This window comes from Pseudoxanthomonas sp. OG2, from assembly GCF_014192765.1.
Taxonomy (GTDB): Bacteria; Pseudomonadota; Gammaproteobacteria; order Xanthomonadales; family Xanthomonadaceae; genus Pseudoxanthomonas_A; species Pseudoxanthomonas_A beigongshangi.
This window is the reverse complement of record NZ_JACHYM010000001.1, coordinates 2,496,885-2,609,927: the sequence shown is the minus strand read 5'-3', so window position 1 is coordinate 2,609,927 and position 113,043 is coordinate 2,496,885. Positions and strand designations below refer to the sequence as shown.

Annotated in this window: 103 protein-coding genes and 1 pseudogene (2 of these 104 running past the window's edge); 51 read left to right on the top strand and 53 right to left on the bottom strand. The window is 67.7% G+C overall.

All coding sequences use genetic code 11. The features are described from left to right. Positions 1-987: the 5' portion of a ribosome small subunit-dependent GTPase A gene (gene rsgA, locus FHW78_RS11905; protein ID WP_183640557.1), read on the bottom strand. It extends 141 nt beyond the left edge of the window; only the first 987 of its 1,128 coding nucleotides appear in the window; it begins with the start codon at positions 985-987; the stop codon falls past the left edge of the window. Between the two features lie 90 nt (positions 988-1,077). On the opposite strand from rsgA, the gene FHW78_RS11900 reads away from it, so the two are divergent. Together FHW78_RS11900 and FHW78_RS11895 are read left to right on the top strand one after the other, a co-directional pair. Continuing rightward, entirely contained in the window at positions 1,078-2,358 is a 1,281-nt protein-coding gene (locus FHW78_RS11900; RefSeq protein WP_183640554.1) for an aminotransferase class I/II-fold pyridoxal phosphate-dependent enzyme, read from the top strand. Between the two features lie 332 nt (positions 2,359-2,690). Continuing rightward, on the top strand, positions 2,691-3,344 hold the full coding sequence (locus FHW78_RS11895) for an SGNH/GDSL hydrolase family protein (protein ID WP_183640551.1): 654 nt from the start codon (positions 2,691-2,693) through the stop codon (positions 3,342-3,344). Between the two features lie 107 nt (positions 3,345-3,451). Here the strand turns inward: FHW78_RS11895 and FHW78_RS11890 are convergent, their stop codons facing one another. Beyond that, positions 3,452-4,243: a polysaccharide deacetylase family protein gene (locus tag FHW78_RS11890; protein WP_183641383.1), complete on the bottom strand. Its 792-nt coding sequence runs from the start codon at positions 4,241-4,243 to the stop codon at positions 3,452-3,454. A gap of 54 nt (positions 4,244-4,297) precedes the next feature. Here FHW78_RS11890 and grxD point away from each other — a divergent pair, with 54 nt between their 5' ends. After that, positions 4,298-5,227: a Grx4 family monothiol glutaredoxin gene (grxD, locus tag FHW78_RS11885; protein ID WP_183640549.1), complete on the top strand. Its 930-nt coding sequence runs from the start codon at positions 4,298-4,300 to the stop codon at positions 5,225-5,227. Between the two features lie 362 nt (positions 5,228-5,589). On the opposite strand, the gene FHW78_RS11880 is transcribed toward grxD, so the two are convergent. From FHW78_RS11880 to FHW78_RS11870, 3 genes are all read right to left on the bottom strand, one after another. Continuing rightward, entirely contained in the window at positions 5,590-6,129 is a 540-nt protein-coding gene (locus FHW78_RS11880; RefSeq protein ID WP_183640547.1) for a DUF924 family protein, read from the bottom strand. Between the two features lie 101 nt (positions 6,130-6,230). Beyond that, positions 6,231-6,779 (bottom strand): GNAT family N-acetyltransferase, encoded by a 549-nt coding sequence (locus FHW78_RS11875; protein ID WP_343205558.1) that lies wholly within the window; start codon positions 6,777-6,779, stop codon positions 6,231-6,233. Next, positions 6,776-7,552: an AMP nucleosidase gene (locus tag FHW78_RS11870; protein WP_183640544.1), complete on the bottom strand. Its 777-nt coding sequence runs from the start codon at positions 7,550-7,552 to the stop codon at positions 6,776-6,778. The genes FHW78_RS11875 and FHW78_RS11870 overlap by 4 nt, the downstream gene beginning before the upstream one ends. Before the next feature lie 111 nt (positions 7,553-7,663). Here FHW78_RS11870 and FHW78_RS11865 point away from each other — a divergent pair, with 111 nt between their 5' ends. From FHW78_RS11865 to FHW78_RS11855, 3 genes are all read left to right on the top strand, one after another. Further along, positions 7,664-9,085, top strand: a complete 1,422-nt coding sequence (locus tag FHW78_RS11865; protein WP_183640542.1) for an amidohydrolase — start codon at positions 7,664-7,666, stop codon at positions 9,083-9,085. Next, positions 9,082-10,350 carry an amidohydrolase family protein gene (locus FHW78_RS11860; RefSeq protein ID WP_183640540.1) on the top strand — a complete coding sequence of 423 codons (1,269 nt, stop codon included), beginning with the start codon at positions 9,082-9,084 and terminating at the stop codon, positions 10,348-10,350. The genes FHW78_RS11865 and FHW78_RS11860 overlap by 4 nt, the downstream gene beginning before the upstream one ends. A 130-nt stretch (positions 10,351-10,480) precedes the next feature. Beyond that, entirely contained in the window at positions 10,481-10,873 is a 393-nt protein-coding gene (locus FHW78_RS11855; protein WP_183640537.1) for a DUF1761 domain-containing protein, read from the top strand. 30 nt (positions 10,874-10,903) lie between these two features. Here FHW78_RS11855 and FHW78_RS11850 read toward each other — a convergent pair whose 3' ends face one another. Then, complete coding sequence (locus FHW78_RS11850) at positions 10,904-12,610, bottom strand: diguanylate cyclase (protein ID WP_183640534.1); 1,707 nt, start codon at positions 12,608-12,610, stop codon at positions 10,904-10,906. Between the two features lie 261 nt (positions 12,611-12,871). Here FHW78_RS11850 and FHW78_RS11845 point away from each other — a divergent pair, with 261 nt between their 5' ends. Then, positions 12,872-13,819 (top strand): DegV family protein, encoded by a 948-nt coding sequence (locus FHW78_RS11845; protein ID WP_183640532.1) that lies wholly within the window; start codon positions 12,872-12,874, stop codon positions 13,817-13,819. Positions 13,820-13,894: 75 nt separating this feature from the next. Further along, a complete protein-coding gene (locus FHW78_RS11840; RefSeq protein WP_141454454.1) occupies positions 13,895-14,239 on the top strand; it encodes a hypothetical protein in 345 nt (114 codons plus the stop codon). 28 nt (positions 14,240-14,267) lie between these two features. Here the strand turns inward: FHW78_RS11840 and fghA are convergent, their stop codons facing one another. The 3 genes from fghA to FHW78_RS11825 form a co-directional block, all read right to left on the bottom strand. Next, a complete protein-coding gene (gene fghA, locus FHW78_RS11835) occupies positions 14,268-15,098 on the bottom strand; it encodes an S-formylglutathione hydrolase (protein WP_183640529.1) in 831 nt (276 codons plus the stop codon). 18 nt (positions 15,099-15,116) lie between these two features. Then, entirely contained in the window at positions 15,117-16,226 is a 1,110-nt protein-coding gene (locus FHW78_RS11830; RefSeq protein ID WP_183640526.1) for an S-(hydroxymethyl)glutathione dehydrogenase/class III alcohol dehydrogenase, read from the bottom strand. 80 nt (positions 16,227-16,306) lie between these two features. After that, a complete protein-coding gene (locus FHW78_RS11825) occupies positions 16,307-16,582 on the bottom strand; it encodes a metal/formaldehyde-sensitive transcriptional repressor (protein ID WP_183640523.1) in 276 nt (91 codons plus the stop codon). Between the two features lie 262 nt (positions 16,583-16,844). On the opposite strand from FHW78_RS11825, the gene FHW78_RS11820 reads away from it, so the two are divergent. Together FHW78_RS11820 and FHW78_RS11815 are read left to right on the top strand one after the other, a co-directional pair. Next, on the top strand, positions 16,845-18,005 hold the full coding sequence (locus FHW78_RS11820; protein WP_183640521.1) for a helix-turn-helix transcriptional regulator: 1,161 nt from the start codon (positions 16,845-16,847) through the stop codon (positions 18,003-18,005). A gap of 88 nt (positions 18,006-18,093) precedes the next feature. Continuing rightward, positions 18,094-19,782, top strand: coding sequence for a serine hydrolase domain-containing protein (locus tag FHW78_RS11815; RefSeq protein ID WP_183640518.1), 1,689 nt, complete (start codon positions 18,094-18,096; stop codon positions 19,780-19,782). A 52-nt stretch (positions 19,783-19,834) separates the two neighbouring features. On the opposite strand, the gene FHW78_RS11810 is transcribed toward FHW78_RS11815, so the two are convergent. Continuing rightward, positions 19,835-21,199: a glutamate--cysteine ligase gene (locus tag FHW78_RS11810; protein ID WP_183640515.1), complete on the bottom strand. Its 1,365-nt coding sequence runs from the start codon at positions 21,197-21,199 to the stop codon at positions 19,835-19,837. 178 nt (positions 21,200-21,377) lie between these two features. Between FHW78_RS11810 and FHW78_RS11805 the strand changes: the two genes are divergently transcribed. The 3 genes from FHW78_RS11805 to FHW78_RS11795 all read left to right on the top strand — a co-directional run bounded on the left by FHW78_RS11805 (position 21,378) and on the right by FHW78_RS11795 (position 24,031). Then, entirely contained in the window at positions 21,378-22,091 is a 714-nt protein-coding gene (locus tag FHW78_RS11805; RefSeq protein WP_183640513.1) for a VIT family protein, read from the top strand. A 15-nt stretch (positions 22,092-22,106) separates the two neighbouring features. Beyond that, positions 22,107-22,940 carry an AraC family transcriptional regulator gene (locus FHW78_RS11800; RefSeq protein WP_183640510.1) on the top strand — a complete coding sequence of 278 codons (834 nt, stop codon included), beginning with the start codon at positions 22,107-22,109 and terminating at the stop codon, positions 22,938-22,940. A 98-nt stretch (positions 22,941-23,038) separates the two neighbouring features. After that, positions 23,039-24,031, top strand: a complete 993-nt coding sequence (locus tag FHW78_RS11795; protein WP_183640507.1) for an MBL fold metallo-hydrolase — start codon at positions 23,039-23,041, stop codon at positions 24,029-24,031. A 34-nt stretch (positions 24,032-24,065) separates the two neighbouring features. Here FHW78_RS11795 and yihA read toward each other — a convergent pair whose 3' ends face one another. Beyond that, complete coding sequence (gene yihA, locus FHW78_RS11790; RefSeq protein WP_183640504.1) at positions 24,066-24,668, bottom strand: ribosome biogenesis GTP-binding protein YihA/YsxC; 603 nt, start codon at positions 24,666-24,668, stop codon at positions 24,066-24,068. A gap of 174 nt (positions 24,669-24,842) precedes the next feature. On the opposite strand from yihA, the gene FHW78_RS11785 reads away from it, so the two are divergent. The 4 genes from FHW78_RS11785 (at position 24,843) to FHW78_RS11770 (ending at position 28,132) form a co-directional block, all read left to right on the top strand. Beyond that, the gene (locus tag FHW78_RS11785; RefSeq protein ID WP_183640501.1) at positions 24,843-25,634 is read left to right on the top strand and encodes a c-type cytochrome; all 792 of its coding nucleotides are present in this window, start codon (positions 24,843-24,845) and stop codon (positions 25,632-25,634) included. A 101-nt stretch (positions 25,635-25,735) separates the two neighbouring features. Next, positions 25,736-26,398 (top strand): thiol:disulfide interchange protein DsbA/DsbL, encoded by a 663-nt coding sequence (locus tag FHW78_RS11780; protein WP_255443202.1) that lies wholly within the window; start codon positions 25,736-25,738, stop codon positions 26,396-26,398. 102 nt (positions 26,399-26,500) lie between these two features. Beyond that, positions 26,501-27,331: a thiol:disulfide interchange protein DsbA/DsbL gene (locus tag FHW78_RS11775; protein ID WP_183640499.1), complete on the top strand. Its 831-nt coding sequence runs from the start codon at positions 26,501-26,503 to the stop codon at positions 27,329-27,331. Between the two features lie 39 nt (positions 27,332-27,370). After that, on the top strand, positions 27,371-28,132 hold the full coding sequence (locus FHW78_RS11770) for an endonuclease/exonuclease/phosphatase family protein (RefSeq protein WP_141454629.1): 762 nt from the start codon (positions 27,371-27,373) through the stop codon (positions 28,130-28,132). A gap of 21 nt (positions 28,133-28,153) precedes the next feature. Here FHW78_RS11770 and FHW78_RS11765 read toward each other — a convergent pair whose 3' ends face one another. Continuing rightward, positions 28,154-28,957 (bottom strand): sulfite exporter TauE/SafE family protein, encoded by an 804-nt coding sequence (locus FHW78_RS11765; RefSeq protein ID WP_221188935.1) that lies wholly within the window; start codon positions 28,955-28,957, stop codon positions 28,154-28,156. 62 nt (positions 28,958-29,019) lie between these two features. Between FHW78_RS11765 and FHW78_RS11760 the strand changes: the two genes are divergently transcribed. From FHW78_RS11760 to FHW78_RS11745, 4 genes are all read left to right on the top strand, one after another. Beyond that, on the top strand, positions 29,020-30,981 hold the full coding sequence (locus FHW78_RS11760) for a transglycosylase SLT domain-containing protein (RefSeq protein ID WP_183640497.1): 1,962 nt from the start codon (positions 29,020-29,022) through the stop codon (positions 30,979-30,981). 31 nt (positions 30,982-31,012) lie between these two features. Beyond that, complete coding sequence (locus FHW78_RS11755) at positions 31,013-32,254, top strand: multifunctional CCA addition/repair protein (RefSeq protein ID WP_183640494.1); 1,242 nt, start codon at positions 31,013-31,015, stop codon at positions 32,252-32,254. A gap of 75 nt (positions 32,255-32,329) precedes the next feature. Then, positions 32,330-32,797 carry a MarR family transcriptional regulator gene (locus FHW78_RS11750; RefSeq protein ID WP_183640492.1) on the top strand — a complete coding sequence of 156 codons (468 nt, stop codon included), beginning with the start codon at positions 32,330-32,332 and terminating at the stop codon, positions 32,795-32,797. Positions 32,798-32,899: 102 nt separating this feature from the next. Then, on the top strand, positions 32,900-33,328 hold the full coding sequence (locus FHW78_RS11745) for an organic hydroperoxide resistance protein (RefSeq protein ID WP_141454480.1): 429 nt from the start codon (positions 32,900-32,902) through the stop codon (positions 33,326-33,328). 40 nt (positions 33,329-33,368) lie between these two features. Here the strand turns inward: FHW78_RS11745 and FHW78_RS11740 are convergent, their stop codons facing one another. The 6 genes from FHW78_RS11740 to FHW78_RS11715 form a co-directional block, all read right to left on the bottom strand. Further along, positions 33,369-34,634, bottom strand: coding sequence for a PQQ-dependent sugar dehydrogenase (locus FHW78_RS11740; protein WP_183640489.1), 1,266 nt, complete (start codon positions 34,632-34,634; stop codon positions 33,369-33,371). An 84-nt stretch (positions 34,635-34,718) separates the two neighbouring features. Further along, positions 34,719-35,795 carry a heparan-alpha-glucosaminide N-acetyltransferase domain-containing protein gene (locus FHW78_RS11735; RefSeq protein ID WP_183640486.1) on the bottom strand — a complete coding sequence of 359 codons (1,077 nt, stop codon included), beginning with the start codon at positions 35,793-35,795 and terminating at the stop codon, positions 34,719-34,721. 30 nt (positions 35,796-35,825) lie between these two features. Then, entirely contained in the window at positions 35,826-36,974 is a 1,149-nt protein-coding gene (gene nagA / locus FHW78_RS11730; RefSeq protein WP_183640484.1) for an N-acetylglucosamine-6-phosphate deacetylase, read from the bottom strand. Continuing rightward, on the bottom strand, positions 36,971-38,035 hold the full coding sequence (locus FHW78_RS11725; RefSeq protein ID WP_183640481.1) for an SIS domain-containing protein: 1,065 nt from the start codon (positions 38,033-38,035) through the stop codon (positions 36,971-36,973). Before FHW78_RS11725 ends, nagA begins: the two co-directional genes overlap by 4 nt. Further along, complete coding sequence (locus FHW78_RS11720) at positions 38,032-39,096, bottom strand: LacI family DNA-binding transcriptional regulator (protein ID WP_141454635.1); 1,065 nt, start codon at positions 39,094-39,096, stop codon at positions 38,032-38,034. Before FHW78_RS11720 ends, FHW78_RS11725 begins: the two co-directional genes overlap by 4 nt. A 43-nt stretch (positions 39,097-39,139) precedes the next feature. Further along, the gene (locus FHW78_RS11715; RefSeq protein ID WP_183640478.1) at positions 39,140-40,411 is read right to left on the bottom strand and encodes a sugar MFS transporter; all 1,272 of its coding nucleotides are present in this window, start codon (positions 40,409-40,411) and stop codon (positions 39,140-39,142) included. Positions 40,412-40,861: 450 nt separating this feature from the next. Here FHW78_RS11715 and FHW78_RS11710 point away from each other — a divergent pair, with 450 nt between their 5' ends. The 5 genes from FHW78_RS11710 (at position 40,862) to FHW78_RS11690 (ending at position 51,083) form a co-directional block, all read left to right on the top strand. Next, positions 40,862-41,860 (top strand): glucokinase family protein, encoded by a 999-nt coding sequence (locus FHW78_RS11710; protein WP_183640476.1) that lies wholly within the window; start codon positions 40,862-40,864, stop codon positions 41,858-41,860. A gap of 151 nt (positions 41,861-42,011) precedes the next feature. Further along, the gene (locus FHW78_RS11705) at positions 42,012-44,711 is read left to right on the top strand and encodes a TonB-dependent receptor (RefSeq protein WP_183640473.1); all 2,700 of its coding nucleotides are present in this window, start codon (positions 42,012-42,014) and stop codon (positions 44,709-44,711) included. A 903-nt stretch (positions 44,712-45,614) separates the two neighbouring features. Beyond that, entirely contained in the window at positions 45,615-45,893 is a 279-nt protein-coding gene (locus FHW78_RS11700; RefSeq protein WP_183640466.1) for a hypothetical protein, read from the top strand. A gap of 93 nt (positions 45,894-45,986) precedes the next feature. Next, positions 45,987-48,677, top strand: coding sequence for a TonB-dependent receptor (locus tag FHW78_RS11695; RefSeq protein WP_183640465.1), 2,691 nt, complete (start codon positions 45,987-45,989; stop codon positions 48,675-48,677). A 90-nt stretch (positions 48,678-48,767) separates the two neighbouring features. Continuing rightward, positions 48,768-51,083, top strand: a complete 2,316-nt coding sequence (locus FHW78_RS11690; RefSeq protein ID WP_183640458.1) for a family 20 glycosylhydrolase — start codon at positions 48,768-48,770, stop codon at positions 51,081-51,083. A gap of 105 nt (positions 51,084-51,188) precedes the next feature. On the opposite strand, the gene FHW78_RS11685 is transcribed toward FHW78_RS11690, so the two are convergent. Both FHW78_RS11685 and FHW78_RS11680 read right to left on the bottom strand, forming a co-directional pair. Beyond that, positions 51,189-51,590: a VanZ family protein gene (locus tag FHW78_RS11685; RefSeq protein ID WP_183640449.1), complete on the bottom strand. Its 402-nt coding sequence runs from the start codon at positions 51,588-51,590 to the stop codon at positions 51,189-51,191. A gap of 1 nt (position 51,591) precedes the next feature. Beyond that, positions 51,592-52,776 (bottom strand): class I SAM-dependent methyltransferase, encoded by a 1,185-nt coding sequence (locus FHW78_RS11680; RefSeq protein ID WP_183640446.1) that lies wholly within the window; start codon positions 52,774-52,776, stop codon positions 51,592-51,594. Between the two features lie 113 nt (positions 52,777-52,889). Between FHW78_RS11680 and FHW78_RS11675 the strand changes: the two genes are divergently transcribed. Then, entirely contained in the window at positions 52,890-53,720 is an 831-nt protein-coding gene (locus FHW78_RS11675; protein WP_183640443.1) for a 20S proteasome subunit A/B, read from the top strand. A 40-nt stretch (positions 53,721-53,760) separates the two neighbouring features. Here FHW78_RS11675 and FHW78_RS11670 read toward each other — a convergent pair whose 3' ends face one another. Further along, positions 53,761-54,702, bottom strand: coding sequence for an alpha-E domain-containing protein (locus tag FHW78_RS11670; protein ID WP_183640441.1), 942 nt, complete (start codon positions 54,700-54,702; stop codon positions 53,761-53,763). Beyond that, a complete protein-coding gene (locus tag FHW78_RS11665; protein ID WP_183641374.1) occupies positions 54,702-56,150 on the bottom strand; it encodes a circularly permuted type 2 ATP-grasp protein in 1,449 nt (482 codons plus the stop codon). The genes FHW78_RS11670 and FHW78_RS11665 overlap by 1 nt, the downstream gene beginning before the upstream one ends. Positions 56,151-56,291: 141 nt before the next feature. Between FHW78_RS11665 and FHW78_RS11660 the strand changes: the two genes are divergently transcribed. After that, positions 56,292-57,032 carry a pteridine reductase gene (locus tag FHW78_RS11660; RefSeq protein WP_183640438.1) on the top strand — a complete coding sequence of 247 codons (741 nt, stop codon included), beginning with the start codon at positions 56,292-56,294 and terminating at the stop codon, positions 57,030-57,032. Here FHW78_RS11660 and FHW78_RS11655 read toward each other — a convergent pair. From FHW78_RS11655 to tsaD, 4 genes are all read right to left on the bottom strand, one after another. Continuing rightward, entirely contained in the window at positions 57,025-57,414 is a 390-nt protein-coding gene (locus tag FHW78_RS11655) for a 2-amino-4-hydroxy-6-hydroxymethyldihydropteridine diphosphokinase (protein WP_183640435.1), read from the bottom strand. The genes FHW78_RS11660 and FHW78_RS11655 overlap by 8 nt on opposite strands. Next, positions 57,411-58,688, bottom strand: a complete 1,278-nt coding sequence (locus FHW78_RS11650; protein WP_183640432.1) for a mechanosensitive ion channel domain-containing protein — start codon at positions 58,686-58,688, stop codon at positions 57,411-57,413. The genes FHW78_RS11655 and FHW78_RS11650 overlap by 4 nt, the downstream gene beginning before the upstream one ends. Then, on the bottom strand, positions 58,685-59,047 hold the full coding sequence (gene folB, locus FHW78_RS11645) for a dihydroneopterin aldolase (RefSeq protein WP_183640429.1): 363 nt from the start codon (positions 59,045-59,047) through the stop codon (positions 58,685-58,687). The genes FHW78_RS11650 and folB overlap by 4 nt, the downstream gene beginning before the upstream one ends. 105 nt (positions 59,048-59,152) lie before the next feature. Beyond that, positions 59,153-60,211, bottom strand: a complete 1,059-nt coding sequence (tsaD, locus tag FHW78_RS11640) for a tRNA (adenosine(37)-N6)-threonylcarbamoyltransferase complex transferase subunit TsaD (protein ID WP_183640427.1) — start codon at positions 60,209-60,211, stop codon at positions 59,153-59,155. A gap of 89 nt (positions 60,212-60,300) precedes the next feature. Between tsaD and rpsU the strand changes: the two genes are divergently transcribed. The 7 genes from rpsU to FHW78_RS11605 all read left to right on the top strand — a co-directional run bounded on the left by rpsU (position 60,301) and on the right by FHW78_RS11605 (position 67,022). Next, complete coding sequence (rpsU, locus tag FHW78_RS11635) at positions 60,301-60,516, top strand: 30S ribosomal protein S21 (RefSeq protein ID WP_002808376.1); 216 nt, start codon at positions 60,301-60,303, stop codon at positions 60,514-60,516. Between the two features lie 115 nt (positions 60,517-60,631). Further along, positions 60,632-61,078, top strand: coding sequence for a GatB/YqeY domain-containing protein (locus FHW78_RS11630; protein ID WP_183640424.1), 447 nt, complete (start codon positions 60,632-60,634; stop codon positions 61,076-61,078). Beyond that, positions 61,075-61,674 carry a GNAT family N-acetyltransferase gene (locus FHW78_RS11625; protein ID WP_255443290.1) on the top strand — a complete coding sequence of 200 codons (600 nt, stop codon included), beginning with the start codon at positions 61,075-61,077 and terminating at the stop codon, positions 61,672-61,674. Before FHW78_RS11630 ends, FHW78_RS11625 begins: the two co-directional genes overlap by 4 nt. Before the next feature lie 79 nt (positions 61,675-61,753). Continuing rightward, complete coding sequence (locus FHW78_RS11620) at positions 61,754-62,629, top strand: YihY/virulence factor BrkB family protein (protein WP_183640420.1); 876 nt, start codon at positions 61,754-61,756, stop codon at positions 62,627-62,629. Positions 62,630-62,663: 34 nt separating this feature from the next. Then, positions 62,664-64,388 (top strand): DNA primase, encoded by a 1,725-nt coding sequence (gene dnaG / locus FHW78_RS11615; protein WP_183640417.1) that lies wholly within the window; start codon positions 62,664-62,666, stop codon positions 64,386-64,388. A gap of 14 nt (positions 64,389-64,402) precedes the next feature. Next, positions 64,403-64,909 carry a sulfur transferase domain-containing protein gene (locus FHW78_RS11610; RefSeq protein WP_183640414.1) on the top strand — a complete coding sequence of 169 codons (507 nt, stop codon included), beginning with the start codon at positions 64,403-64,405 and terminating at the stop codon, positions 64,907-64,909. A gap of 121 nt (positions 64,910-65,030) precedes the next feature. Beyond that, entirely contained in the window at positions 65,031-67,022 is a 1,992-nt protein-coding gene (locus tag FHW78_RS11605; protein ID WP_183640412.1) for a prolyl oligopeptidase family serine peptidase, read from the top strand. 78 nt (positions 67,023-67,100) lie between these two features. Here FHW78_RS11605 and cyoE read toward each other — a convergent pair whose 3' ends face one another. Genes cyoE through FHW78_RS11585 form a run of 4 tightly spaced genes read right to left on the bottom strand, consistent with a single transcriptional unit; the run spans position 67,101 to position 70,450 of the window. Beyond that, positions 67,101-67,982 (bottom strand): heme o synthase, encoded by an 882-nt coding sequence (gene cyoE, locus FHW78_RS11600; protein ID WP_183640409.1) that lies wholly within the window; start codon positions 67,980-67,982, stop codon positions 67,101-67,103. Next, on the bottom strand, positions 67,979-69,124 hold the full coding sequence (locus FHW78_RS11595; RefSeq protein WP_183640406.1) for a COX15/CtaA family protein: 1,146 nt from the start codon (positions 69,122-69,124) through the stop codon (positions 67,979-67,981). Before FHW78_RS11595 ends, cyoE begins: the two co-directional genes overlap by 4 nt. Before the next feature lie 13 nt (positions 69,125-69,137). After that, a complete protein-coding gene (locus FHW78_RS11590) occupies positions 69,138-69,707 on the bottom strand; it encodes a hypothetical protein (protein WP_183640403.1) in 570 nt (189 codons plus the stop codon). Between the two features lie 26 nt (positions 69,708-69,733). Beyond that, positions 69,734-70,450, bottom strand: a complete 717-nt coding sequence (locus FHW78_RS11585; protein WP_183641373.1) for an SURF1 family protein — start codon at positions 70,448-70,450, stop codon at positions 69,734-69,736. Positions 70,451-70,527: 77 nt separating this feature from the next. Between FHW78_RS11585 and FHW78_RS11580 the strand changes: the two genes are divergently transcribed. Next, entirely contained in the window at positions 70,528-70,746 is a 219-nt protein-coding gene (locus FHW78_RS11580; RefSeq protein WP_183640400.1) for a twin transmembrane helix small protein, read from the top strand. A 152-nt stretch (positions 70,747-70,898) separates the two neighbouring features. Here the strand turns inward: FHW78_RS11580 and FHW78_RS11575 are convergent, their stop codons facing one another. Genes FHW78_RS11575 through FHW78_RS11555 form a run of 6 tightly spaced genes read right to left on the bottom strand, consistent with a single transcriptional unit; the run spans position 70,899 to position 75,634 of the window. Beyond that, positions 70,899-71,777, bottom strand: coding sequence for a cytochrome c oxidase subunit 3 (locus FHW78_RS11575; protein WP_183640398.1), 879 nt, complete (start codon positions 71,775-71,777; stop codon positions 70,899-70,901). Between the two features lie 28 nt (positions 71,778-71,805). Next, the gene (locus FHW78_RS11570; RefSeq protein ID WP_141454509.1) at positions 71,806-72,381 is read right to left on the bottom strand and encodes a cytochrome c oxidase assembly protein; all 576 of its coding nucleotides are present in this window, start codon (positions 72,379-72,381) and stop codon (positions 71,806-71,808) included. After that, the gene (locus tag FHW78_RS19980; RefSeq protein WP_255431422.1) at positions 72,378-72,512 is read right to left on the bottom strand and encodes a hypothetical protein; all 135 of its coding nucleotides are present in this window, start codon (positions 72,510-72,512) and stop codon (positions 72,378-72,380) included. The genes FHW78_RS11570 and FHW78_RS19980 overlap by 4 nt, the downstream gene beginning before the upstream one ends. 24 nt (positions 72,513-72,536) lie before the next feature. Continuing rightward, positions 72,537-74,150, bottom strand: coding sequence for a cytochrome c oxidase subunit I (ctaD, locus tag FHW78_RS11565; RefSeq protein ID WP_183640395.1), 1,614 nt, complete (start codon positions 74,148-74,150; stop codon positions 72,537-72,539). Between the two features lie 31 nt (positions 74,151-74,181). Continuing rightward, entirely contained in the window at positions 74,182-75,102 is a 921-nt protein-coding gene (coxB, locus tag FHW78_RS11560; protein ID WP_255443201.1) for a cytochrome c oxidase subunit II, read from the bottom strand. Between the two features lie 52 nt (positions 75,103-75,154). Beyond that, positions 75,155-75,634, bottom strand: coding sequence for a DUF2244 domain-containing protein (locus FHW78_RS11555; RefSeq protein WP_141454512.1), 480 nt, complete (start codon positions 75,632-75,634; stop codon positions 75,155-75,157). A 223-nt stretch (positions 75,635-75,857) separates the two neighbouring features. Here FHW78_RS11555 and putA point away from each other — a divergent pair, with 223 nt between their 5' ends. The 3 genes from putA to FHW78_RS11540 all read left to right on the top strand — a co-directional run bounded on the left by putA (position 75,858) and on the right by FHW78_RS11540 (position 81,628). Then, positions 75,858-79,076: a bifunctional proline dehydrogenase/L-glutamate gamma-semialdehyde dehydrogenase PutA gene (putA, locus tag FHW78_RS11550; RefSeq protein WP_183640390.1), complete on the top strand. Its 3,219-nt coding sequence runs from the start codon at positions 75,858-75,860 to the stop codon at positions 79,074-79,076. Positions 79,077-79,207: 131 nt separating this feature from the next. Further along, positions 79,208-80,341 carry a GGDEF domain-containing protein gene (locus tag FHW78_RS11545; RefSeq protein ID WP_183640388.1) on the top strand — a complete coding sequence of 378 codons (1,134 nt, stop codon included), beginning with the start codon at positions 79,208-79,210 and terminating at the stop codon, positions 80,339-80,341. A gap of 84 nt (positions 80,342-80,425) precedes the next feature. Beyond that, complete coding sequence (locus FHW78_RS11540) at positions 80,426-81,628, top strand: GGDEF domain-containing protein (RefSeq protein ID WP_183640385.1); 1,203 nt, start codon at positions 80,426-80,428, stop codon at positions 81,626-81,628. A gap of 98 nt (positions 81,629-81,726) precedes the next feature. Here FHW78_RS11540 and FHW78_RS11535 read toward each other — a convergent pair whose 3' ends face one another. Continuing rightward, on the bottom strand, positions 81,727-83,091 hold the full coding sequence (locus tag FHW78_RS11535; RefSeq protein WP_183640383.1) for an outer membrane protein transport protein: 1,365 nt from the start codon (positions 83,089-83,091) through the stop codon (positions 81,727-81,729). Between the two features lie 227 nt (positions 83,092-83,318). Between FHW78_RS11535 and FHW78_RS11530 the strand changes: the two genes are divergently transcribed. The 4 genes from FHW78_RS11530 (at position 83,319) to FHW78_RS11515 (ending at position 86,660) form a co-directional block, all read left to right on the top strand. Then, positions 83,319-84,005 carry a rhomboid family intramembrane serine protease gene (locus FHW78_RS11530; protein WP_183640380.1) on the top strand — a complete coding sequence of 229 codons (687 nt, stop codon included), beginning with the start codon at positions 83,319-83,321 and terminating at the stop codon, positions 84,003-84,005. A gap of 60 nt (positions 84,006-84,065) precedes the next feature. Continuing rightward, positions 84,066-84,386: a DUF1820 family protein gene (locus tag FHW78_RS11525; protein ID WP_183640377.1), complete on the top strand. Its 321-nt coding sequence runs from the start codon at positions 84,066-84,068 to the stop codon at positions 84,384-84,386. An 84-nt stretch (positions 84,387-84,470) separates the two neighbouring features. Beyond that, positions 84,471-85,739 carry a cation:proton antiporter gene (locus FHW78_RS11520; protein WP_183640375.1) on the top strand — a complete coding sequence of 423 codons (1,269 nt, stop codon included), beginning with the start codon at positions 84,471-84,473 and terminating at the stop codon, positions 85,737-85,739. A 63-nt stretch (positions 85,740-85,802) separates the two neighbouring features. Beyond that, complete coding sequence (locus FHW78_RS11515; protein ID WP_183640372.1) at positions 85,803-86,660, top strand: class I SAM-dependent methyltransferase; 858 nt, start codon at positions 85,803-85,805, stop codon at positions 86,658-86,660. 13 nt (positions 86,661-86,673) lie between these two features. Here the strand turns inward: FHW78_RS11515 and FHW78_RS11510 are convergent. The 3 genes and pseudogenes from FHW78_RS11510 to gpmI form a co-directional block, all read right to left on the bottom strand. Further along, positions 86,674-87,993 (bottom strand): annotated as a pseudogene (locus FHW78_RS11510) (S41 family peptidase); the annotation flags it as partial. Between the two features lie 95 nt (positions 87,994-88,088). Further along, positions 88,089-89,339: a peptidoglycan DD-metalloendopeptidase family protein gene (locus tag FHW78_RS11505; protein WP_183640367.1), complete on the bottom strand. Its 1,251-nt coding sequence runs from the start codon at positions 89,337-89,339 to the stop codon at positions 88,089-88,091. Next, entirely contained in the window at positions 89,336-90,889 is a 1,554-nt protein-coding gene (gpmI, locus tag FHW78_RS11500; RefSeq protein WP_183640364.1) for a 2,3-bisphosphoglycerate-independent phosphoglycerate mutase, read from the bottom strand. Before gpmI ends, FHW78_RS11505 begins: the two co-directional genes overlap by 4 nt. A 162-nt stretch (positions 90,890-91,051) precedes the next feature. On the opposite strand from gpmI, the gene FHW78_RS11495 reads away from it, so the two are divergent. The 3 genes from FHW78_RS11495 (at position 91,052) to FHW78_RS11485 (ending at position 94,068) form a co-directional block, all read left to right on the top strand. Continuing rightward, a complete protein-coding gene (locus tag FHW78_RS11495; protein ID WP_183640362.1) occupies positions 91,052-91,714 on the top strand; it encodes a hypothetical protein in 663 nt (220 codons plus the stop codon). Between the two features lie 63 nt (positions 91,715-91,777). Further along, a complete protein-coding gene (locus FHW78_RS11490; protein ID WP_183640359.1) occupies positions 91,778-93,484 on the top strand; it encodes a M28 family metallopeptidase in 1,707 nt (568 codons plus the stop codon). A gap of 194 nt (positions 93,485-93,678) precedes the next feature. Further along, positions 93,679-94,068 (top strand): MAPEG family protein, encoded by a 390-nt coding sequence (locus FHW78_RS11485; protein WP_183640356.1) that lies wholly within the window; start codon positions 93,679-93,681, stop codon positions 94,066-94,068. 71 nt (positions 94,069-94,139) lie between these two features. On the opposite strand, the gene FHW78_RS11480 is transcribed toward FHW78_RS11485, so the two are convergent. Beyond that, entirely contained in the window at positions 94,140-94,862 is a 723-nt protein-coding gene (locus FHW78_RS11480) for a pseudouridine synthase (protein WP_183640349.1), read from the bottom strand. 60 nt (positions 94,863-94,922) lie between these two features. Between FHW78_RS11480 and FHW78_RS11475 the strand changes: the two genes are divergently transcribed. From FHW78_RS11475 to FHW78_RS11465, 3 genes are all read left to right on the top strand, one after another. Then, positions 94,923-97,697: a pitrilysin family protein gene (locus FHW78_RS11475; RefSeq protein ID WP_183640347.1), complete on the top strand. Its 2,775-nt coding sequence runs from the start codon at positions 94,923-94,925 to the stop codon at positions 97,695-97,697. A 126-nt stretch (positions 97,698-97,823) separates the two neighbouring features. Further along, positions 97,824-98,489 carry a response regulator transcription factor gene (locus FHW78_RS11470; protein WP_183640344.1) on the top strand — a complete coding sequence of 222 codons (666 nt, stop codon included), beginning with the start codon at positions 97,824-97,826 and terminating at the stop codon, positions 98,487-98,489. Between the two features lie 2 nt (positions 98,490-98,491). After that, positions 98,492-99,871, top strand: a complete 1,380-nt coding sequence (locus tag FHW78_RS11465) for an ATP-binding protein (RefSeq protein ID WP_183640342.1) — start codon at positions 98,492-98,494, stop codon at positions 99,869-99,871. A gap of 9 nt (positions 99,872-99,880) precedes the next feature. Here FHW78_RS11465 and FHW78_RS11460 read toward each other — a convergent pair whose 3' ends face one another. After that, on the bottom strand, positions 99,881-100,900 hold the full coding sequence (locus FHW78_RS11460; RefSeq protein ID WP_218533391.1) for an MBL fold metallo-hydrolase: 1,020 nt from the start codon (positions 100,898-100,900) through the stop codon (positions 99,881-99,883). 89 nt (positions 100,901-100,989) lie between these two features. Continuing rightward, positions 100,990-101,520 (bottom strand): GNAT family N-acetyltransferase, encoded by a 531-nt coding sequence (locus FHW78_RS11455; protein WP_183640340.1) that lies wholly within the window; start codon positions 101,518-101,520, stop codon positions 100,990-100,992. 186 nt (positions 101,521-101,706) lie between these two features. Between FHW78_RS11455 and FHW78_RS11450 the strand changes: the two genes are divergently transcribed. Continuing rightward, positions 101,707-102,867: a hypothetical protein gene (locus FHW78_RS11450; protein ID WP_183640338.1), complete on the top strand. Its 1,161-nt coding sequence runs from the start codon at positions 101,707-101,709 to the stop codon at positions 102,865-102,867. Positions 102,868-102,897: 30 nt separating this feature from the next. On the opposite strand, the gene FHW78_RS11445 is transcribed toward FHW78_RS11450, so the two are convergent. The 6 genes from FHW78_RS11445 to oleC all read right to left on the bottom strand — a co-directional run bounded on the left by FHW78_RS11445 (position 102,898) and on the right by oleC (position 108,999). Beyond that, positions 102,898-103,650 carry an N-acetylmuramoyl-L-alanine amidase gene (locus tag FHW78_RS11445; RefSeq protein WP_183640334.1) on the bottom strand — a complete coding sequence of 251 codons (753 nt, stop codon included), beginning with the start codon at positions 103,648-103,650 and terminating at the stop codon, positions 102,898-102,900. A 124-nt stretch (positions 103,651-103,774) separates the two neighbouring features. Beyond that, on the bottom strand, positions 103,775-105,433 hold the full coding sequence (gene ubiB, locus FHW78_RS11440) for a ubiquinone biosynthesis regulatory protein kinase UbiB (protein ID WP_183640331.1): 1,659 nt from the start codon (positions 105,431-105,433) through the stop codon (positions 103,775-103,777). Continuing rightward, complete coding sequence (locus FHW78_RS11435) at positions 105,430-106,071, bottom strand: SCP2 sterol-binding domain-containing protein (protein WP_183640322.1); 642 nt, start codon at positions 106,069-106,071, stop codon at positions 105,430-105,432. Before FHW78_RS11435 ends, ubiB begins: the two co-directional genes overlap by 4 nt. Before the next feature lie 51 nt (positions 106,072-106,122). Beyond that, positions 106,123-106,281 carry a DUF1328 domain-containing protein gene (locus FHW78_RS11430; RefSeq protein WP_141454537.1) on the bottom strand — a complete coding sequence of 53 codons (159 nt, stop codon included), beginning with the start codon at positions 106,279-106,281 and terminating at the stop codon, positions 106,123-106,125. Between the two features lie 61 nt (positions 106,282-106,342). Continuing rightward, positions 106,343-107,356: a 2-alkyl-3-oxoalkanoate reductase gene (gene oleD / locus FHW78_RS11425; RefSeq protein ID WP_183640314.1), complete on the bottom strand. Its 1,014-nt coding sequence runs from the start codon at positions 107,354-107,356 to the stop codon at positions 106,343-106,345. Further along, positions 107,353-108,999 (bottom strand): olefin beta-lactone synthetase, encoded by a 1,647-nt coding sequence (oleC, locus tag FHW78_RS11420; protein WP_183640311.1) that lies wholly within the window; start codon positions 108,997-108,999, stop codon positions 107,353-107,355. Before oleC ends, oleD begins: the two co-directional genes overlap by 4 nt. A 100-nt stretch (positions 109,000-109,099) precedes the next feature. On the opposite strand from oleC, the gene FHW78_RS11415 reads away from it, so the two are divergent. Next, positions 109,100-109,531, top strand: coding sequence for a YkgJ family cysteine cluster protein (locus tag FHW78_RS11415; protein WP_183640309.1), 432 nt, complete (start codon positions 109,100-109,102; stop codon positions 109,529-109,531). Positions 109,532-109,557: 26 nt separating this feature from the next. Here the strand turns inward: FHW78_RS11415 and FHW78_RS11410 are convergent, their stop codons facing one another. From FHW78_RS11410 to FHW78_RS11395, 4 genes are all read right to left on the bottom strand, one after another. Continuing rightward, positions 109,558-110,451, bottom strand: coding sequence for an alpha/beta fold hydrolase (locus tag FHW78_RS11410; protein WP_183640305.1), 894 nt, complete (start codon positions 110,449-110,451; stop codon positions 109,558-109,560). 66 nt (positions 110,452-110,517) lie between these two features. Beyond that, entirely contained in the window at positions 110,518-111,534 is a 1,017-nt protein-coding gene (locus tag FHW78_RS11405; protein ID WP_183640303.1) for a 3-oxoacyl-ACP synthase III, read from the bottom strand. Positions 111,535-111,846: 312 nt separating this feature from the next. After that, positions 111,847-112,161 (bottom strand): DUF4156 domain-containing protein, encoded by a 315-nt coding sequence (locus tag FHW78_RS11400; RefSeq protein WP_183640300.1) that lies wholly within the window; start codon positions 112,159-112,161, stop codon positions 111,847-111,849. Between the two features lie 143 nt (positions 112,162-112,304). Then, positions 112,305-113,043 carry the 3' end of a pitrilysin family protein gene (locus FHW78_RS11395; protein ID WP_183640298.1) on the bottom strand. It continues 2,141 nt past the right edge of the window, so 739 of the gene's 2,880 nt are visible here — the last part of the coding sequence; its start codon lies off the right edge, out of view; the stop codon is at positions 112,305-112,307.

Below are 113,043 nucleotides of genomic sequence, written 5' to 3'. Positions count from 1 at the left end.
GCGTTCCTCGTCCAGCTCGCCGCGCTCGATCGCCGCGCGTACCGCGCAACCGGGTTCACGCTGGTGCGAACAATCGCGGAAGCGGCATTGTTCGGCCAATGCCTCGATGTCGGCGAAGCCCCCTTCGACCAGATCCTCTTCGCCGGTCGGCTTGAGTTCGCGCATGCCGGGGGTGTCAATCAGGCAGGCGCCGGACGGCAGTGGCATCAGCGCGCGATGGGTGGTGGTATGGCGACCACGCGAATCGCTCTCGCGGACCTCGCCGGTCTTCATCCGGTCGTCGCCCAGCAGGGTGTTGGTGAGGGTGGATTTGCCCGCTCCCGAGGAACCGACCAGCACCACCGTATGGCCCGGCTGCAACCAGGGCGCCAGTACCGCCACGCCGTCGGGATCCTTGGCGTTGAGCGCGAACACCGGCACGTCCTGCGCGGTCACGTCGGCCAGCGCTTCGATGGCATCGCTCGCGTATTCATGGCGGTCGGCCTTGGTCAGCACCACCACCGGCTGCGCCCCGCCGCTGCCGACCAGCAGCAGGTAGCGCTCGATCCGGCGCGGATTGAAGTCCGCGTCCAGGCCCGAAACGATGAAGACGGCATCCACGTTGGCGGCGATGACCTGCTGCTGGTAGTGCTCGCCGGCCGCGCCGCGCTTGATGCCGGTGTGCCGCGGAAGCAGGGCGACGATGCGCTTGCCTTCCAGCAGCACCCAGTCGCCAACCGCCGGACGCTCGTGGGCGGGAGACCCGTCCTTGCGGAAGCCGGGGCGGCGCTGCCATTCGGGCAGGGATTCGGCCTTGATGGCGGTGTCCGGGCCGTCGGCCACGACATACCCCGAGCGGTGCTGCTCGGTCACCCTGGCAGGCCGCGCCGCCGGGTGGGCCGCCAGCAGGGCCGCCCAGGCAGGGTCCTCCGGTTCGCCAGGCCAGGGCCAGCCGATGGCGCGCAGGGAGGCGAGGTCGAGGGGGGCGTGTGCGGGATTTGCGGGCATGGCGGGATTCTAGACGCCTGTTAAACCGGGCGGCGCGCGGCTGCATAAATTTCCGTTAAGCTGGCCGTCCAACTCCCCAAAACCATTGCCATGTCTGCCCCGTCCCCGTTCCAGCTGCCCGTGCGCGAGCGCCTCTCCGAAGTCCGTTACGAAATCCGTGGCGAGCTGGCTCGGCGAGCTCGCGAGCTGGAGGCCCAGGGACGCAAGCTGATCAAGCTGAACATCGGCAACCCCGGCGCCTTCGGTTTCCGTGCCCCGGCGCATCTGCAGAAGTCGATCGTGGGTGATATCGACCACACCGACCCCTATACCCACCAGCAGGGCCTGCCGGCCGCGCGCGAAGCGGTCGCCGCCGCCTATGCCCGGCGCGGCACCCCGCATGCCAGCGCGGATCGCGTGTTCATGGGCAACGGCGTCAGCGAGCTGATCGACGTGTCGCTGCGCGCGCTGCTCAACCCCGGCGATGAAGTGCTGGTGCCGTCGCCCGACTACCCGCTGTGGTCGGCCGCCACCATCCTCAACGACGGCCGCCCGGTCTATTACCGCTGCACGCCGGAAAACGACTTCCTGCCGGATCCCGGCGAAATCGAACAGCTGATCTCCTCGCGTACCAAGGCGATCGTGCTGATCAACCCGAACAACCCGACCGGCGCCATCTATCCGCGCGAACTGCTGGAGCGGATCGTCACCATCGCGACCAAGCACAAGCTGCTGCTGATGGTCGATGAAATCTACGACCAGGTGCTGTACGACGGCGCGCGATTCGAGCCGGTCGCGCCGCTGGCCGGCGATCATCCCTGCATCACCTTCAGCGGCCTGAGCAAGGTCCACCGCGCCTGCGGCTGGCGGGTCGGCTGGGCGGTGGTGTCCGGCAGCATCGAACGGGTTCGCGAGTACCTGCAGGCGATGGACCTGCTGAGCGCGCTGCGCCTGTGCGCCAACGTGCCCGGCCAGTACGCGGTGGAAGCCGCGGTCAACGGCCCGGACACCATCACCGAACTCTGTTCGCCGGGCGGACGCCTGTACGAGACCCGCCGCGCGATCATCGAGGCCTGCGACGCCAGCGAGCACCTGGAACTGGTGCGTCCGGACGCGGCGCTGTACGCGTTCCCGGCGGTGGTCGGCGACGCCGCCAAGGGCTTCGACGATCACGCCTTCGCCCTGGACCTGCTGGAAACCGAAGGCGTGCTGGTGGTGCCCGGTTCGAGCTTCAACGTGCCCTACCGCAACCACTTCCGGGTGACCTTCCTGCCCGAGGCGGCGGTGATGCGCGAAGTCTTCGTCCGCATCGGCCGCGCCCTGGATCGCCGCGCCGAGGCCGCCACCAAGGTGGTGCCAATCAAGGGACGTTCGCGCCCCGCCGCGGCCTGAGCCGGGGCGCCCGTGGTTTCCCGCCTCCCCTGCCGGTGAAACCAGAAACTCCTGCCCCAGTTGTGGGAGCGACGTGAGTCGCGAGCTTTTCACGGAAATTCCGAAAGGCGTGCAGCTTGGTCGCCTTCGCGACTGACGTCGCTCCCACAAGGAAAGGGATGGCGCATCGGTGGCATCCCTGCTTCCTGCTCGAACACTTCGCGGGCCAGCGGCCCCATGCGCCAGCTGCAACCTGTGGGAGCGACGTCAGTCGCGACGCCTTCCCCGCCCCCACGCCATCGGGTTGGTCAGACGGCCTTTGAACCGGCGGCCATCCGGCGCAGAATGCGCGCATGACCACCGCCGCCACTCCACACACCACCGCCCTGTTGCCCGAATTGAGCTATCTGGCGCTCGGCGACTCCTACACCATCGGTGAATCGGTGCCCGAAAACGGGCGCTGGCCGGTGCAGCTCGCGCAGGCGCTGCGCAACGAAGGCATTCCGCTGGCGGACCCGCGCATCATCGCCACCACCGGCTGGAGCACCGACGAACTGGACGCGGCGATCACCGCGCAGGAGCCGCTGGGCACGCATGATTTCGTGAGCCTGCTGATCGGCGTCAACAACCAGTACCGCGGTCGTGACGTCGAGGAATACCGCGTGCAGTTCGCGGCGCTGCTGTGGCGCGCGATCGGTTTCGCCGGCAACCGGCCGGAACGGGTGCTGGTGCTGTCGATTCCCGATTGGGGCGTGACCCCCTTCGCGGTGAAGGAAGGCCGCGACACCGCCCGCATCGCCAGCGAACTGGATGCGTACAACGAGGCCGCAAGGCTGGCCTGCACGCAACGCGGCGTGGCCTTCGTCGATATCACCGCGGCCAGCCGCGCGCGCGGCGCCGAAGCCGCGATGCTGGCCGACGACGGCCTGCATCCGTCCGCGGCCATGTACGCCGAATGGACCCGGCTGGCCCTGCCGGTGGCGCATCGCCTGCTCGCCCACGCCTGATCCCTTCGCGTAGAGCCGAGCTTGCTCGGCTGCCTTGCTCGGCTGCCGTGCTCGGCTGTGCCCGGGACGCAGGGCCTTCGGTGGGATTCAGCCGAGCAAGCTCGGCTCTACACGGGAGGGTGTTCCGACGGCACCACGGTGGCATAGCCTTCCCGCGCCAGCCATTCCAGCAGGCGCGCGAGAATCTCGACGTTGTGCCCGTGCGCGGCGCCTTCGTGCAGCAGCACGATCGCGCCGGGCGCGATGTCGCGCGTCAGTCGCGCCAGCACCTGGTCAGGATCGCAATCCACGCCGTCGAACCCGCGCGCGCTCCAGGCGACACGAGCCAGCCGGTGGCGCTTGAGCGACATCCCGACGAAGGGATTGGTCATCCCCACCACCGAGCGGAACCAGCGCGGCGTCTGACCGGACACCACCGTCAGCAGCGACTGGTTGCGGCCGATCTCGTCCTCCATCGCGGCCGGACCGAGCCGCCAGAAACGGGTGTCCGGATGGCTGGCGCTATGGTTGCCGATGCCGTGTCCGCGGCGGAGGATGTCCCGCACCTGTTCCGGCTGCGCCAGCGCCCGCTCGCCGACCAGGAAGAACGTGGCCCGGGCACCATGGCGTTCCAGCAGATCCAGCATCGGCGCGGTATCGGCGGACGGCCCATCGTCGATGGTCAGCCAGACCTCGCGCCGCGTCGTCGGCAGGCGGGACAGCGCCGGGCACAGCAGGGTCGCGCGGGGGTACAGGGTCGCCCAGACCACGGTCAGGTGGGTCAGCAGCATCGCCGGCAGGCCGACCCGCCATCCCCAGCGCCACCACACCGCCGCGACCGCCACTTGCGACAACGCCAACAGGCCCAATATCAAGCCGGGCCGGCGCGGGACGCGATGCAGTGTTCTTGCGCGGGTCATGCCCCATGATGCCATGGGGCGTAAAATTCCCTTTCCGCCTTCCGGTAGCCGTCCATGTCCCTCGACCCCGCCCTGCGCGCCCGTATCGAATCCCTCCTGCAGTCCAACCGCGTGGTGCTGTTCATGAAGGGCCAGCCCAACATGCCGCAATGCGGTTTCTCCGCCAAGGCGGTCGGCGCGCTGGGCGCGCTGGGCGTGGACTACGCGCACGTCAACGTGCTGGCCGACCAGGAAATCCGCGAAGGCATCAAGGCCTATGGCGACTGGCCGACCATCCCGCAGCTGTACATCGACGGCGAGCTGGTCGGCGGCAGCGACATCATCGAGCAGATGACCAATTCCGGCGAACTGGCCGGCCTGCTCGGCCTGGACGCGCCGGACCGCACGCCGCCGGCGATCACCATCACCCCGGCCGCCGCCGAGATGCTGAAGAACGCGGTCGCCGACGCCGGCCCGGGTGCCACGCTGGCGCTGGCGATCAACGCCCAGTTCCAGCCCAACTTCCAGCTGGCGCAGTTCGACGCCAACGCCATCGCCGCCGAGTCCAACGGCGTGCGCGTGCAGTTCGATCTGGGTAGCGCGCGCCGCGCCGACGGCATCACCATCGACTGGGTCGACGACATCCGCGGCAAGGGCCTGGCCATCGACAACCCGAATGCACCCAAGCCGGTGCAGGCGCTGTCGCCGATGGAGGCCGATGCCAAGGTCCGCGCCGGCGAGGTACTGCTGGTGGACGTGCGTCCGGCCGACGAGCGCGCCATGGCCGCGGTCGCGGTGCCGTTCAAGACCTTCGACGGCAACGGCCGCGCGGATCTGGAAAACCTGCCCAAGGACACCGCGTTGGCATTCCTGTGCCGCAGCGGCGGCCGCAGCCAGCAGGCTGCCGAGGAGTTCCGCGCCCGCGGCTTCACCCGGGTCTACAATGTCACCGGCGGCATCAATGCCTGGGCCGATGAGGTCGACGGCACGATCAACAAGTACTGATCAATCATCATCGAACGAGGAAACGGCGCCGGAAGGCGCCGTTTTTCTTTTTGCCGTGCGCGTGGGGATTCGAGCCGGTCCGGACTTCCCGCGTTCTCCTTCCCCGCATGCGGGGAAGGTGGGGGCATTCGCCGTTGCCCATGCACGGCGGAACGACGTGCTCCGGATGCGGCCCCTATCCACCCTCCCCCGCAGGCGTGGGAGGGGAATGTTCTGGCTATCCCCGGTAACCAGAAAAACGGGCGACATCCTTCCCTCGCGTGCGGGGGAAGGTGCCCGCAGAACTTGCCCCGTACGTGATACGGGGGCGGATGGGGGCAGGCCGGGAGCAAAGCCGCCGTCGTCCACGGAACCCGGCCACCCTACCCGCTGAAACCACCCTCGGCCAGATAGGCGAGTTCCTCGTTCGTGGAGCCGCGTCCCAGCGCCGGATTGCGGTGCGGGAAACGGCCGAAGCGGGCGATGATGTCGTAGTGCAGCTGCGCGTAGCGGATGTAGTTGGCATCGCCGGTGGCGTTGAACAGATCCAGCGAGCGCTGCTGATCGGCCAGCGCCTCGGAATGTTCGAACGGCATGTAGAAGAAGATCCTCAGTGCCGGTTCCACGCTTCCGTCGAAACCGGCATCGACCGCGCGCGCCGCGTAGTGGCGCGCCAATCCGTCGGTCGCGTAGGAGTGCGCGCTGCCGCGAAAACAATTGCGCGGAAACTGATCCAGCAGCAGGACCAGCGCCAGCGCACCCTCGGCCTGGTCCATCCAGCCTTCCAGTTCGCGGCGCGCGGCGCGGAAGTGCAGTTCGCGGAACTCGTCGTGGAAGCGATCGTCGAAAGCTTCATCGCGGGCGAACCATTTTTCGTAGCCGGCATCGCGCCAGAACTCGATCACGCGGCGGGCGTCGCTCATCTCGGAATCTCCATTCGTGTCCGCCGGCAAGGCTAACCGCTGCGGCGGCGCAACGGCGCATCGGCCGCCGCACGCAGCGTTCCGTGGACGTGCCGCGGGATTCAGCCCGGCAGTGCGAGCGCCAGCAGCTGGTCGTCGTATTCGCGTCCGCCGACCTGGAACCGGCGCTCGCCGACCGGCACATAGCCGGCCTTGCGATAGAACGCGATCGCCGCGTGGTTGTGCGCGTACACGCCCAGCAGCAGGCGCGGCGCGCCCAGCGCGGTCGCCTCGTCGATGGCCGCGCGCATCAACGCCGCGCCGATGCCGTGGCCCTGGAAGCGGTGCAGCAGATAGATGCGCTTGACCTCGCGATCGCCGGGTTGCGGGTCCGACACCGGCAGGTTTGCCGGGGACAGCACCAGATAGCCCACCGGCGCCGCACCGGGCTCGAGTTCGGCCAGCCAGATCCGGAGTTCCGGATCGGCCAGCCAGCGCGCGTACAGCGCCGCCGCATGCTGATCATGGCAATGGCGCAGGATGTCCGCGCCCTCCAGCACCCCGGCGAAGGTTTCCAGGAAGCTGGCCGCGCCCACCGCGGCCAACGCCTGCTCGTCGCCCAGGGCGGCGCGGCGGACGCGGATCACCGGCCGTTCCGTCGCCTGGCTCACTCGTCGAACCTCAGGTGCCGGACCGACTTGCCGTTGCGGCGGATCAGCTTGAGCGCCTCGATGCCGACGTTGATGTGGTTCTGCACGAACGCCGAGCTGACCTTGGCGTCGGAGGCCTCGGTCTTGACCCCTTCCGGAATCATCGGCTGGTCCGAGACCAGCAGCAGCGCGCCGCACGGAATTCGATTGGCGAAGCCGGCGGCGAACACCGTCGCGGTCTCCATGTCGATCGCCATGCAGCGCATCACCCGCAGGCGTTCCTTGAACGCGTCGTCGTGTTCCCACACGCGGCGGTTGGTGGTGTAGACGGTGCCGGTCCAGTAATCGTGGCCCAGATCACGGATCATCGTCGAGACCGCGCGTTGCAGGGCGAACGCGGGCAGCGCCGGGACTTCCGGCGGCAGGTAGTCGTTGCTGGTGCCTTCGCCACGGATGGCCGCGATTGGCAGCACCAGATCACCCAGTTGGTTCTTCTTCTTCAGGCCGCCGCACTTGCCCAGGAACAGCACGGCCTTGGGCATGATCGCGGAGAGCAGATCCATCATCGTCGCCGCGTTCGGGCTGCCCATGCCGAAGTTGATCATGGTGATGCCGTCGACGGTGGCGCTGGCCATCGGCCGGTCCAGGCCGACGATGGGCGCGCCGGTCAACTGCGAAAAGGTGTTGAGGTAGCCGCCGAAGTTGGTCAGCAGGATGTGTTCGCCGAACTGGTCCAGCGGCACCCCGGTGTAGCGCGGCAGCCAGTTGTCGACGATTTCGTTCTTGTCCTTCATGGGCATCCTCGTTCTCGTTGTTATCAGGTCATTCTCGCACGCACGGCCTCCCGCACTTGGCAAGCCGGCACGGGCCGGGTTAGGGTCCAGCCACCTTCCGGGGAATACACCATGCGACTGACCTTGATGGCCGGGTTCGGCTTGGCTTTGCTCTGCATCACGGCCCAGGCGGCGACGCCGGCCTCGCGCTTCATCCAGGATCCCTATCCCAGCACCTATCGCCCGCTCGGTTCGGCGCCGGTACTGATCGAACACGCCACCGTGCTGACCGGCACCGGCGAACGCCTGGACGATGCCGACGTGCTGGTGCAGGACGGCCGCATCGCGGCGGTCGGGCGCGGCCTGCAGGCGCCGGAAGGCGCCACCCGCGTGGACGCGCGCGGCAAGTGGGTCACCCCCGGCATCATCGACGTGCATTCGCACCTGGGCGTCTACCCGAGTCCCGGCGCGCGCGCGCACCAGGACGGCAACGAGATGACCGGTTCGGTCACCGCCAACGTCTGGGCCGAGCATTCGGTGTGGCCGCAGGATCCCGCTTTCCACACCGCGCTGGCCGGCGGCGTCACCACCCTGCAGGTGCTGCCCGGTTCGGCCAACCTGGTCGGTGGGCGCGGCGTGACCCTGAAGAACGTTTCCGCCACCACCTACCAGGGCATGAAGTTCCCGGGCGCGCCGTGGGGACTGAAGATGGCCTGCGGCGAAAATCCCAAGCGCGTGTATGGCGGCAAGGGCGTGCCGCCGATGACCCGGATGGGCAACGTGGCCGGCTACCGCGCCGCCTTCATCGATGCGGCCGAATACCTGAAAAAGAACGCGCCGAAGGAGTCGGAACCGAAGAAGAAGCGCTGGTGGCAGCGCGGCTCCGGTGACGGCCAGGACAGCAGCGGCGACAGCGGCGGCAAGCGCGATCTGAAGCTGGACACCCTGGCCGGCGCGATCCACGGCGACATCCTGGTGCACATCCACTGCTACCGCGCCGACGAGATGGCCACCATGCTCGACCTGGCCAAGGAGTTCGGCTTCAAGGTCGCCGCGTTCCACCACGGCGTGGAAGCCTACAAGCTGGCCGACCGGCTGGCCGCCGAGGGCGTCTGCGGCGCGCTGTGGGCCGACTGGTGGGGCTTCAAGATGGAAGCCTTCGACGGCATCCAGGAAAACATCGCATTGGTCGATCGTCCCACCAACAGCTGCGCGATCGTGCATTCGGATTCCGACGAGGGCATCCAGCGCCTCAACCAGGAGGCGGCCAAGGTGATCGCCAGCGCGCGCCGCGCCGGCATGGGCGAGATCGCGCCCGAACACGCGATCCGCTGGCTCACCGCCAATCCGGCCAAGGCGCTGGGCGTGGCCGCGCAGACCGGCACCCTGGAGGCGGGCAAGATGGGCGACGTGGTGATCTGGAACCAGAACCCCTTCAGCGTGTACGCGCAGGCCGAACAGGTCTACATCGACGGCGCGCGCGTGTACGACCGCCACGACCGGAGCCGCCAACCCGTCTCGGACTTCCTGCTCGGCCAGGAGGTGTCGCGATGAGCCGCCACCTGCTGGGTCGCCTGTGCCTGCTGGCCGCCGCCGTCGCGGCCATACCCGCTTTCGCGCAGGACGTCCTGATTCGCAACGCCACCGTGCACACCGCCACCGCGCAGGGCACGCTCAAGCATGCCGACGTGCTGATCCGCAACGGCGTGATCCAGTCCGTCGGTACCGGCCTGCCCGCGCCCGCGGGCGTGGACGTGGTCGACGCGGCGGGCAAGCCGCTGACGCCGGCATTGTTCGCCGGTATCACCGAGATCGGCGTGGAGGAGGTCTCCGGCGAACAGGCCACTGACGACAGTTCGGTCTCGCTGGGCAACCTGCAGCCGATGCGGCCGGAGTTCGACGTCACCCTCGCCTACAACCCGGCCTCGGTGCTGGTGCCGGTGGCGCGCGTGGAAGGATTGGGCTTCACCCTGCTCGGCGCCGGCACCGGCGCGTCCTTCATCGCCGGCCAGGGTGGCGTCGTGCGACTGGATGGCAGCGCCGATCCGATCGGCCCGCGTGCGCTGTTCGTCCGCCTCGGCGGCGGCGCGTCCGGCCTGAGCGGCAACTCACGCGCGGCGCAGTGGATGCTGCTGGACCAGCTGGTCGCCGAAGCCCGTGGCCGCATTCCGGCCGATTCACCGCACGCCCTGCTCACGCCGGCCGGCCGCGCCACGCTGGCGAAATACCTGGCCGGCAACGGCCGGCTGGTGATCGGCGTCAACCGCGCCGCCGACATCCGCCAGTTGCTGCGCTGGTCGAAGAAAGAGAACGTCCGCATCGCGATCAGCGGTGGCGCCGAAGCGTGGAAGCTGGCGCCGGAACTGGCGCAGGCGCGGGTACCGGTGTTCATCGACGGACTGGCCGCGCTGCCGTCGGACTTCGATCAGATCGGCGCGACCCTGGAGAACGCGAAGCGGCTGGACGCGGCCGGCGTCAGCGTCGGCTTCACCCAGTCCGGCGACGCCTCGCACAACGCGCGCAAGATCCGCCAGCACGCCGGCAACGCGGTCGCCAACGGACTGCCGTGGGAACAGGGCCTGGCGGGACTGACCCGGGTACCGGCACAGGCACTGGGCGTGGACGATCGACTGGGCAGCATCGCGCCGGGCAAGCTGGCCGATCTGGTGTTGTGGAGCGGGGATCCGCTGGACGTGATCAATACCGCCGAGCAGATCTGGCTGGGCGGCAAGGCCATGCCGATGCGTTCGCGCCAGACCGAACTGCGGGATCGCTATCTGCGCGACAGCGGCGCCCTGCCGCGCGCCTACAGCCGCTGAGGAAAGACAATCCGGCCGGCGCCAGCCGGCCGGGCCATGCGCGGCGCGGGCATCGCCCACCCCGGCACGCCTGTCCAGACACCCATGACGCGCCTACACTGGCGCGTCATCCGGCCTCGGGGAGCGGCAAATGGAGCACATCAATTTCCTGGCGGTGCTGGCCGCCGCGGCGTCGGCTTTCCTGCTGGGAGGCCTCTGGTACGGCCCGCTGTTCAAGCAGGCGTGGTGCCGCGAGGCCGGCGTGGATCCGGACGCCTCCAACGGCCATCCGGCACGCATTTTCGGTGGCGCCTTCGTGCTGAGCCTGATCGCGGCGGCCGTGTTCGCCTGGTTCCTGGGTCCGCGCCCCGCGCTGGGCGTCGCCGTCTGCACCGGCGCGGTCACCGGAGTGGGCTGGGTCGCCGCCAGCTTCGGCATCAACTACCTGTTCGCCGGCCGCTCGCTGAAGCTGTGGCTGATCGACGGCGGCTACCACACCCTGCAGTTCACCCTGTACGGGTTGATCCTGGGTCTCTGGCACTGAGGAACCGAGGCGCGGAGCCAGCGAGCGCGATCAGCCCTCGTTGTCGGCCGCCCAGCGCGAGCTCGCCGCGACGCCGAAGGCGGGATCGTCTCCCGCCACCACCTGGTTGCCGCCGGCGCGCTTGGCGCGATACATCGCTTCGTCGGCGCGCTTGATCAGACTGGCGACGGTGTCCTCGGCGGTGCATTCGGCCACCCCGACACTGACGGTCAGGCCAACCTCGATTTCGTCCACCACTCGGCAGTGCCGCGCGATCTTGGCGCGCACGCGCTCGGCGAGCGTCGCGGCCGCGCGACCGTCCACGCCGGTCAGCACCAGCACGAATTCCTCGCCGCCCAGCCGCCCCAACTGATCACCGTACTGGAACTCCTCGCTGATCACCCGGGTCACCGCGCGCAGGCAGTGATCGCCGAAGGCGTGTCCATGGCGATCGTTGATCTGCTTGAACACATCCAGGTCGATGAACAGCAGCGACAGCGGAATGTGTTCGCGACGGCGTTCCAGGATGGCCCAGTCCAGCCGGTACTCGATGCCGCCACGGTTGAGCACGCCGGTCAGCGCATCGCGCTCGGCGTGCTCCTTGGCCGTATCGCGTTCCTGGCGGAACGTCAGCATGCGATCGGCCAGGCCCAGCGCCATCACCACCGAGGCGTAGCCCAGGACGAAGGGATAGCCGTAATCCAGCCAATCCTGTACCGGCATGCCAAGGCTGATCCGCACCGCGCGCCAGATGCCGAATACCATCAGCGGCACCCACGCGGCCAGGAAGTAGGCGGCATGGCGGCTGCAGTTGCGCCCGGCCAGCGCCAGGCTGAGGATGCTGAGGGCGTGGGTCAGCAGGAACAGGCCATTGCCGAGATCGGGAAACCAGTCCTTCCGCGCCGGCCAGGGCAGCAGCAGGAACAGCAACGCCAGCACCGGCAGGCGGATGCCGGTCCAGCGCATCCACGACGTCAATCGCGGCGTGTGCCTGCGCAGATCGGCGTATTCGATCATCAGGGCGGTGGTCAGCATCGTCGCCAGGGTGGCGATGTACCAGATGCCCGGCGCGCCGAAATGCCAGAGCACCCGCAGGCCCGGCAGGGCATACGCTTCGCCGTAGGAACACAGGACATACAGCATCTGCGCGAGCATGGCACCGGCATAGAGCAGGTAGACCCGCTCGCGCAGCACCAGCCAGAACAGCAGCACGGTCAACGACACGCCCAGCGTCACGCCCATCGCCATCATCAGCATGCGGGTGTGCTGGAGGTCGGACGCGGCGTGTTCGGCGCGCGACTCCACCTTGACGTGCAACGGGTAGCGCGCGTCCTCCACCTTCACGTAGACCGGCGCGTCGCCGGCCAGCGGAAACACCAGCGCATGGCGGGAATAGCGCGGATCCAGATCCGGGTCGAACAGGCGATGGCTGACCGGCGCAACACCGGGCCCGGTCAGGACGGTGACCCGCGCGCTGTACGGGTGGTACACCACCAGCAATGGCGATTCGATGCCGCCCTGCGGTTGCAGCCGCCACTCGCCGTTGCCCAGCACGTGCGGGCCGGGCGTGGTCGGGTTGGCTTCATCGGCCAGCGCTTGCTCGAAGCGGCGTTCGGAAAACAGGCCCGCGGTCTGGTCGGCCTGTTGCGTGGCGACGACGGGCAGGATGGGATCAACGCGCGCGATGCCGCCTTCCTGCGCCACCGCCGGCTGCGTCAGCGCCGTCCCCAGCAGAATCCACACCCACCCCAGTTTCATGCCGCTCCCTGTCCTGCGGGCGGAAGTGTGGACACGGGCCCCCCGTGCCACAAGGGGAAAGACGGTTATTTTGTGATGATAGTCACATTAATATTTAGTCATGAGTCTCTGATGAGACCTGTCTGTAATCTCGTTTCTAGTGTGACGACACCCGCCATATAGTGACCGCTCGCACAATCCCACTTCCGGGACGCGACGCGGCGGACCGCTTGCGCTAGCGTGCGATGGCTGACAATGCGATACCTGCCGGGAGGGGCAAAGATGCGCATCGGAATCGTCGTCGACTCCGCCTGTGATTTACCGCAGGATTTCCTGCGCGACAACAACATCATCCTGCTGCCGATCACCGTGCGCATCGGTGACGCCGTACTGACCGATCACCGCGACGAGGAAGCGACGCTCAGCTTCCTCCATGCGCACGTGGCCGAGCGCGGGCACGAGGCCGAGACGACGCCATTCTCCGTCGCCCAGATCCGGGATCTGTTCCTGGGCAAGCTGGTGATGGACTACGACCACGTGTTCTGCCTGACCATCACCCGCACGCGCAGCCCGATCCACGACAACGCGATGCAGGCCAGCTTTGCCATCCTCAACGATTACAAGCCGGTGCGGCAGGCGGCGGGTTTCAACTCGCCGTTCGCGCTGCGGGTTATCGATACCCAGAACCTGTTCGCCGCGCAGGGCGTCACCGCGGTGGAAGCGGTGCGCATGCGCGCGGCCGGCGCCAGCGTGCAACAGATCCGGGTGCGCCTGGAGGAACTGGCCAACCACACCCACGGCTACATGATTCCCCGCGATCTGTATTACCTGCGGGCGCGGGCGCGGACCAAGGGCGATCGCAGCGTCGGCCTGCTCAGCGCCGCGCTGGGCAGCGCGCTGGACATCAAGCCGGTGCTGCATGGGCATGCCGGCAACACCGAGCCGGTCGCCAAGATCAAGGGATTCGACAACGCGGTCGAGCAGCTGTTCCGGTTTACCGGCCATCGGGTGATGGACGGCCTGATGACACCCACCGTGTGCCTGGGCTACGGCGGTGAACTGGCGGAGATGCGTTCCCTGCCCGGCTACCAGCGCCTGCGCGACATCTGCGCCAACCACAACGTCGAGGTGTTCGAGAGCGTCATGAGCCTGACCGGCATGGTCAACGTCGGCAAGGGTGCGATGGTGGTGGGGTTCGCCTCCGAACCGCACGTGTTCAAGCCGGCTTAAGCCTGCGTCGCCGTCGTAACGGACAGCTAACGCTCGGGATCGCTAACCTTAGCCACCCAAGGACGAGAGGCTCGTATGGCCGTGCGTTATTACATCAGCCTGCCCGACCCCGACCGCGCCCGCGGTGGCGATCCGGCACTCAGTTTCACCGCTCACGGCGCCGACGAATTCGCGGCGCAATTGCAGTCGGCGCTGCAGAGCGATGGCCTGTTCCAGCGCTGGCGGCTGAAGCAGGACGACCCCGATGACGTCGATCCCGGACTGGGACTGACCGATCCCGGCGCCCGCGTTTCCGGCCAGCAGGACGATCTGCGGATCGTGCTGGTGGCGACCACCTCCATTCCCGGTCAGGTGCTGAAGCACCGCCTGCGCCTGCTGTCCGGCAGCGCCTGGGAACTGCGCGACGTCTCGGCCGCCTGACGGCGGCCGCTGTCGACTCCGGCGGGCCTCAGGCCCGCAATGCCGCCGCGTGGTGGGCGATGTGCTCGCCGATGAAGCTGGCGATGAAGTAGTAGCTGTGATCGTATCCCGGCCGCATCCGCAGCCTCAGCGGATACCCGGCCCGGTCGCAGGCGTCCCGCAGCAGTTGCGGCTTCAGCTGGCCATCCAGGAACTCGTCCGCCTCGCCCTGATCGATCAGCAGCGGCAGGCGTTCGCTGGCATGCCCGACCAGTTCGCTCGCATCCCAGCCTTTCCAGGCCTCGCGGTCCTCGCCCAGATAGGCGGTGAACGCCTTCTCGCCCCAGGGTGCGCGCGCCGGCGCGACGATCGGCGAGAACGCCGACACGCTGCGATACCGGCCCGGGTTCTTCAGCGCCACGATCAGCGCGCCGTGCCCGCCCATCGAGTGCCCGCTGATCCCGCGCGCGCCGGTCGCCGGAAAGTGCGCCTCGATCAGCGCCGGCAGCTCTTCCACGACGTAGTCGTACATGCGGTAGTGGGATGACCACGGCGACTGCGTGGCATTGAGGTAGAAACCCGCGCCCTTGCCCAGGTCATAGCCTTCCGCGTCGGCGACGTCATCGCCGCGCGGGCTGGTGTCCGGCGCCACCAGGATCACGCCATGTTCGGCGGCGTAGCGTTGCGCGCCGGCCTTGGTGATGAAGTTCTGCTCGGTGCAGGTCAGCCCGGACAGCCAGTACAGCACCGGCAGGCGCTGGGTCTTCGCCTGCGGCGGCAGGTACACGCCGACCCGCATGTCGCAGTCCAGCACCGTCGAGCGGTGGGCCCAGACTTCCTGCGAGCCGCCGAAGCAGGCGTGTTGTTCGATGCGTTGCATGTGTTCGCCTTTCCGGAATCAGTAATGGACCACCGAACGAATCGACTTGCCCTCGTGCATCAGGTCGAACGCTTCGTTGATGGCATCCAGTGCCATGGTGTGGGTGACGAACGGCGCCAGTTCGATGTCGCCCTTCATCGCGTCCTCGACCATGCCCGGCAACTGGCTGCGTCCCTTCACGCCGCCGAAGGCGGTGCCCATCCATTTGCGGCCGGTGACCAACTGGAACGGACGGGTGGAGATTTCCTGGCCGGCGCCGGCCACGCCGATGATCACCGACTGGCCCCAGCCGCGGTGCGCGCATTCCAGCGCGGCCCGCATCACGTTGACGTTGCCGATGCACTCGAAGCTGTGATCGACGCCCCAACCGGTCATCTCGACGATCACCTGCTGGATCGGTTTGTCGAAGTCCTTCGGGTTGACGCAGTCGGTGGCGCCGAATTCACGCGCCAGCTCGAACTTGGACGGGTTGGTGTCGATCGCGATGATGCGCCCGGCCTTGGCCTGGCGGGCACCCTGGATCACGGCCAGGCCGATGCCGCCGAGTCCGAACACCGCGACCGAGTCGCCGGACTGCACCTTGGCCGTGTTATGCACCGCGCCGATCCCGGTGGTCACGCCGCAGCCGAGCAGGCAGACATGTTCCGGGTTGGCCTCTGGGTTGATCTTCGCCAGCGAGACCTCCGCCACCACGGTGTACTCGCTGAAGGTCGAGCAGCCCATGTAGTGGTAGATCGGTTCGCCGTTGTAGCTGAAGCGGCTGGTGCCGTCGGGCATCACGCCCTTGCCCTGGGTGGCGCGCACCGATACGCACAGGTTGGTCTTGCCGCTCTTGCAGAACAGGCACTCGCCGCATTCGGCGGTGTACAGCGGAATCACGTGGTCGCCCGGCTTGACGCTGGTCACCCCCTCGCCCACTTCCACCACGATGCCGGCGCCTTCATGGCCGAGCACCACCGGGAACAACCCTTCCGGATCATCGCCGGACAGGGTGAACGCATCGGTGTGGCAGACGCCGGTGTGGGTGATCTTGATCAGCACCTCGCCCTTCCGCGGCGGGGCGACGTCGATCTCGACGATTTCCAGTGGCTTGCCGGGAGCGAAGGCGACGGCGGCACGGCTTTTCATGGGGATTCTCCTGCGTATTCCTGGGATGACGGCACGACGGTGCGGACGAGGACACGAATCCGTGCCATCGTCCGGCGGATTCATTTCAGATAGGAGCGCACCAGCCCGGCCATTTCACGGACCTGGGCCTGGCGCTGCGCGTCGGACTGGGCCGGCTGGCCGAACTCCTCGCGGATGTGGGCTTCCATCACCTCCGACATCAGCCCGTTGACCGCGCCACGGATCGCGGCGATCTGCTGCAACACCGCACCGCACTCGGTACCGGCCTCCAGCGCGCGTTCCAGCGCCTCGGCCTGGCCGCGGATGCGCCGCACCCGGGTCAGCACCCGCTTCTTCTCGATCTCGGTGTGGGGCATGGCCGCCTCCTATCCAATACTGGGGTATGGTATCCGAGCGACTGCCCGGATTGAAAGGCTCGATGACCGCTCCACGGCTCCCCGCAGATCAAAGGAGCATGAATCGGGATCGATTGGTGGAGACCGGCACCCGCTTGTAGCATTCCCATGACGATCGCCCCTCGCGCGGTCCGGCACCCCGTGCTTGTCTATAGTGGCGTTGGTTCCGAATGCCCTCCTGCCCGCGAAGATGGCGTCACCCCTGCTCCCCCCACTCGGCGTGATGACCGCTGGCCTGTGCCTGCTGCTGGCGCTGTTCCTGTGGGTGACGCCGGGGCCGTTGAAGTCCGCCAACCGTTTCCTCGGTGGCTTCCTGCTGCTGACCGGGTTGGACGTGATCGGCTGGGCCTCGACGCTGCTGCCTGTGTCGCTGCGCGAATTGATGATGTACCGCGCGCCACTGGCGTTCCTGCAGGATCCGCTGCTTTACGCCTACGTCGTCTCGCTGTGCTTTCCCGGGAGCAGGGTGCGTCCCTTCCTGTTGGCCGGCCTGGCGCTGGCGGGCACGATGATGCTCGCGCTGCTTTGGACCGGCGCCCTGTCCGATGGCAGGGCCGCAACGGTCTCGGTCGCACGCATCGGCAGCCTGCTCCTGCACGTGCAGTACTACGTCTACCTGGCGCTGATGGTGCGGGTGCTGCTGCGCTACCGCCGCGCCTATCGCGACACCTGCTCGAACCCGGACAGCGCGACCTTCGGCTGGCTCGCGACGCTGCTGGCAGTGTCCGCGTTCGCGAATTTCTTCGTGCTGCAGAAGACCCTGGCCTGGTGGAGCGGCGACATCGCGCTGTACCGGCTGCTGGATCCGGTGGTCGCCAGCTTCGCCACCGTGATCACCTGCGCCTTCACCCTGACCGCGCTGACCCGCCAGCACCTGTTCCTGGGGGTGCCGGCCGACACCGAATCCGCCGCCGATGCAGCGCCTGCGCCACCGGACCCGGCCGTGGCCGTGGTCGCGCCGCAATCCGCTTCCCTGACTGCGGTCGGGGAACCCGCGCCGGCCGTGTCCACCGACCCGGCGGCGCTGGCGCGGCTCGAAGCCTTCATGGCCGCGCAGGAACCGTTCCTGGATCCCTCCCTGACCATCCGCTCGCTGGCCCGCCGCCTGGGCTGGGGCCAGCGCGAGCTGTCGCAACTGCTCAACCAGCAACTGGGCGTGCACTTCTTCGATTTCATCAACCGGCATCGGGTGGCCAAGGCCGCCGAGCTTCTGCGCGATCCGGCCCTGCGTGACCTGACGGTGCTGGACATCGCGCACCGCGCCGGCTTCAACAGCAAGTCGTCCTTCAACACCGCATTCGCCCGCCATCAGGGCACCACGCCGACCGCGTACCGCCGGGAAGCCAATGCGACGGCCTCGCCGCCGCTGCGACCGACCCCATAGCGCATCGGTCGTCCGACTTCGCGAAGTCGGTCGATGCTGACGGCCCCCGGCCGGCATCGTCGGCGCCTCATCTGCGAAGGAGCCACCGATGCGGCGTTTCCTGTTCCTGCTGTTGCTGGCCTGGCCGGCGTTTCAGGACGCGCGGGCGCAGGCGGCCCCGCCCCCCCACTCCGCCCCGGCGACCGAGGCGGCGGTGCGTGCCCTGCTGGCTCCCTGGGACCGTCCCGGCATGCCCGGCGTGGCCGTCTCGATCACCCTGGACGGCCGGATCGTCCAGCACGCCGAGGTCGGCTCCGCCGATCTGGAGCAGGCCACGCCGGTCACCCCGGATTCGGTCTTCCACGTCGCCTCGGTTTCCAAGCAGTTCACCGCCTTCGCGATCCTGCTGCTGGAACAGGATGGCAAGCTATCCATCGACGATCCGCTCTCGCGCCATCTGCCGGAAACCGCCGACTGGGCGCCGATGACCCTGCGGCAACTGCTCAACCACACCGCCGGCCTGCGCGACTTCGGCACCCTGATGCCCGCGGCCGGCTGGCGCGAGGAGGATCTGCTCACCGATGAGCAGGTCCTGCGGATGGTGCTGCGCCAGCGCGGCGGCAACTTCGCGCCTGGCAGCCGGTACCAGTACAACAACACCGGCTATGCGCTGCTGGGCGAAGTGGTGCGGCGGGTCTCGGGTCAGTCGCTGCGGGCGTTCTGCGACGAGCGCATCTTCCAGCCGCTGGGCATGCGCGACACGCGCTTCGGCGACGAAATCGACGATCGGGTGCCGCATCGGGTGCCGTCCTGGCGATCGACGAAGGACGGCTACGTCCGCGACGTGCTGAACAGCACCACCACCGGCTCCACCGGCCTGCTGACCACCGCCGCCGATCTCAGCCGCTGGGCGCTGAATTTCGAGACCCACGCCGTCGGCAACGCCGCGCTGTTCACGCGCATGCGGGAGCAGGGCGTGCTGGTGGACGGCACCGTCAACTTCTATGCGCTCGGCCAGGAACGCCATGCCTGGAACGGCCTGGATACCTGGAGCCACGGCGGCCGCGACGCGGGCTACCGCGCTTTCCTGCTGCGCGTGCCCGGCGAGCGCTTCAGCGTGGCGGTAGTGGCCAACGCCAACGATGTCGACACCTCGGAAATCGCCTACGGCGTCGCCGCAGCCTACCTGTCGCATCGCCCCGGTTACCTCGTGTCGTCAACGGACAAAAGCGGGCCGGGCCGCCGCCAGCTCGCGGCGTATGCCGGCGACTACGAACTGTTCCCGGGCTACTTCTTCCGCGTCACCAGCGACGGTCGCCGCCTGTTTGTCGCCACGCTCGACGATCCCGATCCGGAGGCGTTGCCCGCGTTGTCGGCCAACCGCTTCCTGTTGAGTGAAAAATTCAATCAGGTGCTGGAATTTCCCACCGGGGGAAAGGGCCGGCCTGACCGGTTGCATTTCGTCATCGGCCAATACGGCCGGATCGACGCCCTTCGAGTGAAGCTGGCGGCGTTCGATCCCGCCAGCGCGCGCGCCGGCGAGTTCGCCGGTCGCTATCACAGCGACGAACTGGACACGGACTACGTGCTGACGGTCGAAGGCGACCAACTGCGCATCCATCACCCGCGCTGGCCAACGGCCACGCTGCAACCCTACCAGCGCGATCTGTTCCGCAGCTCGGCGTGGTTCCTGCAGAAGATCGCGTTCCAGCGCGACGGCGCCGGACGCGTGACCGGTTTCCTGCTGTCGGGCCCGGTCGCGGAGAACATCATCTTCAAGCGGTTCCCTGAACGCTGAGCAGTGCCAGCACGCATGCCGCCGGACGATTCCAGGCGCTGGCGGCGGTGGCTCAGTAGGCGAACTCGCGGAACACCGGATCGACGCTGCCGTTCCATTCGCCGGCGAACAGCTTGAGCTTGCGCTCGGCCGGCGTCTCGTTGGATTCCACGATTTCGATCAGCGCGTCGAGGAAGCCACTTTCGTCCACACCCTTGCTGTTCACGCACGCGCGGCGGCGCAGGCCGGCGACCGCGATCTTCAGCGCCTCGGCGGCGACGTCGCGCACCGTGCCTCCGCGGAACGGCAGCTTCAGCGCGTCGCGCGGCACGCCGTCTCGCAGGGCATGGCGCTCGACCAGGCTGAAGTCCTTCACCAGATCCCAGGCCGCGTCCAGCGCCGTGTCGTCATACAGCAGGCCCACCCAGAACGCCGGCAACGCACACAGGCGATTCCACGGGCCGCCGTCGGCGCCGCGCATCTCCAGGAACTTCTTCAGCCGCACTTCCGGGAACGCGGTGGTCATGTGATCCGACCAGTCGCGCAGGGTCGGCAGCGCGCCCGGCAGCACCGGCAGCTCGCCCTTGAGGAAGTCGCGGAAGCTCTGCCCGCTGGCGTCGTGGTAGATGCCGTCGCGGTAACTGAAATACATCGGCACGTCGAGCAGATAGTCGACGTAGCGTTCGTAGCCGAAACCGTCCTCGAACACGAAGTCGAGCATGCCGGTGCGATCCGGATCGGTATCGGTCCAGATGTGCGAGCGATAGCTCTGGTAACCGTTCGGCTTGCCCTCGGTGAACGGCGAATCGGCGAACAGCGCGGTGGCGATCGGCTGCAACGCCAGCGACACGCGGAACTTCTTCACCATGTCCGCTTCGCTGGCGTAATCCAGGTTGACCTGCACGGTGCAGGTGCGGGTCATCATGTCCAGGCCGAGCGAACCGACCTTGGGCATGTACGACTTCATGATCTTGTAGCGGCCCTTGGGCATCCACGGCATTTCGTCGCGCCGCCACTTGGGCTGGAAGCCCATGCCGAGGAAACCCAGCCGCAGTTCATCGGCGACTTCCTTGACTTCCTTCAGGTGGGTGCCGACTTCGACGCAGGTCTGGTGGATGGTTTCCAGCGCGGCGCCGGAAAGCTCCAACTGGCCGGCCGGTTCCAGGGTGACCGAGGCGCCGTCGCGGGTCAGCGCGATCACCCGGCCCTTTTCCTCGACCGCTTCCCAGCCGAACCGGGTCAGGCCCTTCAGCAGCGCCTCGATGCCGCGCTCGCCGTCGAATTCCGGCGGACGCAGATCGTCCAGGCGGAAACCGAACTTCTCGTGCTCGGTGCCGATGCGCCAGTCCGCGCGTGGTTTCTCGCCACCGGCGATGTACTGCACGAGCTGCGTGCGATCGGTGATCAGCGTATCGGCGACGTGGCTGGGGCTGGACAAAGGCGGACTCGCACGGCAGGGAACGACGATGTGGGGCTGCGGCGCAGGCGCCACAAGGGCGGCAATATAGCGTGCCGCCCGTCCCGGCATCATCGCCATCGCCCACATCGCAGTGTTCCGCACCTGTGCTGGCCGCTCCCGGCTCGACCCCGCGTGGCGCGGAGGCTACCCTGCCGCCATGCCTCGCCGCCCGCTTCCCACCAGCCGCCATCCCGAACTCCACCGCACCAACCGGGTCGGCTGGCTGCGCGCGGCGGTCCTGGGAGCCAACGACGGCATCGTCTCGGTGGCCGGCATCGTGGTCGGCGTGGCCGCCAGCGGCGCGGCGCCCGAAACCATCCTGATGACCGGCGTCGCCGGCGTGGTCGCCGGCGCGATGTCGATGGCGGCCGGCGAATATGTGTCCGTGCAGTCACAAGCCGACACCGAAGCGGCGGATCTCGCCATCGAGAAACGCGAACTGCATGCCGAGCCCGGGCTCGAACTCGCCGAGCTCACCCAGATCTACGTGCAGCGCGGACTCGAACCCGCGCTCGCCCGCCAGGTCGCCGAACAGCTCACCGCCCATGACGCGCTGGCCGCGCATGCGCGCGACGAACTGGGCATCACCGAGGAATTGCGCGCGCGTCCGTTGCAGGCGGCGCTGGCCTCGGCCGCCGCCTTCACCGCGGGCGCGGCGGTACCGATCGTCGCGTCAGTGCTGGCGCCAGCGGATCGGGTCGCGGCGGTGACCACCGCCGTCACCCTCGTCGGCCTGCTGGTATCCGGCGGCCTCGCCGCGCGCATCGGCGGCGCGCCGGTGCTGCGCGGCGCGTGGCGGGTCGGCTTCTGGGGCGCGGTGGCGATGGCGGCGGCGGCGCTGGTGGGCCGATTGTTCAATGTCGCCGTGTAATCCATCGCCTTGCCGATGAATGCGGTCGTCGCCCCCGGTCCCTCCCTGCTCGTGCGTCTCGGCGCGCTGGTCGACTGCACGCGCGCGGAAGGCTACGCCTGCATCACCGCGCGCCACGAGCACGGCGCGCATGCGGTGGACATCGATCATCCCTGCATCGCGATCGTGCTGCGCGGTCGCAAGCAGGTGCGCACGCATGCGCAGGCGCTGGAATTCGCACCCGGCGATCTGTTCCTGATCGCGCGCCGCTGCCGGATGGACGTGGTCAACATTCCCGACCCGGACAGCGGCCTCTACCTGACGGTCACGATTCCGCTGTGCGAGGAAGTGCTCGCCGCCGCGCGCCTGCTGTGGTCCGAACCGATCACCGGCCGGGGCGACGATCTCGCGCGCCTGGACAGCGCCGATTTCGCACCGGAGCTGCAGCATTGGCTGGCGTCTTTGCAGGCCGGTCACTACACCGAGGCGCGGCTGGCGCTGGCCGCGCTGACCGTGGCGCTGTGCCGGCGCGGACACACGACCATGCTGGTGCCCCCGCCCCCACGCCTGGCGATGCGGATTCGCGATCTGATCCGCGCCGATCCCGCCCGCGATTGGCAGTCGCAGCACATCGAAACCACGCTCGGCCTGAGCGGCGCGACCCTGCGTCGGCGCCTGGCCGGCGAAGGTACCGGGCTGCGCGAGATCATCGCCGCCGCGCGCCTGGCCTGCGCGATGGATCTGCTCTACACCACCGACTGGCCGGTGAAGACGGTCGCGGCACGGGTCGGTTACCGCTCGGTCGCCAGCTTCAGTCGTCGCTTCAGCGAACGCTACGGCCTGGATCCCGCGCGCATCGGCAATGCCTGAACCGCATTGAGCGTTTGACGCCACGGATTGAGCGTTGCGCTCGCTGGCGCCGACCTAGGATGAAGTCTCCGCGGCGACGCCGCTTCGATTCTTCCCCCATGGCTTCCATCCGCTTGCATCCCCGTCTTTTCCCGCTGGCCTCGGTCGCCCTTTTGGCCACGCTCGCCCTGCCCGCCGGCGCGCAGACCGCGCCCGCCCGGCAGGTGCCCGGCGTCTACCACCAGGCCATCGGCGACCTGCATGTCACCGCGCTGTTCGACGGCGTGGTGCCGCTGGCGCGCACGGAGCTGTCCGGGATCGACGAGGCCGGCAAGCAGGCGCTGCTGTCCTCCCGCCACGTTCCCGAATCTCCGCAAGGCCTGCAGACCGCGGTCAACGCCTATCTGGTCCAGCGTGGCGACGTGCTGACCCTAGTGGATGCCGGCACCGCGCAATGCTTCGGACCGGGCCTGGGCCATGTGCTGGAAAACCTGCGCCATGCCGGCTATTCACCGGAGCAAGTCGATCAGGTGCTGATCACCCATGCGCATCCGGATCACCTGTGCGGACTGCTCGATGCGCAGGGGCGCGAGGCGTTCCCGAACGCGACCGTCTGGCTGGCGCGCGCCGACGCCGACTACTGGCTGGATCCGGCGACCGAGACCCGCACCGACACACCGGCGATGTATCGCCCGTTGTTCAAGATGGCGCGTGATGCGGTGGCGCCCTATCGCGCCGCCGGCCGGCTGCACCTGTTCGCGCAAGGCGAACGGCTGCCCGCCGGCGTGAGCGGCCTGGATTCGCACGGACACACGCCGGGCCATACCTCGTTTCTGCTCGAGGCCGGCGCGGACCAGCAGTTGCTGGTCTGGGGCGACATCGTCCATTACCACGCGGTGCAGTTCGCGCGCCCGGACGCTTCCTTCGAGGCGGATCTGGATCGCGGCCAGGCGATCGCCAGCCGCCGCGCGCTCATGGCCCGGACCGCCGACGCCGGCTGGTGGCTGGCGGGCGCGCACCTTCCCTTTCCGGGATTGGGGCATGTCCGTCGCGACGACGACGCCTTCGCCTGGGTGCCGGCGGAGTTCTCGCCGCTGCCTGGCGAACCGTGATCGGAAGGCCCGGTGGTTGCCGGGCCGGCGCGCGCTAGGCCAGTTCCAGCCAGTCCATGACCACCTGGCGCGCCTCGTCCACGCCCTGCTTGGACTCGGAGGAGAACACCTGCACGCCGACACTGTCGCCGAAGGCGGAGAACAGCTCCTTCTTCACCGCCTGCAGGGTCTGCGACTGCTGGCCGCGGCCGAGCTTGTCGGCCTTGGTCAGCAGCGCGTGCGCCGGCAGCCCGCGCTGCACCGCATAGCCCAGCATCTGCCGGTCGTAGTCCTTGAGCGGATGGCGGATGTCCATCACCACCACCAGGCCCTTGAGCGCGTCGCGGCGCTGGAAGTAGTCCTGGATGAAGGCTTGCCAGTGCGCCTGAAGTTCCTGCGGCACCTTGGCGTAGCCGTAGCCCGGCAGATCCACCAGATGGCGGTCCGGCTGGACCTCGAAAAACACCAGTTGCTGGGTCCGGCCCGGCGTCTTGGACACCCGGGCCAGCGCGTTGTGGCGGGTCAGCGCGTTCAGTGCGCTGGACTTGCCGGCGTTGGAACGGCCGGCGAAAGCCACTTCCCGGCCGCTATCGGGCGGGAGCTGGCGGAAATTGTGCGCCGAGAGCAGGTAGCGGGCGGAATTGAGCAGGTTCGACATGCCACTAGGATGGCATGGGCGGGCCGCGGACTGGGCCGCCGGACGGCGATCGCGGCCCGGATCCGCCGTTCCGGCGCATCCGAATTGACCGCGGAGCCCCCCCGCAGGGATAATTCCGGGGTTTCGCGGCCGCCATGGGGCGCCGCTTCTTGAAGGTTTTCGGAGCTTTAGCACATGCGCCACGCTCGCGTTTGGGGACTTGCAGGACTGGCCATTGCGGCCGTTGGGGCGGTTGCCTATGCACAGACCACGGTCGTACCGGTGCCGGACAATGCGCCGGTGGAGACCGCGTCGCTGGATGTTGATCTGACCAAGACCACCTGGGGCGACGCCAAGGCCGGCCAGACCAAGGCCGCCGCCTGCGCCGCCTGCCATGGCGCCGACGGCAACCCGACCGATCCGCAGTACCCGCGCATCGCCGGCCAGAGCGAGCGCTACATCGCCCGCCAGCTGGCGCTGTTCGCCGATGGCCAGCGCACCGGTGGCCTGGCCGCGGTGATGGTGCCGTTCGCCCAGACCCTCAGCGCGCAGGACATGCGCGATGTCGGCGCCTACTTCGCCACCCAGAAGGCCGGTGCCGGCCTGGCCGACGATTCGGTCGTCGCCGACGGCGTCTACAAGGACATGAAGTTCTACGAGATCGGCCAGAAGCTCTACCGCACCGGCGACGCCAGCCGCGGCGTTCCGGCCTGCATGGCCTGCCACGGCCCCACCGGCGCCGGCAATCCGGGCCCGGCCTATCCGCACATCGGCGGCCAGCAGCAGGCCTACGTGGTCCGCCGCCTGCAGGAGTACCAGGCGGGCACGACCACCGAGAAGGATCCCACCCATTTCAACACCATGGCGCAGGTCGTCCACTCGCTGACCGAGCAGGAAATCCAGGCACTGGGCAGCTATCTGCAGGGCCTGCACGACCGCGCCGACGACGAGGCCGCCGCGAAGACCACGACCGCCAAGAAGTCGTGAACTTCGCCGCTTCGTCGCGGTCCTGATTCACAGCTCCTGTTCATTGCGCCGGCCCCACCATGGCCGGCGTTTCTTTTTCCAGCGCCCGTGGAGGAAACCCCATGAAGACCCGCCTGACCCTGCGCCTCGTGTTGTCGGCGCTGTTCTCGCTGTTCTCGCTGTTGCCGATGCTGGCGCTGGCCGCCGACGCACCGGCACCGAAGGAAGGCGTGGACTACGAGGTCATTCCCGACGGCAAGCCGTTCGCGCCGGTCAAGGGCAAGGTCGAAGTGGCGGAGGTGTTCTCCTACGCCTGCATCCATTGCGCCCATTTCGAACCCAAGGTGCAGGCCTGGAAGCGCAAGCAGGGCCCGGCCGTGCAACTGGTGCAGGTACCGGCGGCGCTGTCCTCCTCCTGGGTGCCGTATGCGCGCGCCTACTACGCCGCCGAAATGAGCGGCGTGCTGGGCAAGACCCACGCGGCGGTGTTCGCGGCGCTGCACGAAACCGGCGCGCTGCCGATGAACAATCCCTCGGCCGATGAACTGGTCACGTTCTATGCCGGCTACGGCGTGGACCGCGCGCGCTTCAATGCGCTGCTGCGCGGCCCGGAAGTGGACGCGCGGCTGGAGAAAGCGCGTGCCTTCGCCATGGCCAGCGGCGTGCGCGGCACGCCCACGCTGGTCGTCAACGGCAAGTACCGCGTCACCGGCGGCAGCACCTACGACGACGTGCTGCGCATCACCGATTGGCTGGTCGCCCGCGAGCGCGGCGCCCGCAAGTAACGTAATGCGGGTGACACCATCTCGCCCGCGGCACAGAATGTGCGGTCCCTTTGCGGGCCTCGGCGCCCGCCCCCGAACCTTTCCCATGCTGGAGTCAGTGCCATGAAACTTCGTCCGCTCCTGATGACGCTCGCCCTGCTGCCGCTGCTGGCGGCCTGTGGCCAGACCAACGCCCCCGGCGCGACCACGCCGGCCACCGAGACCGCCCCCGCCACCGCGCCGGCCGCGGAAACCCCGGCAGCGGGCACCGACGCCGCCGCCCCGGCGGAAACCCCCGCCGCGCCGGCCGAAGGTGCCCCGCCGGCCGCCACCGATACCCCGGCGCCGGCCAATGCGCCCGCGCCGGTCGCGCCGTCCGGTCCCGCGCCGGTCGCCGGCGTCGACTACGAGCTGATTCCGAACGGCCAGCCCTACGCGCCGCTCAACGGCAAGATCGAAGTGGTGGAAGTGTTCGGCTATGTCTGCCCGGCCTGCGCCAGCTTCCAGACCCAGATCATGCCGTGGCGCAAGACGCTGCCGGCCGACGTCCGCCTGACCTACGTCCCGGTCGCCTTCGGTCCGGAATGGCTGCCGTACGCGCAGGCCTACTACGCCGCCGAGAGCAAGGGCCTGGTCGAACGCACCCATGACACGGTGTTCGCCAAGATCCACGCCGAGCGCAGCCTGCCGGGCGAGGGCAGGAAGCCGGACCCGGCCAAGGTCGCCGAGTTCTATGCCGGTTACGGCGTCAACGCCAAGGAATTCCTGGGCCTGATGAACAGCTTCGGCATCAATGCCAAGGTCAACCGCGCCAAGCAGTTCGCGATCCAGTCCGGCGTCAACAGCACGCCCAGCCTGGTCGTCAACGGCAAGTACAAGGTGAAGGGCCGCAGCTTCGAGGACATGCTGCGCATCACCGATCACTTGATCGCGCAGGAACGCGCCGCCAAGTAAGCCGCACCCCCAGGTTCCCCCGCCCCCACCATGACGACGATGCCCGGCAAGCGCCGGTTGCGGGTGCTCAGCGCCAACATCCAGGCCGGCTCCAGCACCCGCCGCTACAGCGACTATGTGACCCGCAGCTGGTCACACGCGCTGCCTGCCGGCAACAAGCGGGGCAGCCTGGACGCCATCGCGCAGCTCGCCGGCGAACACGACATCGTCGGCCTGCAGGAGGCGGATCCGGGGAGCCTGCGTTCGGGATTCACCAACCAGACCCACTATCTGGCCGAGCGCGCGGGCTTCGACTACTGGACCCACCAGCCCAACCGCAACGTCGGGCGGGTGGCATCCAGCGCCAACGGCCTGTTGAGCCGGCTGGAACCGGTGGAGGTCAGCGACCATGCGCTGCCCGGCCGCATCAGCGGCCGCGGCGTGCTGGTGGCGCGGTTCGGCGATGGCGACGAAGGCCTCACCGTCGCCGTCGCGCACCTGTCGCTGGGCGCCAACTCGCGGCGCGCGCAGTTGTCGTTCATCGCCGAACTGCTGTCGGATCATCCGCACGCCGTGCTGATGGGCGACTTCAACTGCATGCCCGACACACCGGAAATGGACGTGCTGTACCGGAACACCCGGCTGCGTCCGCCGCAGCACCGGATTCCGACCTTTCCCAGCTGGCGCCCGCAGCGCGCCATCGATCACATCCTGATCAGCGAAGCGCTGGTCGCCGACGGCGCGCGCGCGATGCCCGCCGCCAACTCGGATCATCTCGCCCTGGCGATGAGCATCGACGTGCCCGCCGAAGCCCTGCGCTGAGCAACGGATTCCCGGCCGCGGTCAGCCCGCGACCAGGATGCTGATCCCCATCACCACCATGAAGATCGCGAACACCCGCTTCAGCGCGGTGCCGCCGATGGCGTGCGCGAGCCGGGTGCCCCACGGCGCGGCCAGTACCGACGCCACCGCCACGCCGATTGCCGCCGGCAGGTAGACATAGCCCACCGCGTGTGCCGGCAGGGCGCCGGGAGGGGCATGCAATGCATAGCCCAGCGCGCTGCCGATCGCGATCGCCACGCCGCAGGCGCTCGACGTGCCCACCGCGCGGACCGGCGCGATACCGTGCCAGACCAGCACCGGCACGGTCATGCTGCCGCCACCGATACCGACCACCGCCGACACCGCGCCGATGCCGGTGCCGACCGCGGTCATCGGCCAACCGCGCGGCGGTGGCGCGGGCCCCGCCGCGCCGGCACCGTTGCGTGTTTTCCCGAACGCCATCTGCGCACCGGCGATCAGGCAGTAGATCGCCACCACCCAGCGCAGCACGTTGTCGTCCAGATACACCGCCAGCCCGCTGCCGAGCCAGCCACCCAGCAGCAGTCCCGGCACCATCCAGGCCACCGTCGGCCACATCACGCTGCCGCGCCGGTGATGCGCGTACGCGGAGGAGGTCGCGGTCAGCACGATGCTCGCCAGCGAACTGGCCAGCGCCGCGTGCATGGCCGCTTCCTTCGGGATGCCGAACAGCGGCAGCACCCATACCAGTGCGGCCACCAGCACCAGCCCGCCACCGATGCCGAGCAGGCCGGCCAGCACCCCGGCAACCACGCCCAGCAACGGGAAAATCCAGAAATGCTCCAAACGCAATCTCCTTCCATCAAGCACGCACGCGACCGTTCAGCCGGCTCCGGTATATTCCGGCCATGAACCGTCCCACCCCACTCATCGTACTCGCTGCGGCGCTCGCGCTCCTGCCCCTGGCCGCCGTCCACGCGCAGAACCTGGATGCGCAACGGCCACAATTGCGCGCGGCGCTGGAAGCCGCCGAGCGTGGGCAGTTCAACGCCGCGCAGTATGCAAGCCTGGCCTCGCACCCGATCTATGGCTGGGTCGAACTGGCCTCGCTGCGCCGCGACGTCGACAAACTGCCCACCTCGCAGGCGCAGGGTTTCCTCAAGCGCTACGAAGGCCAGGCGGTGGCGGAGAACTTCCGCGCCCTGTGGCTGGCGTCGCTGGCCCGCCGGCAGGACTGGCCGACGTTCCTCGGCGCATGGAAGCCCACCGAAAACACCACACTGCGCTGCGCCGAGCTGGATGCGCGCCAGGCCACCGGCCGCGCCGACGCGCAGTGGGTCAAGGACGCGCAGGCGTTGTGGCGCGGCGCGGCCAAATCGCTGCCGGACGGTTGCGATCCGGTGTTCGCGATCCTCGCCAACAAGGGCGGCCTGCCGCCCGCGCTGCGCTGGGAGCGCATCGACGCGGCCGCCGCCGAGAGCCAGACCGCGGTGATGCGCACCGCCGCGCGCGGCCTGCCGGGAGACGAAGCCGTGCTGGCCAACGACTACGCCGCCTTCATCGACGCCGTGCACGCGCGCGCCTTGAACTGGCCGAAGACCGATCGCAGCCGGCGCATGGCCAGCTATGGCCTGGCGCGGCTGGCCAGCCGCGACCCCGGCGCCGCCGAGACCCAACTGCCCCAATACGCCAGTGCGCTGGGCATGACTGAAGCCGATCGCGGCCGCGTGCTCTACCAGATCGCCCTGTGGACGGTGGCGTCCTACGAGCCGGATTCGGCGCGCCGCCTCAATGCCGTTCCCGAGTCGGCCTACGACGAACGCCTGCACGAATGGCGCGTACGCGAGGCGATGGCGCGTGGCGACTGGCGCGCCGCGCTGGTCGCGCTGCGCAAGATGCCGGCCAAGCAGCGCGAGGACTCGCGCTGGCGCTATTTCGAGGCACGCATGGCCGAGAAGACCGGTGACGCCGCCGCCGCGCAGCCCTTGCTGCGCGAGGCCGCGCGCGCGCCGACCTTCCACGGCTTCCTCGCCGCGGACCGGCTCAAGCAGCCCTACGCGCTGTGCCCGTGGATCCCCAACGATGGCAAGGCGGCCAAGGACGCAATCGCCCGCGATCCCGCCATCGTCCGCGCGATGGAACTGTGGAAGCTGGAGCGTTCCGGCTGGGCGGTCGCCGAATGGAACAGCACGCTGTCGCGTTTCGACGACACCCAGCGTCGCATCGCGGTGGAAGTGGCGCAGGACAACGGCTGGTTCGATCGCGCCGTGTTCTCGCTGGGCAAGCGTCCGGACGAACAGCGCCTGTACCAGTTGCGCTTCCCGCTGCACCACGGCGAGACCATCCGTCGCGAATCCGCCCGCCATGCGCTGGACCCGGCCTGGGTGGCCGCCGAGATCCGCGCCGAGAGCGTGTTCAATCCGCGCGCCCGTTCCGGCGCCAACGCGATGGGCCTGATGCAGGTCGTGCCCGCCACCGGCGCGGCCACCGCCAAGCGCCTGGGCCTGCCCTGGGGCGGCGCCGCCAGCCTGTACGATTCGGACACCAACATCGCGCTGGGCACCGCCTACCTGCGCGAAATGGAAAACAAGTACGGCGTTCCCTATGTCGCCATCGCCGCCTACAACGCCGGTCCCACCCCGACCGCGCGCTGGCAGTCGCAGCGACCCGGCTACGATCCGGATATCTGGATCGAGACCATCAGCTACAAGGAAACCCGCGAATACGTCGCCCGTATCCTCGCCTTCAGCGTGATCTACGACTGGCGCCTCAACGGCAATGCCCTGCCGGTCAGCGACCGCATGCTCGGCAAGCTCGACGGCAAGCGCCGCGAGTTCGCCTGCCCGGATGCGCGCATGCCGAAGAGCTGATCCTCCCGCCACTATCCGGCATCATGCGCGCATGAAGACCTATCTCGTCGGCGGCGCGGTGCGTGATCGGTTGCTGGGCCTCGAGGCCGGCGACCGCGACCATGTGGTGGTCGGCGCCACGCCCGCGCAGATGCTGGCGCTGGGCTACAAGCAGGTGGGCCAGGATTTCCCGGTGTTCCTGCATCCGGACAGTGGCGAGGAATACGCGCTGGCGCGGACCGAGCGCAAGCGCGGACGCGGGTATCGGGGGTTCGAGGTCGATGCCGATCCCTCGGTCACCCTGGAAGAGGATCTGCAGCGGCGCGATTTCACCATCAACGCGATTGCCGAGGATGAGGACGGCCGCATCGTCGATCCCTGCGGTGGCGCGAAGGATCTGGACGCACGCCTGCTGCGGCATGTGGGCCCGGCCTTCGTCGAGGATCCCCTGCGGGTACTGCGCGCGGCCCGCTTCATGGCCCGGCTGGCGCCACTGGGCTTCACGATCGCGCCGGAAACGATGGCGCTGATGCGGGAGATGGCGGCCAGTGGCGAGCTCGACACACTGGTACCGGAACGGGTCTGGCAGGAACTGCGCCGCGCATTGGCCTGCGCGCGTCCCTCCGCCTTCCTGCGCACCCTGCACGAAGCCGGCGCGCTGGCCAGCGTGTTGCCCGAGGTGGACGCACTGTACGGCGTGCCGCAGCGCGCCGAATACCATCCCGAAATCGATACCGGCGTGCACCAGCAGATGGTCAGCGACATGGCCGCGAGACTGGCGCCGGGTGACGATCTGGTCGGCTTCGCCGCGCTCTGCCACGACCTGGGCAAGGCGCTCACGCCAGAGCAAGAGCTGCCGCGCCACGTCATGCACGAACAACGCGGGGTCGCGCCGGTGCTGGCATTGTGCGAACGGTTGAAGGTTCCGCTGGAACATCGCGACCTGGCAGTGATTGCCTGCCGCGAGCATCTCAACGTGCATCGCCTGGACGAACTGCGCGACGCCACCGTCTTCGAACTTCTGTCGCGCTGCGATGCGTTCCGCCGGCCCGAACGCATCGCGAGGCTGGCGCTGGTTTGCGAGGCCGACAAGCGCGGCCGGCTCGGCAACGAGGACACGGACTATCCACAGGGGCCGGCGCTGGTGCGCCTGCTCGCGGCCGCGATGGCAGTGAATGCCCGCGAGTTCGCCGCCGCGGGTCTCAGCGGACCCCGGATCGGCGAGGAACTGAGACGCGCCCGTATCCACGCGATTGCCGCCGCACGCCAGCCCATCGCGCCCGCCGGGACCTGATCCCCCCGGGGGCTGCGACGCAGCGTTCCATGAGATGCTTGCAATTAAATAGCGCACTATGTAAATTGCACGGCCATGAGCAAGCCGACCGCCACCGCCAAAGCGTCTCCCGCTAATCCGTTGGCGCTGGACAACCAGCTGTGCTTCGCGCTCTATTCGGCGCAGTTGGCGCTCAACAAGGTGTACCGGCAGTTGCTGGGCAAGTTGGGCCTGACCTACCCGCAATACCTGGTGATGCTGGTCCTGTGGGAAGGCGACGCGCTGACCGTCTCGCAGATCGGCGAGCACCTGTTCCTGGATTCGGCGACCCTGACTCCCCTGCTCAAGCGGCTGGAGGCTGGTGGCCTGATCGTCCGGGAGCGCGCACGCGAGGACGAGCGCCAGGTCATCATCAGCCTCACCGCGCAGGGCCGCACGTTGAAACAGAAGGCTCGAAGTATTCCGGAGGCGCTGCTATGCGCATCCGGCTGCAATCCCCGCGAAGTCACGGGGCTGAAGTCCCAGTTGGAAGCCCTGCGTGACAATCTGGGAGCAAATGCATGAGTCGCTTTTCCTTCCCCATGTAAGTAGTGCGCTATTAAATAGCAAACAAATTACCGGTCGTGGCGCCCGGCTCCGCCGCCACTTTCCTCCACGGAGACTCCCATGTCGATCGAGAAAGTCCTCTATACCGCCCACGCCACCGCCACCGGCGGCCGCGACGGCCGCGCCGTGTCCTCGGACAACGTGCTGGACGTGAAGCTCACCACCCCGCGCGAACTCGGTGGCGCGGGTGGTGACGGTACCAATCCGGAACAGCTGTTCGCCGCCGGCTACTCGGCCTGCTTCCTCGGCGCGCTGAAGTTCGTCGCCGGTCAGGCCAAGGCCAAGCTGCCGGCCGAGACCCGCATCGACGGCAGCGTCGGCATCGGCCAGATTCCGGGTGGTTTCGGCATCGAGGCCGAACTGCGCATCCACCTGCCGGGGCTGCCCCGCGAGGAGGCCGAGGCGCTGGTGCAGCAGGCGCACCAGGTGTGCCCGTACTCCAATGCCACCCGCGGCAACATCGACGTGCGTCTGGTGGTCGTCGACTGATTTGCCTTGAGGCGCGTCCGCCGGTGTTCGCCGGCGGACGTCAGCCGCGATTGGGCGTGAGCTTCAGCAGGCGCGCATCCGCTCCGTCTTCCAGCAACCAGATCGCGCCGTCGGGCCCCTGTTCGACTTCGCGAATGCGGCGTCCCATCGGATAGCGCTTCACTTCGCGCGGAGTGTCACCGAACTCCACCTGGATCAACGCCTGCGACGCGAGACCGCCGATGAAACCACGCCCACGGAAGTACGGAAACAGATCCGCCTGGTAGATGATGAACCCGGCCGGCGCGATCACCGGCGTCCATGAAATCTCCGGCGCGTTGAATTCGGGTCGGGTCGGATGATCCGGAATCGGGCTGCCATCGTAATTGTCGCCGTTGGAGACGATCGGCCAGCCATAGTTGGAGCCGCGCTCGATCAGGTTCAGTTCGTCGCCGCCAGCCGGTCCCATTTCGTGCGCCCACAGCCTGCCCGACGGATCGAACGCCAATCCCAGTACGTTGCGGTGTCCAAGTGACCAGACCTGCGCCGCTACCCCGCCCTGGTTGGCGAAGGGATTGTCGGGCGGCACGCTACCATCGTCATTGAGCCGGATGATCTTGCCGAGATTGCTCTGCATGTCCTGCGCGGGCGAAGCCTTCTGGCGCTCGCCGGAACTGATCCACAGTTTGCCCTGCGCATCGAACAGCATGCGGTGGCTGTAGTGGGCGTCGCCGGTGACCTTGGGTACCTGCCGCCAGATCACCTGCAATCCTTCCAGCCGTCCGGTGTTGGCGCCGGCATCGATCACCAGCCGCGCCCGCGCCGCCGCCGCGCCGCGCGTGCTGTTGGCGCCCTGCTCCGCATAGCTCACGTAGATCATCCCGTTGTCGGCGAATCGCGGATGCAGGATCACATCGCCAAAGCCACCCTGGCCGCCATAGGCCACGGCAGGAACGCCGGTGATCTCGCCTCCCTGCCCGGTGACGGGATTCAGCAGGCGCAGGCGCCCGGGCTTCTCGGTCACCAGCAAGCGACCATCCGGCAGGAAGGTCATCGCCCACGGCTGGTCGAAGCGCGCGACTTCGGTGCTGACGAAGGGCGGATCGGGAATCCGCAATGCGGGCTGCGTCCCGCCGGTCACCTGCGGTGCCGGCGCGGCCTGGGCGGCGGCCGCGATCGGCGGGGACGGCACATGGCCCCCGAGCACGAGTGGTGTCGACGCGGGTTCGTTCCGGTCATCGTCGGGCGCGGTCACCGCGACCGCATTGCCATCGCAGGCGATCAACGACAGGGTCAGGCAGGTGACGCTCCAGGCGGACAGGTTCATGGCCGGATTCCGGTCGGGGATGCCCCCTTTTACTCCGGTCAGGCGAAGGAAGTCGTGATCCGATGCGCGTCCCGCGTCGTGGCCTCAGACCTTCAGGTACCAGCGCCGGTGGTCCATCAGCCGGACGATCGCCCACCAGACCAGGACGAACGCCACGGCGAAGGCCAGCGAAGGCAGGTACGGGCCGAACCGGGGTGTCATCCAGTCAGCGAAACCGTGCCGGTAGATCGCCTGCATCCAGCCCAGCGCGGAGAATGCATAGACCATGATCGCGGAGCCGGCATAGGCGGCGATCGCATTGACGCCGAAACTGCGTCCCCAGGGGCGCAGGCCCTTCCGATCGATCAGCACGTGCGCGCCCCAGAGCGCCAGCAGCGCCCAGCCCGCCGTCCACACCACGTAGGAGGACGTCCACAGGTTCTTGTTCAACGGCAGCCACAGCGACCACAGTCCGCCGACCGCCAGCGCCAGCGCGGCCGCCGGCAGCAGCCGCCCGACCCGCTGGTGCCGCAGCCAGTCGCCGGCGCGCACGCCCAGCAGGGTCGTGGCGATGGCTGGCAACGTGCTGAGCAGTCCTTCGGGATCGTGGCCTCGCCCGGTAGCCGGATCGAACTGGTAGAGCAACGATCCGAACAACGCGGTATCGACGCGGCTGGCCAGGTTGTCCAGCGGCGCGTAGCTGCCGCCCATCGCCAGCAGCGCCCAGTAACCCAGCAACAGGAACGCCGCAACCATCCATTGTCCGCGCGGACGCAGGTACAGCGCCATCGCGCCGGCGGCGATGAAACACAGGCCGATCCGCTGCAACACGCCCCAGGGCCGGAACCACGGCTTGTCGAGCCACCAGAACGCCAGCAGGTGCAGCAACAGGCCGATGGCGATGATCTTGGTGCCGCGCCAGAGCACCGCGCGCAGCAAGGCACCGCGCTCGCCGCCGGCTTCCAGCCGCGGCGAGACACCCAGCGAAATCGACACGCCGACGATGAACAGGAAGAACGGGAAGATCAGATCGGTCGGCGTGCAGCCATGCCACTCGGCGTGCATCAGCGGGGCATACACATGCCCCCAGTCGCCAGGATCATTGACCAGCAGCATCGCCGCGACGGTGAGGCCACGCAATGCATCCACCGAAGAGAAGCGCTGCGGCGCCTTCGTGCTCATCTCCAATACGCTCCGTCGGCGACCGCGATATCAGCCCGCGTGCGCGGCGTGCTGGCCGTCAATCCAGGTCGCCGCCACCTGCAACCGATCGTCCAGCGCGACCAGGTTCGCGCGGAAGCCGGTGGCGATACGGCCGTGGGTGGCGGACAGTCCGAGGAACTCGGCCGGATAGGTCGAGGCCATGCGCGCGGCCTCGGCCAACGGCAGTCCCAGCAGGTTCACCGCGTTGCGCACCGCCATCGCCATGTCCAGCGCGGAACCGGCAAGCGAACCGGCCGCGTTGCGGACCACGCCGTCCACTGCGGTGATGGTCTCGCCATACAGTTCGTAGCTGGGATCGTCGGAACCCACCGGCGGCATCGCGTCGGTCACCAGGAACACCTTGCCGCGCGGCTTGGCCGCCAGCGCGACCCGCAGGCTGCCCGGATGCACGTGGTGGCCGTCGGCGATGATGCCGACCCAACTGTCGGGATCCTCCAGCGCGGCGCCGACCGCGCCGGGCTCGCGTCCCTGCAGCGGCGACATCGCGTTGTACAGATGGGTGAAACCGCGGATGCCCGCGGCCAGGCCGGTGCGGATTTCCTCGTAGCTGCCGGCGGTATGGCCGGCGGCGACGACCGCGCCGCGCGCCACCAGTGCATGGATGGTTTCGGTCGGCAGGCGTTCGGGCGCGAGCGTGATCAGGGTGACGCCATTGTCCAGCGACGAGGCGAGCTCGATCTCCGCCGCGTCCGGCACGCGGAACTTGCCCGCATCGTGGGTGCCCTTGCGCGCCGGGGCCAGGTACGGCCCTTCCAGGTGGATGCCGAGCACCCCGGGCACACCCTCGGCGATCGCCTGGCGGGTCGCGGCGACGGCTTCGCGCATCACGTCGAGATCATCGCTGATCAGGGTCGGCAGGAAACCGGTGGTACCGAACCGGCGGTGCGCTTCGCCAATGCGGCGGATCGCCTCCACCGTCGGCGTATTGTTGAACAGCACGCCACCGCCGCCGTTGACCTGGGCATCGATGAAGCCCGGCACCAGCCATGCACCGCGCAGATCGTGGCGCGGCAAATCGGCGGGCAAATCCGCTTCCGGCAGTATCGAAACGATATCGCCGCCGTCGATGACCACCGCCACGCCCTCGGCGAAGCCCTGCGCGGTCAGCACGCGGCCTTGGACAAGCGCGGTGCTCATACGGTTTCGGTGACCTTGTTCAGATGCGGCGGCACGTCGGGGTTGTAGCCGCGACGCAGCGCCAGCGCGTTGATTGCACGGTAGTAGCTCTGGATGGTCAGCAGCGGAGAGCAGGCCGGATGCGGTGCGCGCACCAGCGGCAGCGACTCGCCGGGACCGGCGGTCGGATCGGCTTCCTCCGAAGCCACCCACACCTGCGCGCCGCGGCCGCGGAACTCGCGCGCCAGCGCCAGGGTTCCGGCGCCGGTTTCATCCGGCTGGGCGAAGCACAGCACCGGGAAGCCCGGACCGACCAGTGCCATCGGACCGTGCTTCACTTCGGCCGAGCTGTAGGCTTCGGCGTGCAGGCCGCAGGTTTCCTTGAACTTGAGCGCGGCTTCCTGCGCGGCGGCCAGTCCCAGGCCACGGCCAAGCACGAACAGGTTGTGCGCATCGACCAGGCCATCGGTGACCGGCGACCAGTCCGCCGCCCATGCCTGCCGCAGCGCGTCCGGCAGCAGCGGCAGCGCATCGCGCAGGGTCGCCTCGTCCTTCCAGTACGCGCCCAGTTGCAGGATCGCCGCCAGCGAACTCAGGTAGCTCTTGGTCGCCGCGACGCTGCGCTCCGGACCCGCGTGCAGCGGGATCACCGTGTCGGCCAGTCCCGCCAAAGGCGAATTCTCGACGTTGACGATTGCCACCACCCGCGCACCGGCCTCGGCGGCGGCGCGCGCGTTGTGCAGCAGATCCGGACTCTTGCCCGACTGCGAGATGACGATGTACAGCGCGTCCCTGAGCTTCTGCTTCGCTTCGTACACCGAGCCCACCGAGGGCGAGGCCGATGCGGTGACGAAACCCAGCTGGGTTTCGAACAGGTACTTGGCGTAGGTCGCGGCGTGATCGGAACTGCCGCGTGCGCAGGTCACCACGAACGGCGGCGGATTGGCGCGCAGATCCGCGGCCAGCGCGCGGATCGTGGCCTCGTTGCGCTGGTACTGCGCGGCGACCACGTCGGCGGTCTGCTGCGCCTCCTGGAACATCAGCGTATCGGCGGGAGCGGGAAGTGGGGAAACGTCGGTCATGTCGTGGGGTCGGGGCGTTCGGCGCGCAGGCGGACCGGCGCGGTGGATCCGCGCACCACCAGTTGCGGCACGAAGCCCTGGTTGTGCACGGGAGTGGGGTTGTCGTCGTAGGCGTCCTGCCGCAGCGTGGCGATCAACAGGCGCGCGGCCTGCTTGGCGATGTCCTCGGTGGCCTGCTTGGCGGTGGTCAGCGGCGGCCAGGACTGGCGCGAGAACGGACTGTCCTCGAAACCGGCGATGGACAGGTCGTAGGGCACGTTCATGCCCGCCGACTTGGCCGCCGCCAGCACGCCGGCGGCGATTTCGTCGTTGGAGCCGAAGATCGCCGTCGGCGGTTCGCGCAAGGCCAGCAGCCGGCGCGCACCGCGGAATCCGTCATCGAAGGTGTAGTCGCCGGGCACCACCAGGTGCTTGTCCAGCGGGATGCCGTAATCCTTCAACGCCTTCTCGTAGCCGTTGTAGCGCTCGATCGAGGAACGGTGCGCAAGCCCGCCCCAGAGGAAACCGATGCGCTGGTGGCCCAACTGGATCAGGTGCTCGGTGATCTCGTAGGCGGCGTCGTGATCGTCCACGTAGACGCAGGGCTGTCCGTCCTGCGGATCCTCGGTGGCGGCGATGATCCGCACCATCTTGACGCCGCGCGCGGCCAGCGCGTTCACCAGTTCCATCCGTTCGGACATCGGCGCGGTCAGCACCAGTCCGGCCAGGCGCGAGCGCTGCACGAACTCGGCCAGTTCCTCGGCCAGCAGCGGTGAAGTCGAGTCGCAGGGATGGATCTGCAGGCCGAAACCGGTTTCCCGGCACGCCGCCAACACGCCGTTCTGCACGCCGATGATGTGGTACGGGTTGGGGTTGTCGTAGACCAGCCCGATCACGAACGGCGTGCCGCTGCGCAGGTTGCGCGCGGATTGATCCGGTTCGTAGTCCAGTTCGGCGATGGCGTGCAGGACGCGCGCGCGCGTGCCCTGCATCACCGACGGCTCGTTGTTGATGACCCGCGAGACCGTCTTCAGCGAAACCTTGGCCCGCTCGGCGACATCCTTGATGGTGGGCCTGCGCATGCCGTTCTCAGCCATGGGGAATCTCCACGCGGTCCATGGCCGCTCAACCCGCCTTCACGCGGCCGACATTATGGCCGCGCAGGGCGAAGAACAGGATGTACAGGTAGCAGGGCACCGCCAGCGCGGTAAACACCAGCTGGAAATCGTGGCTCTGCTTGAACACCGCGAACAGCTGCGGAATCACCGCGCCGCCGGCGATGCCCATGATCAGCAGCGCCGATCCGGTTTCGGTGAAGCGGCCCAGGCCCTGGATCGCCAGCGGGAAGATCGCCGGCCACATCATCGCGTTGGCGAAGCCGAGCGCGGCAACGAAGCCGACCGACACATAGCCATGGGTCAGGAACGCGCCGATCGCGAACACGATGCCCAGCACGGCCGACACGCTGAGGTAGCGCTCCTGCGAGATGAAGCGCGGGATGGCGACCAGGCCGAACAGGTAGCCGATCAGCATCGCGCCCAAAGTGTAGGAGGTGAACACTTTGGTCTTGTCGAGCGGGAGGCCGAAACCTTCACCGTAGATGCCGATGGCGTCACCGGCCAGCACCTCCACGCCGACGTAGACGAACAGGCAGATCACGCCCAGCAGCAGGTGCGGGAACTGGAACACGCTGCGACGGTTCGACTCCGTGCCGCCCTCATTGGCGTTGGCTTCGGCCGTATTCACTTCCGGCAACGGCGAGAACAGGATGCCGACCGCCAGCAACACCAGCAGGCCAGCCATCACCATGTAGGGCCCGTAGACGCGCGCGGCGAACTCGTTGAGCAGGAGTTCCTTCGCCTCCGGGGCGGCGGCTTCGACCTGCGCGGCGAGGTCGCCCATGCCGTGCATCACGAAGGCTGCCAGCGCGATGGGCGCTAGGATGCCGGCGATCTTGTTGCAGATGCCCATCACCGCGATGCGCTGCGCCGCGCCCTCGATCGGCCCGAGGATGCTGATGTAGGGATTGGCCGCGGTCTGCAGGATCGCCAGGCCGGCGCCGATGGTGAACACACCGCCGAGCGCGCCGGGATACCAGCGATGGGTGGTGAACTGGCCGAACACCAGCGCACCAATCGCCATCACGAACAAGCCCAGCGCCATGCCCTTCTTCATGCCGGTCCTGCGCAGGATCACCGAGGACGGCAACGCCAGGCAGAAATAGGAAATGTAGAACGCGCTGGGAATCAGGAAGGCGTAGGTCTCGCTGACATTGAACGCCAGCTTGGCGAAGGTGATCAGCGGCCCGTTGAGCCAGGTGACGAAACCGAAGATGAAAAACAGCAGGCCGATGATGGCGATGGATGTGTACTGTCGCGAGCCTTGTACCGCAGTCATGTCTGGCGAACTCCCCTCTCTCTAGATTGTGATGGCCGGTCCGCGACCGGCGTCCACGCCCTGCCGCTGCGTGGCTCCCTCTGGAAACAACGTTGTCACAGAATCGTCCGCGAAGCCACCCGCGACCGGTTTCTCCTTGCACGCGTACAGCACGCTGGGGTTTCCGGATTTGTGGCACCGCAACAACGGGCACGGCCCGAAGGACGCCTCAAACCCTTAAATCTGAATGTATTTCTTCAGTTTTGAAACTGAACAGGAGAGTCTGCATCGGATCACACGCAAATTTGATCCGAGCACCACCCGCCCTGCCTGTATTTGATGACAGAGTGTTGACAACGTTGTCAAACCCCTCCCACACTCCGGCGCCATCGGGGCTGCTCGTTTTCGCCCCTTCGCGGACATGTGGGGAGACGTGTGGTCGCAATCGCCAATCCATTGCCGGTGGATCCCATGAGCCGGGCAGGCGACGCCTTCATTGCGGCGGATGTCGGCGGCACCCACGTCCGTGTCGGACTGGTGCGCGGCGGCAACGATCCGGCCGTGCCCATCAACGTGCTGGAATACCGCAAATACGCCTGCGCCGATTACCCGGGGCTGGCCGACATCCTGCAGGACTTCCTGGCCGGCCTGGGTGGCCTGCCTGTGAATCGTGGCGTGATTGCCAGCGCCGGCTACGCGCTGGAAGACGGTACCGTCATCACCAACAACCTGCCCTGGCGCCTGTCGCTGGCCGAACTCCGCGCGCGCCTGGGTTTCGATGACTTCCAACTGGTCAACGACTTCGAAGCGGTCGCGCACGCCGCCGCGCAGGTCGACGCCAGCCAGGTGCTGCAGCTCGCCGGCCCGGTCGGCGCGCCGCCGCGCGGCCCCATCCTGATCCTGGGTCCGGGCACCGGTCTGGGCGCGGCGGTGTGGATTCCGTCGGGCAAGCGCTCGGTGGTGCTGGCGACCGAAGCCGGCCAGGCCGCGCTCACCGCCGGCAACGCGCTGGAAATGGCGGTGCTGACGGAAATGCTGAAGACGCGTCCGCACGTGCCGATCGAACAGGCGTTGTCCGGCCCCGGACTGATGAACCTCTATACCGCGCTGTGCGCCGTGCGCGGTGGCGTGACGCCCGCCCATTCGCGTCCCGGCGATATCACCGCCGCCGCCCTCGCGGGCGAAGACGCGCTGGCCCGCGAGACGCTCGACGTGTTCTGCGGCCTGCTCGGCAGCGTGGTCGGCGACATGGCGCTGCTGTACGGCGTGCAGGGCGGTGTCTACCTGGCCGGCGGCATCCTGCCGAACATCCGCGAATTCCTTCTCCAGAGCAGCTTCGTGCCGCGTTTCCTCAACAAGGGAACGATGCGCGAGGCGCTCGAACGCATTCCCGTGAAGCTGGTCGAGCACGGGCAACTGGGCGTCATCGGCGCCGCCAGCTGGTACCTCGATCAAACCGAAAACAACTGAAGAAAAAAGAAAAGAAACGAAGGCGTCGGGACAGGCGCCCGCAAAAAGAAACGGGTCGGAGCGGTCAGCCGATTCCCTGGCAGCAAAGGCAGCAATACGGCTCCGGATCACGCCCCGGCCGACAACCAAAAATCATGATGGGAGAGACACCATGAATCACCGTAAATCGCTACTCGCCGTCGCCGTCGCGACGGGCCTCGCGGTCTCCATGCACGCCCAGGCGCAGGATGCTGCCACCCAGCAACAGGCCCAGCCGGCCGCGCAGCAGCAGGCCACCGATCTGGACACCGTGATCGTCACCGGTATCCGCGGCTCGATGGAAAAGTCGCTGGATACCAAGCGCGAAGCCAATTCCCGCGTGGAAGTGGTCACGGCCGAAGACGTCGGCAAGCTGCCGGCCCATAACGTGGCCGACACCCTGCAGCGCCTGCCGGGCGTGAACATCAGTTCGTCGTCTTCCGATGAAGGCGGCTTCGACGAAGCCGACCGCGTCAGCCTGCGCGGCACCAGCCCCAGCCTGACCCAGACCCTGATCAACGGCCACACGGTCGGCTCGGCCGACTGGTTCGTGCTCAGCCAGGGCAACAACGTCGGTCGCAGCGTCAGCTACACCCTGCTGCCCTCCGAACTGGTCAGCTCGGTGGAAGTGCACAAGTCCTCGCAGGCCAAGCTGCCCGACGGCGGCACCACCGGCTCGGTCAACATCATCACCCGCAAGCCGCTGCAGTTCGCCGACAAGATCACCGCCGAAGCCTCGCTGGGCGTGGTCAACGCGGAACAGGCCGATTCCACCGACCCGCAGATCTCGGGCCTGTTCAACTACAAGAACGACGCCGGCACCTTCGGCGTGATGGTCCAGGCGTTCAGCCAGAAGCGCGAACTGCGCCGTGAAGCGCAGGAAGTTCCGGGCGGCTTCTTCCAGATCTCGGCCACCGATCCGGCCGGCATCAGCAATCCGGATCTGGTTGGCGTCTGGGCCCCCGGCCTGCTCGGCTCGACCCTGTTCGAACAGACCCGCGAGCGCAAGGGCGGCCTGATCGAACTGCAGTTCAAGCCCAACGACGACCTGACCCTGGGCTTGAGCGGCTTCCGTTCGGACATGGACGCCAACAACTACAACCGCAACTTCATGATGTGGGGTGGCAATTTCGCCCGCGCATGGGCTCCGGATCCCGGCTACGTGGTCAAGGACGGCGTGCTGACCAACGCCACCTACACCGGCCAGGCCGGGCAGAACTACGCGGTGTACGACATGATCTACCGCGAGGCGTCGGCCAAGAGCGAATACGTCACCTTCGACGTCGACTGGCAGATCAACGACAACCTGAGCTCCAAGTTCCAGGTCGGCACCACCAGCGGCGAAGGCTCCACCCCGCGCCAGTTCATCGCCGAACTGAACATGGCCAATGGTGGCGGCGCCAGCTGGACCAGTCATGGCGCCGGCTCGCCGGTGGACTGGAACGTGGGCGGCGATCTGAGTCCCGCCAGCGCCACCTGGGGCGGCACCTGGGGTAACCAGGAGGTCACGGCGAAGGACGACGAGGACTGGTTCACCGCCGACTTCACCCACTACTTCAACAGCGGCGTGCTGTCATCGCTCGACTTCGGTGCGCGTTACGCCGACCACACCCGCGAAGCGCTGTCGCCGGAAGGCGCCAGCCCCGGGGCTGGCATCTGGGACGCACTGCAGAATGGCGCCACCGCGCCGTATCCGGGCGGCTTCGCCAGCAGCATCGGCGGCAGCTTCCCGCGCGATCTGTGGTACTTCACGCCGGGCGCGCTGAAGGACGCGATCATCAACAACTCGACGTGGCTGTACAACAACGATGGTCCGACCGGTCGCCACAACTACGGCGCCGAGTGGAAGGTGGAGGAGAAGAACCTCGCCGCCTACATCCAGGCCAACTTCGTCGGCGACAACTGGAGCGGCAACATCGGTCTGCGCTACGTCAACGTCGACCAGGACATCAGCTCCTACCAGGCCGTCGCCAACGCGGCCAATGCCGATGTCTCCAGCCTGTTCGGCCAGTGGATCCGCAAGTTCACCAACAACAAGCACAGCCGTGTCCTGCCCAGCGCGAACATCAAGTTCGACATGGGCGAGAACCTGGTGTTCCGCTTCGCCGCCTCGCAGACGCAGACCCTGCCCGACTTCTCCGCGCTGGGCGCTTCGTCCTGGGGCTCGGATCTGAACCGCACCGGTGGTGGCGGCAATCCGAACCTGGATCCGGTGGTCTCCACCAACTTCGATGCCAACATCGAGTGGTACTTCATGCCGCGCGGCCTGCTGTCCGTCGGCGCCTATTCGATGAACATGAAGGACTATGTCGCCTTCGGTACGGAAAAGCAGATGCTGTTCAGCGAGTTGACCAACCAGCTCGAGGAATACCTGGTGTCCGTGCCGGTCAACTCCGACGGCAAGGTCACCGGCGTGGAAGTGGCCTACGAGCAGCCGATCGGTGACAACTTCGGCGTGGTCGCCAACTACACCTACGCCAACGGCAGCACCTCGCACACCTGGGCCGACGGCAGCGACAATCTGCTGGGCACCTCGAAGAACACCTACAACGTGGGCGCCTACTTCGAGAACGACACCTTCGGTGCGCGCATGAGCTACACCCGCCGCTCCTCGTTCCTGATCGGCCTGTCCGGCGCCAACCCGTACTACCAGGATGACTTCGGCACCCTGTCGGCGGCGCTGAGCTACAAGTTCAACGACCACCTGAGCTTCTCGCTGGATGCGCTGAACCTCAACGATCCGACCATCAAGTACTACCAGAGCGCGGCGATCCCGACCTCGTTCTACAGCAATGGTCGCCAGTACTACTTCAATGTCCGCCTGAAGTTCTGATCGCGGCAATCTGACAGAGCGCTCCCTCTGCAGGGCCTGGACTTGTCCAGGCCCTTTTTTTGCTCGCCATTCCGGACTACAGGCGACGGAAAGCCGGCCGGGCCTCGATTGCCCGGGCACACACGGTTCGAGATCGCCTGCGGAACCACGGAAGACGCGACCTGCGATGTGCCTATCGCGCCCCCAATCCCCGGGCATGGCAGCATCCGGCGCCGATGGGTGACGACGACCGCGCGGACTGAAGACCACGGCACCGTGGTCCATCCAGCCGATGCGAATACACCCGTCGTGTTCGTCGCAGGATATCCGCGCAGCCGCCGCGCGTTCGCGCTGGACGCGAAGCACCAGTCCGGCGCACGTCGAGCGTACTGGCGATTCGCGTGGACAAAGGCGCTTCCATCGGGCCGGCGGGAATGCGCTGTTGATGGACCCGACGACCTTGAAAGACGTACCCGACCTTCCCTGTCGCATGCCGGCACCTGGCGTGGTTTCAACAGCCGCACCTCGTGCCAAATCGCACCGGTCAACCTGCGGTACGGGGACATGCCGACCGATGCCATCGATTCACCGGCGGCACCGCGCCCGACGACGCCTTGTCTTCAACGAGCCACGTGGAAGGGACGCGACTTCCGAGTGGCTCACAGAGGATTTCGTGACAGATAATTTTTTACAAGCAACAGCACGAAAACGACAATTCCCGGATATCCATAGGGGCATTTCCGGACACTCCAGCGCCGCAGCTAACAAAAACCCAGTCAAATCAACCATCTTATTGATGCGGCGCAACACATCTTTTATGAAAATTTTTTGCAATTTGCTTGACAACGTTGTCAGCACTCTCCCACACTCGACTTCGAAGGGGGCCTGAGGGGGCTCCCGTCTGCGGGACATGCGGGGAGACGTGTGGCTGCCATCACCAATCCAGTGCCCAGGGTGGAATCACGACTGCGGGAACAGTCCCTGTCCGCCGCCGCCATGACCTGCTCGCCCGTCCGCTCGGGCTCGATGCGCGCCGCCGATGCCTCCGTTCGACCGGCCATCGCCATCACCGACCTGGTCGCCGCCCGCGGAACACCGCAGGGCAACCCGCTCGAATGCATTCCCGCGACGCTGGCCATGGCTGGGCAACGGGACGTCGCCGACGCCCCCCGTTGGCAGCCCGGCCGGATCGCACCTCGGTAAGACAGCGGCGAGTTGCCCGCCGTGGGAGTCAGGCAACCGCACGACCCGCCAGCAAGGCGGGCCGACCACAAAAATCATGATGGGAGAGACAGCATGAGCCACCGCAAGACCGCACTATCCGCCGCAATCGTGATGTGCCTGAGCATCACCGCGCACGCCCAGGACGCCGCGCCGGCGCAGGCTGCCGCCGACACGGGCGAAGCCGTCGAACTGGACAAGGTCGTCGTCACCGGCATCCGTGCCAGTCTGCAGAAGTCGCTGGAAACCAAGCGCAACGCCGATGCCATTGTCGACGTGATCACCGCCGAGGACGTCGGCAAGTTCCCCGCCACCAACGTGGCCGAGGCAATGACGATCATTCCCGGCGTGGCGATCGACCGCGCATTCGGCCAGGGCGAGAAAGTCAGCATCCTGGGCACCGATCCCTCGCTCAACCGCACGCTGCTCAACGGCCAGTCCATCGCCTCCGGCGACTGGAACATGTCCGAATTCCCGACCCGCACCTTCAACTATTCCCTGCTGGCGCCACAGCTGGTGGGCAAGGTGGAGGTGTTCAAGTCGCCGGAAGCGCGCATCGACGAGGGCTCGATCGGCGGCACCGTGATCATCAGCACCCGCAAGCCGCTGGACATGGCCAAGGACATCACCATCGCCGGCCAGATCAACTATGTTCGCAATGACCGCGTCGAGGACACCGACCCACAGGCTTCCGCCCTGTTCGGTTGGAAGAACGACGCCGGCACTTTCGGCTTCATCGTGTCCGCGCAGAAGGCCAAGGAACAAATCCGCCGCGACGGCATCGAGTCCTATGGCACCGTCACCGCCGCCCAGTTCCGCGACGGTTCCGGCGGCGCGCCGGGCTCGGTCGGTTCCGGCAACTGCACCGGTACCTGCGAACAGACGCTGACAAACAACATGACCGCGGTCGGCCCCAACTCGATGAGCGCGCATTTCTTCGAGCAGGAGCGTGATCGCCGTACGTATTCGGCCTCGTTGCAGTTCAAGCCGGTCGAACAGCTGGATATCGAACTCAATGCGCTGAAGATCGACTCCAGCTACGATCACTCCACGCAGTCGATGTTCGCGATGCAAGGCAACACCTGGAACAGCCTGAGCAGGCTGACCGACGTCACCGTCCAGAATGGCCTGATGACGCGCGGCACCATGAACGACGGCCTGGTCATCTTCGACCTGCAGCATCGCGAAGCCTCCGTCGAGTCCGAAACCTATGATCTGAAGGCCACCTGGAACGACGAGCGCTGGTTCGCCTCGACCCAGTTGGGCTCGACCAAGGCCGATGGCGGCCCGCGCCAGGTGTTCGGCGAATTCCTTGCCCGCGCCGACTACACCTGGGACATCAGCAATGCGCCCAAGCATCCGGGCAGCCTGACCTTCCACGGCGCCAATCCGTTCCTGGATCCGGCGTCCTTCCAGATGGATGCGGGCTGGGGTGGCAACGTGGTGGAGAAGCCGACCCTGGACAAGGAGAAGTACGGCCAGGTCGATTTCGGCCTCAAGCTCGACTCGCCGGTCTATCTGCTCCGTTTCGGCTACAAGAAGCGTGATCACGAGACCAGCCAGATCCAGCGCGGCGTGATTCTTTCCGGCGTCACCACCGCCGCATCCCGGTTCAGCCCGCGCTGGCTGCCGGGCAACTACCTGGACGGCTTCAGCGGCTACGGCGATCTCGGCCGGCGCTTCACCATCGACGGTTCCCAGTTGGCCGACTATATCCTCGGCGGTGAATGGCTGCCGCCCGGCCAGAGCATGACGCCGATCTCCACCTTCAACTCGGCCGAGTTTGTCCGCAACACCTGGTCGATCAATGAAGACATCCAGGCTGCGTACGTCCAGGCCGATTTCAGCTTCGGCAAGCTGCGCGGCAACGTCGGCGTCCGCCATGTACGGACGGAATCGGAGAACGGCAGCTGGAAGTGCTCGGTCAATGTCGCCAACTGCGCGGTCAGCCAGTACGTGCCGCAGGTGCTGAAGAAGAAGTACAACAACACCCTGCCCAACGTGAATCTTGTCTACGACGTCAACGACGAGTTCGTGCTGCGCTTCTCCGCGGCGCAAGTGATGGCGCGTCCCAACTACGCGGACATGTCCAGCTACCTGTGGCTGGCGGACGCCACCCTTAAGGGCGGTGGCGGCAATCCGGACCTCAAGCCTTACCGCTCGACCAATCTGGACCTGTCAGCCGAATGGTACTTCTCGCCGAACTCCATCCTGGCCGGCTCGATTTTCTACAAGGACATCTCCGACTACGTGCTGATGACCTCGGGCAAGGAAGATCACTGGAACATCAACCAGAACCAGGTCAGCACCTACGACGTGGATCGCCCGCGCAATGCCGGTGACGCCAAGGTCAAGGGAGCGGCGATCGCCTACCAGCAGGACATCGGCGCGGGCTTCGGCGTCCTGGCCAACTACACGTTCTCCGATGCCCAGGCCAACAGCGGCCGCGACCTGCCGTTCAATTCCCGCCACCAGTTCAACATCAGTCCCTACTTCGAAAGCGGCAACTGGACGGCCCGGATCACCTATGGGTGGCGGGACAAGTACTTCACCCAGGTCAGCGGCGGCCGCGAAATCTGGGTCAAGGACTACGCATCGCTGGATGCCAGCGTCGGCTACCGCGTCAACGACTTCCTGAGCGTCAGCCTGGACGGCATGAACCTGCTCGACGAGGAGTACCACAGCTATTCGGGCGTGGAGCAGCTGACCCGAGGCGTGTATCGCACCGGCCGCCGCTTCATGACCTCGCTGCGCGTGCAGTTCTGATGCCATCGCTTTGCCTTTGACATTATTGTCTCTCCACGGGTCCAGGACTTCTGGGCCCGTTTTTTTTGGAACAGGGAATCCAGGAAAACCATGACATCCCCAAACCATCACTTTCCGCGCCGTTTCGCCCTGCACCTGGGCCTGCTGACCACGTTGGTCGCGGCGCCAGCCCTAGCTGGAGACGCCGCAACGTCTCCGGCGTTCGCGCTGATCCCCGCTCCCGCCAGCCTGCAGCCGAACGAAGGCGCTTTCATGCTGGATGCCGGCACCACCTTGCATGCCGAGGGTGAAGTCGCGCGCAGGGTCGCCGGCCAATTCGCGGAATTTCTAGCGACAACGCGCGGCACGCGTCTTGTGCTTTCCGGTCCGGGAGAAGGCGGCGTTGTCTTCGCCCTCGACCCGACAGCTTCGGCTTCCTCGCCGGAAGGTTATCGCCTGGAAGTGACGCCTGAGCGGGTCCGCGTCACCGCCGCCCACGAACGTGGGTTGTTCTATGGCGCGGTCACCCTCTGGCAACTGGCGACGCAGTCTTCCGCGCTGCCGGCGCGGATACCGGCCGCCAGCATCCAGGACGCCCCCCGCTTCCCCTGGCGCGGCTTCATGCTCGACTCCGCGCGGCATTTCCAGTCGCTCGACGAGATCAAGCAGATTCTCGATGCGATGGCGCTGCACAAGCTCAATACCTTCCATTGGCACCTGACCGACGACCAGGGCTGGCGCATCGAGATAAAGAAGTATCCGAAGCTGACCGAAGTGGGTGGCTGCCGGGTCGCCGCGGGCGAGGCCGGCGTCGGCGCCGATGGCCAACCGAAGCCCTATTGCGGTTTCTACACCCAGGACCAGATCCGCGAGATCGTGAAGTACGCGGCCGATCGCCACATCGCCGTGCTGCCGGAAATCGATGTGCCGGGCCACGCGCAGGCGGCCATCGCCGCGTATCCGGAACTCGGCGTGCTGGGCAGCACACCACCGGTATCCAACCAGTGGGGCGTGCACAGCTACCTGTTCAATACCGAGGAAAGCACGATCACATTCCTGGAGGATGTGTTGACCGAGGTGATCGCGCTGTTCCCCGGACGCTACGTGCATGTCGGCGCGGACGAGGCGGTCAAGATCCAGTGGGAAAACTCCGCGCGCGCACAGGCGCGCATCCGCGAACTCGGCCTGAAGAACGAGTTCGAGATGCAGAGCTATATCATCAAGCGGCTGGAGAAGTTCCTGGAAGCGCACAATCGCCGCCTGATCGGCTGGGACGAAATCCTTGAAGGCGGCCTGCCGCCCGAGGCCACTGTGATGTCATGGCGCGGTACCGAAGGCGGACTGGAAGCGGCCACGCAGGGCCACGACGTGGTGATGACGCCCAAGTCGCACCTGTATCTTGACTATCACCAGACCACCTCGCCGAACGAGCCGCCGGGCCGGCCGACCCAGGTACCGCTGGAGAAGGTCTACGGTTTCGAACCGGTGCCGGAAGCGCTCGCGCCTTCGCTGCGCCATCACATCCTCGGCCTGCAGGCCAACGTGTGGACCGAACACACACGCCACTATGCGCGCCTGCAGCATCATCTGTATCCGCGCCTGGCCGCATTGGCCGAAGTGGGCTGGACGCCGATGGCGCGCAAGGACTACGGCGACTTCCTCAAGCGCCTGCCTGCGCAGTTGCAGCGCTATCGGTCACTCGGCATCGCCTACGCGAAAACACCGTTCGAAGTGGTTGTCACCGCGCAGGACCTGCGCGAGTCCGGACAGCAGGTCACGCTGGGCAACCCGCTGGGCTACGAGATCCGCTACACCCTCGATGGCAGCGTACCCGCCGCCACCTCGCTGCGCTACGCGCAACCCTTCACGGTGACGCCGCCGGCGCAGGTGCGCGCCGCCGCGTTCTTCGACGGCAAGCCGCTGGCGGACGTCACCGGGCAGCTCGTGGATCGCGAATGGCTGCTGCGCCGGACCAGCGACGCGCTGGCGAGCTGTCCCGAAGGTGGCCGCCTGCTGCTGCGGCTGGAGGACGACGGCCCGCGCGAGGGCGCGCGCGCGATGTTCAACGTCACCATCTTCAATCCATGCTGGCAGTGGCCACAGGCGGATCTGGCGGGCATTGCGAAGTTGCAGGTGCGCGCCGGGCGCATTCCGTACTACTTCCAGCTGGCGCACGACGAGGTCAACCGCAAGTTCGAGCCGGCCCGCTCGGCGCACGGCGAGTTGCTGGTCCGCGCCGGCAACTGCAAGGCCGAACCGTTCGCCACGGTGCCGCTGCCGGCCAGCCCCGACGCCGACGGATTCGTCACCCTCGATGCGAACCTGCCGGCCGGACTCTCCGGCAGACAGGACCTGTGCCTGGTGTTCACCGGCGATACGCGCCCGGCGATGTGGGTGCTGGACGAGGTGCGGCTGGTACCGCGCTGACGCACCGCGCATCGCCGTGACCTGGCGCGGGGATCCTGCACTCCTCGCTCCGCCCCTCGTCCACGCGCGGACGGGGGGCTTTATTTGCCTGTGCCGCAAGCCTGCCTACACCGGCTTGCGGACCTTGCCCTCAAGCCGCAGAAGCAGGTCCCGCAACGGCGTCAGCGCCGTGGACAGGCCCAGCAGCACGCCGACGGTGTTGGCGATGGCGTCGAAGGGATCGCGCATGCGGTCGGTGGTGTAGGCGCCTTGGGCGAATTCCACGCCGATGCCCACGATCACCAGCGCAAGCCCGACGGTCATCCAGCCGCCGCGGCTACGGAACAACTGCACCGCCCCGGCCGCCAGCAGGAAGTAGGCCAGGCCGTGCTCCAGCTTGTCGGTGCCCGAGGGCATGTCCGGGAACGGCGGCGGCGGTCCCAGCGACAGCGCGACCACGGTCGCGATGGCCAGCAGCCACAGGCACAGCCACAGCCGGGGATGGCGGAACGGTTTCAGCAGGGTCATCTCACAGGCGCCAGGTCAGATCGTTGGCAAGGAAGGCCGGACCGAACTCGACGTCGCGCGCGAATCCCATCACCTGGAACCGCTCGCCCATCTCGCTGGGCAGGGTCAATTTCTTCGCCTCGTTGCGAAAACGCAGTTTGGCGGTCTCGTCGGCCCTTTCCTCGATGTCCTGCAGGCGCTCAGGCAAGCCGTTGCCCAGCAGGAAGCTGGCCTGATCGCTGTAACCGGCCAGTTCGAAGCCAGCCTGGGTGCCGGCCTCGGCCAGCGCGGTGAAATCCACCGACGCGGTCAGATCCTGCAGGCCCGGCCACAGGTAGGGATCGGCATGCACGTGCTGGCGGTAGAACGCGCGCAGCGTGCCCTCGTCGCGATCCGGCAGGTAGTACTCGCGGCGCGGATACCCGTAGTCGACGAACAGCATCGCGCCGGCGCGCAGTCCACCCATGACCGCCTGGATCCAGTACGGCAGTTGCGGCAGCAGTTCGGAGCGGTAGCCATCGGGGAAAGGCTGTTCGAGATAACGTTCGACGTGGCGGACCGCCGCCGCCAGCAACGCGTCGGCCGGACGATCGGTGCGGATGAAGCGTCCTTCGTCATCCAGTGCCACGTGTTCCTCGAACACCTCGCCATCGCGCAGGGTGAAGCGCGGCGTGGGCAGCGCGTCGATCACCTCGTTGGCGAACAGCACGCCATTCCAGGCTTCGCCCGGCGGTCCGTCCAGCCATTCGACCAGCGCGAACACCGGTGGAATCAGCCGCTGTGACAGGCGCTCGCGCTGGCGTTCGCGCAGGTCGGCGCTGGGTTCGAGGATGGCGTAGCGCGCCGGCAGCGCATCCAGCTCCAGCAGTCGCTTGAGCATCACTTCGGCGAAGGCGCCGCTGCCCCCGCCCAATTCGAGAAACTCGGCGTCCGGTCCGAGTTCCTGCAGCACCGGCGCGACCGCGCTGGCGACGCAGGCGGCGAACAGTGGACCGAGCTCGGGCGCGGTGACGAAGTCGCCGGCATCGCCGAATTTGGCGCTGCCGGCGCTGTAGTAGCCCAGGCCGGGCGCATAGAGGCAGCGCTCCATGAAACGCGAGAACGGCAGGAAGCCGCCGCTGGCGCGGATTTCCTCGCGCAGCAGGGCCGCCAGCCGCTCGCTGTGGGCGAGCGCGTCGGCATCGGGAAGGGGTAACTGGGCCGGCATGGGGCCACTCGATGTCTGCGGATCCGGGACGTATTGTACGTGCCCGCGGTTCAGCCTAGCCAAGCGGCGAGGCCGCGCCTAGAATCATGATGCACGGCAACAACGGAACCGCCATGACCTATTGCGTCGGCATCGAGGTGGACGAAGGCCTGGTCTTCGCGTCGGATACCCGCACCAGCGCCTCGTTCGATGATGTGCGCGTGTACCGCAAGATGCATAGCTTCGAATACCCCGGAGAGAGGGTGTTCGTCATCCTGTCGGCAGGCAACCTTGCCACCACCCAATTGACCATCTCGCGTTTGCAGCGCGACGCCGGAGATGCCGCGGCCTCCCGCAGCCTGCGTAGCTTCGCCCACCTGTATGAAGTGGCCGAATACGTCGGCGACGTACTCGTGGCCAGCCAGGCCAAGGTCAGTGACGAAGCGCAGCAAAGCGGCGTAAGCGTGCAGGCCACGCTGATCCTGGGCGGCCAGATCGCCGGCGAGCGGCCGGGGCTGTACATGATCTACCCGCTCGGCAACTGCATTGCCGCATCGCCGGAAACCCCCTACCTGCAGATCGGGGAGTCCAAGTACGGCAAGCCCATCCTGGACCGGATCCTGCGCCCGCAGACCACGCTGGAGGACGCCGCCCGCTGCGCGCTTGTATCGCTGGATTCGACCATCCGCTCCAACCTTTCGGTCGGCATGCCGATCGATCTGACATTGCTGCGCGCGGGTGATCTCAGGCTGACCCAGACGCTCCGGCTGGAAAGCGACACGCCCTTGTATTCGGAAATCCACGAGACCTGGTCGCGCAAGCTGGAGGCGGCGGTGCACGGCCTGCCGCGTTTTCCGTGGGAACCCCCGCGCGAGGTCGAGGAACCGGCTTCCACAGTGCCGGCAATGCCGCCACGGCGCTTGCCGTCGCGACAGGATCCGGGCGACATGCAGGGCCAGCAGTAAACGCTCCGCATCCGTGGAAGCTGGCGCCGACAATGTCGGCTCAACCGTGAAAGTAGCCTTCGGCGATGGCGTCGTGCAGTCGTCCCAGGTTGACCTGGATCTCATCCATGAACGCCGCCGGATTGCGTTGCGCCAGCGATACCGGATCGGCGTTGCGGGTCAGCCCGATCACCCGGTTGAGATGGCGATCCACTCCCGGCCGCGGCGGCATGGTCGGCAACACGTTCTGCACGCGTGACAGACAGAACTGCACACTGCGCGGAAACTCGCCGTTCTGCAGCAGGAAACGCAGCGCCAGCTCGGCGCTGACCCGTTGGCGCACATGGCGACGGAACATCTGGTAGGCCGCCAATGAACGCAGCACGCTCATCCACTGCATGTTGCGGAAAGTCTCGCGATCCTCGTCATTGCGTGGCCTGACCAGGCCCGAGGCGCCTGCGTCGATGATGCGGGTGGTCATGTCGGCCTGTTCCAGCGCGGTGCCCAGACGCAGGAACTGGAAGCCGATGTCACGGCTGACGTTGGCACTGAGCAGACCGGACACCTTGAGGCAGCCATCGACGATGCGGTTCAGGAAATCGACGCGGTAACGGCGGCTCAGGCCACGCTCGCCGGTGGTCTCGATCTGCTGGTGCAGATCGTTGATGGCTTCCCAGACCTCCTGCGGAAGGCTGTCGCGGACGCTGCGCAGGAGTTCGCGCGCGGCATCCACCGAACTGCGCAACGACGAGGGGTTGCGGGATTCCAGCAACAGGAAGCGCACCACGTCCGCGTCGCCCACGTCGTCACCGGACTGGGGAAACTGCTGGGCGAAAAACTCGCCGGCGCCCACCGTATCGATCATCGGCCGCCAGGTAAAATGCACCGAACGCGGCAGATCCAGCTGCAGTTGGCTGCCGACGCCCACGAGCCGCGCGGTGTTCTCCGCGCGCCGCACATAGCGACTGAACCAGTACAGGTTGTCGGCTACGCGCGACAGCATCAGGCCTCCTCCTCGTCGACATCGACAACCCAGGTGTCCTTGGCGCCGCCTCCCTGCGAGGAGTTGACCACCAATGACCCCTTGGTCATCGCCACCCGGGTCAATCCACCGGTGGTGACATGGATGTCCTGCCGCGACAGCACGAAAGGACGCAGATCCAGGTGCCGGGGTGAGGGTCCCTGCTTGGAGACGATGGGGGCCGTGGACAACGACAGCGTCGGTTGTGCCATGTAGTTCCGCGGATTGGCTTCGATCAGCTGGCGAAACCTGTCGCGCTGGCGCTTGGTGGAGCGTGGACCGATCAGCATGCCGTAGCCGCCGGATTCATTGGCCGGTTTTACCACCAGATTTTCCAGATGATCCAGCACGTACCTGCGTTCCTTGGGGTTGTGGCACAGGTAGCTGGGTACATTGGGCAGGATTGGTTCCTGATCCAGGTAGTACTTGATCATCTTCGGCACGTAGGCGAATACCACCTTGTCATCGGCGACGCCGGCGCCGGGGGCGTTCGCCAGCGCCACCTTGCCGGCGCGCCAGCTGCGGATCAGGCCGGGAACACCCAGCACGGAATCCGGATGGAATACTTCCGGATCGATGAACAGATCGTCCACCCGTCGATAGATGACGTCCACGCGCTGCGGCCCGTACACCGTCCGCATGTAAGTGCAGTCATCATCGGCAACGAACAGATCACTGCCTTCCACCAGTTCGATGCCCATCGCCTGCGCCAGATAGGCGTGCTCGAAATAGGCGCTGTTGAACACGCCCGGCGTGAGCAGGACGATGCTGGGTGTGTCCCCCGGCCGCGGCGACAAAGCCGCCAGGGTGTCGTACAGCTGCGAAGGATATTCATCGACCGGCAGGATGGCGCTGGTTTCGAACAGTTCCGGAAACACGCGCTTGGCGACCATGCGGTTTTCCAGCATGTAGGACACGCCGCTGGGAATGCGCAGGTTGTCTTCCAGCGCGTACAGGGTGCCGTCGCCGTCACGGACCAGATCGGAGCCGCAGATATGCGCCCATACCCCCAGTGGGGGCGAAATGCCAACGCAGTGCGCCCGGAAGTTGACCGAATCCTTCAGCAGCATCGCCGGGAATACTTTGTCGCGGACGATGCGTTGCTCGCCGTAGATGTCACCGATGAACAGGTTCAGCGCCTGCATGCGCTGCTTCAGGCCGGCTTCGGTGCGCTGCCATTCGCGGCGATCGATGACCCGCGGAATCAAGTCGAACGGGAGCGTGCGGTCGACGTTGCGGCCATCGGAATAGACGGTGAAGGTGATGCCGTGGGCACGGGCGACCACGTCGGCGGCAAGCTGGCGCTGGGCGAGTTCGCGGCTGCCCAGACCGGAGAGGTAGTCGACCAGACGGCGCGCGGCGGGACGCGGGCTGCCGTCAGGCTGGATCAGCTCGTCAAAGGTGGTGGTACGGTACTTGGCCCAGTCCATCCGCTCTTTCCGCGCCGCCACCGGCGACATGCCGGCGGGGTTACTGCATTGCAACATGCGCGAAACCCCGCGAGGCGTCAAGCGGCATGCCTCCCTGGGGCCGACCGGCGACAATGGGGCTCGTTTTCCAGGAGGTTCCACATGCCCGAGTCGTCCCCCGTCGCCCTCGTCACCGGCAGCGCCAAACGGGTGGGTGCGGCCATCGCCCGCGGCTTGCACGCCGATGGTTACGATCTGGCCCTGCACTATCGCCATTCCGGCGAGGCGATGCAGGCGCTGGCCAGCGAGTTGGAGGCCGCGCGCCCGCACAGCGTGCTCACCCTGCACGCGGACCTGGCCGAATTCGATCGACTGCCGGAACTGATCGCGCGCACCGTCGGCCACTACGGCCGGCTCGACGCCCTGGTCAACAATGCCTCGGCCTACTACGCCACGCCGATTGGCCAGGCCACGCCACAGCAGTGGGACGAATTGTTCGCCTCCAACGCGCGCGCGCCGTTCTTCCTTGCGCAGGCCGCCGCACCCCACCTGAAGGCCAGCCACGGCGCCATCGTCAGCATCGCCGACATCTACGCCGAGCGCCCGCTGGGCGGACATACGGTCTACTGCATGGCCAAGGCCGCGCTGGTGATGATGACCAAGTCGCTGGCACGCGAACTCGGGCCGGAAGTGCGGGTGAACGCGGTCGCGCCGGGCAACGTGCTGTGGTCCGAGAATCCGGTCAAGGCGGAAACCCTGGAACTGGTGCATGCGCGCACCGCGCTCAAGCGCCAGGGCGCGCCGGACGACATCGTCTCGGCGGTGCGCTGGCTGCTGGGTGGCAACGGTTACATCACCGGGCAGGTGATCGCCATCGACGGCGGGCGCTCGCTGTTCATCTGACCGGGGCAACCTGCGCCGCAAGGTCCACGAATACCGGGTGCCCGAGCTTGGCCGGGTTTTCCCAGCGCAATTCGCCGTCCGGGGCATACTCGCGGGCCAGATCCAGATCGATGGCGCAAGCCGCATCACCGGGATGCCGGCCGAGTTCGACCTCCAACGCCTTCAGGCGTGCGTTGAATGCGGTTCTTTCCAGCGCGGTTTCGAACAGCAGCGCCTGGTTGGCGTAGCGATGCGGATCGCCCGCCACCACGCTGCCACCGCTGATCATCGGCGACAGCGCCAGGATCCTGCCCTCGCCGGCCAGCGCGGCGCGCGCACGGGCCAGTTGCGCCTCGCCATCCGTGCCGCTGCCCAGGATCAGCAGGTAGCGGTGCGCGCTCATGCCGGAGGCGAGGTCCGCTGGTCCGCCTGTTTCAATGCGGCGGTCGCCATCAGCGCGGCGGTGACGCCCGCGTCGGAGGATTCCTGGAACACCCGCAGCCCAAACTCCGGCAGGATCGCCAGCAGGTGGTCGAAGATGTCCGACTGGATGTTCTCGTAGACGCCCCAGCGGATGTCGCGGGTAAAGCAGTAGATTTCCAGCGGCAGGCCGGTGGATTCCGGCTGCTGCTGGCGCACCAGCAGGGTCATGTCCTGGTGGATGCCCGGATGCTGGCGCAGGTAGTTCTCCACGTAGGCACGGAACGTGCCGAGGTTGGTCACCCGGCGCGCGTTCACCGGATGGATGCCGCGCTGTTCCAGATCGCTGTTCCAGGCGGAGATCTCCCTGCCCTTGTCGTTCAGATAGCGATCCAGCACGGTGAAGCCATGCATGCGCCGCAGTTCCTCGTCGGTGAGAAAGCGCACGCTGTGCTGGTCCAGGTACAGCGCGCGCTTGATCCGGCGTCCACCCGCGTCGCTCATGCCACGCCAGTTCTTGAACGAATCGTTGATCAGCTTCTTGGTCGGGACGGTGGTGATGGTCTTGTCCCAGTTCTGCACCTTCACCGTGTGCAGGGCGATATCGATCACTTCGCCGTCGGCGTTGAGCTGGGGCATCTCGATCCAGTCGCCCACCCGCACCATGTCGTTGGAACTGATCTGCAGACTGGCCACCAGCGACAGGATGGTGTCCTGGAACACCAGGATCAGCACCGCCATCATCGCGCCCAGCCCCGACAGCAGGATCAGCGGCGAGCGGTCGATCAGGGTCGCCACCATCAGCACCGCCGCGATGGTGAACACCACGATCTTCAGCAGTTGCAGGTAGCCCTTGATCGGCCTGTTGTGGGCATCCGGACGGCGCTGGTAGATCTGGTTGACCAGATCCATCGCGCCGGAGAAGGCCAGCGCCAGGGTCAGGATGATGAAGGCGGTGCAGACGTTGCGCACCACCGTGACCAGGTGTTCCGGCAGATCCGGCACGGCCACCACGCCGGCCGAGAGCACGATTGCCGGGATGACGTTGGCCAGGCGTGGAATCACCCGCAGGCGGATCTCGTGCGGTTCGCCCAGAGGCAGCGAGTTGATCATCCGCCGCAGTCCCCGCAGCAGCACGCGCTTGGTCACCCAGTTGGCCAGCCAGGCGGCCAGCACCAGCGCGCAGATGGTCAGCGTGGTGTAGGCCCAGGGATAGGGTTCCAGCCAGGCGCGCAGTTGTTCCAGCCGCTGGTTCATGCCGGCTGCACCGAACCGCGTTCGATGATCACGCCCACGCCCGCGGCATTGGCCACCGCGCCGGGCTTGGTCAGCCGCAGGCGCAGCCAGGCCACTCCGAATTCGTCGATCACCAGGGCGGCGCAGCGCTCGGCCAGGGTTTCGACCAGACCGAATTCGGATGCCTGGATGAAGGCGGTGAGGCGGCGGCTGATCGCGTCGTAGTCGAGCGTGTCGGCGACGTCGTCGCTGGCGGCGGGCTTGCGGTTGTCGAACCCGAGTTCGAGATCCAGGCGCAGGGTCTGGCGGATGCGCCGCTCCCAGTCGTAGATGCCGATCACCGCGTCGGCCTGCAGGCCGTCGATGAAAACCTTGTCCATGTGCAGCGGAAATCGAGAATGCGGAACCGGCATGGTACCCGCCCGTGGCCGAACCTTCCCTGTGCCGCGCCTGCGTCGTGCCTGTTACCCGCCTGCTCTCGCCTGTTACCGGGTGATTTCCGCCGGTTCCGGCGCCACCACCGGCGACAGTGTCGCCATGTCCCAGCGCGGCGTCACCTTCACTTCCGCGCTCTCGTGCTGGCCGGCTTCCAATCGCAACGCGCCGGCGAAGGCGATCATGGCGCCATTGTCGGTGCACAGATCCAGTCGCGGGAAACACACCCGCCCACCCGCGCGCCGCGCGGTCATCTCCTGCAAGCGCGCGCGCAGGCGCTTGTTGGCGCCCACGCCGCCAGCGACGATCAATGTGTCGCAACCGGCCTCATCGAGCGCGCGCCCGCACTTGATCGCCAGCGTGTCGACCACCGCATCCTCGAAACCACGTGCGATGTCGGCCTTGGTCTGCGGCTGCCGGTCGCTGTCGCGCCAGGCCAGCAGCACCTGGGTCTTCAGGCCCGAGAAACTGAAATCCAGCCCGGGCCGGTCGGTCATCGGGCGGGCGAACCGGAACCTTCCGGGCGTGCCGGATTCGGCCAGTTTGGCCAGTTGCGGGCCGCCCGGATACGGCAAGCCCATCAGCTTGGCGGTCTTGTCGAAGGCCTCGCCGGCCGCGTCGTCCAGGGTCTCGCCCAGCAGCCGGTAGCGGCCGATGGCGTCCACCGCCACCAGTTGGGTATGCCCACCGGACACCAGCAGGGCCACGAACGGCGGTTCCGGCGGGTCATGCTCGATCAACGGGGCCAGCAAGTGGCCTTCCATGTGGTGCACCGCCACCGCCGGCAGGTCCAGTGCCCAGGCCAGCGCCCGCGCCACGCCGGCGCCCACCAGCAGGGCGCCGACCAGGCCGGGGCCGGCGGTATAGGCGACCCCGTCCAGATCGCGGGTGTCCAGGCCGGCCTCGGCCAGGGTCTGGCGAATCAGGGGCAGCAGCTTGCGGACGTGGTCGCGGCTGGCCAGCTCGGGCACCACACCGCCATACTCGGCGTGGAGGGCGATCTGGCTGTAGACCGCATGGGCCAGCAGGCCGTCCGCCCCGGCCCGGCCGGTGTCGTAGACCGCCACGCCGGTCTCGTCGCAGCTGGTTTCGATGCCTAGGACCTTCATGGGCGCTATGTTGCACTTTTCCGAGGGCCGCCGCTATAATGCGCGGCTCACCCGGTATGTCCGGGTCGTTTCCATCAACGAGATTACGTATGCCCAGCGTCAAAGTCCGCGAAAACGAGCCGTTTGAGTTTGCGCTCCGTCGCTTCAAGCGCACCTGCGAAAAGGCCGGCGTGCTGGCTGAAACCCGCAAGCGCGAGTTCTACGAGAAGCCGACCCAGGAACGCAAGCGCAAGGCCGCTGCCGCGGTGAAGCGCCAGCTGCGTCGCTCCTCGCGCGACGTCACCAAGCGCCAGCGCCTGTACTGAGCGACGGCGGTTCGCCAGAAGCCGGCACGCGCGAGCGTGGCCGGCTTTTTGCGTTTCTGGATCCCGTACATTCCCCATCCCTTTCCTGCCCCCGGCAGGCCCCCGGAGAACCCCCATGCCCCTGAAGCAGCAGCTCACCGACGACATGAAGGCCGCCATGAAGGCGGGCGACAAGGACACCCTGGGCGTCATCCGCCTGGTCAACGCCGCCATCAAGCAGCGTGAAGTGGACGAGCGGGTGGAGCTGGACGACGCCGCGGTACTGGCCGTGCTGGAGAAGATGGTCAAGCAGCGCAAGGATTCGGTGAACCAGTACGAGGCCGCCGGCCGCGAGGACCTGGCCGCGGTCGAGCGCGCGGAAATCGTGGTGATCGAGCGCTATCTGCCGGCCAAGCTGGGCGAAGCCGAGATCCTGGCCGCCATCGACGCGGCCATCGCCGAGACCGGCGCCAGCGGCCCGGCCGACATGGGCAAGCTGATGGGCGTGCTCAAGCCGCGCCTGGCCGGCCAGGCCGACATGGGCCAGGTTTCGGCGCTGGTGAAGAAGAAGTTCGCGGGCTGAGCCCGCCTGGCCGGCGGAATAGCGGCGCGGCGCGGCCGCTCCGCCTTCGCCGGTATGCTTGGGCCTCCCTCCACACCCGGCGGAGCAAGCTCCGCTCCACGATGTCCCCGACGATCCTCCTGCGGGCGGCGACCCGCGCCGACCTGCCGCACATCCTCGCCTTCATCCGCGAACTGGCCGAATACGAGCGGCTGGCCCATGAAGCGGTCGCCACCGAGGCGCTACTGGACCAGCATCTGTTCGGCCCGCGTCCGGCCGCCGAAGTGGTGATCGCCGAGGTCGATGGCGAACCCGCCGGCTTCGCCCTGTTCTTCACCAGCTTCTCCACCTTCCTCGGGCTTCCGGGCCTGTACCTGGAAGATCTGTTCGTGCGGCCGTCGTTCCGCGGGCTCGGCGTGGGCAAGCGCCTGATGATCGATCTGGCGCGGCGCGCGGTGGAACGCGGCTATGGCCGCTTCGAATGGTCGGTGCTGGACTGGAACGAACCGGCCATCCGCTTCTACCGCGGCCTCGGCGCGATCGGCCAGGACGAATGGACGGTACAGCGCGTCACCGGCGACGCCCTGCACCGGCTGGCGGCAACCCCGGCGGACTGATCGCGCCGCACCCCGCGCTCACGGCGCGACGACAGGCGCCTGTCATGCTGGCAGCGTGTCTGGACGGATGCCGAATCCGATGCGGGGCCTGCGCGATCAGTTGCTGCGATGGCTGAAACGGTTCCACGGCAGCCTGCCGGTCGCGCTGGCGCGACGGTTCATCGAAATCGACGTGATGGCGCAGGCGGCGTCGCTGGCGTTCTACGCGTTGCTGTCGCTTGCGCCGTTGCTGGTGCTGCTGTTGTGGCTGACCACCGCGCTGTATCCCAGCGCGCAGGAGGCGCTGCTGCGGCAGATCGGCGATCTGGCCGGACGGGATGCCGCCGACATCGCCACCACCGTCCTGCGCAACGCGCGCAACCGCCCCAGCGTCGGCTCGCTGGCCGGAGGCTGGAGCACGGTGCTGCTGTTCATCGGCGCCACCGCCGTGTTCGGCCAGTTGCAGCAGGCGCTGAACCTGATCTTCCGCACCGACGCCCAGCGCCTGGAAGGTCCGTGGGCATGGTTGCGCAAGCGGATCTTCTCGTTCGGCGTGGTGCTCGGGCTGGGTTTCCTGCTGTTGGTGTCGATGACCCTCAACACCCTGCTGCAGGTGCTGTTCGCGCGGGTGCCGTCGCTGTTGCCCGCGCTGGGCGACCTGGCCTCGCTGGCGCTGTACGTGTTCGCCTTCGCGTTGCTCTACCACTACCTGCCGGATCGGCGGGTGGCGTGGCGACGCGCCTTTCTCGGCGGCGCGCTGACCTCGGTGCTGTTCATCGCCGGCCGCTGGGCGATTGGCCTGTACCTCGCGCAGGCGGCGCCCGGTAGCGCCTATGGCTCGATGGGCACGCTGGTCATCCTGCTGGTCTGGATGTACTACGCCACGGTGGTGTTCCTGGTGGGCGCCCTGCTGACCGCGCTGATCGACGAACGGCTGGCCCGGCGCCGGCAGGCGGGCGCCCACCGGGCGTCCTGACGTCACCGGCCGGGCGTGGAATACTACGCAGTCCATGGCCCGCATCCCCGACGCCTTCATCGACGAACTGCTCGCCCGGACGGATATCGTCGAGGTGATCAGCACGCGCGTGCCGCTGAAGCGGCAGGGCAAGGAGTACTCGGCCTGCTGCCCGTTCCACGACGAGCGCTCGCCCTCGTTCACGGTTTCGCCGACCAAACAGTTCTATCACTGCTTCGGCTGCGGCGCGCACGGCACCGCGCTGTCGTTCCTGATGAATTACGACCGCCTGGAGTTCCTCGACGCGGTCGAGGAACTGGCCCGGCGCAACGGCATGGAAGTGCCGCGCGAGACCCAGCAGCGCAACCAGGACAACGACACCCGCGATCTGTTCGGCGCGCTGGAAGCGGCCGCGCGCTTCTTCCAGCGCCAGCTGGAAGGCAGCGACAAGGCACGCGCCTACCTGGACGGACGCGGCGTGGATGCGGCCACCCGGGCGCAGTTCGCCATCGGTTACGCGCCGGATGGTTTCTCCGCGCTGAAGGACGCGCTCGGCACCGACGAGCGGCGGATGAAGCTGCTGGATCGCGCCGGCCTGTTCTCCAAGAACGATCGCGGCCACACCTACGACAAGTTCCGGGATCGGGTGATGTTCCCGATCTACGACCGTCGCGGACGGGTGATCGCCTTCGGCGGCCGCGTGCTGCAGAAGGACGACGGCCCGAAGTACCTCAATTCGCCGGAGACCGCGCTGTTCCACAAGGGCCGCGAACTGTACGGCCTGTGGCAGGTGCGCCAGGCGAACCAGAAGATCGCGCGGCTGATCGTGGTCGAGGGCTACATGGACGTGGTCTCGCTGTTCCAGTTCGGGGTCAAGCAAGCGGTCGCCACGCTCGGCACCGCGACCACGCCCGACCACGCCGAACTGCTGTTCCGCAACGCACCGGACGTGTACTTCTGTTTCGACGGCGACGCCGCCGGCCAGCGCGCCGCGTGGCGCGCGCTGGAATCGGTGCTGCCGCGCATGAAGGATGGCCGCCAGGCGTTCTTCCTGTTCCTGCCCGACGGCGAGGACCCGGACACCATCGTGCGCCAGGAAGGCGCCGCCGCGTTCGACGCACGCTTGCAGCAGGCGATGCCGCTGTCGGAGTTCTTCTTCCAGGAACTGGGCAAGGACATCCGCCTGTCCACCCTGGACGGCAAGGCGCGCCTGGCCGAGCGCGCGCGTCCGCTGCTCGCGCAGATTCCGGACGGCGCCTTCGGCGATCTGATGCGGCAGCGGTTGGGCGAGATCACCGGTGTCGGCGCCGCTTCCGCGCCCCCTCCCGCCCGGCCCGCTTCGCGCGCTCCCGCGCATCGCTCCGCCAATAACAAGCCCAGCCTGGTGCGCAGCGCGATCGTGTGCCTGCTGCACAAGCCGTCGCTGGCGCTGGCACTGCAACCGCCGCACGCGTTCGCCGGCCTGCGCCTGCCCGGTGTCGAACTGCTGCTGGAATTGCTGGACATCGTGCACGCGCGCCCGGACATCACCACCGGCGTGCTGCTGGAACATTTCGCCGAGCGCGAGGAACTGCCCGCGTTGCAGAAACTGGCGATGCAGGAACTGCCCGGCGACGAGAACATCTGGCAGGCCGAACTGCTGGACGCCGCGCACCAGATGGAAAGACAGCTTTTGCAGCAGCGTATCGACGAACTTCAGGTGAAACAGCGCAATATCGGCCTGGACGAAGCCGACAAGTACGAATTGCGCGCCCTGCTGCAGGCGCGCGTGGCCCGCTGAACGAGGAGATTCCCATGAACCGTGGATCCCGCCGCACCGTTGCATCGTTCCGTCACCTGCTGGGAGGCGCCGTGCTGCTGTTCGCCCTGCAGGTCCAGGCCGGTGATTTCACCCAACCGCGCCCCGGCCTGCATACCGGCGGCCAGCCCACCGCCGATCAGCTCGCCGATTTCTCCAGGCAGGGCGTGCGCACCGTCATCGATCTGCGCGCCCCGGGCGAGGATCGCGGTTTCGACGAAGCCGCGGCCGCCGAACAGAACGGCATGCGCTACGAGCGCCTGCCCATCGCCGGCGCCGACGACCTCACCGCCGCCAACGCCGCGGCACTGAAGAAACTGTTGCAGGAAGGTGGCGACAACGTGCTGTTGCACTGCGCGTCCGGCAACCGGGTCGGTGCCTTGCTGGCGCTGATGGCCAAACAGGAAGAAGGCGCCAGCAACGACAAGGCGCTGGAACTGGGGCGCCAGGCTGGCCTGAAATCACTCGCGCCGGTGGTCGAGCAGAAGCTGCAGGCACCGTAAGCATTCACGGGACGACCGGACGCGCTCCGGTCGTTCCGCATCGCGGCCAACCTCCGACACTGGCCGGGAATGACGGAACGTGTTTAACCTCGGGTTCTTTCACCCCGGGGAGAACCTTCGCATGGCCCTTCCTTCCGGCAGATGCCTGCCGTTGCTGCTGTCCGTGCTCGCGCTTCCGGCGCTGGCCCAGAGCACCGCGACGCCCTCCCAGGCGCAGGCACGCGAACAAGTCGGCAATCGCACCACCGAATACGTGCCGGCGATCCCCGCCGAACTGACCGAGCGCCTCAACCGCTACCAGAACACGCGCGGCGCCGGCTTCGCCGGCTGGACCCGCGAGGGCTGCGTGCTGATCACCACCCGCTTCGCCGAGACGAACCAGGCCCATCGTGTCTGCCAGCCGATGGGCATGCGCGAGCAGCTGACCTTCTACCGCGAGCCCATCAACAGCGTCGGCACCGCGCCGGCGAAGTCCGATCGGGATGGCTTCGTGTTCGGCAAGGACGTGGGCGGCAACGAGTTCTGGCAGTTGCACTGGTTCGACCTGGCAACCCGCGAAACCACCCTGCTCACCGACGGCAAGGCGCGCAACCAGGGGCCGTTGTTCTCGCATGACGGCAAACAACTCGCCTGGAGCAGCACCGCCCGCAACGGCAAGGACACCGACGTCTGGGTGATGGATCTGGCCACCCGCAAGGCGCGCACGGTGGTCACCGAAGGCGGCCAGTGGAGCGCGATGGATTTCTCGCCGGATGGCAGGACGCTGCTGGTCAACCAGTATGTATCGGTCAATGAAACGCATCCGGGCAAGGTGGATCTGGCCAGCGGCAAGCTCACCCTTTTCCCGATCGAGGGTGGCAAGGCGGCGTCCGGCGGATTCCGCTACGCGGGCGACGGCCGCGGGGTGTTCTACGTCTCCGACGAGAACCTCGACGGCAAGCCGCAGGAGTTCAGCACCCTGCGCTACCACAATCCCGCCACGGGCGAATTCAAGGTGGTCAGCGCGGACATTCCCTGGGACGTGGATCAGCTGGACGTTTCCGACGACGGTCGCCATGTCGCCTACGTGAGCAACGAGGACGGCATCGATCGCCTGCATGTGTTCGCCTGGCCGTCGTTCCAGCCGGTCGCATTGCCGGAACTGCCCATCGGCATCATCGGACGCATGGGCTTCTCGCCCGACGGCGGCAAACTGGCGCTGACCCTCAACACCGCCACCTCGCCCAGCGATGTCTATGTGATCGATCTGGCGGCGGCGAAGCTGGCCCGCTGGACGCGCAGCGAAGTCGGCGGACTGGATGCCGGCGGCTTCGTCGCGCCCACGCTGGTGCGCTATCCGACCTTCGATCAGGTGGACGGCAAGCCGCGTACCATCCCGGCGTTCTACTACAAGCCGGCCAAGCCGGCGAAGAATGGTCGCCATCCGGTGCTGATCGACATCCACGGGGGCCCGGAAGGACAGTCGCTGCCGGCCTTCAATGCCGGCATCCAGTACCTGGTCAACGAGATGGGCATCGCCGTGCTGGTGCCCAACGTGCGCGGATCCACCGGCTACGGCAAGACCTACGTGCAACTGGACAACGGCTTCAAGCGCGAGGACTCGGTCAAGGACATCGGCGCGCTGCTGGACTGGATTGGCCAGCAGCCGGAACTGGATGCCAGGCGCGTGGGCGTCTACGGCGGCAGCTATGGCGGCTACATGGTGCTGGCGTCGCTGATGCACTACAGCGACCGCATCCGCGCCGGCATCGACGTGGTCGGCATTTCCCACTTCGGCACGTTCCTGAAGAACACGGAAAGCTACCGCCGCGATCTGCGCCGGGCCGAATACGGCGACGAACGCGATCCGGCGATGGCCGAGCACTTCGAGAAGATCTCCCCGCTCAACCACGCCAACCGGATCACCTCGCCGCTGTTCGTCGCCCAGGGACGCAATGACCCTCGCGTGCCCTATACCGAGGCAGAGCAGATCGTGAAGGCGGTACGCGGCAATGGCCAGCCGGTCTGGTACCTGGAATTCTCGGACGAAGGCCACGGCTTCCAGAAGAAATCCAACAGCGACTACTTCAGTGCCGCCTCGATGCTGTTCTGGCAGCGCCACCTGCTGGAGTGACGCACCCGCCACGTGTCCGGAAAACGGAAAGGCCCGCTCGCGCGGGCCTTTCTTCATTGCGGCGGACGCGCACCGCGACTACAGCCAGTGGTCCACCAGCAGGAAGGCGAACAGCGCCATCAGGTAGACGATGGAGTAGTTGAACATCCGCATCGCGAAGAACTCGTCCGGCGGATCCAGCAGGCGCCAGGCGTACCACAGGAACACCAGCCCCAGCACCAGCGCGCCGCCCAGGTAGAACAGGCCGCTCATGCCGAACACCACCGGCAACACGGTCACCTCCACCAGCAGCACCGTGTAGAACAGGATCTGCCAGCGCGTATAGGTCACGCCATGGGTGACCGGCAGCATCGGCACCAGCGCGCGCGCGTAGTCCTCGCGGCGGAAGATGGCCAGCGCCCAGAAATGCGGCGGCGTCCACACGAAGATGATCAGCACCAGCAGCAGCGCGTGCGCCCAGTCCCACTCGCCGCGCATGCCCGTCATGGTGGCCCAACCCAGCAGCGGCGGCGCGGCGCCGGCGATGCCGCCGATGACGATGTTCTGCGGCGTCGCCCGTTTCAGGAACACGGTGTAGACCACCGCGTAGCCGATCAGCGAGGCGAAGGTCAGGATCGCGGTGATGACGTTGACCCACAGCACCAGGATCGCCATCGACAGCGCCGCCAGGCACAGCGCGAACACCAGCGCCTGCCACGGCTTGACCTGCCCCACCACCAGCGGACGCCAGGACGTGCGCGCCATCTTGGCATCGATGCGGGTGTCCAGCAGCTGGTTGATCGCCGCCGCGCTGGAGGCGGCCAGCCAGATGCCGAGGAAGCCCAGCGCGCCGCGGCGCAGCTGATCCAGGTCCGGCAAGCCATCGATGGCCAGGAACATGCCGACGATCGCGGTGAACACGATCAGCGCGACCACGCGCGGCTTGGTCAGGTCCCAGTACTGGCGCAGTGCGATGCTCATTCGGGCTTGCGCAGGCGCGCGATCAGCGAGACCAGGGTGAACAGCAGCAGCACCGCGCCGGCATTGTGCGCGACCGCGACATGCAGCGGCAGGTTCAACTTCACGTTGAGGATGCCGAGGGTGAACTGGGCAATGATCAGCAGCACCAGCAGGGTGGCCCAGCCACGCATGCCCGGCGTGCGGAACAGGCGCGCGCCCAGGCCCAGCACGTACAGCGCGACGATGACCGCCATGATCCGGTGGGTCATCTGGATGGCGATGCGCGATGCGCCGTCCAGCACGCCGCCTTCGTAATCCACGCCGATGCCGCGCCACAGGACGAAGCCTTCGCTGAAGTCGGCCGGCGGCCACCAGCGTCCCACGCACTTGGGAAAATCCAGGCCGCAGGCAACCGCGGCGTAGTTGGCGCTCACCCAGCCGCCCAGCGCGATCTGGATGCCCAGCAGGACCAGCCCGCCGATCACCCAGCGGCGCAGCGACACCGCATCGGCCAGCTTGATGGGCTGATCGGTGGCGCGCCAGGCCATCCATACCAGCAGCGCGAACGTGGTCAGGCCACCGAGCAGATGCCCCATCACCACGATTGGCTTGAGCAGCCAGGTCACCGTCCACATGCCCAGCAGCGCCTGGAAGATGATCACCGCCAGGGTCAGCGCGCTGACCCGCGCCAGATCCAGGTTGGACCAGCGCAGCGCGGCGAACAGCAGGATCGCCTCGCCGATGATCGCCAGCACCGATGCGGCGACATGTTCGCCATGCATGTACAGCGGGATCGCGGTAGCGACGAACGCCGATGCCAGCAGGATGGTGGCGATGCCGAAGCGGCGCCGGCGCGCGGCCAGCAGCGACAGGATCAGCACCAGCATGCCCAGGGTGGCGGCGATGTGGCGGTGCACCTGCTCGCGCCAGGCCTTGTGCGTCTCGAACGGACGGATCGCGCTGGCGGCGTGGTCCACGACTTCATGCGTGCTCTGCGGCCAGGTGGCGCGGCCATAGCAGGTCGGCCAGTCCGGGCAGCTCAGGCCCGCGTTGGACAGGCGAACGAAGGCGCCGAAGATGATCACGCACAGCGCCAGGCCGACGGCGAGCCAGGCGATGCGATGGAAATGGCGATACAGCACGGGCCGGGCGACGGCATTCATCTCGGGCGCACCCTCAAATCAGTTTCAGCAGCTTCGCGACGTCCTTGTACAGGCCGCCGGCGTCGAAGCCGGGCGGATAGCGCAGGATCACGAAACCATGGGGATCGATGACATAGACGGGCACGCCCTTGGGATCCTGCAGGCGCGGCAATGCCGCCAGCAGTTCCGGCGAAGCCTGCAGCTGGCGGCGTGCTTCGGTCGCCGGCGCTCCCCCCGGCAGCGGGCCGATCCAGAGAATCTCCACCTTGTCGGCGTTGTGCCCGAACAGACGCCAGACCTTGTCCAGGTCCTGCGCCAGCTTCAGGCAGTCGGCGGCGCAATCGGCTGGCGGCGCCACCACGATGCGCCAGATCCGTTCGCCCGGCTGCCAGGCGTAGGGCTGGCCATCGGCCAGGCGGGGCACGATCTGGCGGGCGTCGGACGGTGGTTGCAACATTTCGCCGTTGTTCTTGTGGCCAGCAGGCTGCCAGCCGGCGAAGCGCAGGACGCCGGCACCGAACACGGTGCCGAAGAACAGGGCGAACAGCGCGACCAGCATCCAGCGTCCGCGGGCGCGGCCGGCATCGGGGGGCATCGAAGTCATCCGGCTATTTTCTCATGCACGGCGGCTCAGCGCTCCTGCTGTCGGCGGCGGCCACGACGACTCACCACCAGCGCGGTGATCAGCACCGCCAGCGCCAGCCCGAACCACTGCACCGCATAGCCGAGGTGGCGTTCGGGCGGCAGCGTGTTGGGCAGGATGTCGAGATCGCGCGCATAGCCCAGCGGCAGCGCGGGATCGGGCCGGAACACGCGCGGCGCGAGCGCCGGCAGTTCCAGGTCGCGCGCCAGTGCGGCCATGTCCAGTCCAGTGACCAACCGGTCCCCGCTGGACTGGGTCGCGCTGACCGCCTTGACCAATCCCCCGGCGGGCGGAGGCGCGAGCAGGCCGCTCAGGGTGTACGCGCCCTCGGGCAACGGAATCGCCGGCAGGCGCCGATCGCCGGGCAGCGGCAACCAGCCCAGCTCCACCAGCAGCGGCGGCGCGCCTTCGGGCTGGAACACCCGGTAGGCGCGGATGCCCGCGCGCCCCTCGCGGTTCTGGTTGTCCAGCAGCACCGCCGGCCCCGGCAGGAACCGGCCATGGCCGGAGGCCCAGGCGTAGTCGCCACGCGATCCCGGCCGCGCGGCGTCGGCCAGCGGGACCGCCCGGCGCTCGCTCAGGATCTTCTGCGAGGCCGCCAGCATGGCCTCCTTCTGCTTGGCGCGTCCCAGCTGCCAGGTGCCCAGGCCGCAGAACAGCGCGATCACGGCCAGGGCCAGCGCCCAGCCGACCGCCAGCGGCATCCGCCGGCGGCTCACGCGCGATTTCCCATCGGCTGCAATAATGTGTTCATGCCCGCTGCACGCCCTTCGAGGCACCCATGAATGATTCGTTGAAAACCCTGCTGATCATCGCGTTCCTGATCCTCATCATCTGGAACCTCGGCGCCGGGCTGTATTACCTGCTGGTGGACAAGGGCCAGAGCAAACGCACCGTCAACGCCCTGACCCGCCGCATCGGCCTGTCCGTGGCCCTCATCCTGCTGGTCATCCTCGCGATCTATATGGGATGGATCAAGCCGCATGGGGTGGGAGCCTGATGGCGCTTTGCGCCGGGATTCGGGATTTGTGATTCGGGATTCGAAAGCGGCCTTCGAATCCTCCAGATGAAAAAAGGCGACGGGCTGACCGTCGCCTTTTCTGCATCGGGGACCGGAAACGAATCCCGAATCCCCAATCTCCAATCCCGTCCTTACAGCACGTACACGAACAGGAACAGGCCCAGCCACACCACGTCGACGAAGTGCCAGTACCAGGCCACGGCTTCGAAGCCGAAGTGGTCGTCCTTGGTGAAGTGGCCGCGCGCGCAGCGCAGCCAGATGATCGCCAGCATGATCGTTCCCAGCGTCACGTGCGCGCCGTGGAAGCCGGTCAGCATGAAGAAGGTCGAACCGTAGATGCCCGAACCCAGGGTCAGGTTCAGCTCCTTGTAGGCGTGGATGTACTCCTCCGCCTGGAAGAACAGGAACACGCAACCCAGCAGGACGGTCAGGCCCAGGAACACCAGCAACTGCTTGCGGTGGCCCGCCTTCAGCGCGTGGTGGGCGATGGTGATGGTCACGCCCGAGGTCAGCAGGATGAGGGTGTTGAGCAGCGGCAGGCCCCAGGCCGGGATGGTCTGGAACTGGCCACCGACCTGGCCCGGACCGGCGCTCGGCCAGGCCGAGGAGAAGCCATCCCACAGCAGCGCGTTGGTCATCACGCCGTCGCCTTCGCCGCCCAGCCACGGCAGCGCGAACTGGCGGGCGTAGAACAGCGCGCCGAAGAACGCGGCGAAGAACATCACTTCGGAGAAGATGAACCAGACCATGCCCATGCGGAAGGACACGTCCACCTGCTTGTTGTAGTTGCCGCTGACCGACTCGCGGATCACGTCGCCGAACCACATGAACAGGGTCGCGCAGAGCAGGAACACGCCGGCGAAGAAAGTCCACTTGCCCCAGGCGGCGTCGTTGAGCCAGCTGGCCACGCCGACCATGGTGACGAACATGGAGATGGAGCCCACGAACGGCCACTTGCTGCTGTGTGGCACGAAGTAGATGTTGGCGTCTGGCGAATGAGCTTGTGCCATGGCGTGTCTTCCGGTTCCTAAGGCTCGATCAGGGTGCCGCGTGCGGCGAATTGGACGCGTTGCCCGCGCCCAGTTGCGCGGTCATGGCATCGTTCTTGTAGAAGGTATACGACAGGGTGATGGTCTTCACGTCGGCCGGCAGGTTGGGATCGACGATGAAGCGCACCGGCATGTCGCGCACTTCACCGGCCTGCAGGGTCTGGGCGGTGAAGCAGAAGCATTCGGTCTTGGTGAAGTAGCCCGAGGCGCGCGCCGGGGCCACCGACGGCACCGCGCTGCCCACGATCGGCCGCTGGCCGTCGTTGCGCGCGAAGTACTTGGCCTCGTACAGCTCGCCCGGCACCACCTGCATGGTCAACTGCTCGGGATGGAACGCCCACGGCAGCTTGGAGTTCACGCCACCGTCGAACTGCACGGTGACGACGCGCTTGGCCTTGACCTCGGCGACCTGGGCCTGGCCCGGTCCCTTTTCCAGACGCACGCCGAACACCTTCTCGCAGGCGATCCGGTACAGCGGCACCAGCGAGAACGTCAGCACGAACACGCCCAGCGCCACGCCCACCAGCTTGAGCAGGCCCGCCGAATTGGACGCCTTGCCGCTCATGCGCTCAGCACCGCGCGCAGGATGAACAGCACGAAGATGGCGAAGGCCAGCCCGCCCACGATCCACGCCGTGCGCAGCACCGCCTTGCGGCGGCGCGCGGTTTCTTCCGGCGAGAGCATCGGAGCGTTCATGGACTCAGCCACCCGTCACCCGGCTCAGTGGGTCACGTCGCCGTGCGCCAGGTCGCCATCCTTGATGACCGGCGGGGTGCTGAAGGTGTGGTGCGGCGCCGGCGACGGCACGGTCCACTCCAGGCCACGGGCGTTTTCCCAGGCGCGCGCATCGGCCTTGGCACCGTTGCGCAGCGAGCTCCACAGGATGAAGGCCATCATGAAGGGCGTCAGGAACATGCCGAACGCGCCGATCGAGCTGACCAGGTTCCAGTCCGCGAACACCGGGTTGTAGTCCGGGATGCGGCGCGGCATGCCGGCCAGACCCAGGAAGTGCTGCGGGAAGAACAGCAGGTTGACGAAGATCACCGTCCACCAGAAATGGAACTTGCCGGCGGTCTCGTTGTACATGCGGCCGGTCCACTTCGGCCACCAGTAATAGGTGGCGGCGATGATGGAGAACAGCGCGCCGGTCACCAGCACGTAGTGGAAGTGCGCGACCACGAAGTAGGTGTCGTGGTACTGGAAGTCCGCCGGCACGATGGCCAGCATCAGGCCGGAGAAGCCACCGATGGTGAACAGGATGACGAAGCCCACCGCCCACAGCATCGGGGTTTCGAAGCTCAGCGAGCCCTTCCACATCGTGCTGACCCAGTTGAACACCTTCACGCCGGTCGGGATGGCGATCAGCATGGTGGCGAACATGAAGTAGATCTCGCCGCCCAGCGGCATGCCCACCGTGAACATGTGGTGCGCCCACACGATGAACGACAGGAACGCGATCGAAGCGGTCGCGTACACCATGGCCTGGTAGCCGAACAGCGGCTTGCGGCTGAAGGTCGGGATGATTTCCGACACCACGCCGAACGCCGGCAGGATCATGATGTAGACCTCGGGGTGGCCGAAGAACCAGAAGATGTGCTGGTACATCACCGGGTCGCCGCCGCCGGCGGCGTTGAAGAAGCTGGTGCCGAAGAACTTGTCGGTCAGCAGCATGGTGACCGCACCCGCCAGCACCGGCATCACGGCGATCAGCAGGAACGCGGTGATCAGCCAGGTCCAGCAGAAGATCGGCATCTTCAGCAGGTCGATGCCCGGGGCGCGCATGTTCAGCACGGTCGCGATGATGTTGATCGCGCCCATGATCGAGCTCACGCCCATCATGTGGATGGCGAAGATGCTGAAGGCCACGTTGGCGCCGCCCTGCAGCGACAGCGGCGGATACAGGGTCCAGCCACCGGCCGGCGCGCCGCCCGGCAGGAACAGGGTCATCAGCAGCAGGGTGAAGGCGAACGGCATGATCCAGAAGGACCAGTTGTTCATGCGCGGCAGCGCCATGTCAGGCGCGCCGATCTGCAGCGGGATCATCCAGTTGGCGAGGCCGACGAAGGCCGGCATCACGCCACCGAAGATCATGACCAGCGCGTGCACGGTGGTCATCTGGTTGAAGAACTCGGGCTTGACGAACTGCAGGCCCGGGGTCATCAGCTCGGCACGGATGATCACCGACATGCCCGCGCCGATGATGAACATGATGAAGCTGAAAATCAGGTAGAGCGTACCGATGTCTTTGTGGTTGGTCGAAAAGAACCAACGCTCGATGAAGCTCTGCTGGTGACCGTGGTGATCGTCGTGGTGATCGACGGCGGTGTGGGCCATGTTCGTGATCTCTTGCAGCTGAAGCGGACGATTAAGCCTGCGCCTGGGGCGCGGCCGGCTCGCTGGTGGGGGCGGCGTCGGTGGCCGGGGCCGGAACGGCCTGGCCATCGGCGGGCACGGCTTCCGCCGGCGCGGCGGGAGCAGCCGGGGCCGCCGGAGCGGGCGCCGGGGCCGGCTTCCTCTCTGCCAGCCACTTCTGGAATTCTTCCTTCGGCACCGCGCGCACGACAATCGGCATGAAGCCGTGGTCCTTGCCGCACAGCTCGGCGCACTGGCCGCGGTACACGCCCGGTTCCTTGATGTCGGTCCAGGCCTCGTTGACGATGCCCGGGATAGCGTCCTGCTTCCAGCCCAGCGCCGGCACCCACCAGGCGTGGATGACGTCGTCGGCGGTGATCACGAAGCGGATCTTGGTGTTGACCGGCAGGACGAGCTCGTTGTCCACGTCCAGCAGGTAGTGCGGGTTCTTGGCCAGATCCGGCTTCTCGCCGCTCTGGCGGATGCGGTCGGACTCGCGGTCCAGGCGGCTGGTGAAGGACACGTCCTCGCCCAGGTATTCGTACTTCCACATCCACTGGTAACCGGTGACCTTGACGGTCATCTCGGAGTCGCGGGTGTCGTACATGGCGATCAGCTTGGCGGTCGCCGGCCAGGCCATGACCACCAGAATCAGCACCGGGATGACGGTCCAGATGATTTCCGCGGTGGTGTTGTGGCTGAACTGCGCGGCCACCGCACCCTTGGACTTGCGGAACTTGAACATCGCGTAGCCCATCGCGCCGAACACGATGATGCCGATCACGATGCACACGATCAGCGCCACCATGTGCGCGTCGTAGGCGTGCTGGGACGAGGCGGTGACGCCCTTGCCCATGTTCAGCTGCCACGGCTTCGGGTCCGCCGACTGCGCCCACGCCAGCGCCGGCGAAGCCAGCAGCGCGCAGGCCGTCATCAAACGCTTCCAATACCCATTCACTTGCGTCATTGCCTAGACCCCAAATGCGTCATCGGTTGCGACCGCTCGCGGCCGCCAGTAAATCCTGCAACTTGTCCGCCAGCTGCCGGCGCTCGCCCGGACCGAGGAAATTGCCCACCTCGACCCGGCGACCACTGGAAGCCAGCGAAATCCTTTCGCCATCCGCCTCGATACGGAGCCGCACCCAATAAGGATGCGCCCGGAACACCGGTCCGGCCTCGGGGGTGCGGCTGACTTCCACGACCTCCGGACCGATGGTGATGTCCTCACCCCGCTCGCCGCTGCGCCATAGCCAACGCAACGCCGCGCCCACGAATGCGCTGTGCAGCAGGGCGAAGGCCGGTGCGAAGGCGTTGCCGGCCAGCCAGCCCAGCAGGGCCACCAGCCACATCGCCCCGGCCAGCGCGGCGAACAAGGCCACGAACTGGCGGGCCGTCAAGGCCCGGGGCGGTCGCAGCCGGAGCCGCGCGCCGTGGATACCCGGCAATGACGGAAGCACTTCGATCATGCTGCCAACCGCGCAACGAGGCCGCGGAAAACCCCTAAATGTTAGCCTCCCCCCCCTGTTGCGGCAAGTTGCAATGATCTCGGTCAATCGGCCGGACCCCGCGCGCGCCGTTTCCGGCGGCCCCGGATGGCGTGAAACCCGCGCCATCCGGTTCCATCCATTCGCGAACGGTGGTCCGGCTCACTACACTATCGGGCTCCATCGCCCGCTTCCGATCACGTTCATGAGCTCCCAGCCCCAGTCCGGCACCGAGGCGGCCCCGCCGCCGGCGACCGCCGGCATCGTTTCCCCCGAACTCCCCGCCCCGCCGTCGGCCCTGCGGGCCGCCATCACCGCGGCCTGGCTGCGCGACGAAGCCGAACACGTGCGCGAACTGCTCGCCCAGGCCCGGCTGCCGGCCGACGAGCAGGCCCGCGCGCAGGCGCTGGCCGCCGATCTGGTCGCGCGGGTCCGCGCCCGCGCCCAGGATCAGGGCGCCATCGAGGCCTTCATGCGCCAGTACGACCTGGGCAGCGAGGAAGGCGTGCTGCTGATGTGCGTGGCCGAGGCGCTGCTGCGCATTCCGGACCAGGAAACCGCCGACAAGCTGATCCGCGACAAGCTGGGCGACGCCGACTGGGAAAAGCACCTGGGCCAGAGCGATTCGGTGCTGGTCAACGCCTCCACCTGGGGCCTGATGCTGACCGGCCGGCTGGTCAATCTCAACGATCTGACCCGCCACGACGTGCCCGGCGCCTTCAAGCGCCTGATCGGCCGCGTCGGCGAGCCGGTCATCCGGCTGGCGGTGCGCCAGGCCATGCGCATCATGGGCCACCAGTTCGTGATGGGCCGGACCATCGAGGAAGCGCTGGGCCGTTCGCGCAAGGGCGACAACGCCAACTACCGCTATTCGTTCGACATGCTGGGCGAGGGCGCGCTGACCTCGAAGGACGCCGCACGCTATCTGGAGGCCTATCGGAAGGCCATCCATTCAATCGGCAAGACGGGCCCCTTCCCCGACGTCTTCGCCGCTCCCAGCATCTCCATCAAGCTCTCGGCCCTGCATCCGCGCTACGAGCACGCCAAGCGCGCGCGGGTGATGAAGGAACTGGCGCCGGGCATCCTGGAACTGGCTCAGCTGGCCAAGTCGTACGGCATCGGCTTCACCATCGACGCCGAGGAAGCCGACCGGCTTGAACTGTCGCTGGATCTGATCGAGGCCACCTTCTCCGACCAGTCGCTGGACGGCTGGGAAGGCTACGGCCTGGCCGTGCAGGCGTACCAGAAGCGCACGCCCTACGTGATCGACTTCCTCGCCGATCTGGCCCGCCGGGTCGGCCGGCGCATGCCGGTGCGGCTGGTCAAGGGCGCCTACTGGGACGCCGAGGTCAAGCGCGCGCAGATCGACGGCCATCCGGGCTATCCGGTGTTCACCCGCAAGCCGAACACCGACGTGTCCTACCTGGCCAACGCGCGACGCATGTTCGAGCACGGCGACGCGCTGTATCCGATGTTCGCCACCCACAACGCACAGACCATCGCCGCGATCCGCTCGATTGCCCGGGGCCGCCCGTACGAGCACCAGAAGCTGCATGGCATGGGCGACGACCTGTACGCGGAAGTGATTCCCGCCGACCGCCTGGGCGTGCCCTGCCGCGTCTACGCGCCGGTCGGCTCGCACGAGGATCTGCTGCCGTACCTGGTCCGCCGCCTGCTGGAGAACGGCGCCAATTCCAGCTTCGTCAACCGCATCACCGACGAGAACGTGGCCATCGAGGACCTGATCCGCGACCCGGTGGAAACCGTGTCCGCGTTCGATTCCATCCCGCATCCCCGCATCCCGCTGCCGCGCGATCTCTTCCGCAACCAGGCAGCCCCCATCCCGACTTCTGACAGGAACAACTCCATGGGCGCCAACCTCGCCAACGACAACGACCTGCGCGTGCTGGCCGAGCGCGTCAATGCCGCGGTCAAGCCGTGGCGCGCGGCGGCGCTGGTGCCGGGCGCGGTGGTCGCGGGCGCGGCGCTGCCGGTGACCAACCCGGCCGATCGCCGCCAGACCGTGGGTGAATGGCAACCGGCCGACGGCGCGGCGGTGGAAAAAGCGCTGCAGAACGCCGTGGCCGCGCAGCCGACTTGGGATCGCACCCCGGCCGCCAGCCGCGCCGCGATCCTGGAGCACGCCGCCGACCTGCTGGAACAGCGCATGCCCGAGTACATCGCGCTGTGCGTGAAGGAAGCCGGCAAGACCCTGCCCGACAGCGTCGCCGAAGTGCGCGAGGCGGTGGATTTCCTGCGCTACTACGGCGCCCAGGCGCGCGCGCAGTTCGGCGCCGCCGAACGCCTGCCCGGCCCGACCGGCGAATCCAACGAGCTGCAGCTGCACGGCCGTGGCGTGTTCGTCTGCATCAGTCCGTGGAACTTCCCGCTGGCGATTTTCCTTGGCCAGGTCAGTGCCGCGCTCGCCGCCGGCAACAGTGTCATCGCCAAGCCCGCCGAACAGACCAACCTGATCGGCCACGCGGCGGTGAAACTGCTGCACGAAGCCGGCATCCCGGAAAGCGTGCTGCAGTTCCTGCCCGGCGACGGCGCCACCGTCGGCGCCGCGCTCACCAAGGATCCGCGCGTGGCCGGCGTGGCTTTCACCGGTTCCACCGAGACCGCTCGCGCGATCAACCGCTCGCTGGCCGCGCGCGATGCCGCCATCGGCGTGCTGATCGCCGAGACCGGCGGCCAGAACGCGTTCATCGCCGACTCCTCGGCGCTGCCGGAACAGCTGGTCAAGGACGCCATCGGTTCGGCCTTCACCTCCGCCGGCCAGCGCTGCTCGGCCGCGCGCGTGCTGTTCGTGCAGGACGACATCGCCGACAAGGTGATGACCATGCTGGCCGGCGCGATGGAGGAACTGAAGGTCGGGGATCCCGGCTTGCTGTCCACCGACGTCGGCCCGGTGATCGACGCCGACGCGCTGAAGATCCTGGAGGACCACGCCGCGCGCATGGCCACCGAAGCCCGCCTGATCAAGCAGGCCAACCTGGGCGAGGACGCCGCCCACGGCACCTTCTTCGCGCCACGTGCGTGGGAGCTGAAGTCGCTGGACCAGTTGCATCGCGAGATCTTCGGACCCGCCCTGCACGTGGTGCGCTGGAAGGCCGATCAGCTCGACCAGGTGATCGACGCCATCAACGCCACCGGTTTCGGCCTGACCCTGGGCGTGCACTCGCGCATCGACGAGACGGTCGATCGCATCGCCGCGCGGGTCAAGGTCGGCAACGTCTACGTCAACCGCAACCAGATCGGCGCGGTGGTGGGCGTGCAGCCGTTCGGCGGCCAGGGCCTGTCCGGCACCGGCCCCAAGGCCGGCGGTCCGCACTACCTGCCGCGCTTCGCCACCGAAAAGACCGTGACCGTCAACACCACGGCCGCCGGCGGCAATGCCTCGCTGCTGACCCTGGGCGACTGAGTTCCGGCAGAGGCCGCCAGGCCGTCGTTCCCCCTCAGGGCCGCCTCGCGCGGCCCTGTTGTTTTGTGACGTAGTGCCGATAACATGCCCATGGGGATCCAGGGGCTGGCAGGCGGATGAGTTGGGCGGTTTTGCTGACGCTATTGAGCGACTGCCTGCTGGCGGTCGTGCTGTTCGTCCTGTTCTGGTACGTGGCGCGGGTGTCGCGCAACATCCAGGGCGCGTTCACCTGGGGCGCCGCGCACCTGGTCTACACGATCGGGGCGACCCTGTTCGACGCCGGCACGGCCACTTTCGCCGACGCCGGCCTGGCAACCGCAGCCGCGTTGTCCACCCACCTGGGTTCGGCCGTCCTGTGCGGCGGGATGGCGGCGCTGGGCTGGGCGGTCGTGCAGTTCGCCCGGCGGCGCGCACTGCACCGGCTGGAAATCGCGGTCGTGCCCATGGCCGTCGCGCCGCCGCTGCTGGTCTGGGGCCTGGGCGGTGGCTGGGAGGCGCAGAGCGTCGTCCTCAATTGCGTGGAATTGCTGGTCCTGTTGTGGATGATCTGGCACCTGCATGTCCTGCGCGAGGATCCCTACCGGCTGCCCGCGCGGATGATGATGCTGGGGTGTGGACTGCTGGCGGTGCTGTACGGCAGCGTGGTGCCCGGGTGGTCGCTCAGCCATTTCGGTTTCGACGAGATCTGGGTCAGCGTGGACCTGTCGATCTGGTTCATGCTCAATTTCTGCATGCTGATGCTATGCAGCTTCCGCGCCGCCGAATCGCTCAAGCTCAGCGCCATGTTCGATCCGCTGACCGGTGCGCTGAACCGGCGCGGCCTGCACGGCGAACTCAGCAGTTGGCCGGATCGCGACCAGCCCGGACTCAGCGTCATCGCCATCGATCTGGATCATTTCAAGGCGATCAATGATCGCCATGGCCACGACACCGGCGATCGGGTCCTGCAACGCTTCAGCGAAACCGTGCGCAGCGGCCTGCGCAGCGATCAACTGTTCGCGCGCATGGGGGGCGAGGAATTCGCGGTGGTCATGCCGGGAACCGATCGCGAAACCGCGCGACACCTGTCCGAGCGCCTGCGCAACCAGATGATGCGGCTGGAGTTCAGTCCTCCCGAGGGGCGCCCGTTCCGGGTGACGATCAGCCTGGGCATCGCTTTCGGGGGAAGCGACGGAGAGCCGTTCGTGGAGCTGATGCGACGCGCGGACGATGCGTTGTACGCGGCCAAGCGCAAGGGCCGCAACCGGGTCGAGATGCAACCCTGAATGCGGCCGTGGCGCTCCGCCGCGCCACTTTCCCGCCGATAGCCGGAATTGGCCGCGTTCTGCGTTGGTACGGGGAACAGGACGTTGCACTGCGCCAAAGGCAAGACCGGCTTGATGACCACCGATTTCTACCATCTGCTGATTAGCGACTGCGCGCTGGCGGCGGTGCTGCTGGGACTTTTCTTCTACGTGTCGCGGGTATCGCGCGGCGTGCGCGGCATCACTGCCTGGGGCGTGGCCCATTTCGTCTACTCGCTGGGCGCGGCCCTGCTCGACGGCACCTCGCAGGTGGCTTCGCGTTCCGGCGCGCAGGATCTGGCGCATGCCATCGCCGGGCTGGGTGGGCTGCTGGCCTGTGCCGGCCTGATTGGCCTGGCGTGGTCGGTGATCCAGTTCGTGCACCAGCGCGCGCTCCTTCCCGGTGAACGCGCGCTCATGCCGCTGGCCCTGGCGTTGCCGCTGGGCGGCTGGCTGCTCTACGGCCATGGGGATATCCAGGACGCACAAGGCGCGGCGATGAGCGCGGTGGAGGTGTTCGCGCTGGCGGTGGTGATCTGGCAGCTGCGCCTGTTGCGGGCCGGCCCGGACCATGTGCCCGCCCGGCTGATGATGACCGCGTGCGTGGCGCTTCTGTACCTCTATGGCCGCGATCTCGCACATGCGCTGACCGGGCGTTATGGCCCGAATCCGTCATGGGTGAACGCGGATCTGTCGATCTGGTTCATGCTCAATTTCTGCATGCTGATGCTGGCCAGCTTCCGCGCCGCGGAAGCGCTGCGCCAGAGCGCGCTGCTGGATCCGCTCACTGGCGCATTGAACCGCCGGGGCCTGGACAGCGAACTGCGTTCCAGCGCCCGCTTCGTCACCCTGGAAGGCGGGCTCGCGGTGATCGCGCTGGACCTGGATCACTTCAAGGCGGTCAACGATCACCACGGCCACGAAACCGGCGATCAGGTCCTGCAGCGGTTTTCAGACGTGGTGCGCGGATGCATCCGCAGCAACGATCTGTTCGTGCGCCTGGGCGGGGAGGAATTCATGCTGGTGCTGCGCGAGACCTCGCCGGAAGTCGCGCATCGGCTGGCCGAACGCATCCGCACGCAGGTGATGTCGCTGGAATTCCCCGCGCCCGCTTTCCGGGTCACCGTCAGCCTGGGCATCGCCCACACCCGCTATCGCCACACCGGATTCAACGATCTGGTGCGGCTGGCGGACGAGGCCCTCTACGCGGCCAAGCGCAATGGACGCAATCGCGTCGAACTGCGGATGCATCCCGCGCCTGTGCTCTAGCTCGGGCAACACGCCCGCATTCAATGGCGCGATCACGGAAAAGAAAAACCCCGCCGAAGCGGGGTTTCCGGTGTCGCGTCGGCAATGCCGGGATTCGATCAGAACTTGTAGTTGATCGAAGCTGCCAGCACGTCGCCCGCCACGTCGTAGGAACCGGACAGCGTGCTGCCGGTCGCCGAGACCTGATCGACGGTCGGGTCCTTGGTGAACAGGTGGGTGTAGCCGAAGCTGTACTCCGCCTTTTCCGACGGCGCCCAGGTCAGGCCGAGCGACAGCCACTTGCGGCTGGTGTCCGGCACGCGCACGTCGCGGTGCTCGGCGGTGGTCGGGGTCTGGTCGTAGGCCACGCCGCCGCGCAGGGTCAGCGTGTCGCTCAGGCGGTAGTCCGCACCGATCGAGCTGAAGGTCGTGTCGCGGTAGTGGAACGGCAGCACGTTGTTCGGCTGGTTCGACTGGAAGTCGACAGTGACCGCGTCGAACGAGGGCGCCCAGAAGGTGCGCGTCACGTCGGCCATGATGGTCAGCTTGTCGTTGACCTGGCGGGTGAAGCTCAGGGTCGCCGAGGCCGGCAGTTCGATGGTCGCGCGGCCACCGGTGTTCACGAACAGGCCGCGCGCGGCCAGCACCGCCTGGCCCTGGGTGGCCCGGGCATTGGTCGCCGTGAAGGTGGCCTTGCCGTTGGTGATCTCGTGCTTGACCTTGGAGCGGTAGCTCAGGCCGATGTGGGTCTGGTCGTTGACGCTGAACAGGCCGCCGACGGTGAAGCCCCAGTCATTGCTGCTGCCTTCGAGCTGGCTGTACAGGTCGGCGTTGCCCGGCAGGAAGCCAAGCGCGCCGCCGCCCTGCGAGAACATCACCGCGCCCAGATCGACGGCGTTGCTCAGGTCCACTTCCAGGCGCTCGACGAACACCGACGCGCCGAAGGACACGTAGGGGTTCACGTCATAGGAAATCGCCAGGCCGAGGTCGGCGGTCTTCAGGTCGGTCTTGACGCCATGGTAGCGGCCGACCCAGTTGCGGTCGTATTCGGTCTTGAAGCCGAACGGCACGGTCAGCGACGCGCCCAGGTGGGCCTTCTCGCCGATCATGGTGTGGAAGTACGCGGCCGGAACCGCCGCGATGGTGCCGGCGTCGCCGCCGTTGCCGCCGGAGATCGGCATGCCGGTGCCCGCGCCGGTCGGACCGGCGAGGCGTCCGCCGCCCTCGAAATCAGCCGAGAAGCTGATGGCGCTGACGTCGGCCTGGAATTGGGTTTCCTTCATGTGGCGCATCGCGGCCGGATTGGTCGCGATCACCGAGGCGTCGCCCGGGGCGCTGCCCGAACCGGCGAACGCGCGGCCGAGACCCTTGGCGCTGTTTTCCTTCAGCTGGAACGCGGCGCCGTGCGCCTGACCGAAAGCCAGAACGCCGGCAATGCCGAAGGCCAGCGCGGAAATACGGGCAAAACTGTTGACGGAATGCATGGTGTCTCTCTCCGGAGGACGTGGGTTACGGTCAATGCGCCGCTGGAAGCGACCGGCGTTATGCCCGCCGGTTCGTCCGCCGGAAGCCCCTCCCGACATACGACGCCGTATGCAGTATACCCATGTCTTCTAACCGAAAGCTAACAAACTCTTGGCACGGTCCGAGGGGTTTTCCTGAACAGGGAAACGACACGGGTGACAGGCGCTGCGAGTTAAAGTGAGGCGGTATGTTCGTCTCCTTGCCCTCCCGCCGGAAGCCTTCGCTGCGCTGGGCCACGCCCGCGCTGCTGGGCCTGTTGTGGCTGGCGTTCCTGTGGGCGGCGATGCAACCGGATCGTCCGTTGCTGCTGCAGGAATGGGGCGCGTTGTCCGGCGGCCTGACCTCGTTGCCGGCCTGGCTGGCCGATCTCCAGGACGGCAGCGTGCTGCGCCTGTTCACCGCCTTGTTCCTGCATGCGGACTGGGCCCACCTGCTGGGCAATCTGGTGTTCCTGCTGATCTTCGGGATGCCGGCCGAGCGGACCATGGGGCCGTGGCGGTTCCTGATCCTGTTCCTGTTGGGCGGCGCGGTCGCCAACCTGGCCGCGGTGCTCACCATCGGTACGCCCGACCGAGTGGTGATCGGCGCCAGCGGCGCGGTCTCGGCGGTGATCGGCGCCTACCTGGCGCTGTTCCCGACCGCCAAGCTCGGCGTGGTGCTGCCGCTCGGGCTGTTCCTGGAATTCGTCAAGGCGCCGGCCTCGCTGCTGATCGGCATCTGGGCGCTGCTGCAGGTGGTGTTCGCCTACACCGGCCCGGCCTTCGGCGCGGTGGCCTGGTCGGCGCACATCGCCGGATTCCTGTTCGGGGTGGTGTTCGCCCTGTTCGTCCGTGCCGCCATCGCCCGGCGCCTGCGCAAGCGGCAGGGCTATTGAAGCGGCGGCGGGGCGGCCTCACTTTCCCCCCATCGCATCGGTTTCCCCACTCCCCGCCCCATGGCAAAGAAGCTCTACAAGGTCACCTTCCTCAACCACAACAAGGTCTACGAGTTGTATGCGGGCCACGTGGGCGCCAGCGGCCTGTGGGGCTTCACCGAAGTGGGCGAGCTGGTCTTCGATCTGCACGACGGGCTGGTGGTGGATCCCACCGAGGAGCGTCTGCGCGACGAGTTCGGCGATACGCGCGTCCTGCACCTGCCGATGCAGAGCATCATCCGGGTCGAGGAAGTCGAGCGCAAAGGCCAGTCGGCCATCCGCGACGCCGCCACCGGCGAGAAGGTGGTCACCCCGTTCCCGCTGCCGGCCAAGCCGCGCTGACCGGAGCCGGCGGGTAACCGCCAGTACGCTCCGCCGTCCCCGCCGACCGCCTATGATGGCGCGTCGAGTCCCGGGGTTGTCTTGATGTCCACGCCGCAGTTGTCCGTCTACTTCTTCCTGCAGGCGGGCATCATCATCCTGGTCTGCCGCCTGGTCGGCCGCCTCGCGCAACGTTTCGGGCAACCGCAGGTGGTCGGCGAGATGATCGCCGGCGTCACCCTGGGTCCCTCGCTGTTCGGCGCGCTGATGCCCGAGACCCAGCTGGCGCTGTTCCCCAAGCCGACCCTGGACATGCTGTATGTCGGCGGACAGGTCGGCGTGGGCATGTACATGTTCCTGGTCGGCACCGAGTTCCGCGCCGACCATTTCCGCGCGCGCTACCGCAGCGCGATGGCGGTGTCCTGGGCCGGCATCGCCGTGCCGTTCCTGCTCGCATTCGCGCTGGCGCCCTGGCTGCAGCACGTGCCGGGGCTGTTCTCGGACAAGACCCGCTTCCTGGAAGTCGCGTTGTTCCTCGGCGCGGCGATCGCGATCACCGCGTTCCCGATGCTGGCGCGCATCATCCACGAGCGCGGACTGACCGGAACGCCGCTGGGTACCCTGGCGCTCACCGCGGGCGCGATGGACGACGCCGCGGCCTGGTGCATCCTGGCGATCGTGCTGGCCAGTTTCGGCGGCAGTTGGGCGCAGGCATGGCTGGCGATCGGCGGCGGCATCGCCTACCTGAGCTTCATGTTGCTGGCGGGCCGGCGCCTGCTGGCACCGCTGGCCACGCGCGTGCCGGAGCAGGGACCGCTGCCGTCCTCGGTGTTGGCCTGGGTGATGGCCCTGTTCTTCCTGTGCGCATGGGGGATGGACGCCATCGGCATCCACGCGGTGTTCGGCGGCTTCATCCTCGGCGCCTGCCTGCCGCGCGGCGTGCTCACCGAACGCCTGCGCGAACTGCTGCAGCCGATGGTGGTGGTGGTCCTGCTGCCGCTGTTCTTCACCTATTCCGGCCTGAAGACCCAACTGTCGGTGTTCATGGATCCGGCGATGCTGCTGCCGGCCATCGCGATCCTGCTGGCCTCGTTCGGCGGCAAGGCGATCGCCTGCTGGGCGGCGGCGCGATTGTCGGGCGAGCCGCCGCGTGACGCGATGGCGATCGGCGCCCTGATGAACGCCCGCGGCCTGATGGAACTGATCATCATCAACATCGGCCTGCAGGCCGGCGTCATCGAACCGGGCCTGTTCTCGATCCTGGTGATCATGGCGATCCTCACCACCCTGATGGGGACACCGTTGTTCAATCGGATCATGCGCGACCGCCGCGCCGCCAGTCCGCCGATGGCCGGGGATCCCTCGCTGCCCTGACCGTGCGGTTCGCGGGGATGGATGGCCTAGAATCGCCACTCCCTTCCCGCTCCCCGATCGGCCATGCGCAAGGATTTGCACGAAGGCAATCGCCATTCCTGGAACGCCGCCACCGTGGCGCACAACAGCCACAAGCGCGATCAGGCGTCGTTCTTCCGCGCCGGCGGCAGCACGCTGTTCCCGGAAGAGATCGCGCTGCTGGGTGACATCGCCGGCAGGAGGCTCATCCACCTGCAGTGCAACGCCGGCCAGGACAGCCTGAGCCTGGCCGGACTCGGTGCGCAGGTCACGGGCGTGGACATCAGCGATGCCGCGATCGAGTTCGCCCGCCAATTGGCGGGCGACGCGGGCATCCGTGCCGGGTTCGAGCGCGCCGATGTATACGATTGGTTCGAACGGGCACGGGCGGATGGACGGCGGTTCGACATCGCCTTCAGTTCCTACGGCGCGTTGTGCTGGCTGTCGGATCTGGATGCATGGGCAGGTGGATTGGCGGAAGTGCTGGAACCTGGCGGACGCTTCGTCTGCGTCGAGTTCCATCCGGTGGCGATGATTTTCGATCCGCAATGGCAGCCGAAGTATCCCTACTTCGCCCATGGCGAACCGCTGGTCTGGGAGGATGGCGTCAGCGACTACGTGGCACTGTCCGGCGAGGCGCTGGCGCCTTCCGGCAACCAGCCCGGCGTACGGGATTTCCGCAATCCGCATCCGAGCTACGAATTCCAGTGGAGCCTGGGCGAAGTCGTGGATGCATTGTTGCGCGCGGGGCTGCGGCTGCGCCGGTTGCAGGAGTATCCCTACGCCAACGGCTGGCGTGGATTCGACGGCATGCGCGAAGCGCAGGGCCGGCGGATGTATCCGCCGGCGACGATGCCCAGCCTGCCATTGATGTACGGCCTGGTGGCGGAACGCTCCGCCTGACGCCGCCGGCTCAGCGGCGCGCCGGCGGTGCCTTCGCCGACGTGGCCGGTGCGGACGCGAGCTGCTTCTTCAACTCGGCCAGGGCGGCGGCGATCGGTTTCTCGCCGTCCAGCACTTCGCCCGCGGTATAGCCTTCCTGGCCCTCGTCATCGCCACGCAGGTGACCGGGCAGGGTGGCCTCGCTGTAGTCGATGATCCCGGGCTCGCCGTCTTTCGTTTCCGGATGCAGTTCCACGTCCGGGACGATGCCGCGCGCCTGGATCGACTTGCCGCTGGGCGTGTAGTAGCGGGCGGTGGTGAGCTTCACCGAATCGCCGTTGTCCAGCGGCAGCACGGTCTGCACCGAGCCCTTGCCGAAGGTGCGGCTGCCGACCACGCGCGCGCGCTGGTTGTCGCGCAACGCGCCCGCCAGCACTTCCGAAGCGCTGGCCGAACCGGCATCCACCAGCACCACCACCGGCACGCCTTCGAGCAAGTCGCCGGGCGTGGCGTCGAAGCGCGAATCGCTGACCACGATGCGCCCGCGGGTGGAAACGATGTTGCCCTTGTCCAGCAGATCGTCGGCGATCTGGACCGCCGCCAGCAGCAGGCCGCCCGGATTGCTGCGCAGATCCAGCACCAGCCCGCGCAGCTTGCCCTTCGCCTTCAGGTCGGCCACGTGCTTCTGGAAGTCCGCCGCGGTCTCGGTCTGGAACGCACTGATGCGCACGTAGCCGTAACCCGGTTCCAGCATCCGGCTGCGCACGCTGGCGATGCGGATGACGTCGCGCACCAGGCTGACGTCGAATGGCTTGGCGGTGCCTTCACGCACGAGCGTGAGGGTGACCTTGCTGCCGGGCTTGCCGCGCAGCGGTTCCATGCCATCGGTCTTCTCGATCGGCTTGCCGTCGATGGCCACGATCACGTCTCCGGCCTTGATCCCGGCCTTGGCCGCCGGCGTGTCGTCGATCGGCGAGACCACCAGCAGGGTATTGTCCGGCTGCTGCAGCAGGTCCACGCCGATGCCTTCATAGGCGCCGGAGGTCTGCTCGTCGTAGGCCTGCGCGTCTTCCTTGTCGAAATAGATGCTGTGCGGATCCAGATCCAGCAGCAGGCCACGGATGGCGGACTGCATCAGCTTGCGATCCTCGACCGGCTCGACATAGGCCTCCTTGACCGCATTGAACACGGCCACGTACCGGCGGATTTCCTCCAGCGGCACCTTCGAGGGCGCGGTCTCGGCGGCGGAGGGATCGTCGCTGGCGCCCACCTCCGGTTCCTTGGCGGTCTCTTGCGCGAACGCGGGCGCGCCGGCGAGGGCGAGCAACAGGGCCAGGGGCAGGAAAGAACGCATCGAAACTCCGTGGGAAAGCGGCGGAACCATGGACCCCGCGCGGTCCACGGAGTTCGCCCGATTATGCGCGAACCGGCGGTGAATGGCGTTCCGGTTCAGCGCCGCTGCAGCCAACTGCCCGGGTCCACCGGCTGGCCGTTGCGGCGCAGTTCGAAGTACAGCGCCGGCGTGCCCTGGCCGCCGGACGTGCCGACCTTGGCCACCGGATCACCACGCTTGACCTGGACGCCGGTGTCACGCAACAGGCTCTCGTTGTGCGCGTACAGGCTCATGTAGCCGCTGCCGTGGTCGATGATCAGGATCAGTCCGTAGCCGGTCATCCATTCGGAGAACACCACCGTGCCGTCGGCCACCGCGGTCACCGTGCTGCCGGCCGGCGCACCGATGAGCACGCCTGAACTGGTACGACCGTCCGGCATCCGCCCGCCATAGCGGGCCAACAGGTTTCCGGACAGCGGCCAGCCCAGCCCGCCAACCTTCAATGCGGGCGCGTTGGCCACTTCCGGCCGTGGGCGCGAAGGGGTTTGCGCGCCTCGCGTGGCGCCCTGGCGGGCCTGCGCCCGCGCGCGCTCCTCGGCCGCCTTGCGCGCGGCCGCACGGCGCTCGGCTTCGGCGCGTGCCGCCGCCGCCCGCAGGTTGGCGAGCAGGCGCTCCAGCGACCGCACATCCTGGCCGAGCGCCTTTTCGCGGTCGGCACGGTCCTGGTAGCGCTGATCGAGATCGGCCACCAGGCGGGCCCGGCTCTGCCGATCCTTCTGCAACTGGTTCATCTGTCCGCGCAGGCGCTGGCGATCGGTATCCAGTTGCGCGCGCCGGCTGGTGATGTCCTGTTCGACCTGCGCCAGCGCCCGCAGCTCGGTGGTCAGACCGTCGATGCGGGCGGCGCGATCCCGCTGCAGGTAGCGGTGATAGGCCAGGGTACGGCTGGCGTCGGCGGCGCTGTCCTGCGACAGCAGCACCTTCAACGGCGCGTCGCCGCCGGTCATGTAGGCCGAGCGCACCAGCGCGGCCAGTTGTTCCCGCTGTCCACCCAGCCGCTTCAGCATGTCCTCGCGGCGTTGCTGTAGTTCGGCCAATGCGGCCTCCTCGCGCCGCAGCGAGGATTCGGTTTCGGACAGCGTGCGGCTGCTGCGGCCAACCTGCTCGTCGGCCTCGCGCAGTTTGCGCGAGGCATCGCCGCGTTCGCCCTCCAGCTTGCGCCGCTCCTGGGCGATCGATTTCAGTTCGCCGCGCGCCTTTTCCAATTTCTTCTGCGCGTCGCGCTGGCTCTGCGCCGACACGCCTCCGCTGATCACGCCCAGCGCGATCAGCAGGCCGAGGCCGGTGCGGAGCAGGCGACGCGTCATTGCGCGGCGGCGATCAGCGACTGGCCGGACATCTCGGCCGGTTGCGGCAGGCCCAGCAGATCCAGCAGGGTCGGGGCGACGTCGCGCAACGCGCCACCCGCGCGCAGCCTCGCCGCGCGCTCGCCGACATAGACCAGCGGCACCGGCCCAACCGTATGCGCGGTGTGCGGCTGTCCGGTTTCCGGATCCCGCATCATCTCCAGGTTGCCGTGATCGGCGGTGATGATCAGCGCGCCGTGCGCGGCGCGCACCGCGGCGTCCACCGCACCAATGGCCTGGTCCACCGCCTGCGCGGCGAGGATGGCGGCCTGCAGATCGCCGCTGTGACCGACCATGTCCGGATTGGCGATATTGCAGATGATCACGTCGAAGCGGCCGGAACCGATCGCGTCGACCAGCTTGGCGGTCAGCTCGGGGCAGCTCATTTCCGGCTGCAGATCGTAGGTCGCGACCTTGGGGCTGGGCACCAGGATGCGCTCCTCGCCGGCGAAGGGATCCTCGCGCCCGCCGCTGAAGAAGAACGTCACGTGGGCGTACTTCTCGGTCTCGGCGATGCGCAGCTGGGTCAGGCCCTGCTCGGCCAGCAGTTCGCCCAGCGTGTGCCGCAGGTCATCCGGCGGGAACGCCACCGGCGCCGGCAGTTTCGCGTCGTACTCGGTCAGGCAGACGAAGCGCGACAGCCGTGGGCGGCGGGCCTGGAACCCGTCGAAATCCGGCGAGACGAACGCGGCCGTCAACTGGCGCGCGCGATCGGCGCGGAAGTTCATGAACACCACTGCGTCGCCATCGGCCATCGGCTGCGCGCCGTCGATCACCGTGGGCAGCACGAACTCGTCGTTCTCGCCGCGCGCGTAGGCCGCCTGCAACGCGGCCACCCCGTCGGCGGCACGGTATTCGCTCTGCGCCTCGACGATGGCATCCCACGCCTTGCGCAGGCGATCCCAGCGCTTGTCGCGATCCATGGCGTAGTAGCGGCCGCTGACCGTGGCCAGGCTGGCATTGCCCAGGCGTGCGCAGACATCCTGCAGCGCGCGCAGGCTGGGTTCGGCCGATTGCGGCGGGGTGTCGCGGCCGTCCAGGAAGGCATGCACGGCCACCTTCGGCACACCGCGGCGATGGGCCAGTTCCAGCATGGCGAAGATGTGGTTCTCGTGGCTGTGCACCCCGCCCGGCGAAAGCAGGCCGAACACGTGCAGGACATGCCCGCCGGCCTTGGCGGCATCGCAGGCCGCCGCCAGCTCCGCGGTGTCGAAGAAGCTGCCGTCCTCGATGGCGGCGTCGATGCGGGTCAGGTCCTGGTAGACGATGCGGCCGGCGCCCAGGTTCATGTGGCCCACCTCGGAATTGCCCATCTGGCCGTCGGGCAGGCCGACATGGCGGCCCTCGGTGTGGATGAGGGTGTGCGGCGCGGTCGCCAGCAGGCGGCGCCAGTTCGGCAGTTCCGCCTGTGCCAGCGCGTTGTCGGTGGGATCTTCACGGTGGCCCCAGCCATCGAGGATCAGCAGGACGACGGGCTTGGGACGCGGGGAGGCGGACGGCGTTGGGGACACGGTGGGGGTTCCGGTGACTTCAGGCAGGTGAAGATTGTAGCGAAGCGTGCTGCGATGGCGGCGTTACCCTGAACGCGGCGGGAGGTCCCGTCGCCAGGCCCGGTTAAACCCTTTGGGCGGCCCCGGCATCCAACCCGTACTTTCGACGAACAGGACTTCACCATGACCCGTACTTCCCCTGCCCTGCTGCTGACCCTGGCACTGGCGGCCACACCCGCCTTCGCCGGCAACGACATCTCCAAGGTCAACGGCTCCATCACCGCCCAGGCCGGCCAGAGCCACGGCGACCTCAGCACCGTGAACGGCTCCATCGTCGTCGAGGACAATGCCACGACGGGCTCGGTCGAAGCCGTCAACGGTTCGCTCAAGATCGGCGATGGCGCCCGCACCGGCGGCATGGAAACGGTCAACGGCGGCATCCGCGCCGGCAGCAAGGTGCAGGTGGACGGCGACGTGGAAACCGTCAACGGTCCGATCTTCCTGGATCGCGGCAGCCGCGTGCGCGAGGGCGTTTCCACGGTCAACGGCGGCATCGGCCTGGTCGGCACCGAAGTCGGCGGCAGCATCGAGACGGTCAACGGCGACGTCACCGTGGGCGTGGATTCGCACGTGCGCGGCGGGCTGAAGGTCGAAAAGCCCAAGGGCAACTTCAACATCGAGCGCAAGCGTCCGCCCCGCATCGTGATCGGCCCGAACGCAACCGTCGACGGCCCGCTGGTGTTCGAGCGCGAAGTGGTCCTCTACGTCCACCGTACGGCCAAGATCGGCCCGGTCACCGGCGCCACCGCACGCCCGTTCGATACGCCGACCGCGCCGGCCGACTGAGCGCCGGGCACATCGCGCGGGACGATCGCATACACTCGGGATTCCTGGATTTGAGGAATCCCGATGTCCCGCAAGCTCCCTCTGGCGGCGGCCGTGCTGGCCGCCACCACCCTGCTCGCCGCGTGCAAGAAGCCGGACGCCGAAGCACCGGCCGCCACCGCGCCCGCCGCGCCGGCACCCGCGGATCACGCCTTCGCCCCGGCCATCAACGAGGCCGACTTCGCCCAACTGGTGAAGACGCTGTCTTCCGACGAATTCGAAGGCCGCGGTCCCGGTTCCACCGGCGAGGAGAAGACCGTCGCCTACCTGGAAGCGCAGATGAAGCGCATCGGCCTGCAGCCGGGCAACAACGGCAGCTTCTTCCAGGACGTGCCGATGGTGGAGACCACCGCCGACGAAGGCACCGTGCTGAAGCTGGAAAGCAACGGCAAGACGCGCGAGCTGAAGTTCGGCGTGGATTTCGTTGCCGGCACCCGCACCGGCGAGAAGGAAGTGAAGGTCGACGCCAGCGAGATGGTGTTCGTCGGCTACGGCGTGGACGCGCCGGAACAGCAGTGGAACGACTATGCCGGCCAGGACTGGAAGGGCAAGACGGTCGTCATGTTCGTCAACGATCCCGGCTTCCACACCGGCGACGAGAAGCTGTTCGAAGGCAAGCGCATGACCTATTACGGGCGCTGGACATACAAGTTCGAGGAGGCCGCGCGCAAGGGCGCCGCCGCCGCGTTCATCGTCCATGACACGCCCGGCGCCAGCTACGGCTGGGACGTGGTGAAGAATTCCTGGTCCGGCGCGCAGTACGACCTGCCGGCCAAGGACGATCCCGAGCGCCGCATCCCGGTGCAGGGCTGGCTGACCGCCGACGCCGCCCGCCAGTTGTTCGCCGACGCCGGCCTGGATCTGGACACCTCGTACAAGGCCGCCAATCAGCGCGGCTTCAAGCCGGTCACGCTGAAGACCAGGGCCTCCATCGATCTGAAGAGCACCATAAGCGAAAAGAACTCGCGCAACGTGGTGGGCGTGCTGCCGGGCACCGATCGCAAGGACGAGGCGGTGCTGTACATGGCGCACTGGGATCACCTGGGCAAGCATGAAGGCGAGACCGGCGACAACATCTACAACGGTGCGATCGACAACGCCACCGGCGTGGCGGGCATCCTGGAAATCGCCGACGCCTTCGCCCATCAGGAACCCAAGCCGAAGCGTTCGCTGGTGTTCCTGGCGGTGACCCTGGAAGAGTCCGGCCTGCTCGGCTCCAAGTACTACGTCGCCCATCCGACCTTCCCGCTCGCCAAGATCGCGGCGGTGATCAACATCGATGCGATGTCGGTGGCCGGCAAGGCAAAGGACATCACCGTGGTCGGCTTCGGCAGCTCGGAGCTGGAAGACGTGCTCAAGCCGATCGCCACCGCGCAGGGCCGCACCCTGCACGGCGAGACCTCGGTTCAGAGCGGCTTCTACTTCCGCTCGGATCATTTCAACTTCGCCAAGGCCGGCGTGCCGGCGTTGTATGCCGATGGCGGCGAGGATCTGGTCGAGGGCGGCACCGAGGCCGGCAAGAAGGCGGCCGAGGACTACGCCAGGCACTACCACTCGCCGAGCGATCAGTACTATCCGGAAACCTGGAAGCTGGATGGCACGGTGCAGGATCTGGAAGCGCTGTACGGCGTCGGCAAGGACATCGCCGGCGGCGACAAGTGGCCGAATTGGTATCCGGGCAATCCGTTCAAGGCGGCCCGCGACAAGATGATGCAACCGGCGGCGAAGTAAGCCTCCGCGGCATTGACGGCAACGGCGCCCCAGGGCGCCGTTGCTGTTTCCGGGGTGGGGTCCGACCGACGAGTACTTCCGATCGGAACCTGTTTCCCACCGCGGCCCGTTCCGCCGCCGAAGCCGGGAAGTACATCGAAGCGCTCCATCGCGCGGGCTTCGGCTAGGCTATGCGGCAATCCAAGGAGGAATCCATGTCCATCGCTTACTGGTGCATCCTGATCACCGCCCTGCTGCCCTATCTGTGGGTCACCATCGCCAAGCGTTCGGGCGAGCGCTACAACAACCGCGCGCCGCGCGAGTGGCAGGCCAGGCAGGACAATCCGCGCTCGCATCGCGCCCACGCCGCGCACCTCAATGGTTTCGAATCCTTCCCGGCCTTCGTCGCCGGCGTGCTGATGGCGCAACTGGCCGGTGTCGATCCCGCCACCATCAACCTGCTGGCGATCGTCTTCACGGTAACGCGCGTGCTGCACGGCGTGCTTTACATCGCCAACCAGGCTGCGCTGCGCAGCCTGGTGTGGGCGGTCGGATTCGCCAGCGCACTGGCACTGATCGTGATGGCGGCATTGAAGATCGCCTGACCGAACAGCAGCGGAGCGAGCTCGGCTCTACACTCGGGTAGAGCCGAGCTTGCTCGTCTGAAGGGAGTCGGTCAGCGCAGCGATTCGTCCCAGCCGAACAGCGCGAAGGCGCGGCGGAATTCGGCGTCCAGCGGCGCGATGGCTTCGATTCGCGCGCCACTGAGCGGATGCAGGAACGACAGCCGCACCGCATGCAGCAACATGCGATGCACGCCGTGCATGCGGAAATTGCGGTTGTGGCGGCCGTCGCCGTGGCTGCTGTCGCCTATCAGGTGGTGGGACAGGTGCTTGAGATGCCGGCGGATCTGGCGGAAGCGCCCGGTTTCCGGCCGGCAGCGCAGCAACGCGTAGCGTGAACTTGAGAACCCCGCGGACGGCAGGGGCAATTCGCCGGTCGCCAGCCGGGTAAACCGGGTCGACGCAGGTCGCTTCTCCGGCTTGCCGGGTCCGCCATCGAGCGCATAGTCGAGGTCGATCTGCGGTTCCGGCCACCCTCGACAGATGGCCAGGTAGTCCTTTTCCACTTCGCGCGACATGAATGTCCGGCCCAGCGCCGAGGCGACATCGCGATCAAAGGCGATCAACAGGCAACCGCTGGTCGCGCGGTCAAGCCGGTGGATCAGGAAGATCGGCCTGCCGAAACGCTCGCGCAGGCGGTCGGCCAGGAACTCGGTCTCGCCGCGCGCCAGCTTGCTGTCATGGACCATCAGTCCCGCCGGCTTGTCGATGATGGCCAGGTCCGCGTCCTGGTACAGCACGCCGCCAATGTCGTGACCGCTCTCACTATCGCTCATGTAACGTCCGGCTCCCGCAAATCTGCGACACTGCGGGTTGCCGTTTACAGGGAGTCCTGCATGCAACCACGCCGCCTTATTCTCGCATTGGGCCTGGCATTGACGCTAAGCCTCGGCATGGCGCCGGCCTCCTTCGCGGATACCGCGCTGCCCCGCGGCGTGATCGCCGGTCCCAGCGTAGAAGGCATCAGCGAGTACCGGTTGGGCAATGGCCTGCGGGTGCTGCTGTTCCCGGATGCGAGCAAGCCCACGGTGACGGTGAACCTGGTCTACGGCGTCGGTTCGGTACACGAGAACTATGGCGAGACCGGCATGGCGCACCTGCTGGAGCACCTGCTGTTCAAGGGCACGCCCACCCACGCCGACATCAGCGGCGAGATGAAGAAGCGCGGCATCCAGTTCAATGCGACCACCGGGCTGGATCGCACCAATTACTTTGCGTCCTTCCCCGCCGACGACGCCACCCTCGACTGGGTGCTGGGACTGGAAGCCGATCGCATGGTCCACTCCAATGTCGCGCGCAAGGATCTGGACAGCGAGATGACCGTGGTCCGCAACGAACTGGAAGCGGGCGAGAACAATCCCGGCGGCGTGCTGTTCCAGCGCATCCGCTCGACCGCGTTTCTGTGGCACAACTACGGCAACAGCACGATCGGCGCGCGTTCGGACGTCGAAGGCGTGCCGATCGAACGCCTGCAGGGCTTCTATCGCACCTGGTACCAGCCGGACAACGCCACCCTGATCATCGCCGGCCGCATCGACCCGGCGGCGACGCTGGCGCGGGTCGCGGCCCATTTCGGTCCGCTGGAGAAACCCGCCCGCGCGCTGCCCGCCTTCCATACCGCCGAGCCCGCGCAGGACGGCGAACGCCAGGTCGATGTGCGCCGGGCCGGCGACGTGCGCATCGTCGCCGCGGCCTATCACATTCCCGCCGCCGGCCATCCGGACAGCCCCGCGTTGAGCGTGCTGGGCAATGTGCTGGGACACACGCCGGGCGGCCGCCTGCACAAGACGCTGGTGCAGCCGCGCCTCGCCGCCGGCAGCGGCGCCGGCAGCGAATCACTGCGCGATCCCGGTTTGTTCACCGCGTTGGCGGTGCTGCCGAAGGATGGCGACGCGGCCAAGGCCGAGCAGGAACTGCTGGCCCAGGTCGAAGGCGTGGCGCGCACGCCGGTGACCGAGGCGGAAGTCGAGGAAGCCAAGCAGCGCATCGCCAATGCCTACGAACTCTATTTCACCGACGTCAACGCGGTCGGCATGGGCCTGTCGGAGTTCCTGGCGGCCGGGGACTGGCGCCTGCTGTTCGTCACCCGCGACGCGATCGCCAAGGTCACCGCCGCCGACGTCAACCGGGTGGCCGCCGAATACCTGAAGACCAGCAACCGCACGCTCGGCCGCTTCATCCCCACCGATCCGCCGGAGCGCGTCACCATCACCCCGCGCCCGGAAATCGCCAAGCTGGTGGACGGCTATGTCGGGCGCCCCGCCGTCTCGGCCGGCGAACAGTTCGATCCCACGCCGCAGAACCTGGAGGCGCGCACCCAGCGTTTCACCCTCGGCAATGGCCTGCGGGTGGCCCTGCTGCCGCGCAAGACCCGCGGCGAGACGGTGGTGGTGGATGCCAACTTCCGCTTCGGCGACGTCGCTTCGCTGACCGGCCGGCAGGATGCCTCCGGCCTGGCCGGCGCCATGCTGATGCGTGGCAGCACCACGCTGAGCCGGGAACAGATCGATCAACGGTTCGAGGCGCTGAAGACCCAGGCCAGCGTCAGCGGCGGCCTGCAGGGCGCCGGGATTTCGCTGCTGAGCCGGCGCACCCAACTGGCCGACGCGCTGGCGCTGGCGGCGGACATCCTGCGCCACCCGGCCTTCCCCGAGAGCGAGTTCGAACAGTTGCGCCTGCAGGCGCTCACCGGCATGGAAGCCTCCCGCAAGGAGCCCGGCGCGGTCGCGGGCCAGGCGTTGGCGCATCATTTCGACCCCTGGCCGAAGGGCCATCCGTTGCACATCGAAACCCTCGACGAGGCCATCGCCGCGGTGAAGGCGCTCAAGCGCGAGGATCTGGCGGCGTTCCATCGTGACTTCTACGGCACCGCCGAGGGCGAAATCGCCGTGGTCGGCGACTTCGATCCGGTGGCGGTGCGCGCGCAGCTGGAATCCCTGTTCGCGGGCTGGAACTCGCCGCATCCGTATGCGCCGATCAACACCCGTTACACGCCGGTCGCCGCGACCCACCAGCGCCTGTCCACGCCGGACAAACCCAACGCGGTATTGCTGGCACGCAGCAACCTGTCGCTCAAGGTCACCGACCCCGACTATCCGGCGATGCTGATCGCCAACCGCATCTTCGGCGGTGGCGCGCTCAAATCGCGACTCGGGGATCGCATCCGCCAGAAGGAAGGCCTGAGCTACGGCGTCTCCAGCGCGGTTCGCGCCGACGACAGCCGCGAAGGCACCGACGACAATGGCAGCTTCAATATCCAGGCCATCGCCGCGCCTGAAAACATGGCCAAGGTGGAAGCCGCCATCCGCGAGGAGCTGGCGCGGCTGGTCCGCGACGGCATCACCGGGGAGGAGCTGCGCGATGCCGTGTCCGGCACGCTGACCGAGCGGCGCCAGGGCCGCGCCGAAGACGGCGCCGTCGCCGGCATGCTGTCCGATCAGGCGTACTTCGGCCGCACCATGCAGTTCACCGCCGACCTGGATGCCGCCTACGCCGCACTGACGTTGGAACAGGTCAATGCCGCCATCCGCAAGCACCTCAAGCCGGAAACGCTGAGCGTGTACCTGGCCGGCGATTTCGCCAAGGCGGCCGCGACACAATCCGCCCAGTAGGACCGGAAGCCGGGACGGACGGGACCCTGCCCGGGTCCCTCCCCGCCCGTTCTGCCGTGGGCGGATTAAGACGGCTTTAAAGCGCGCGGTTTACCATCGGTTCCCCTGTTTTTCCGGAACCTCGCCGTGACCCCGATCCTGCTGGTGGAAGACGACCGCATGCTCGGCGACGCCGTGGCCGCCGCACTGCGCCAGGATGGCTGGGACGTCGCCCGCGCCGAGGACGCCGGCGCCGCCAAGACCGCGCTGATCGACCACGCCTTCGCCGCGGTCCTGCTGGATCTGGGCCTGCCGCGTGGATCCGGCCTGGATGTCCTGAACGCGCTGCGCCAGCGCTACGACACCACCCCGGTACTCATCGTCACCGCCCGCGACCAGCTCAGCGATCGCGTGCGCGGCCTGGACGCCGGTGCCGACGACTACATCGTCAAGCCGTTCCAGACCGACGAGCTGTGCGCGCGCCTGCGCGCGGTGGTGCGGCGCAGCCAGGGCCGGGTGGCGCCGGTGCTGTCCTACCGCGACGTGGTCCTGGATCCTGCCGCCCGCGCGGTCACCCGCGGCGGCCAGGCGGTGAAGCTGGGCGTGCACGAGTACCGCACGCTGATGGCACTCATGGAACGCCAGGGCCGGGTGGTGGCGCGCGACGCGCTGGAATCGCTGGTCTACGGCGGCGACGGCACCATCGAGAGCAACACCATCGCCGTCTACATCCACCAGTTGCGACGCAAGCTCGGCGACGACTTCATCACCACGGTGCATGGATTCGGCTACCGCGTCGGCGAGGTGGAATGAGGATGAGGCGCCACCATTCGCTCAAGGGCAAGCTGCTGGCCACGTTGATGGGTGTCAGCCTGATCGGCTGGCTGATCTGGCTGGGTTGCCAGTACGTGCAGGTCTCGCGGCAGCAGAACGGGCATTGGGATCAATCGCTGCGCGAAATCGGCCAGCAGATCCTGATGTCGATGCCGAGCGACGTGGACACCGTCGGTGGTCGTTCGCGCCTGCAACTGCCGGCGGATTTGCCCGCCCAGCCCAATTACAAGTTCGACAAGATCCGTTTCCAGGTCTGGAGCCTGCAGCGCCGCGAGAGCATCGTGTCGTCCAATGGCGCGCCGAAGACCCCGCTGCAGCCCAGTTTCCGGACCGGACTGGCCAACACCCGCACCGCGGGCGACAACTGGCGCGTCTACGCGGTCACCGACGCCAGCGGACGCGTGCAGGTGCAGGTCGGCATGTCGCGCAAGCAATTGCGGGCCGAGGTTGCCTGGTGGGTGAAGATCACCCTGCTGTCGGCGGTGGCGCTGATGGTGGGGCTGGCGCTGGCGATCTGGGCGGCGATCGGCTGGAGCCTGCGGCCGGTGAATCGCCTGCGCAATCTGATGTCGCAGCGCGATGCGCTGGACCTGGCCCCGCTGCCCACGGCCGGCATTCCGCGCGAGATCCAGCCGCTGGTGCAATCCTTCAATGGCCTGCTGTCCCGGCTGGCCGACGCGATGCACGGCGAGCGCCAATTCCTGGCCGACGCCGCGCATGAACTGCGCACGCCGCTGGCGGCGTTGCAGACCCAGACCCAGGTCGCGCTGCGCGCCGGCAGCGAGGCCGACGCCCGGCAGGCACTGGGCCAGCTCGCCCACGGCATCGAACGCACGTCGCGGCTGGCGCAGCAGTTGCTCGACTCGGCCCGCATCGATGCCTCGCAGCGTCGCCATGACCACGCGACGGTCGAACTCGCCGACGTGGTGACGATGGTGGTGCGCGAGTTCGAGATCATGGCCTCGCGCCGGCAGCAGACCATCGTGCTGAACACCGCCGTCGCGCCGGTGTCCGGTGATCTCGACGACCTGGGCGTGCTGGTGCGCAACCTGATCGACAACGCCATCCGCTACAGCGGCGAAGGCGGCCGGGTGGTGGTGGCCTGTGGTCGCGGCCTGGACGGCGCGTGCGTGGAATTGACCGTCACCGACAACGGCCCGGGCGTGCCGCGGGAAGAGCGCGCGCAGATCTTCGACCGGTTCTTCCGTGGCAGCAACGGCAATGGCGAGCGCGGCAGCGGCATCGGCCTGTCACTGGTCCGGCGCATCGCCCAGGCCTATGGCGCGGAGGTCACCCTGGACGACGGGCTCGACGGACGTGGCCTGTCGATCCGGGTGCGGTTCCCGGATCCGGGACGCTGACGCCTCCGCTCAACGCGGCAGGCGCCACCACGGCGTGAACGCCTGCGGCGCGTCGACCGCGACCGCCTGCCCGATCATCGGCGTGCTCAAGGCCACGCCACGCTCGGCGGCGATCGCGCTGACCGCTTCCATCGGCGCGTTCCAGTCATGGAAGGCCAGATCGAAGGTGCCGTTGTGGATCGGCATCATCCAGCGACCGCGCAGATCCAGGTGCGCCTGCACGCTCTGCTCCGGCAGCATATGCACGCCTTCCCACAGCGGATCGTAGGCGCCGCATTCGAGCAGGGTCAGATCGAACGGTCCCAGCCGCTCGCCGATTTCGCGGAAGCCGGCGAAGTAGCCGGTGTCACCACTGAAGAAGATCCGTTGGCGCGGCGTCTCGATGACCCAGGAGGCCCACAGGGTGGGATTGCGCTGGAACGGCGCGCGTCCGGAGAAATGCTGCGCGGGGGTGGCAGTCAAGTGCAGGCCACCCACCCGCACCGACTGCCACCAGTCCAGTTGCGTGATCCGATCCTTGGGCACGCCCCAGCGCGCCAGCAGATCACCCACGCCCAGCGGCGTGATGAAGCGTTCGGCACGCGCGGCCAGTGCCCGGATCGTCGCCTTGTCCAGGTGATCATAGTGATCGTGCGACAGGATGACCCCGGCGAGCGGCGGAAGCTCGGACAGTGCGATCGCCGGCGCGTGAAAGCGCCTGGGTCCCGCCCATTGCACGGGCGAGGCACGCTCGGAGAACACCGGATCGGTGATCCAGTAGCCGCCTTCGAGCTTCAGCAGGATGGTCGAATGGCCGATGCGATAGAGCGTGCCATCCGCGGCCGCGTCCAGTTCCGCACGGGTGATTTTCCGGACCGGCAATGCGGCGGGCGGCACGGTGCGATCGGATTTTCCGAACATGAAGCGCCACCACAGACCGGGGATTTCCCGCGTGGCCGGCTGGCGTGGTTCGACCGGATTGTGGAACGCGCGCTCGCGGTACTGCGGTGACTGCGGATAGGGGACGGTGCTGCAGGCGGACAGGGACATGTAGAGCATTCCGGCGATCAGGAACAGGAAGAAGGCGGCGACGCGCCGGCCGGGGCGCCGCCGGGGGGAGGAACGGCGGCGCCCGCGGCTCATGATGCGGTCGGAGTGGACAGGCGGAGCATGCCGCAGCGGCCGTCGCCGATGCTGGCGCCGCTGAGCTGCAGCGGCGGCAGGCCAGCGCCCTGTTGCCACTGCACGGCGAAGCATCCCAGTTGCACCGCCGTCGCGCTCGCCGAGGCCAGCAGGCGTGCTTCCACGTCGCGGCCATGATGCGCCGGATCCACGTACAGCGATTCCAGTCGCAGGTAGTAGCCGCGCTCCAGCAACGAGAAACCGACGGTGGCGGCGGCATAACCGACCGCGGCCTCGCCGTCGCGCGCGATCCAGGCCCAGGCGCGCAGCGGTGGATCGAACAGCGCTTCCATCAGTTCGAGCAGGCCCGCGGACGTCTCCCGGTCGTCCGCCGCCGGACTCCGGCCGCGGTCGCGCTGCAGGTCGCACAACGCCATCAGCACCTCGATATCGCGACGGGAAACCCGGGCGACGGTGTAACCGGCCGTGGCGGGAAAGGTGGGTGGCGATACACGACCGCGTGGCACGAGAGCGGGGAACAGGTTCACGGGATTCCTCCGGGTGGGGGCTGCACTGCGTCGCGGCGCATCCTGCGCCGGCGGCATTAAAAGGGCTTTAAGTCACCCGCTTCCCGTCGGCACCGGCATGCCGGCGTTCATGAAGTCGGCCGGCTGAACACGCGGCTGGCGCGAATGCACTTAGGATTCCGGCCTCCCCTCTTCCGGAGCGCCTCCATGCCTGGTCGTGTCGCATCTGCCGGAGGGTGCCTCCTGGCCTGCCTGTTCGCAGTCGCGCCCGCGCATGCCCAGGTGCTCGGCATCGCCCTGGACGGCAAGGCGCGGATGAACAACGGCGAGGTGGAAATACTCGGGACACCCGCACCGGATCGCGCGGCGTTCTACGACACCACCAACGGACAACTGCGCCTGCTCGGCGAAGTCGAGGTGCCGATCAGTTTCCAGGGACCGCCCTCCAGCATCGCGATCAGTGCGGACGGGCGCGAGGCGCTGGTCACCGCCTTCACCCGCGCCGATCCCGAACGCGCCGGCGCCTTCACCGCCAATCCCGCGATGGCGGTGATCGATCTGGCCTCGACACCGATGCGTGTGTCGCAGACGCTGACCCTGGTGGCGGCCCCTTCGTCGGTGAGCCTGCATCCGGATGGCCGCCATGCCTGGGTGCCGCATACCGGCGCCGACAGCGTCAGCGTGCTGGAGAAACGCGCCGGCATCTGGGAAGTCGTCGAGGTGGTGCGCTTCGAAGCGGGCAGCGCGCCAATCGCGACGGCGTTCAGCGCCGATGGCGCGCATGCGCTGGCAAGCCTGCCAGGCAGCCAGCGGATCGCCTGGCTCGCGACGGACCAGGGCCGACCGGTCCTCCCCGCCCGCCACGAAATGAGCGCCGGCGTCGGCCCCACCGCGCTGTCGTTCTGCGGCGACACCGGACTTGCGGTGGTCGCGAATTACGGCAAGGTGACCGGCGATGTCGACACGATCAGCCTGATCGACACGCGCGGCGCGTTGCCGCGGGTCATCGACACCGCCTCCGTCGGCATGTCACCGGAAGGCGTGGCTTGCGCGCCCGATGGCCGCCATGCGGCCGCCGCCCTGCAGAACATGAGCACGCTCCCGCGCTCGCATCCGCTGTATTCGCCGGACAGCCGGCTGGTGGTGCTGGCCATCGAGTCGGGACGGCTGCGACGCGTGGCGGAAACCGGATTCGGCGGTTGGGCGCAGGGCGTCGGATTCCTTGATGATGCACGCACGGTGTTCGCGCAGAGCATGATCGATCGCCGCGTGCACGTGTTCCGGCTGGACGGTGAGACGCTGGTCGCGCAGCCGGGATTGACGTTCACGTCCGGCTCGCCGGCCGCCTATGGGCTGTCCGGCCGCTAGCGCGGATCTTCCGCGCGGGCGGCGACCCGCTTACTCGCCCGTGGACTGTCGCACCAACGACGCCAGGATGCGCAGATCCTCATCGTCCAGCACGTCGGTCTCGGTGCCGCGGAAGCGCCGATGGAAGGCGCGCACGGTGGCGGCGCGATCGGTCAGCGGATAGCCGATCAGGCGCAGCGCGTTCCAGGGATCGAATCCCGCCGGCGCCGGTGGCGCGTCGGCGGCCGGCCAGATGCCGAAGCCGGCTTCGGCCAGCCGCTTCCACGGGAAGCGCGTGCCCGGATCCTGCTTGCGGGTGGGCGCGAAATCGGCATGCGCGACGATCTGCGTGCGCGGGATGTACAGCCGCTCGCACAGATCCTCCAGCAGCACGATCAGGCTGTCGATCTGCCCGGCGGGAAACTCGGATCGCCCGTCGTTGTCCAGCTCGATGCCGATGGACACGTTGTTGACGTCGGTGATCGTGCCCCAGCGTCCGCCACCCGCGTGCCAGGCGCGCAGTTCATCGGCGACCAACTGGTAGCGTTCGCCGTCGCGGCCGATCAGGTAGTGCGCGCTCACCGGCCCGCCGGAATTCTCCGTCCGCAGGGTCTCCAGGCTCTCGGCCACCGAGTTCTGCTCGGTGGCGTGGATGACGATCAGGATCGGCCTGCGCGCTTCATGGTTCGGCGAGGGCGCCCAGTGCGCGAGCGGATTGTGTTCCGGTTTCGGTACGTGCGTGCAGGCGCTGAGCGCCAGGACCGTCATCGCCAGCAATACTTTCAGGAATACCGGTTTCCGCATCGGGTCATCACTCGCTGATTGCCAAGATCGTCATGGAGCAGTTGTAGGAGCGACGTGAGTCGCGAAAGCGCGGCGGGCATCCGGTCGCGACTTACGTCGCTCCTACAGGGGAGCCGGTTTCCGGTCACCGGCGCGGCCAGGCCGCCAGCAGCGCCCACAGGCCGCCGATGCCAGCGATCCAGGCCGAGGCCGGCACCGAGAAGATACGCGGGCCACCGGCTTCCAGTCCGTACAGCACCGCCGCCACCAGCAGCAGGCCCACGCCGAGGATGGCGGCGACGATCCGGCGCTGCATGCCGCGCAGTGTCGTCGCCAGATCGGCGAGATCGCGCGAGCGCATCGACAGCTCGTGCCTGCCCTCGACCTGCTGGGTCAGCCAGGCGTGCACCAGCCGCGGCATGTCCGGCGCGTGGGTCATGATTTCCGGCAACCGCTTGCGGAATTCCTGCACCGCGCGCTGCGGGCTGTAGCGCTCCAGCAGGATCTTCTCCAGCACCGGCCGCGCCACCGCCCAGATATCCAGGCGCGGATCCAGCTGGCGGCCGACGCCCTCGATGTTGAGCAGGGTCTTCTGCAACAGGATCAACTGCGGTTGCAGGGTCAGCTCGTATTTCTGCGCGGTGCGGAACAGCTTGAGCAGCACCTCGGCCAGCGAGATTTCCGACAGCGGCCGGGTGAAGTAGGGCTCGCACACCGCGCGCGCGGCCGCTTCCAGTTCGTCGATGCGCACGGTCGCCGGCATCCAGCCGGCCTCGACATGCAGCTCGGCGATGCGCCGGTAGTCCTTGTTGAAGATAGCCATGAAGTTCTCGGCCAGGTAGTACTGGTCCTCCGGCGAGAGCTGCCCGGTGATGCCGAAGTCCAGGGCGATGAAGCGCGGATTGGCGCGGCGCGCCGGATCGCTGTCGACCCAGATGTTGCCGGCATGCGCATCGGCGTGGAAGAAGTTGTCGCGGAACACCTGGGTGTAGAACACCCGCACGCCCTTGGCCGCCAGCGCGCGTCGATCCACGCCGGCCGCGTCGAGCGCGGCCACGTCGTCGGACGGGATGCCGTGCACGCGCTCCATGGTCAGCACGCGCTCGCTGGTGTGCGTCCAGATGATTTCCGGTACGTACAGATCGTCGGAATCCTTCCAGAAACGCCGCATCACGCTGGCGTTGGCGCCCTCGCGCTGCAGATCCAGTTCGGCGGCCAGGGTGGATTCGATTTCCGCGACGATCTCGCGCGGGCGGATCTTGTCGGCGCTCGGGTGGGCGCGCTCGACCAGCGCGGCGACCGACTTGAGCAGGGAGATGTCGGCGGCGATCTGCCTCTCGATGTCCGGACGCAGCACCTTGACCACGACTTCGCGGCCATCCGGCAGGGTCGCCGCATGCACCTGGGCAATCGAGGCCGACGCCAGCGGCGAGGTATCGAAGTGGGCGAAGGCCTCGCCGATCGGCCGGCCCAGCACCTGTTCGACGATGGCGCGCGCGGCGTCCCCGTCGAAGGGCTTGACCCGATCCTGCAGCAGCGACAGTTCCTCGGCCACGTCCGGCGGCACCAGGTCGCGGCGGGTGGACAGGATCTGGCCGAACTTGACGAAGATCGGTCCCAGTTCCTGCAGCGCCAGCCGCAGGCGCGCGCCGCGCGGCTGCGCGGCGATCTCGGCGGAGGCGCGCGGCACGAACGGGCGCGCCAGTTTCAGCCAGCGCTCGGCGGGCGTGTCGTCGAGCAGATCATCGAGTCGGTAGCGCAGCAGTACCCGTCCAATCTTGCTGGCGCGCAGCACCGGCCTCATGCGGCGCCTCCGCGCCGGGCCGCCAGCCGCTGCACGCGCGCGGCCAGCCGTTCGACGTCGTCGCGCAGCGCGTCGACATCATCGTGGAAGGCATTCAGTTCCGCGCGCGCGACGACATCGCGCGATTCCTCGGTGAGGTACTCGGCGGTGTTCTCGGCGAATCCGCGCGCGGCGGTGCGCGCCTGGCGCAGTCCGGTGCGAAGGGCGTTGGCGATCTGCACGCCCAGGATGTCGCCGAATACGGCCGTGAAAGGTTGCTGCCAGTCCGGGTCGAAACGCTCGGCCAGCGTCTGCAGGCGGCGCGCCAGATCGGCATCGCCGGAAATGCGCATGCGCCCCACCGGTGCGGCGTTGTCGCGGCGCAGGAACGGCAGCTGCGACAGGACGCCACCGAGGGTGGCGCGCACGGCCAGGTCGGGTTCGTGGACCTCATGGACCGGGCCGACCTGCAGTTCGCCGCCGCCGACCCGGATTTCCATCGCCACCGCGGGCGATTCCAGCGCCAGCGCCACGCGCCGGCCCTCCAGTGGCGCCAGGCCGGCGCGTGTATCGGGATCCAGGGCCAGCGCGCGATTGAGCGCGGCTTCCAGCGCGCGGCCGGCGAAGGGCTTGAGCAGGTCGAAGGGCGAGGCGGACATGCCGCCATTCTACCCATACGCCCGCGCCCGGCCGCGCGCGGGACCGGCGTGCTACACGCTGCGGCCGCGGAACAGGGAGATGATGGCCAGGATCAGGAAGACGACGAACAGGATCCAGGCGATATTGCTGGCGGCGCCGGCGATACCGCTGAAACCCAGCACCGCCGCGATCAGGGCGATAACGAAGAAGATGACGGCATAGCGCAGCATGGGATCTCCTGAAACACGGGCGCGCTCCATTCGGCGCACGTCCATGCTGGAGTCCGCGGAGTCACGGAGAAGTGATGGCGGCGTTGTCGCGGAGTGATGACTTCAGCCGGGTGATGCCTTCGTTAAAGGACACCCTCGGCACATAGCCGAAGTCCTCGCGCGCGGGCGTCATGTCGTACCAGTGGGTGGTGCTGAGCTGCTCGGCCAGGAAGCGGGTCATCGGTGGTTCGCCCTTCAGCGGCAGCACCGTCCACAGTGCTTCGCAGACCCCGCCGATGCGGTAGGCGGCCTTGAACGACAGGTGCCTGTCCACGCCCGGCGCGCCCGCCGCGGCGAGCAGGGTGTTGAGCAGTTCACCCATCGGCTTGGGTTCGCCATTGGAAATGAAGTAGGCCTTGCCGGCGCAGCGTGCACCCGGCGCCAGGTGTTCGAAGGCATCGAAATGCGCCTGCGCGGCGTTGTCGATGTAGGTGGTGTCCACCCGGTTGCTGCCGTCGCCGACGATGCGCAGGCGCCCGGATTTAGCGCGTTCCACCAGCCGCGGCAGGATCTGCTGATCGCCCGGCCCCCAGATCAGCCGCGGGCGCAGCGCCACCGTCGCCAGCGCCGGACCGTTCGCCGCCAGCACCGCCTTCTCGGCGATCAGCTTGGTGGTGGCGTAGGGTGCCTTGAAGCCTTCACCATACGGCACGTTGTCGGCGGTGCCGCCTTCGACCGGATGGGTGGCGCGATGGGTCACGCTGGGTGTGGAGGTGTAGACCAGCCGGCCGATGCCATGCTGGCGGCAGGCGGCCAGCACGTTCTCGGTGCCGACCACGTTGGCCTGGTGATAGAGCCGGTAGGCACCCCAGGCACCGGCCTTGGCAGCGTTGTGGAAGATCGCGTCGACGCCGGCCGCCGCGTGCATCACCGCGTGCGCATCGGCCAGATCGCCCTGCACCTGGCCCACCCCCAGCGCGGCCAGTGCGGGGTAGTGGCCGCGATTGAAGCTGATGACGTGGTGGCCGCGTTCGACCAGCCCCCGGCACAGGGCCTGGCCGAGGAATCCACCGCCGCCGGTGACCAGGATCTTCATGCGTGCTGCTCCAGCTGCTGGGTCGCCCAGACCGCCAGTTTCTCGCGGCCGATCTTGGCGTTGTGGCGAATGTCCACCGGGAAGCCCGGATGGCAGAGGAAGGTCTCGATGCCCGCCGTGTGCGGATGGCGCTGCGCGAGCGTGCGCAGATCGGCGGCCACGGCGTCGCGGCGCATCGCCGCGACTTCCGGCAGCAGTTCGAAACACAGCACCGGTCGCTGGCGTCCCGGTTCGCCCACGCCGACCAGCGCGGTGCGACGCACGTCCGGGTGGGTGTTGAAAATCGGTTCGGCCTGTTCGGTGTAGCGCGGTCCCTGGGCGGTTTCCACCCGCTGGGTCTTGCGGCCGCAGAACCACAGCCGGCCCTCGCCGTCGAAATAGCCGACATCGCCCATGCGATGGACGATGCGTTCGCCGCCATCGCCCAGGCGCTCGCGGATCTTGGCATTCCGGGTGGCGGCGTCGCGGTTGAAGTAGGTGTCGGTGGCGGTCGGACCGGCGACGGTGATCTCGCCCACTTCGCCTGTGGGCAACACCCGCGCCGCGTCCCAGTCGGCGATGGCGCCATCGTCGATGCCGATGATGCGCACCTGGTTGGGCGGCACCGGCCGGCCCACGCAGGTGCCGGCGCCGGCCTCGGTGGCCTCGCGCGTGGCTTCCAGCTCGCGCCCTTCGATGACCGCCACCGGCAGGCATTCGGTCGCGCCGTAGGGTGTCCAGAACTGCGCGTCGTCCGGCAGCAACGCGCGCATGCGCGCCACCGTGTCCGGCGGCACCGGCGCGCCCGCCGAGGTCACCCGGCGCACCGTCGGCAAGGGCTGGCCATGGTCGGCGAGCACCTTCATCAACGCCGGCGAACCGAACAGCTGGGTCACGCCGAACCGCGCGATCGCCGCGTGCAGTTTTTCCGGATCGGCATTGGCCGGCCGGGTCGGATCCATGTCCGGGATGATCGAGGTCAGGCCCAGCGCCGGATCGAACAGCGCGAACGGCGGGAAGGTCGGCAGGTCCACGCCGCCGGGCTGCATCGCGAAGGCCTCACGCAGCAGTTCGATCTGGGCGACGAAATGGCGATGGCGGTACACCACGCCCTTGGGCACGCCGGTCGAGCCGCTGGTGAACAGGATGCCGGCCACGTCGTCGGGCGCGGTCGCCGCCAATTGCGGACCGGCGCCCCGCCCCGCGCGTTCCAGCCGGGCCAGGGTGGTGCCGCCCCAGCCCCAGCGCGTGCCGACGGTGACGATCCGGCGCGCGCTTCGCGCCCAGCCCAGCAGCAGGCGCGCGAGCTGGGCGAGGGGGATGCCGATGAAGGCTTCCGGCGCCGCCTCGTCCAGGCATTGCTTCAGCGCGCGCTTGTCGATGCCCGGATCCACCAGCACCGGCACCGCGCCGGCCTTGAACAGGGCGAACATCAGCAGGAAGAACTCCGGCGTGGGCCGGACCATGACCACGGTGCGGGTGCCGCGGCCGATGCCGTGGCGGCCCAGGCCGGCGGCGAGGGCATCGCTGCGGGCATCCAGTTGGGCATAGGTGAGTTCGGTGGCATAGCGGCCATCGCGGCCCGGGCAGCGCATCGCGACGCGGTCGGGCTGCTCGCGCGCCAGCCGCGGCAGGGAGGCGGCGATGTTGCAGGGTTCGGTCATCCGCCCATTGTCGCCGCTGGACGGTACTTGCGTCAGCCGAGAGAGGCCTCACAATTCCGCACCCCCTGCCCCCTCCTCGCGCACCGCCCGAGCCTTTCCCATGCATCCCTGCCTGACCTGCGGCGCCTGCTGCGCCTATTTCCGCGTCAGTTTCCACTGGAGCGAAACCGACCCGGCCCTCGGCGGCCCGGTGCCGTCCGAACTGACCGAGCCGTTCGACCCGCATCGCGTGGTCATGCGGGGCACCTGGGAGCAGAAGCCGCGCTGCGTGGCGCTGGACGCGGAAATCGGCGTGCGTTCGCGCTGCAGCATCCATCCGCAGCGACCGACCGTCTGCCGCGATGTGCCGGCGTCATGGGAATTCGGCGAAGCCAGTCCGCAGTGCGACAAGGCCCGCATCGCCTGGGGCCTGCCGGCGCTGACCGCGGCGGACTGGCGCTGGCGCGACGGCGCGGCCAACGACGACGACAGCAATCCGGACGATCACGACAACGATCCCTCGACGCCGCTGCCGCCGATACGGGCGGCCTGAGGCGGACAGCGGCGCGTAGCCGGCGCTCAGCCGGCCAGCGGGTGCCGTTCCAGGAAGTCGCGGATCAGCGGCACCAGCTCGGCCGCCTTGTCTTCCAGCACATAATGGCCGGCGTCGTCCCAGGCGTGCGCCTCCGCACGCGGCAGCGCCGCGCGAAAGCCGGCCAGGAAATGCTGGTCGAACACGAAATCCTTCAGGCCCCAACCCAGCAGCGCGGGCCGGTCGGCGAACTCCGGCAGGCGCCGGCCGGCTTCTTCCAGCAACGCCCAGGCCTTGTCGCCGGGACCAAGCGGAATGTCCTGCATGAAGCGGACCGTGGAAATGCGGTTGGCCCAACTGTCGTAGGGCGAGACATAGGCGCGGCGCACCTCGGCCGGCATCTTCTTCTCAACGCCCAGGTAGGACGCGCCACCGGAGAAGGCGTTGAACGCGCGGATGATGAACGCGCCGAATTTCCAGTCGCGGCCCAGCGCGATCTGCCAGGGCATCGGCTTGGCCTTGGGCAGCGGGAAGGCCGCGGTGTTGGTGATCACCAGCCGCTTGACCTGATCCGCGTGCGAGAGGGCCCAGCCGAAACCGATCATGCCGCCCCAGTCGTGCACGGCCAGCGTCACCGGACCGGTAATGCCCAGGTGATCCAGCAGCGACGCCACATCGTCCACGCGCGATTGCAGGGTGTAGTCGTAGCGCTCGTCGGACGGTTTGTCGGACAGGCCCATGCCGATGTGGTCCGGCACGATGCAGCGGTAGCGATCGCTCAGCCCCGACACCAGATTCCGCCAGTAATAACTCCACGACGGATTGCCGTGCAGCATCACCACCACCTCGCCATCGCGCGGGCCTTCGTCCAGGTAGCTCATGGACAGGCCGGGACGGACTTCGAAGCGCTGGGGAGTGAAGGGGTAGCCGGGAAGATTCATCGCACGGTGCCGCGGTAAACAAAAGGGCCGGCGAACCGGCCCTCGGGAAAGGTCAGTGGGCCGGTGTTACCAGACCACTTCGGCCATCGAGCAGTTCAGCCCGGAACCGATGCCCAGCAGGGCGATGCGATCGCCCTTCTTCAGCCGGCCCAGTTCCTTCAGCTTGCTCAGCACGATCGGCACGCTGGCCGGGCCGATGTTGCCGTGCTCGCCGAAGATGGTCAGCACCTTCTTCGGATCGATGCCGAACGCCTTGATGAAGGCGGCGGTGTGCACCTGGCTGACCTGGTGGATGACGAACTGATCCAGTTCGTCCACCGCCCAGCCCAGCGCCTGCTTGGCGGCGATGAAGGTCTTTTGCGCCAGCTTGATGCCTTCAATCAGCAGCATGCGGGTGTCGGTGACCATGCGGTCCAGGTTGCCGCGGCAGAGCTTGTTCCACTCGGTCGCCGAACGGGTCACGCCGCCCTTGTAGCGCGGCGCTTCCGGCACCAGCTCGGCGCGCGCCATGACCATCGCGGCGGCGCCGCAGCCCAGGGTCAGGGTAGCCAGCTCGTTGCGGAACTGTTCCTCGGTGATGTCCGGCGCGACCATCCGCTCGAGGGTCTTCTTGTAGGCCAGGTTGGCGGTCTCGCCGTCCACGACCAGGGCGTAGTCGATCTCGCCGCGCTCGAGCATGCGGGCGGCGATGTCCATGCCGTTGATGAAGGCCAGGCAGGCGTTGGCGACGTCGAAGTTCTGGCAGTTCTCGCTCAGGCCCAGATTGCCGGACACGATGCTGGCGGTGGACGGCTCCAGGTAGTCGCGGCTGACCGAGGTGTTGACCAGCAGGCCGATGCGATCGGCGGACACGCCGGCGTCGTCCAGCGCCTTCCTCGCCGCCAGCGTCGCCACGTCGGACGCCTGCTGCTCGTCGTCCCACAGGCGGCGCGCGTGGATGCCGGCGATGTCGCCGAGCACGTCCGTGCGGATGCCCAGGCGCTCAAGCGTGGGCTTGAGCTGCTCGTTGATTTCCTTGGAAGTCAGCGTGTGCGGCGCATCAACGTGCGCCAGTCCCGCGATGGAGACGTTCTTGAAGAGCATCGAAAGTAGCGCCAAGGCTCAGGCCGAAGGGGGCGACAAGGTTACCGGCTTCCGGACTTCACCGCATCTTTATGCAGGTTCTGACAGAAGGCCGAACGGGCAATTTACGTGATGATTATCACATTTTCCGTACGCTGCCGTTTGGGCGGGCCCCGCCCCAGGTGGCGGCAGCCCCATTCCGACCCGCCGACAGGCACTGCAGGTGCCTGGCCGGCCCTTGCCGGAGCGGGCATCGGCGATGGCCACCGGCGGCTTCATCCGGACGCCGCGCAGCGCCGGCGGCACGGCAAACGGTTGTTCCTTTCAGGAACTTCAGCGCCCGCAGCGATACGCCGCGAAGCGCTGTTCGCCATTGGCGGGGTCGCCCAGCGGCTGGATGGTGTCGGCCTGGATGCCCGGTGCCTCGTTGCGCGCCAGGGTTTCCAGCTCATCGCGCACGCGCAGGTTGTTGCGTTCGTAGAAGGCCACCTTGTCCTTGACCGAGACCGAGACCTCGCCCTGCTTCTGGCAGTTGGCGGGGGCGGCGCCGGCCGCGACGACCCGGATGCCCTTGGCGTTCGGCGCCAGCGGCACCCAGGTGCAGGCCGCCAGGGTGGTGACGGCGGCGAGGAGAATGAAAGTGCGCATGGATTCGCCTCTGTGCGGGAACGGCGGGCATTCTCGCCCAGCCGGGATGAATCATGGGTGGCTTCCGCCGCACGGGCGGCGGAAGCGTGCGGAACATCCTGCAACCACGCGCCCCTCCCCAGAAGGAAGGGGCGCGAAGGAGCTTACTTCCCGGCGGCTATCACCGGCTTGCCATCGGCATCGAGCACGGTGACCTCGCCGATCTCCAGATCCCGGATCGGCTGCTGGATCTTGGCCAGATCGCCGACCACCACGTAGGTCAGCGCGTTGGGTTCCAGGGTCTTCGCCGCCGCGGTCACGTCCTTGGAGGTGATCGCCTCGTTGCGCGCCTTGTAGGTCAGGATGTAGTCGTCCGGACGGCCGTAGCGCAGGTTGCTGGTCACCTGGCCCATCACCGCGGCCGCGGTTTCATAGGCACCCGGCAGCTCCAGCGTGTTGCTGGCGCGGATCTTGGTGACTTCGGCGTCGGAGGCCGGCGCCTCGCCGGTGGCGAAACGGGTGATCTCGGCCTTCAGTTCCTTCACCGAATCCACGGTCTTGTCGCTCTGCACCGCCGCCTGCGCGAACCACGGACGCTGGCCCAGGGTGTTGGTGGCGCCGCTGTAGGAACCATAAGCCCAGTGCTTGTCCTCGCGCAGGTTCATGTTGAGGCGCGAGCTGAACTGGCCGCCGAGCACGCCGTTGGCGAAGTCGAAATCGATCGTGCCCTTGTCGCCGGTCGGCGGAATCAACTGGCCGACATAGATGTTGGACTGGATCGCGCCGGGCTGGTCGATCAGGAACACGCGCGGCGCGCCCGGCTTGGCCACGGTCGGCACCGCCGGCAGCGCCGGCGCGTTGGGCGCGGTCTTCCAGTCACCCAGGCGGGCTTCCAGCAGCGGC

Coding starts and splice junctions, on each gene's coding strand:
- FHW78_RS11900 (WP_183640554.1), top strand. CDS start 1,078: ATGTCTGCCCCGTCCCCGTTCCAGCTGCCCGTGCGCGAGCGCCTCTCC.
- FHW78_RS11895 (WP_183640551.1), top strand. CDS start 2,691: ATGACCACCGCCGCCACTCCACACACCACCGCCCTGTTGCCCGAATTG.
- FHW78_RS11890 (WP_183641383.1), bottom strand. CDS start 4,243: ATGACCCGCGCAAGAACACTGCATCGCGTCCCGCGCCGGCCCGGCTTG.
- grxD (WP_183640549.1), top strand. CDS start 4,298: ATGTCCCTCGACCCCGCCCTGCGCGCCCGTATCGAATCCCTCCTGCAG.
- FHW78_RS11880 (WP_183640547.1), bottom strand. CDS start 6,129: ATGAGCGACGCCCGCCGCGTGATCGAGTTCTGGCGCGATGCCGGCTAC.
- FHW78_RS11870 (WP_183640544.1), bottom strand. CDS start 7,552: ATGAAGGACAAGAACGAAATCGTCGACAACTGGCTGCCGCGCTACACC.
- FHW78_RS11865 (WP_183640542.1), top strand. CDS start 7,664: ATGCGACTGACCTTGATGGCCGGGTTCGGCTTGGCTTTGCTCTGCATC.
- FHW78_RS11860 (WP_183640540.1), top strand. CDS start 9,082: ATGAGCCGCCACCTGCTGGGTCGCCTGTGCCTGCTGGCCGCCGCCGTC.
- FHW78_RS11855 (WP_183640537.1), top strand. CDS start 10,481: ATGGAGCACATCAATTTCCTGGCGGTGCTGGCCGCCGCGGCGTCGGCT.
- FHW78_RS11850 (WP_183640534.1), bottom strand. CDS start 12,610: ATGAAACTGGGGTGGGTGTGGATTCTGCTGGGGACGGCGCTGACGCAG.
- FHW78_RS11845 (WP_183640532.1), top strand. CDS start 12,872: ATGCGCATCGGAATCGTCGTCGACTCCGCCTGTGATTTACCGCAGGAT.
- FHW78_RS11840 (WP_141454454.1), top strand. CDS start 13,895: ATGGCCGTGCGTTATTACATCAGCCTGCCCGACCCCGACCGCGCCCGC.
- fghA (WP_183640529.1), bottom strand. CDS start 15,098: ATGCAACGCATCGAACAACACGCCTGCTTCGGCGGCTCGCAGGAAGTC.
- FHW78_RS11830 (WP_183640526.1), bottom strand. CDS start 16,226: ATGAAAAGCCGTGCCGCCGTCGCCTTCGCTCCCGGCAAGCCACTGGAA.
- FHW78_RS11825 (WP_183640523.1), bottom strand. CDS start 16,582: ATGCCCCACACCGAGATCGAGAAGAAGCGGGTGCTGACCCGGGTGCGG.
- FHW78_RS11820 (WP_183640521.1), top strand. CDS start 16,845: ATGACCGCTGGCCTGTGCCTGCTGCTGGCGCTGTTCCTGTGGGTGACG.
- FHW78_RS11815 (WP_183640518.1), top strand. CDS start 18,094: ATGCGGCGTTTCCTGTTCCTGCTGTTGCTGGCCTGGCCGGCGTTTCAG.
- FHW78_RS11805 (WP_183640513.1), top strand. CDS start 21,378: ATGCCTCGCCGCCCGCTTCCCACCAGCCGCCATCCCGAACTCCACCGC.
- FHW78_RS11800 (WP_183640510.1), top strand. CDS start 22,107: ATGAATGCGGTCGTCGCCCCCGGTCCCTCCCTGCTCGTGCGTCTCGGC.
- FHW78_RS11795 (WP_183640507.1), top strand. CDS start 23,039: ATGGCTTCCATCCGCTTGCATCCCCGTCTTTTCCCGCTGGCCTCGGTC.
- yihA (WP_183640504.1), bottom strand. CDS start 24,668: ATGTCGAACCTGCTCAATTCCGCCCGCTACCTGCTCTCGGCGCACAAT.
- FHW78_RS11785 (WP_183640501.1), top strand. CDS start 24,843: ATGCGCCACGCTCGCGTTTGGGGACTTGCAGGACTGGCCATTGCGGCC.
- FHW78_RS11780 (WP_255443202.1), top strand. CDS start 25,736: ATGAAGACCCGCCTGACCCTGCGCCTCGTGTTGTCGGCGCTGTTCTCG.
- FHW78_RS11775 (WP_183640499.1), top strand. CDS start 26,501: ATGAAACTTCGTCCGCTCCTGATGACGCTCGCCCTGCTGCCGCTGCTG.
- FHW78_RS11770 (WP_141454629.1), top strand. CDS start 27,371: ATGCCCGGCAAGCGCCGGTTGCGGGTGCTCAGCGCCAACATCCAGGCC.
- FHW78_RS11760 (WP_183640497.1), top strand. CDS start 29,020: ATGAACCGTCCCACCCCACTCATCGTACTCGCTGCGGCGCTCGCGCTC.
- FHW78_RS11755 (WP_183640494.1), top strand. CDS start 31,013: ATGAAGACCTATCTCGTCGGCGGCGCGGTGCGTGATCGGTTGCTGGGC.
- FHW78_RS11750 (WP_183640492.1), top strand. CDS start 32,330: ATGAGCAAGCCGACCGCCACCGCCAAAGCGTCTCCCGCTAATCCGTTG.
- FHW78_RS11745 (WP_141454480.1), top strand. CDS start 32,900: ATGTCGATCGAGAAAGTCCTCTATACCGCCCACGCCACCGCCACCGGC.
- FHW78_RS11740 (WP_183640489.1), bottom strand. CDS start 34,634: ATGAACCTGTCCGCCTGGAGCGTCACCTGCCTGACCCTGTCGTTGATC.
- FHW78_RS11735 (WP_183640486.1), bottom strand. CDS start 35,795: ATGAGCACGAAGGCGCCGCAGCGCTTCTCTTCGGTGGATGCATTGCGT.
- nagA (WP_183640484.1), bottom strand. CDS start 36,974: ATGAGCACCGCGCTTGTCCAAGGCCGCGTGCTGACCGCGCAGGGCTTC.
- FHW78_RS11725 (WP_183640481.1), bottom strand. CDS start 38,035: ATGACCGACGTTTCCCCACTTCCCGCTCCCGCCGATACGCTGATGTTC.
- FHW78_RS11720 (WP_141454635.1), bottom strand. CDS start 39,096: ATGCGCAGGCCCACCATCAAGGATGTCGCCGAGCGGGCCAAGGTTTCG.
- FHW78_RS11715 (WP_183640478.1), bottom strand. CDS start 40,411: ATGACTGCGGTACAAGGCTCGCGACAGTACACATCCATCGCCATCATC.
- FHW78_RS11710 (WP_183640476.1), top strand. CDS start 40,862: ATGAGCCGGGCAGGCGACGCCTTCATTGCGGCGGATGTCGGCGGCACC.
- FHW78_RS11705 (WP_183640473.1), top strand. CDS start 42,012: ATGAATCACCGTAAATCGCTACTCGCCGTCGCCGTCGCGACGGGCCTC.
- FHW78_RS11695 (WP_183640465.1), top strand. CDS start 45,987: ATGAGCCACCGCAAGACCGCACTATCCGCCGCAATCGTGATGTGCCTG.
- FHW78_RS11690 (WP_183640458.1), top strand. CDS start 48,768: ATGACATCCCCAAACCATCACTTTCCGCGCCGTTTCGCCCTGCACCTG.
- FHW78_RS11685 (WP_183640449.1), bottom strand. CDS start 51,590: ATGACCCTGCTGAAACCGTTCCGCCATCCCCGGCTGTGGCTGTGCCTG.
- FHW78_RS11680 (WP_183640446.1), bottom strand. CDS start 52,776: ATGCCGGCCCAGTTACCCCTTCCCGATGCCGACGCGCTCGCCCACAGC.
- FHW78_RS11675 (WP_183640443.1), top strand. CDS start 52,890: ATGACCTATTGCGTCGGCATCGAGGTGGACGAAGGCCTGGTCTTCGCG.
- FHW78_RS11670 (WP_183640441.1), bottom strand. CDS start 54,702: ATGCTGTCGCGCGTAGCCGACAACCTGTACTGGTTCAGTCGCTATGTG.
- FHW78_RS11665 (WP_183641374.1), bottom strand. CDS start 56,150: ATGGACTGGGCCAAGTACCGTACCACCACCTTTGACGAGCTGATCCAG.
- FHW78_RS11660 (WP_183640438.1), top strand. CDS start 56,292: ATGCCCGAGTCGTCCCCCGTCGCCCTCGTCACCGGCAGCGCCAAACGG.
- FHW78_RS11655 (WP_183640435.1), bottom strand. CDS start 57,414: ATGAGCGCGCACCGCTACCTGCTGATCCTGGGCAGCGGCACGGATGGC.
- FHW78_RS11650 (WP_183640432.1), bottom strand. CDS start 58,688: ATGAACCAGCGGCTGGAACAACTGCGCGCCTGGCTGGAACCCTATCCC.
- folB (WP_183640429.1), bottom strand. CDS start 59,047: ATGGACAAGGTTTTCATCGACGGCCTGCAGGCCGACGCGGTGATCGGC.
- tsaD (WP_183640427.1), bottom strand. CDS start 60,211: ATGAAGGTCCTAGGCATCGAAACCAGCTGCGACGAGACCGGCGTGGCG.
- rpsU (WP_002808376.1), top strand. CDS start 60,301: ATGCCCAGCGTCAAAGTCCGCGAAAACGAGCCGTTTGAGTTTGCGCTC.
- FHW78_RS11630 (WP_183640424.1), top strand. CDS start 60,632: ATGCCCCTGAAGCAGCAGCTCACCGACGACATGAAGGCCGCCATGAAG.
- FHW78_RS11620 (WP_183640420.1), top strand. CDS start 61,754: ATGCGGGGCCTGCGCGATCAGTTGCTGCGATGGCTGAAACGGTTCCAC.
- dnaG (WP_183640417.1), top strand. CDS start 62,664: ATGGCCCGCATCCCCGACGCCTTCATCGACGAACTGCTCGCCCGGACG.
- FHW78_RS11610 (WP_183640414.1), top strand. CDS start 64,403: ATGAACCGTGGATCCCGCCGCACCGTTGCATCGTTCCGTCACCTGCTG.
- FHW78_RS11605 (WP_183640412.1), top strand. CDS start 65,031: ATGGCCCTTCCTTCCGGCAGATGCCTGCCGTTGCTGCTGTCCGTGCTC.
- cyoE (WP_183640409.1), bottom strand. CDS start 67,982: ATGAGCATCGCACTGCGCCAGTACTGGGACCTGACCAAGCCGCGCGTG.
- FHW78_RS11595 (WP_183640406.1), bottom strand. CDS start 69,124: ATGAATGCCGTCGCCCGGCCCGTGCTGTATCGCCATTTCCATCGCATC.
- FHW78_RS11590 (WP_183640403.1), bottom strand. CDS start 69,707: ATGACTTCGATGCCCCCCGATGCCGGCCGCGCCCGCGGACGCTGGATG.
- FHW78_RS11585 (WP_183641373.1), bottom strand. CDS start 70,450: ATGCCGCTGGCGGTCGGCTGGGCGCTGGCCCTGGCCGTGATCGCGCTG.
- FHW78_RS11580 (WP_183640400.1), top strand. CDS start 70,528: ATGAATGATTCGTTGAAAACCCTGCTGATCATCGCGTTCCTGATCCTC.
- FHW78_RS11575 (WP_183640398.1), bottom strand. CDS start 71,777: ATGGCACAAGCTCATTCGCCAGACGCCAACATCTACTTCGTGCCACAC.
- FHW78_RS11570 (WP_141454509.1), bottom strand. CDS start 72,381: ATGAGCGGCAAGGCGTCCAATTCGGCGGGCCTGCTCAAGCTGGTGGGC.
- FHW78_RS19980 (WP_255431422.1), bottom strand. CDS start 72,512: ATGAACGCTCCGATGCTCTCGCCGGAAGAAACCGCGCGCCGCCGCAAG.
- ctaD (WP_183640395.1), bottom strand. CDS start 74,150: ATGGCCCACACCGCCGTCGATCACCACGACGATCACCACGGTCACCAG.
- coxB (WP_255443201.1), bottom strand. CDS start 75,102: ATGACGGCCTGCGCGCTGCTGGCTTCGCCGGCGCTGGCGTGGGCGCAG.
- FHW78_RS11555 (WP_141454512.1), bottom strand. CDS start 75,634: ATGATCGAAGTGCTTCCGTCATTGCCGGGTATCCACGGCGCGCGGCTC.
- putA (WP_183640390.1), top strand. CDS start 75,858: ATGAGCTCCCAGCCCCAGTCCGGCACCGAGGCGGCCCCGCCGCCGGCG.
- FHW78_RS11535 (WP_183640383.1), bottom strand. CDS start 83,091: ATGCATTCCGTCAACAGTTTTGCCCGTATTTCCGCGCTGGCCTTCGGC.
- FHW78_RS11530 (WP_183640380.1), top strand. CDS start 83,319: ATGTTCGTCTCCTTGCCCTCCCGCCGGAAGCCTTCGCTGCGCTGGGCC.
- FHW78_RS11525 (WP_183640377.1), top strand. CDS start 84,066: ATGGCAAAGAAGCTCTACAAGGTCACCTTCCTCAACCACAACAAGGTC.
- FHW78_RS11520 (WP_183640375.1), top strand. CDS start 84,471: ATGTCCACGCCGCAGTTGTCCGTCTACTTCTTCCTGCAGGCGGGCATC.
- FHW78_RS11515 (WP_183640372.1), top strand. CDS start 85,803: ATGCGCAAGGATTTGCACGAAGGCAATCGCCATTCCTGGAACGCCGCC.
- FHW78_RS11505 (WP_183640367.1), bottom strand. CDS start 89,339: ATGACGCGTCGCCTGCTCCGCACCGGCCTCGGCCTGCTGATCGCGCTG.
- FHW78_RS11495 (WP_183640362.1), top strand. CDS start 91,052: ATGACCCGTACTTCCCCTGCCCTGCTGCTGACCCTGGCACTGGCGGCC.
- FHW78_RS11490 (WP_183640359.1), top strand. CDS start 91,778: ATGTCCCGCAAGCTCCCTCTGGCGGCGGCCGTGCTGGCCGCCACCACC.
- FHW78_RS11485 (WP_183640356.1), top strand. CDS start 93,679: ATGTCCATCGCTTACTGGTGCATCCTGATCACCGCCCTGCTGCCCTAT.
- FHW78_RS11480 (WP_183640349.1), bottom strand. CDS start 94,862: ATGAGCGATAGTGAGAGCGGTCACGACATTGGCGGCGTGCTGTACCAG.
- FHW78_RS11475 (WP_183640347.1), top strand. CDS start 94,923: ATGCAACCACGCCGCCTTATTCTCGCATTGGGCCTGGCATTGACGCTA.
- FHW78_RS11465 (WP_183640342.1), top strand. CDS start 98,492: ATGAGGCGCCACCATTCGCTCAAGGGCAAGCTGCTGGCCACGTTGATG.
- FHW78_RS11460 (WP_218533391.1), bottom strand. CDS start 100,900: ATGTCCCTGTCCGCCTGCAGCACCGTCCCCTATCCGCAGTCACCGCAG.
- FHW78_RS11450 (WP_183640338.1), top strand. CDS start 101,707: ATGCCTGGTCGTGTCGCATCTGCCGGAGGGTGCCTCCTGGCCTGCCTG.
- FHW78_RS11445 (WP_183640334.1), bottom strand. CDS start 103,650: ATGCGGAAACCGGTATTCCTGAAAGTATTGCTGGCGATGACGGTCCTG.
- ubiB (WP_183640331.1), bottom strand. CDS start 105,433: ATGAGGCCGGTGCTGCGCGCCAGCAAGATTGGACGGGTACTGCTGCGC.
- FHW78_RS11435 (WP_183640322.1), bottom strand. CDS start 106,071: ATGTCCGCCTCGCCCTTCGACCTGCTCAAGCCCTTCGCCGGCCGCGCG.
- FHW78_RS11430 (WP_141454537.1), bottom strand. CDS start 106,281: ATGCTGCGCTATGCCGTCATCTTCTTCGTTATCGCCCTGATCGCGGCG.
- oleD (WP_183640314.1), bottom strand. CDS start 107,356: ATGAAGATCCTGGTCACCGGCGGCGGTGGATTCCTCGGCCAGGCCCTG.
- oleC (WP_183640311.1), bottom strand. CDS start 108,999: ATGACCGAACCCTGCAACATCGCCGCCTCCCTGCCGCGGCTGGCGCGC.
- FHW78_RS11415 (WP_183640309.1), top strand. CDS start 109,100: ATGCATCCCTGCCTGACCTGCGGCGCCTGCTGCGCCTATTTCCGCGTC.
- FHW78_RS11410 (WP_183640305.1), bottom strand. CDS start 110,451: ATGAATCTTCCCGGCTACCCCTTCACTCCCCAGCGCTTCGAAGTCCGT.
- FHW78_RS11405 (WP_183640303.1), bottom strand. CDS start 111,534: ATGCTCTTCAAGAACGTCTCCATCGCGGGACTGGCGCACGTTGATGCG.
- FHW78_RS11400 (WP_183640300.1), bottom strand. CDS start 112,161: ATGCGCACTTTCATTCTCCTCGCCGCCGTCACCACCCTGGCGGCCTGC.